The sequence below is a fragment of the Mycobacterium sp. NGS62 genome, assembly GCF_059812285.1.
The window spans coordinates 623,505-738,847 of sequence record NZ_JCALCK010000001.1 but is presented as its reverse complement, the minus strand read 5'-3'; the positions used below and the strand labels follow the sequence as shown (position 1 = coordinate 738,847).

The 115,343-nt window shown below is 66.2% G+C and carries 97 protein-coding genes, 1 tRNA gene and 1 pseudogene (2 of these 99 cut by a window edge); 54 read left to right on the top strand and 45 right to left on the bottom strand.

What is annotated here, in order from left to right; translation table 11 throughout:
- From AC5Y49_RS03450 to AC5Y49_RS03410, 9 genes are all read left to right on the top strand, one after another.
- On the top strand, positions 1-1,375 hold the 3' portion of the coding sequence (locus AC5Y49_RS03450; RefSeq protein ID WP_499884363.1) for a mechanosensitive ion channel domain-containing protein. It extends 14 nt beyond the left edge of the window; only the last 1,375 of its 1,389 coding nucleotides appear in the window; the start codon falls outside the window, past its left edge; its stop codon occupies positions 1,373-1,375.
- A gap of 40 nt (positions 1,376-1,415) precedes the next feature.
- Complete coding sequence (locus AC5Y49_RS03445; protein WP_499884362.1) at positions 1,416-2,663, top strand: glutamate-5-semialdehyde dehydrogenase; 1,248 nt, start codon at positions 1,416-1,418, stop codon at positions 2,661-2,663.
- Between the two features lie 11 nt (positions 2,664-2,674).
- The gene (locus AC5Y49_RS03440) at positions 2,675-3,559 is read left to right on the top strand and encodes an AAA family ATPase (RefSeq protein WP_499884361.1); all 885 of its coding nucleotides are present in this window, start codon (positions 2,675-2,677) and stop codon (positions 3,557-3,559) included.
- On the top strand, positions 3,556-5,004 hold the full coding sequence (locus tag AC5Y49_RS03435; protein ID WP_499884646.1) for a vWA domain-containing protein: 1,449 nt from the start codon (positions 3,556-3,558) through the stop codon (positions 5,002-5,004). Before AC5Y49_RS03440 ends, AC5Y49_RS03435 begins: the two co-directional genes overlap by 4 nt.
- A gap of 277 nt (positions 5,005-5,281) precedes the next feature.
- Positions 5,282-5,908: a nicotinate-nucleotide adenylyltransferase gene (nadD, locus tag AC5Y49_RS03430; RefSeq protein WP_499884360.1), complete on the top strand. Its 627-nt coding sequence runs from the start codon at positions 5,282-5,284 to the stop codon at positions 5,906-5,908.
- On the top strand, positions 5,905-6,273 hold the full coding sequence (rsfS, locus tag AC5Y49_RS03425) for a ribosome silencing factor (RefSeq protein WP_499884359.1): 369 nt from the start codon (positions 5,905-5,907) through the stop codon (positions 6,271-6,273). The genes nadD and rsfS overlap by 4 nt, the downstream gene beginning before the upstream one ends.
- The gene (gene gpgP / locus AC5Y49_RS03420; protein ID WP_499884358.1) at positions 6,270-6,920 is read left to right on the top strand and encodes a glucosyl-3-phosphoglycerate phosphatase; all 651 of its coding nucleotides are present in this window, start codon (positions 6,270-6,272) and stop codon (positions 6,918-6,920) included. The genes rsfS and gpgP overlap by 4 nt, the downstream gene beginning before the upstream one ends.
- Entirely contained in the window at positions 6,910-7,665 is a 756-nt protein-coding gene (gene octT, locus AC5Y49_RS03415) for a diglucosylglycerate octanoyltransferase (RefSeq protein WP_499884356.1), read from the top strand. Before gpgP ends, octT begins: the two co-directional genes overlap by 11 nt.
- A gap of 4 nt (positions 7,666-7,669) precedes the next feature.
- Entirely contained in the window at positions 7,670-8,503 is an 834-nt protein-coding gene (locus AC5Y49_RS03410; RefSeq protein ID WP_499884355.1) for a DegV family protein, read from the top strand.
- Positions 8,504-8,508: 5 nt separating this feature from the next.
- Here the strand turns inward: AC5Y49_RS03410 and AC5Y49_RS03405 are convergent, their stop codons facing one another.
- The 3 genes from AC5Y49_RS03405 to AC5Y49_RS03395 form a co-directional block, all read right to left on the bottom strand.
- Positions 8,509-11,394, bottom strand: a complete 2,886-nt coding sequence (locus AC5Y49_RS03405) for an MMPL/RND family transporter (protein WP_499884354.1) — start codon at positions 11,392-11,394, stop codon at positions 8,509-8,511.
- Positions 11,391-11,810 carry an MmpS family transport accessory protein gene (locus AC5Y49_RS03400; protein WP_499884645.1) on the bottom strand — a complete coding sequence of 140 codons (420 nt, stop codon included), beginning with the start codon at positions 11,808-11,810 and terminating at the stop codon, positions 11,391-11,393. Before AC5Y49_RS03400 ends, AC5Y49_RS03405 begins: the two co-directional genes overlap by 4 nt.
- 143 nt (positions 11,811-11,953) lie before the next feature.
- Positions 11,954-12,997: an NAD(P)H-dependent amine dehydrogenase family protein gene (locus tag AC5Y49_RS03395; RefSeq protein ID WP_499884353.1), complete on the bottom strand. Its 1,044-nt coding sequence runs from the start codon at positions 12,995-12,997 to the stop codon at positions 11,954-11,956.
- A 102-nt stretch (positions 12,998-13,099) separates the two neighbouring features.
- Here AC5Y49_RS03395 and AC5Y49_RS03390 point away from each other — a divergent pair, with 102 nt between their 5' ends.
- Entirely contained in the window at positions 13,100-14,293 is a 1,194-nt protein-coding gene (locus AC5Y49_RS03390; RefSeq protein ID WP_499884644.1) for an enhanced intracellular survival protein Eis, read from the top strand.
- Between the two features lie 14 nt (positions 14,294-14,307).
- Here AC5Y49_RS03390 and AC5Y49_RS03385 read toward each other — a convergent pair whose 3' ends face one another.
- The 4 genes from AC5Y49_RS03385 to AC5Y49_RS03370 all read right to left on the bottom strand — a co-directional run bounded on the left by AC5Y49_RS03385 (position 14,308) and on the right by AC5Y49_RS03370 (position 18,092).
- Positions 14,308-14,730 (bottom strand): PPOX class F420-dependent oxidoreductase, encoded by a 423-nt coding sequence (locus AC5Y49_RS03385; protein ID WP_499884352.1) that lies wholly within the window; start codon positions 14,728-14,730, stop codon positions 14,308-14,310.
- Between the two features lie 2 nt (positions 14,731-14,732).
- A complete protein-coding gene (locus AC5Y49_RS03380; protein ID WP_499884351.1) occupies positions 14,733-15,836 on the bottom strand; it encodes an acyl-CoA dehydrogenase family protein in 1,104 nt (367 codons plus the stop codon).
- Between the two features lie 7 nt (positions 15,837-15,843).
- On the bottom strand, positions 15,844-17,004 hold the full coding sequence (locus AC5Y49_RS03375; RefSeq protein WP_499884643.1) for an acyl-CoA dehydrogenase family protein: 1,161 nt from the start codon (positions 17,002-17,004) through the stop codon (positions 15,844-15,846).
- 101 nt (positions 17,005-17,105) lie between these two features.
- Positions 17,106-18,092 (bottom strand): NAD-dependent epimerase/dehydratase family protein, encoded by a 987-nt coding sequence (locus AC5Y49_RS03370; protein ID WP_499884350.1) that lies wholly within the window; start codon positions 18,090-18,092, stop codon positions 17,106-17,108.
- Positions 18,093-18,311: 219 nt separating this feature from the next.
- On the opposite strand from AC5Y49_RS03370, the gene AC5Y49_RS03365 reads away from it, so the two are divergent.
- From AC5Y49_RS03365 to holA, 3 genes are read left to right on the top strand one after another with little or no spacing between them, the layout of a single operon-like run.
- Entirely contained in the window at positions 18,312-19,139 is an 828-nt protein-coding gene (locus tag AC5Y49_RS03365) for a ComEA family DNA-binding protein (RefSeq protein ID WP_499884349.1), read from the top strand.
- Between the two features lie 50 nt (positions 19,140-19,189).
- Positions 19,190-20,704, top strand: a complete 1,515-nt coding sequence (locus tag AC5Y49_RS03360; protein ID WP_499884642.1) for a ComEC/Rec2 family competence protein — start codon at positions 19,190-19,192, stop codon at positions 20,702-20,704.
- A gap of 8 nt (positions 20,705-20,712) precedes the next feature.
- Positions 20,713-21,714 (top strand): DNA polymerase III subunit delta, encoded by a 1,002-nt coding sequence (gene holA / locus AC5Y49_RS03355; protein ID WP_499884641.1) that lies wholly within the window; start codon positions 20,713-20,715, stop codon positions 21,712-21,714.
- 30 nt (positions 21,715-21,744) lie between these two features.
- Here the strand turns inward: holA and rpsT are convergent, their stop codons facing one another.
- Complete coding sequence (gene rpsT / locus AC5Y49_RS03350; protein ID WP_499884348.1) at positions 21,745-22,005, bottom strand: 30S ribosomal protein S20; 261 nt, start codon at positions 22,003-22,005, stop codon at positions 21,745-21,747.
- Between the two features lie 269 nt (positions 22,006-22,274).
- Complete coding sequence (locus AC5Y49_RS03345) at positions 22,275-23,117, bottom strand: ribonuclease Z (RefSeq protein WP_499884347.1); 843 nt, start codon at positions 23,115-23,117, stop codon at positions 22,275-22,277.
- Between the two features lie 279 nt (positions 23,118-23,396).
- Here AC5Y49_RS03345 and AC5Y49_RS03340 point away from each other — a divergent pair, with 279 nt between their 5' ends.
- Entirely contained in the window at positions 23,397-23,825 is a 429-nt protein-coding gene (locus tag AC5Y49_RS03340) for a CBS domain-containing protein (protein ID WP_499884346.1), read from the top strand.
- A gap of 10 nt (positions 23,826-23,835) precedes the next feature.
- Here the strand turns inward: AC5Y49_RS03340 and AC5Y49_RS03335 are convergent, their stop codons facing one another.
- Entirely contained in the window at positions 23,836-24,438 is a 603-nt protein-coding gene (locus AC5Y49_RS03335; RefSeq protein WP_499884345.1) for a type II toxin-antitoxin system PemK/MazF family toxin, read from the bottom strand.
- A 542-nt stretch (positions 24,439-24,980) separates the two neighbouring features.
- Here AC5Y49_RS03335 and lepA point away from each other — a divergent pair.
- Positions 24,981-26,834 carry a translation elongation factor 4 gene (lepA, locus tag AC5Y49_RS03330; RefSeq protein ID WP_499884640.1) on the top strand — a complete coding sequence of 618 codons (1,854 nt, stop codon included), beginning with the start codon at positions 24,981-24,983 and terminating at the stop codon, positions 26,832-26,834.
- Between the two features lie 87 nt (positions 26,835-26,921).
- Here the strand turns inward: lepA and AC5Y49_RS03325 are convergent, their stop codons facing one another.
- The gene (locus AC5Y49_RS03325) at positions 26,922-28,919 is read right to left on the bottom strand and encodes a glycoside hydrolase family 15 protein (RefSeq protein WP_499884344.1); all 1,998 of its coding nucleotides are present in this window, start codon (positions 28,917-28,919) and stop codon (positions 26,922-26,924) included.
- A 141-nt stretch (positions 28,920-29,060) separates the two neighbouring features.
- On the opposite strand from AC5Y49_RS03325, the pseudogene AC5Y49_RS03320 reads away from it, so the two are divergent.
- From AC5Y49_RS03320 to AC5Y49_RS03295, 6 genes and pseudogenes are all read left to right on the top strand, one after another.
- Positions 29,061-29,243: pseudogene (locus AC5Y49_RS03320) on the top strand (hypothetical protein); the annotation flags it as partial.
- A gap of 203 nt (positions 29,244-29,446) precedes the next feature.
- The gene (locus tag AC5Y49_RS03315) at positions 29,447-29,539 is read left to right on the top strand and encodes an Ms4533A family Cys-rich leader peptide (RefSeq protein WP_419866436.1); all 93 of its coding nucleotides are present in this window, start codon (positions 29,447-29,449) and stop codon (positions 29,537-29,539) included.
- Positions 29,540-29,697: 158 nt separating this feature from the next.
- The gene (locus AC5Y49_RS03310; RefSeq protein ID WP_499884639.1) at positions 29,698-30,681 is read left to right on the top strand and encodes a sulfate ABC transporter substrate-binding protein; all 984 of its coding nucleotides are present in this window, start codon (positions 29,698-29,700) and stop codon (positions 30,679-30,681) included.
- Positions 30,678-31,505 (top strand): sulfate ABC transporter permease subunit CysT, encoded by an 828-nt coding sequence (gene cysT, locus AC5Y49_RS03305; RefSeq protein WP_499884343.1) that lies wholly within the window; start codon positions 30,678-30,680, stop codon positions 31,503-31,505. Before AC5Y49_RS03310 ends, cysT begins: the two co-directional genes overlap by 4 nt.
- Positions 31,502-32,320: a sulfate ABC transporter permease subunit CysW gene (gene cysW / locus AC5Y49_RS03300; RefSeq protein WP_499884342.1), complete on the top strand. Its 819-nt coding sequence runs from the start codon at positions 31,502-31,504 to the stop codon at positions 32,318-32,320. The genes cysT and cysW overlap by 4 nt, the downstream gene beginning before the upstream one ends.
- Positions 32,317-33,369, top strand: a complete 1,053-nt coding sequence (locus tag AC5Y49_RS03295; RefSeq protein ID WP_499884341.1) for a sulfate/molybdate ABC transporter ATP-binding protein — start codon at positions 32,317-32,319, stop codon at positions 33,367-33,369. The genes cysW and AC5Y49_RS03295 overlap by 4 nt, the downstream gene beginning before the upstream one ends.
- Positions 33,370-33,403: 34 nt before the next feature.
- On the opposite strand, the gene AC5Y49_RS03290 is transcribed toward AC5Y49_RS03295, so the two are convergent.
- The 4 genes from AC5Y49_RS03290 to AC5Y49_RS03275 all read right to left on the bottom strand — a co-directional run bounded on the left by AC5Y49_RS03290 (position 33,404) and on the right by AC5Y49_RS03275 (position 36,712).
- Positions 33,404-34,150 carry a sirohydrochlorin chelatase gene (locus AC5Y49_RS03290; RefSeq protein WP_499884638.1) on the bottom strand — a complete coding sequence of 249 codons (747 nt, stop codon included), beginning with the start codon at positions 34,148-34,150 and terminating at the stop codon, positions 33,404-33,406.
- Complete coding sequence (locus AC5Y49_RS03285; protein WP_499884340.1) at positions 34,147-34,878, bottom strand: phosphoadenylyl-sulfate reductase; 732 nt, start codon at positions 34,876-34,878, stop codon at positions 34,147-34,149. The genes AC5Y49_RS03290 and AC5Y49_RS03285 overlap by 4 nt, the downstream gene beginning before the upstream one ends.
- On the bottom strand, positions 34,875-36,542 hold the full coding sequence (locus tag AC5Y49_RS03280) for a nitrite/sulfite reductase (RefSeq protein WP_499884339.1): 1,668 nt from the start codon (positions 36,540-36,542) through the stop codon (positions 34,875-34,877). Before AC5Y49_RS03280 ends, AC5Y49_RS03285 begins: the two co-directional genes overlap by 4 nt.
- 113 nt (positions 36,543-36,655) lie before the next feature.
- On the bottom strand, positions 36,656-36,712 hold the full coding sequence (locus tag AC5Y49_RS03275; protein WP_370485981.1) for a hypothetical protein: 57 nt from the start codon (positions 36,710-36,712) through the stop codon (positions 36,656-36,658).
- Between the two features lie 263 nt (positions 36,713-36,975).
- Between AC5Y49_RS03275 and AC5Y49_RS03270 the strand changes: the two genes are divergently transcribed.
- The 3 genes from AC5Y49_RS03270 to hemW are packed head-to-tail and all read left to right on the top strand — an operon-like array spanning position 36,976 to position 39,110.
- Positions 36,976-37,524: an Rv1363c family protein gene (locus tag AC5Y49_RS03270; RefSeq protein WP_499884338.1), complete on the top strand. Its 549-nt coding sequence runs from the start codon at positions 36,976-36,978 to the stop codon at positions 37,522-37,524.
- The gene (locus AC5Y49_RS03265; RefSeq protein ID WP_499884337.1) at positions 37,521-37,901 is read left to right on the top strand and encodes a transglycosylase family protein; all 381 of its coding nucleotides are present in this window, start codon (positions 37,521-37,523) and stop codon (positions 37,899-37,901) included. Before AC5Y49_RS03270 ends, AC5Y49_RS03265 begins: the two co-directional genes overlap by 4 nt.
- A gap of 48 nt (positions 37,902-37,949) precedes the next feature.
- Positions 37,950-39,110, top strand: coding sequence for a radical SAM family heme chaperone HemW (hemW, locus tag AC5Y49_RS03260; protein WP_499884336.1), 1,161 nt, complete (start codon positions 37,950-37,952; stop codon positions 39,108-39,110).
- Here the strand turns inward: hemW and AC5Y49_RS03255 are convergent.
- Positions 39,107-39,307 carry a hypothetical protein gene (locus AC5Y49_RS03255; protein WP_065015554.1) on the bottom strand — a complete coding sequence of 67 codons (201 nt, stop codon included), beginning with the start codon at positions 39,305-39,307 and terminating at the stop codon, positions 39,107-39,109. The two genes, hemW and AC5Y49_RS03255, sit on opposite strands and share 4 nt — an antisense overlap.
- A gap of 349 nt (positions 39,308-39,656) precedes the next feature.
- Here AC5Y49_RS03255 and AC5Y49_RS03250 point away from each other — a divergent pair, with 349 nt between their 5' ends.
- Positions 39,657-41,003: a salicylate synthase gene (locus AC5Y49_RS03250; RefSeq protein ID WP_499884335.1), complete on the top strand. Its 1,347-nt coding sequence runs from the start codon at positions 39,657-39,659 to the stop codon at positions 41,001-41,003.
- 93 nt (positions 41,004-41,096) lie between these two features.
- Here AC5Y49_RS03250 and AC5Y49_RS03245 read toward each other — a convergent pair whose 3' ends face one another.
- The 5 genes from AC5Y49_RS03245 to AC5Y49_RS03225 all read right to left on the bottom strand — a co-directional run bounded on the left by AC5Y49_RS03245 (position 41,097) and on the right by AC5Y49_RS03225 (position 47,030).
- The gene (locus AC5Y49_RS03245; protein ID WP_499884334.1) at positions 41,097-41,987 is read right to left on the bottom strand and encodes a MerR family transcriptional regulator; all 891 of its coding nucleotides are present in this window, start codon (positions 41,985-41,987) and stop codon (positions 41,097-41,099) included.
- 7 nt (positions 41,988-41,994) lie between these two features.
- Positions 41,995-43,455 carry a flavin-containing monooxygenase gene (locus AC5Y49_RS03240; protein ID WP_499884333.1) on the bottom strand — a complete coding sequence of 487 codons (1,461 nt, stop codon included), beginning with the start codon at positions 43,453-43,455 and terminating at the stop codon, positions 41,995-41,997.
- A 3-nt stretch (positions 43,456-43,458) separates the two neighbouring features.
- Positions 43,459-44,379 carry a ferritin-like domain-containing protein gene (locus tag AC5Y49_RS03235; protein WP_499884332.1) on the bottom strand — a complete coding sequence of 307 codons (921 nt, stop codon included), beginning with the start codon at positions 44,377-44,379 and terminating at the stop codon, positions 43,459-43,461.
- A gap of 22 nt (positions 44,380-44,401) precedes the next feature.
- Positions 44,402-45,256, bottom strand: a complete 855-nt coding sequence (locus tag AC5Y49_RS03230) for an SDR family NAD(P)-dependent oxidoreductase (RefSeq protein WP_499884637.1) — start codon at positions 45,254-45,256, stop codon at positions 44,402-44,404.
- Between the two features lie 115 nt (positions 45,257-45,371).
- Entirely contained in the window at positions 45,372-47,030 is a 1,659-nt protein-coding gene (locus AC5Y49_RS03225; protein WP_499884331.1) for a (2,3-dihydroxybenzoyl)adenylate synthase, read from the bottom strand.
- A gap of 149 nt (positions 47,031-47,179) precedes the next feature.
- Between AC5Y49_RS03225 and mbtG the strand changes: the two genes are divergently transcribed.
- A complete protein-coding gene (mbtG, locus tag AC5Y49_RS03220) occupies positions 47,180-48,469 on the top strand; it encodes an NADPH-dependent L-lysine N(6)-monooxygenase MbtG (protein ID WP_499884330.1) in 1,290 nt (429 codons plus the stop codon).
- Between the two features lie 100 nt (positions 48,470-48,569).
- Here mbtG and nbtC read toward each other — a convergent pair whose 3' ends face one another.
- The 4 genes from nbtC to AC5Y49_RS03200 all read right to left on the bottom strand — a co-directional run bounded on the left by nbtC (position 48,570) and on the right by AC5Y49_RS03200 (position 54,322).
- Positions 48,570-51,593, bottom strand: a complete 3,024-nt coding sequence (gene nbtC / locus AC5Y49_RS03215) for a nocobactin polyketide synthase NbtC (protein WP_499884329.1) — start codon at positions 51,591-51,593, stop codon at positions 48,570-48,572.
- The gene (locus AC5Y49_RS03210; RefSeq protein ID WP_499884328.1) at positions 51,580-52,887 is read right to left on the bottom strand and encodes a beta-ketoacyl [acyl carrier protein] synthase domain-containing protein; all 1,308 of its coding nucleotides are present in this window, start codon (positions 52,885-52,887) and stop codon (positions 51,580-51,582) included. Before AC5Y49_RS03210 ends, nbtC begins: the two co-directional genes overlap by 14 nt.
- Positions 52,884-53,642 (bottom strand): thioesterase II family protein, encoded by a 759-nt coding sequence (locus tag AC5Y49_RS03205; protein ID WP_499884327.1) that lies wholly within the window; start codon positions 53,640-53,642, stop codon positions 52,884-52,886. Before AC5Y49_RS03205 ends, AC5Y49_RS03210 begins: the two co-directional genes overlap by 4 nt.
- A gap of 113 nt (positions 53,643-53,755) precedes the next feature.
- Positions 53,756-54,322, bottom strand: coding sequence for a GNAT family N-acetyltransferase (locus AC5Y49_RS03200; protein ID WP_499884326.1), 567 nt, complete (start codon positions 54,320-54,322; stop codon positions 53,756-53,758).
- A 222-nt stretch (positions 54,323-54,544) separates the two neighbouring features.
- Here AC5Y49_RS03200 and AC5Y49_RS03195 point away from each other — a divergent pair, with 222 nt between their 5' ends.
- Genes AC5Y49_RS03195 through AC5Y49_RS03185 form a run of 3 tightly spaced genes read left to right on the top strand, consistent with a single transcriptional unit; the run spans position 54,545 to position 67,609 of the window.
- Positions 54,545-59,572: an amino acid adenylation domain-containing protein gene (locus AC5Y49_RS03195; RefSeq protein ID WP_499884325.1), complete on the top strand. Its 5,028-nt coding sequence runs from the start codon at positions 54,545-54,547 to the stop codon at positions 59,570-59,572.
- Complete coding sequence (locus AC5Y49_RS03190; protein WP_499884324.1) at positions 59,569-64,134, top strand: amino acid adenylation domain-containing protein; 4,566 nt, start codon at positions 59,569-59,571, stop codon at positions 64,132-64,134. The genes AC5Y49_RS03195 and AC5Y49_RS03190 overlap by 4 nt, the downstream gene beginning before the upstream one ends.
- Positions 64,103-67,609, top strand: coding sequence for a non-ribosomal peptide synthetase (locus AC5Y49_RS03185; protein WP_499884323.1), 3,507 nt, complete (start codon positions 64,103-64,105; stop codon positions 67,607-67,609). The genes AC5Y49_RS03190 and AC5Y49_RS03185 overlap by 32 nt, the downstream gene beginning before the upstream one ends.
- Before the next feature lie 10 nt (positions 67,610-67,619).
- On the opposite strand, the gene AC5Y49_RS03180 is transcribed toward AC5Y49_RS03185, so the two are convergent.
- Complete coding sequence (locus tag AC5Y49_RS03180) at positions 67,620-69,020, bottom strand: SagB family peptide dehydrogenase (protein WP_499884322.1); 1,401 nt, start codon at positions 69,018-69,020, stop codon at positions 67,620-67,622.
- Between the two features lie 127 nt (positions 69,021-69,147).
- Between AC5Y49_RS03180 and AC5Y49_RS03175 the strand changes: the two genes are divergently transcribed.
- On the top strand, positions 69,148-69,648 hold the full coding sequence (locus tag AC5Y49_RS03175; RefSeq protein ID WP_499884321.1) for an MTB12 family secreted protein: 501 nt from the start codon (positions 69,148-69,150) through the stop codon (positions 69,646-69,648).
- Positions 69,649-69,750: 102 nt separating this feature from the next.
- Complete coding sequence (locus AC5Y49_RS03170) at positions 69,751-70,266, top strand: MTB12 family secreted protein (RefSeq protein ID WP_499884320.1); 516 nt, start codon at positions 69,751-69,753, stop codon at positions 70,264-70,266.
- A 3-nt stretch (positions 70,267-70,269) separates the two neighbouring features.
- On the opposite strand, the gene AC5Y49_RS03165 is transcribed toward AC5Y49_RS03170, so the two are convergent.
- Both AC5Y49_RS03165 and AC5Y49_RS03160 read right to left on the bottom strand, forming a co-directional pair.
- The gene (locus tag AC5Y49_RS03165) at positions 70,270-70,863 is read right to left on the bottom strand and encodes a carboxymuconolactone decarboxylase family protein (RefSeq protein ID WP_065016196.1); all 594 of its coding nucleotides are present in this window, start codon (positions 70,861-70,863) and stop codon (positions 70,270-70,272) included.
- 67 nt (positions 70,864-70,930) lie between these two features.
- Positions 70,931-71,242, bottom strand: coding sequence for a type II toxin-antitoxin system VapB family antitoxin (locus AC5Y49_RS03160; RefSeq protein ID WP_499884319.1), 312 nt, complete (start codon positions 71,240-71,242; stop codon positions 70,931-70,933).
- Between the two features lie 101 nt (positions 71,243-71,343).
- Here AC5Y49_RS03160 and hrcA point away from each other — a divergent pair, with 101 nt between their 5' ends.
- The 3 genes from hrcA to AC5Y49_RS03145 are packed head-to-tail and all read left to right on the top strand — an operon-like array spanning position 71,344 to position 74,337.
- Positions 71,344-72,387, top strand: a complete 1,044-nt coding sequence (gene hrcA, locus AC5Y49_RS03155; protein ID WP_499884318.1) for a heat-inducible transcriptional repressor HrcA — start codon at positions 71,344-71,346, stop codon at positions 72,385-72,387.
- A gap of 56 nt (positions 72,388-72,443) precedes the next feature.
- Complete coding sequence (gene dnaJ, locus AC5Y49_RS03150; RefSeq protein WP_499884317.1) at positions 72,444-73,580, top strand: molecular chaperone DnaJ; 1,137 nt, start codon at positions 72,444-72,446, stop codon at positions 73,578-73,580.
- 7 nt (positions 73,581-73,587) lie between these two features.
- Positions 73,588-74,337, top strand: coding sequence for a 16S rRNA (uracil(1498)-N(3))-methyltransferase (locus tag AC5Y49_RS03145; protein WP_499884316.1), 750 nt, complete (start codon positions 73,588-73,590; stop codon positions 74,335-74,337).
- On the opposite strand, the gene AC5Y49_RS03140 is transcribed toward AC5Y49_RS03145, so the two are convergent.
- Positions 74,334-74,789, bottom strand: coding sequence for a hypothetical protein (locus AC5Y49_RS03140; protein WP_499884315.1), 456 nt, complete (start codon positions 74,787-74,789; stop codon positions 74,334-74,336). The genes AC5Y49_RS03145 and AC5Y49_RS03140 overlap by 4 nt on opposite strands.
- 73 nt (positions 74,790-74,862) lie before the next feature.
- Here AC5Y49_RS03140 and AC5Y49_RS03135 point away from each other — a divergent pair, with 73 nt between their 5' ends.
- The 6 genes from AC5Y49_RS03135 to era are packed head-to-tail and all read left to right on the top strand — an operon-like array spanning position 74,863 to position 79,582.
- Entirely contained in the window at positions 74,863-75,417 is a 555-nt protein-coding gene (locus AC5Y49_RS03135) for an ester cyclase (protein WP_499884314.1), read from the top strand.
- 53 nt (positions 75,418-75,470) lie between these two features.
- A complete protein-coding gene (locus tag AC5Y49_RS03130) occupies positions 75,471-76,514 on the top strand; it encodes a PhoH family protein (RefSeq protein ID WP_499884313.1) in 1,044 nt (347 codons plus the stop codon).
- Positions 76,515-76,518: 4 nt separating this feature from the next.
- The gene (gene ybeY / locus AC5Y49_RS03125) at positions 76,519-77,055 is read left to right on the top strand and encodes an rRNA maturation RNase YbeY (RefSeq protein WP_499884312.1); all 537 of its coding nucleotides are present in this window, start codon (positions 76,519-76,521) and stop codon (positions 77,053-77,055) included.
- On the top strand, positions 77,052-78,353 hold the full coding sequence (locus AC5Y49_RS03120; RefSeq protein WP_499884311.1) for a hemolysin family protein: 1,302 nt from the start codon (positions 77,052-77,054) through the stop codon (positions 78,351-78,353). The genes ybeY and AC5Y49_RS03120 overlap by 4 nt, the downstream gene beginning before the upstream one ends.
- Complete coding sequence (locus AC5Y49_RS03115) at positions 78,331-78,666, top strand: cytidine deaminase-like protein (RefSeq protein ID WP_499884636.1); 336 nt, start codon at positions 78,331-78,333, stop codon at positions 78,664-78,666. The genes AC5Y49_RS03120 and AC5Y49_RS03115 overlap by 23 nt, the downstream gene beginning before the upstream one ends.
- A gap of 19 nt (positions 78,667-78,685) precedes the next feature.
- The gene (era, locus tag AC5Y49_RS03110) at positions 78,686-79,582 is read left to right on the top strand and encodes a GTPase Era (RefSeq protein WP_499884310.1); all 897 of its coding nucleotides are present in this window, start codon (positions 78,686-78,688) and stop codon (positions 79,580-79,582) included.
- Between the two features lie 14 nt (positions 79,583-79,596).
- Here the strand turns inward: era and AC5Y49_RS03105 are convergent, their stop codons facing one another.
- Positions 79,597-79,923: an LGFP repeat-containing protein gene (locus AC5Y49_RS03105; protein WP_499884309.1), complete on the bottom strand. Its 327-nt coding sequence runs from the start codon at positions 79,921-79,923 to the stop codon at positions 79,597-79,599.
- Positions 79,924-80,075: 152 nt separating this feature from the next.
- Positions 80,076-81,131 carry an oxygenase MpaB family protein gene (locus AC5Y49_RS03100; protein ID WP_499884308.1) on the bottom strand — a complete coding sequence of 352 codons (1,056 nt, stop codon included), beginning with the start codon at positions 81,129-81,131 and terminating at the stop codon, positions 80,076-80,078.
- 61 nt (positions 81,132-81,192) lie between these two features.
- Between AC5Y49_RS03100 and AC5Y49_RS03095 the strand changes: the two genes are divergently transcribed.
- Entirely contained in the window at positions 81,193-81,837 is a 645-nt protein-coding gene (locus AC5Y49_RS03095; protein ID WP_499884307.1) for a TetR/AcrR family transcriptional regulator, read from the top strand.
- A gap of 14 nt (positions 81,838-81,851) precedes the next feature.
- Here the strand turns inward: AC5Y49_RS03095 and AC5Y49_RS03090 are convergent, their stop codons facing one another.
- Positions 81,852-82,436, bottom strand: coding sequence for a TetR/AcrR family transcriptional regulator (locus tag AC5Y49_RS03090; protein ID WP_499884306.1), 585 nt, complete (start codon positions 82,434-82,436; stop codon positions 81,852-81,854).
- Between the two features lie 81 nt (positions 82,437-82,517).
- Here AC5Y49_RS03090 and AC5Y49_RS03085 point away from each other — a divergent pair, with 81 nt between their 5' ends.
- Entirely contained in the window at positions 82,518-83,678 is a 1,161-nt protein-coding gene (locus tag AC5Y49_RS03085) for an acyl-CoA dehydrogenase family protein (RefSeq protein ID WP_499884305.1), read from the top strand.
- Position 83,679: 1 nt separating this feature from the next.
- Here the strand turns inward: AC5Y49_RS03085 and AC5Y49_RS03080 are convergent, their stop codons facing one another.
- Positions 83,680-85,125 (bottom strand): amidase, encoded by a 1,446-nt coding sequence (locus AC5Y49_RS03080; RefSeq protein ID WP_499884304.1) that lies wholly within the window; start codon positions 85,123-85,125, stop codon positions 83,680-83,682.
- A gap of 63 nt (positions 85,126-85,188) precedes the next feature.
- Here AC5Y49_RS03080 and recO point away from each other — a divergent pair, with 63 nt between their 5' ends.
- Genes recO through AC5Y49_RS03065 form a run of 3 tightly spaced genes read left to right on the top strand, consistent with a single transcriptional unit; the run spans position 85,189 to position 87,276 of the window.
- Positions 85,189-86,004, top strand: a complete 816-nt coding sequence (gene recO, locus AC5Y49_RS03075) for a DNA repair protein RecO (protein WP_499884303.1) — start codon at positions 85,189-85,191, stop codon at positions 86,002-86,004.
- Entirely contained in the window at positions 85,979-86,860 is an 882-nt protein-coding gene (locus AC5Y49_RS03070; RefSeq protein WP_499884302.1) for a decaprenyl diphosphate synthase, read from the top strand. The genes recO and AC5Y49_RS03070 overlap by 26 nt, the downstream gene beginning before the upstream one ends.
- Positions 86,860-87,276 carry a hypothetical protein gene (locus AC5Y49_RS03065; protein WP_499884301.1) on the top strand — a complete coding sequence of 139 codons (417 nt, stop codon included), beginning with the start codon at positions 86,860-86,862 and terminating at the stop codon, positions 87,274-87,276. The genes AC5Y49_RS03070 and AC5Y49_RS03065 overlap by 1 nt, the downstream gene beginning before the upstream one ends.
- Before the next feature lie 108 nt (positions 87,277-87,384).
- Here AC5Y49_RS03065 and AC5Y49_RS03060 read toward each other — a convergent pair whose 3' ends face one another.
- Together AC5Y49_RS03060 and AC5Y49_RS03055 are read right to left on the bottom strand one after the other, a co-directional pair.
- On the bottom strand, positions 87,385-87,777 hold the full coding sequence (locus AC5Y49_RS03060) for a Fur family transcriptional regulator (RefSeq protein WP_499884300.1): 393 nt from the start codon (positions 87,775-87,777) through the stop codon (positions 87,385-87,387).
- Complete coding sequence (locus AC5Y49_RS03055) at positions 87,774-88,154, bottom strand: ArsR/SmtB family transcription factor (RefSeq protein ID WP_499884299.1); 381 nt, start codon at positions 88,152-88,154, stop codon at positions 87,774-87,776. The genes AC5Y49_RS03060 and AC5Y49_RS03055 overlap by 4 nt, the downstream gene beginning before the upstream one ends.
- A 139-nt stretch (positions 88,155-88,293) precedes the next feature.
- On the opposite strand from AC5Y49_RS03055, the gene AC5Y49_RS03050 reads away from it, so the two are divergent.
- Together AC5Y49_RS03050 and AC5Y49_RS03045 are read left to right on the top strand one after the other, a co-directional pair.
- On the top strand, positions 88,294-89,685 hold the full coding sequence (locus AC5Y49_RS03050) for a glycine--tRNA ligase (RefSeq protein ID WP_499884298.1): 1,392 nt from the start codon (positions 88,294-88,296) through the stop codon (positions 89,683-89,685).
- A gap of 116 nt (positions 89,686-89,801) precedes the next feature.
- Entirely contained in the window at positions 89,802-90,689 is an 888-nt protein-coding gene (locus AC5Y49_RS03045; protein WP_499884297.1) for a type IV toxin-antitoxin system AbiEi family antitoxin, read from the top strand.
- 74 nt (positions 90,690-90,763) lie between these two features.
- On the opposite strand, the gene AC5Y49_RS03040 is transcribed toward AC5Y49_RS03045, so the two are convergent.
- Complete coding sequence (locus tag AC5Y49_RS03040; RefSeq protein WP_499884296.1) at positions 90,764-92,749, bottom strand: TPM domain-containing protein; 1,986 nt, start codon at positions 92,747-92,749, stop codon at positions 90,764-90,766.
- 49 nt (positions 92,750-92,798) lie between these two features.
- Between AC5Y49_RS03040 and AC5Y49_RS03035 the strand changes: the two genes are divergently transcribed.
- Positions 92,799-94,046 carry a deoxyguanosinetriphosphate triphosphohydrolase gene (locus AC5Y49_RS03035; RefSeq protein ID WP_499884295.1) on the top strand — a complete coding sequence of 416 codons (1,248 nt, stop codon included), beginning with the start codon at positions 92,799-92,801 and terminating at the stop codon, positions 94,044-94,046.
- Between the two features lie 26 nt (positions 94,047-94,072).
- Positions 94,073-95,965: a DNA primase gene (gene dnaG / locus AC5Y49_RS03030; RefSeq protein ID WP_499884294.1), complete on the top strand. Its 1,893-nt coding sequence runs from the start codon at positions 94,073-94,075 to the stop codon at positions 95,963-95,965.
- 4 nt (positions 95,966-95,969) lie between these two features.
- Here the strand turns inward: dnaG and AC5Y49_RS03025 are convergent, their stop codons facing one another.
- A complete protein-coding gene (locus AC5Y49_RS03025) occupies positions 95,970-96,233 on the bottom strand; it encodes a hypothetical protein (protein ID WP_499884293.1) in 264 nt (87 codons plus the stop codon).
- A gap of 132 nt (positions 96,234-96,365) precedes the next feature.
- Here AC5Y49_RS03025 and AC5Y49_RS03020 point away from each other — a divergent pair.
- A tRNA-Asn gene (locus AC5Y49_RS03020) sits at positions 96,366-96,441 on the top strand.
- Positions 96,442-96,463: 22 nt separating this feature from the next.
- On the opposite strand, the gene AC5Y49_RS03015 is transcribed toward AC5Y49_RS03020, so the two are convergent.
- The 4 genes from AC5Y49_RS03015 to AC5Y49_RS03000 form a co-directional block, all read right to left on the bottom strand.
- On the bottom strand, positions 96,464-100,579 hold the full coding sequence (locus tag AC5Y49_RS03015; protein ID WP_499884635.1) for a bifunctional nitrate reductase/sulfite reductase flavoprotein subunit alpha: 4,116 nt from the start codon (positions 100,577-100,579) through the stop codon (positions 96,464-96,466).
- Positions 100,580-100,994: 415 nt separating this feature from the next.
- The gene (locus AC5Y49_RS03010) at positions 100,995-102,923 is read right to left on the bottom strand and encodes an acyl-CoA dehydrogenase family protein (protein ID WP_499884292.1); all 1,929 of its coding nucleotides are present in this window, start codon (positions 102,921-102,923) and stop codon (positions 100,995-100,997) included.
- Positions 102,920-105,577 carry an ATP-binding cassette domain-containing protein gene (locus AC5Y49_RS03005; protein ID WP_499884291.1) on the bottom strand — a complete coding sequence of 886 codons (2,658 nt, stop codon included), beginning with the start codon at positions 105,575-105,577 and terminating at the stop codon, positions 102,920-102,922. The genes AC5Y49_RS03010 and AC5Y49_RS03005 overlap by 4 nt, the downstream gene beginning before the upstream one ends.
- Positions 105,578-105,684: 107 nt before the next feature.
- On the bottom strand, positions 105,685-106,182 hold the full coding sequence (locus AC5Y49_RS03000; protein WP_499884290.1) for a MarR family winged helix-turn-helix transcriptional regulator: 498 nt from the start codon (positions 106,180-106,182) through the stop codon (positions 105,685-105,687).
- A gap of 113 nt (positions 106,183-106,295) precedes the next feature.
- On the opposite strand from AC5Y49_RS03000, the gene AC5Y49_RS02995 reads away from it, so the two are divergent.
- Positions 106,296-108,332, top strand: coding sequence for an ABC transporter ATP-binding protein (locus tag AC5Y49_RS02995; RefSeq protein ID WP_499884289.1), 2,037 nt, complete (start codon positions 106,296-106,298; stop codon positions 108,330-108,332).
- A complete protein-coding gene (locus AC5Y49_RS02990; protein ID WP_499884288.1) occupies positions 108,329-109,171 on the top strand; it encodes a CbiQ family ECF transporter T component in 843 nt (280 codons plus the stop codon). Before AC5Y49_RS02995 ends, AC5Y49_RS02990 begins: the two co-directional genes overlap by 4 nt.
- A gap of 2 nt (positions 109,172-109,173) precedes the next feature.
- On the opposite strand, the gene AC5Y49_RS02985 is transcribed toward AC5Y49_RS02990, so the two are convergent.
- From AC5Y49_RS02985 to AC5Y49_RS02975, 3 genes are read right to left on the bottom strand one after another with little or no spacing between them, the layout of a single operon-like run.
- Positions 109,174-110,493, bottom strand: a complete 1,320-nt coding sequence (locus tag AC5Y49_RS02985; protein WP_499884287.1) for an ABC transporter substrate-binding protein — start codon at positions 110,491-110,493, stop codon at positions 109,174-109,176.
- Positions 110,490-111,305 carry a carbohydrate ABC transporter permease gene (locus AC5Y49_RS02980; protein ID WP_499884286.1) on the bottom strand — a complete coding sequence of 272 codons (816 nt, stop codon included), beginning with the start codon at positions 111,303-111,305 and terminating at the stop codon, positions 110,490-110,492. Before AC5Y49_RS02980 ends, AC5Y49_RS02985 begins: the two co-directional genes overlap by 4 nt.
- Entirely contained in the window at positions 111,292-112,176 is an 885-nt protein-coding gene (locus AC5Y49_RS02975; RefSeq protein WP_499884285.1) for a carbohydrate ABC transporter permease, read from the bottom strand. Before AC5Y49_RS02975 ends, AC5Y49_RS02980 begins: the two co-directional genes overlap by 14 nt.
- Before the next feature lie 33 nt (positions 112,177-112,209).
- Here AC5Y49_RS02975 and AC5Y49_RS02970 point away from each other — a divergent pair, with 33 nt between their 5' ends.
- Together AC5Y49_RS02970 and AC5Y49_RS02965 are read left to right on the top strand one after the other, a co-directional pair.
- Positions 112,210-113,727, top strand: a complete 1,518-nt coding sequence (locus tag AC5Y49_RS02970; protein ID WP_499884284.1) for a TldD/PmbA family protein — start codon at positions 112,210-112,212, stop codon at positions 113,725-113,727.
- Positions 113,724-115,085: a metallopeptidase TldD-related protein gene (locus tag AC5Y49_RS02965; protein ID WP_499884283.1), complete on the top strand. Its 1,362-nt coding sequence runs from the start codon at positions 113,724-113,726 to the stop codon at positions 115,083-115,085. The genes AC5Y49_RS02970 and AC5Y49_RS02965 overlap by 4 nt, the downstream gene beginning before the upstream one ends.
- 8 nt (positions 115,086-115,093) lie before the next feature.
- On the opposite strand, the gene AC5Y49_RS02960 is transcribed toward AC5Y49_RS02965, so the two are convergent.
- Positions 115,094-115,343 carry the 3' portion of a hypothetical protein gene (locus AC5Y49_RS02960; protein ID WP_499884282.1) on the bottom strand. The gene runs 77 nt beyond the window's last position, so only the last 250 of its 327 coding nucleotides appear in the window; its start codon lies off the right edge, out of view; its stop codon occupies positions 115,094-115,096.

Sequence of the window (115,343 nt, the reverse complement as noted above, 5' to 3'; positions counted from 1 at the left end):
GTTGCCGTGGTTCTACTGGGCGGTCGGCGTTGCGATCGGACTGCCGGTCGGGCTCATCGTGCTCACCGAATGGCATCACGTCCTCGTGCGCCGGCAAAGCTATCTCGCCAGGCCGGTCAACCTGCTGCGCAACTATCTGCTTCCGTTGGGCGCGCTGTTGGTGCTGCTGGTCGGGGCGGCGCAGGTGCCCGGGCAGTACACCTCGGTGCGCAGCCTCGCGACGGTATTCGGCTTCCTCGTGCTCGTGCTGCTGCTTTCTGGCCTGGACGCCACCGTGTTCCAGGCTGCGCCGCAGGGTTCGTGGCGAAAGCGGGTGCCGACCATCTTCCTCGACGTCGCCCGCCTGTTGCTGATCGGTGTGGGGCTGGCGCTGATCTCCTCCTATGTCTGGGGGGTGCGGATCGGCGGCCTGTTCACCGCGCTGGGGGTGACGTCGGTCGTCATCGGCCTGATGTTGCAGAACTCGGTGGGCCAGATCGTCTCCGGCTTGTTCATGTTGTTCGAGCAGCCGTTCCGGATCGGTGACTGGCTGGACACGCCGACCGCCCGGGGACGCATCGTCGAGGTGAACTGGCGAGCCGTCCACATCGAAACCGGCCGCGGCACGCAGATCATGCCCAACTCGGTGTTGGCCGGCACCTCGTTTACCAACCTGAGCCGGCCGCCCGGCGCACACACCCTGACCATCACGACCACGTTTTCGTCCACCGACCCGCCCGATCGGGTGTGCGCACTGTTATCCCGCACCGCAAGCGCGCTGCCGCAACTCAAGACCGACGCGGTGCCTGCCTCGGTGGCGCGCGGCGGCGGCGAATACGAAACGACGATCGGCCTCACCTCGCCCGCCGACGACGGCGCAGCGCAGGCCACCTTTCTCCGCTGGATCTGGTATGCCGCCCGTCGCGAGGGCTTACACCTCGACGATGCCGAGGACGACTTCTCCAGCACCGAACGCGTTGACAAGGCGCTGCGGTTGGTGGTGGCGCCGGCCCTGCGGTTGAGCGTTACCGACCAGCAGGCACTGGTGTCGCACGCCAAGATCGTCCGCTACGGCGCCGACGAGATCGTCGAGTATGCCGGCCAAGTCCCGGTCGGCATGACGTTCTTGGTCGCCGGCAGGCTCCGGATGACTGCGATGACCGATGACGGTTCAGTGCTTCCGGTCGGCACGCTGGACGAGGGATCTTTTCTGGGCTTGACCACGCTGACCCGTCAACCCAACCTTGCCGACGTGTACGCGCAGGGCGAGGTGACCGCGCTGGAGATCGGTCGAGAACACATCGAGGAGCTGGTCATGCGCAAACCGCTGCTGCTGCAGGACTTCGGCCGCATCATTGACGAGCGGCGCGGCAAGGTCCAGCAGCTGACTAGGTAGCCGTGTCGTCGCGCCGCCGAACGCCCGATACCCTGGGGGAATGAGTCTGCAAGCACCGTCGCGCGCTGACTTGCGTCAACAGGTGCACGACGCCGCGCGCCGCGCCCGGGTGGCGGCCCGCACCCTCGCCTCGTTGCCGACTGTCGTCAAAGACCACGCGCTGCTCGCCGCGGCCGATGCGATCGTGGCCCATGTCGACCAGGTGCTGGGGGCCAACGCCGATGACCTGAACGCCGCGCGTGCCGTCGGCACGCCGACGGCGATCCTCGATCGGCTGGCGCTGAACCCGCAGCGCATCGACGGAATCGCCGAGGGTTTGCGCCAGGTCGCCGGTCTGCCCGATCCGGTCGGCGAGGTGTTGCGCGGCTACACCCTGCCGAACGGGCTGATGCTGCGCCAGCAGCGGGTTCCGCTCGGCGTGGTCGGCATGGTCTATGAGGGTCGTCCTAACGTCACGGTCGACGCCTTCGGTTTGGCGCTCAAATCCGGCAACGCCGCACTGCTGCGCGGCAGCTCGTCGGCGGCGAACTCCAACCAGGCGCTGGTCTCGGTGTTACGGGCCGCCCTGGTTCACGAAGACCTGCCCGCCGATGCGGTCCAGCTGCTCGACAGTTCCGACCGCTCGACCGTCACCCACCTGATCCAGGCCCGCGGCCTGGTCGACGTGGTCATCCCGCGCGGCGGAGCGGGCTTGATCGACGCGGTGGTTCGTGACGCGCAAGTCCCCACCATCGAGACCGGCGTCGGCAACTGCCACGTCTATGTCGACGGCGGCGCTGACCTCGACGTCGCCGAGCAGGTGCTGCTGAACTCCAAGACGCGGCGGCCCAGCGTGTGCAACGCCGCCGAGACGCTGCTGGTCGACACCGCCATCGCCGGGCAGGCGCTGCCCCGGCTGGTCGGGGCGCTGCAAGACGCCGGGGTCACCGTGCACCTGGACGCCGACGAGGACGACTTGCGTCGCGAATACCTGGCCATGGACATCGCGGTGGCGGTGGTCGACGGGGTTGACGCCGCGATCGATCACATCAACGAATACGGCACCGGACATACCGAGGCGATCGTGACCACCAATATGGCTGCCGCCCAGCGCTTTACCGAAGGAATCGATGCGGCTGCGGTGATGGTGAACGCGTCGACGGCGTTCACCGACGGTGAGCAGTTCGGTTTCGGCGCCGAAATCGGTATCTCCACCCAGAAGCTGCACGCTCGTGGCCCGATGGGGCTGCCGGAGTTGACCTCGACCAAGTGGATCGTCTGGGGAGACGGCCACACCCGTGTTCCCTAGGAGAAACCCCAGTGACTGTTCCCGCGCGGCCCATCCCGCTGTTCGCCGATATCGATGATGTCGGCCGGCGGCTGGCCGAGACCGGCTATCTGCCCGACACTGCCACCGCGACGGCGGTCTTCCTGGCCGACCGACTCGGCAAACCGCTGCTGGTCGAAGGACCCGCCGGGGTGGGCAAAACCGAGCTGGCCCGCGCCGTCGCGCAGGCCACCGGGTCGGGGCTGGTGCGTTTGCAGTGCTACGAAGGGGTGGACGAGGCCCGCGCGCTCTACGAGTGGAACCACGCCAAGCAGATCCTGCGGATTCAGGCCGGCTCCGCTGATGGGGGGGCATGGGAGTCCACAAAATCCGACGTGTTCAGCGAGGAGTTTCTGCTGACCCGTCCGCTGCTGACCGCGATTCGGCGCACCGAGCCGACGGTGCTGCTGGTCGACGAAACCGACAAGGCCGACATCGAAATCGAGGGCCTGCTGCTGGAGGTGTTGAGCGACTTCGCGGTCACCGTCCCGGAGCTGGGGACAATCACCGCCGAGCGGGCGCCGTTCGTGGTGCTGACTTCCAACGCCACCAGGGAGCTGTCCGAGGCGCTCAAACGTCGGTGCCTGTTCCTGCACATCGATTTCCCGAGCCCGGAGTTGGAGCGGCGCATCCTGTTGTCCCGGGTTCCCGAATTGCCCGGGCACCTTGCCGACGAGTTGGTGCGGATCATCGGTGTGCTGCGCGGCATGCAGCTGAAAAAGCTGCCGTCGGTGGCCGAGACGATCGATTGGGGCCGCACGCTTTTGGCGTTGGGTCTGGACACCATCGACGACGCCACCATCGCAGCCACGCTGGGTGTCGTGCTCAAGCACCAGTCCGACCAGCACCGCGCGTCCGGCGAGTTGCGGCTCAACTGATGGCCCGCCGCGTTCGCCCCAGTCGGCCGCTGGCCCCGCACGGGCTGCCCGGCCATTTGGTGGAGTTCGTGGAAGCGCTTCGGGGGCAGGGTATTTCGGTCGGCCCGTCGGAGACGGTGGACGCCGGTCGGGTGATGACGGCGTTGGGTCTGGGCGACCGGGAGGTGTTACGCGAGGGAATCGCCTGTGCGGTGCTGCGCCGCCCCGACCATCGGGAAACGTACGACGCCATGTTCGATTTGTGGTGGCCGTCGGCGCTGGGCGCGCGGGCGGTGGTAGCCGAAGAGGCGTCTGACGACGAACATCCCGACATCCAACTGCTTGCCGAAGACGTCGAAGCGATGCGGCAGATGCTGCTGGATCTGCTGGCCGAGAACACCGATCTCGCCGACATGGACGAGCGACTGGTAGCGATGATCGCCCAAATCGTGGAAGCCTACGGCAAATACAGCTCCAGTCGCGGTCCGTCCTACTCGTCGTATCAGGCGCTCAAAGCGATGGCGCTGGATCAGTTGGAGGGCCGGCTGCTGGCCGGCCTGCTGGCGCCCTACGGCGACGAGCCCACCCCGTCCCAAGAGCAGATCGCCAAAGCGCTTGCCGCGCAGAAGATCACCCAATTGCGCAAGATGGTCGACGCGGAGACCAAGCGGCGGACCGCCGAGCAGCTGGGCCGCGATCATGTGCAGATGTACGGCATCCCGCAGCTGTCTGAGAACGTCGAGTTCCTACGCGCCTCGGGTGACCAGCTGCGTCAGATGCGCCGGGTGGTGGCACCGCTAGCCCGGACGCTGGCTACCCGGCTGGCGGCCCGTCGGCGTCGCGCCCGCGCCGGGTCGATCGACCTGCGCAAGACGCTGCGCAAGTCGATGTCGACCGGCGGCGTGCCGATCGACGTGGTGTTGCGTAAACCGCGGCCGGCCCGGCCCGAATTGGTGGTGCTCTGCGATGTCTCCGGCTCGGTCGCCGGGTTCAGCCACTTCACACTGTTGCTGGTAAATGCTCTGCGCCAACAGTTTTCCCGCGTCCGGGTTTTTGCTTTCATAGACACCACCGACGAGGTGACACACCTATTCGGTCCTGACGCCGATTTGGCGGTGGCCATTCAGCGGATCACCCGCGAGGCCGGTGTCTACACCCGCGACGGGCATTCGGATTACGGCAATGCGTTCGTGTCGTTCACCGAGCAGTTCCACAACGTGCTCTCGCCGCGCAGTTCGCTGCTGGTGCTCGGCGACGGCCGCACGAACTACCGCGACCCGGCCACCGACGTGCTGGCGCACATGGTGACCGCCAGCCGCCACGCGCACTGGCTCAACCCCGAGCCCAAGCATCTGTGGGGCAGCGGCGATTCGGCGGTGCCGCGTTACGAAGAGGTCATCACCATGCACGAATGCCGCTCGGCCAAACAGCTGGCCGCCGTGATCGACCAACTCCTGCCGGTGTAGCCAGTTCTGCCGCGAGCGTGCGTGTCCCCGGCCGACACACCGGGGTAAACGCCGTTTCTACGCACGCTCGCCCAATGGTCAGCTCCGCGCCTGCGAACGCGACGCTGTCCTATGGCAGATCCGCCACGGGGATGCCCGCACGACGGAGGGCGCCCTGCCGTGGCGATGGTTCTCGTCACCCGTTCGCGAGCGTGCGGAGAAACGGGTAGGCGAGCGGCGTGTCGGCCGGGAACACGCACGCTCGCGGGAGGGTGGGGCTCCAGTAAGCTGGCAAACCGTGCAAAAGCGCCGCCGCAGGCTGGGAGTCATGGGTGGGACATTCGATCCCATCCATAACGGCCACCTGGTCGCGGCCAGCGAAGTTGCCTACCTGTTCGATCTCGACGAAGTGGTGTTCGTGCCGACCGGCCAGCCCTGGCAGAAAAGTCGACAAGTGAGCGCCGGCGAAGACCGCTACCTGATGACAGTCATCGCCACCGCAGCCAATCCCCGCTTCTCGGTGAGCCGCGTCGACATCGACCGCGGCGGGCTGACCTATACCAAGGACACGTTGCGGGATCTGCGCACGCTCAATCCCGACTCCGACCTGTTTTTCATCACCGGGGCCGACGCGCTCGCGTCGATCCTGTCCTGGCAGGACTTGGAGGAACTGTTCGCGATAGCGCGGTTCGTCGGAGTCAGCCGGCCCGGTTACGAGCTGGCCCGCGAACATCTCACCGACGTCCTTGACGGGCTGCCGGACGACGCGCTGAGCCTGGTCGAAATCCCGGCACTGGCGATCTCGTCCACCGACTGCCGGCGGCGCGCGCAGGAGTCCCGGCCGCTGTGGTACCTGATGCCCGACGGCGTCGTGCAGTACATCTCCAAACGCGAGCTCTACCGCAAACCCCAGGACCAGTCATGACTGCCAGCCAAGAAGCCATCGACATGGCCACAGTGGCCGCCGGCGCGGCCGCCTCGAAGCTCGCCGACGACGTCGTCGTCATCGACGTGTCCGGCCAGCTGGTCATTACCGACTGCTTCGTGATCGCTTCGGCGTCCAACGAGCGACAGGTCAACGCCATCGTCGACGAGGTCGAGGAGAAGATGCGCCGCGCGGGCTACAAGCCGGCGCGCCGCGAAGGCACCCGCGAAGGCCGCTGGACGTTACTGGACTACATCGACATCGTCGTGCACATCCAGCACCAGGACGAGCGTGACTTCTACTCACTGGACCGCCTGTGGCGGGACTGCCCGGTGATCACCGTGGACCTGGAGAGCACGCCGTGAGCGTGCGCCGGCTGGTCATGCTGCGCCACGGGCAAACCGAGTTCAACGCCGACACCCGGATGCAGGGCCAGCTGGACACCGAACTGAGTGAACTCGGCCGTGCCCAGGCCCTCGCCGCGGCCGAGGCGTTGGGCAAACGCCAGCCGCTGCTGATCGTGTCGTCGGATCTGCGGCGCGCCTACGACACGGCGACGGCATTGGGGGAGCAGACTGGTCTGCCGCTGCGCGCCGACAATCGATTACGGGAAACCCATCTCGGCGACTGGCAGGGGATGACCCACGCCGAGATCGACGAGATCGCGCCAGGGGCCAGATTGGCGTGGCGCGAAGACGCCTCCTGGGCGCCGCACGGCGGGGAAAGCAGAGTCGACGTCGCCGCGCGCAGTATGCCGCTGGTGGCCGAATTGGTATCCGGTGAACCGGAATGGGGCGCCGACGAGCGTCCGGTGGTACTGGTCACCCACGGCGGTTTGATCGCCGCTCTGACGGCAGCATTGCTGGGGCTGCCGGTTGCCAACTGGCCGGCGTTGGGCGGAATGGGCAACGCCAGTTGGACGCAACTGTCCGGCCATTCGAGCGACGACGGCATCAGCTGGCGCCTTGATGTGTGGAACGCTTCGGCACAGGTCGCGGGCGATGTCCTCTGAGCCCGGTCCGGTATTGCTGATCTTCGCCGATTCGCTGGCCTATTACGGGCCGACCGGCGGTCTACCCGCCGACGACCCCCGCATTTGGCCCAATATCGTTGCGGCGCAACTTGGGTGGGACATCGAGCTGATCGGCCGCATCGGCTGGACCTGTCGAGACGTCTGGTGGGCGGCCACCCAGGACCCGCGGTCCTGGGCGGCGCTGCCCCGCGCAGGCGCAGTCGTCTTCGCCACCGGCGGGATGGATTCGTTGCCGTCGCCGCTGCCGACCGCGCTGCGCGAGCTTATCCGCTATGTACGCCCGCCGTGGCTGCGACGCTGGGTGCGCGACGGCTACGGCTGGCTGCAGCCGCGGCTATCCCCGATGTCACGGGCCGCGCTACCCCCGCGCCTCAGCGCCGAATACCTCGAACTGACCCGCAGCGCAATTGATTTCAATCGACCCGGTATTCCGATCGTAGCGTCGCTACCGTCGGTGCACATCGCCGAGACGTACGGCAAGGCACACCACGGCCGCACAGGTACCGCCACCGCAATCACCGAGTGGGCCCAGCAGCACCACATCCCGTTGGTCGACTTGAAAGCCGCCGTGGCCGAACACATCATGAGCGGCCGCGGCAACCCCGACGGCATCCACTGGAATTTCGAAGCTCACCAGGCGGTCGCCGAACTGATGCTCAAAGCGCTGGCCGAGGCCGGCATCTCAGGTGAGAAGCCGCGCAATCAGACCGAGAAACCGCGCTAAGTCCATGGCGGTCGTAGTGGTCACCGACTCGTCGGCGCGGCTTCCCGACGACGTCCGCCAAAAGTGGGCGATCCGCCAAGTGCCGCTGCACATTCTGGTCGACGATGCCGATTTGCGCGACGGCGTCGACGAGGTGCCCGACGACATTCACCGGCACGGCGGGGCAACCACTGCCGCAGCCACCCCCGCCGAATTGTCTGAGGCATACCAGCAGGCACTTGCCGACAGTGGTGGCGACGGCGTAGTGGCGGTACACCTTTCGGCGGCGCTGTCTGGAACCGTCGGGGCCGCCGAAGCCACCGCAGCCGGCCTCGGCGACGGTGTGCGGGTCGTCGATTCGAGGTCCACCGCGATGAACACCGGTTTCGTCGCATTGGCCGCGGCCCGAAGCGCCGCCGACGGCGCCGATTTGAACACCGTTGCGCGGGCCGCTGCTGCGGCGGTGCGCCGCAATCACGGATTCATCGTCGTGCACCGATTGGACAACCTGCGTCGCAGCGGACGTATCGGCGGCGCTGCCGCCTGGTTGGGCACCGCATTGTCCCTCAAGCCGCTGTTACGCATCGACGATGGCAAACTGGTTCTGGCGCAACGGGTTCGCACCGCCAGCAAGGCGGTGGCAACCATGATCGACCGCGTCTGCGCGGTAGTCGGGGAGCACTCCGCGGCCATCGCCGTGCACCATGTCGCCAATCCCGACGGTGCCGCCGAGGTGGCCGCGGCACTGGCCGAGCGGCTGCCGTCCTGTGAACCGGCGATGGTGACCGACCTGGGGCCGGTACTGGCGCTGCATGTCGGCGCCGGAGCACTTGCGGTGTGCGTGGAGGTAGCGGAGTAGCCCGCTTATCGCTGCGTGGGCACAGCCAACGGCGCGGTATCGTCGCTGAGCCGGTCCGGGGGAGGCCGCCGCCGCGCATTGTCGCCGCGGGGATGGACGATCTGCGGCCACCAGAACCAGCGTCCGAGCAGGACGGCGACCGACGGCATGAATAGCGCGCGCACCACCAGCGTGTCCATCAACAGGCCGAGGCAGACGGTGGAACCGAACTGGCCGAGCACCTGCAACTCGCTGCCGAGCATGGCCGCCATCGTGAATGCGAACACCAGGCCCGCGGCGGTCACCGTGCCGCCGCTGCCGCCCATCGCCCGGATATACCCGGTCTTGAGCCCGGCGTGGATCTCCTCTTTGAACCGGGAGACCAGCAGCAGGTTGTAGTCGGATCCGACGGCCAACAGGATGATGATGGACAGCACCATCACGATCCAGTGGATATGGATGCCGAAGAGGTCCTGCCAGATGAGCACGGACAGCCCAAAAGCCGCGGCGATCGAGCTTCCCGCGGTGCCTACGATCACCAGCGCCGCCACCAGGCTTCGAGTGATCAACAGCATGATCATGAAGATCAGCGTGAGCGCCGACACCACCGCGATCATCAGGTCGTATCTGGCGCCGTCGTGCATGTCCTTGAACGTCGCGGCGGTACCGCCGAGGTAGACCTTGGCATCCGACAGCGATGACTGCTTCAACGCTTCTTGCGCGGCAGTGCGTACCGGGGCAACCCGTTCGATTCCCTCCGGGCTCATCGGATCACCTTGGTGGGTGATGAAGAAGCGGGCGGATTTGCCGTCCGGCGACAGGAACTGCCTGAGCCCGACCTGGAAGTCCGGGTTGTCGAACGCTTCGGGAGGCAGGTAGAAGAGGTCGTCGTTGCGGGAGTCGTCGAAACTCTGTCCCATGACGATCCCGGTGTCGCTCAACGCCTCCAGCTGGTTGATCATCGCGGTGAAGGTGCTGTGCAGTGTCAGCGTCAGCGAGCGGGTGGTTTTCAGCGATTCGATCTGCGGCGGCAGCACCGTGAGCAACTCTTGCGTCACGGCATCGAGGTCGTCGAAGTCGTCGGCGAGCGTGTGGAACTTTTGATCGAGTTCGTCGATGCCGTCCAGCGAGTCCCATATTGACTTCAACGAGAAGCAGATGGGGATGTCGTAGCAGTGTTTCTCCCAGTAGAAGTAGCTGCGGATCGGCCGCCACATGTCCTCGAAATTCGCGAAGTTGTCCCGTAATTCATCGGTGATCTCGGTCAGTTCATGGGTGTCGATGTTCGTGCGGTGTGTCGCCGCGCTGAGCCGTGTCTGGATCTCCAATGTTTTCTGCAGATAGTCGATGGTGATTCCGAGTTGATCCGATATCTTCAGCACGTCGGCCAGGCGATCTTTGAGGTAGTCCATGTTCTGCATGAGGGTCTGGCCCTGCACGCTGTTCTGAAATGCGATGGAGCTGTGCTGAATCGGAATCCCCAACGGTCTGGTGATGTCTTGGATCATCGCGATGCCCACGGTGCGGATGACGTTTCGGGCTACCTTGTCCAACACCAGCATGTCGGCCGTATTGCGCATATCGTGGTCGGCCTCGACCATCAACATGTCGGGGTTCATCCGGGCCTGCGAGAAGTGCCGGTCCGCGGCCGCGTACCCGAGGTTGGCCGGGGCTGATGTCGGCAGATAGTGGCGGTCGTTGTAGCTCGTCGAGTATCCGGGCAAGGCGACCATGCCGATGAGCACGACCACGCCGCTTGCGGCCAAAACCGCGCCAGGCCAACGCACGACCGCGGTGCCGATCTTCCGCCACAGCTTGCTCTTGGCGGGCCGCTTGGATTCGAAAAGTCCGAACCGACTGCCGACGAAGACAACTGCCGGTCCCAGCGTCAGACCGGCCGCCACCACCACCAGCATTCCGATCGCCACTGGCGGCCCCATCGTCGAGAACCAGGGCAGCCGGGCCAGGCTGAGGCAGTACGTCGCTCCGGCGATGGTCAGACCCGACCCCAGCACAACCGGGGCCACCGAACGAAACGTCGTGTAGTAGGCGGTTTCTCGATCCTCGCCGGCCCGGTGCGCTTCTTGATAGCGGCCGATCAGGAATATTCCGTAGTCTGTTGCGGCCGCGATCGCCAGCATGGTGAGGATATTCGCGGCGAACGTGGTCAGCCCGAATGCGTTGGCGTTGCCCAGCACCGCGACTATTCCCCTGGCCGCGCTCAACGCGACAAAAGTCATGAACAGCTGGACCAGAGTGGTGACGAATGAGCGGTAGACCAGCAACAGCATGATCGCGATCGCGCCCAGGGTGAACAGCGTGATCTTTGCCAGGCTCTTGTTCCCGATGATGTGCATGTCGTCACTCAGCGCCGCCGGGCCGGTGACGTAGCCCTTCACTCCCGGCGGTGCGGGTGTTTTGTCCACCACCTCACGGACGGCGTTGACGGAGTCATTGGCCTCAGTGGTGCCCTGGTTGCCGGCGATGTTGATCATCACGTAGGCGCTCTTGGCGTCGGCGGACTGCACGCCCGCTGCCGTCAGGCGATCGCTCCAGAAGTCCTGGATGTGCTGGACATGCTCGGGGTCCTGCAACAGTTGGCGAATGATGTCTTCGTAGTAGCGGTGCGCGGCATCACCGAGCTTGTCCTGACCTTCCAGGACGACCATGATCGTGCTGTTGGAGTCGAATTCCTTGAAGTTGTGGCCCAGCCGCATCATCGAGACCATCGACGGCGCATCCATGGGCGCCATCGGCGCCGAGTGTTCCTCGCCCACCACTTCCAGTTGCGGGACCGCGACATTGACGATGACGGTCAGCGCCACCCAGCCCAGGATGATCGGCACCGCGAACAGGCGGATGAAGTGCGGGATGACCGGTCGACGGGGGCGCTTGTCAGTTGTCTGTGTCATGCGGACTTCACTAGGCAGAAGGTCTGGGCCTTGACACCGTGGACCGTTTTCTCCTCCCGGACCACACCGTCAACGGTGATCCGGCAGCCGATTCGATCGCCGTCGCCCTGCGCCACGATGTTGGCGCTGACCGAGGGCAATGTCGTGGTGACCGTGTACGACCACGGCACCGGCGCGCCGTTGATTTGGTGGGTGTTCGCCTCGGCGTCCCAGTAGTTGATGTTGGCGGTGGTCCCGGCGGGGCCGAAGACCTCGTACTTGACGTCCTTCGGATTGAACTGCACGATCTCGATCCCGGCGCCGGCGCCCGCGTTGAGGTCCTCGGAGCCGAAGATGCGGTGCAGTCGTAACACGATGAGTCCCGAGACGGTGAGTACGACCACGAGGACCAGGGGTATCCACGCGCGTTTGGCCATGTTGGCGATTGGAATCGCTCTCACCGAGTCTCCTCCCGCTCACCGATCAGCGACCGTCGGCTCTGACTTCCGATACCGCCGAACCTTCGCACGGCTAAGAATCGTAGAGGATACGGTACGGCAGCGTTCCGTCCCCCTCGCCGCTACACCGCGGCGCGGCCGGTGACCGGTGGCAGGTCGGCCAGCGTCACAATCCCCGGCTTGGCCGCCACTACAGCAGGGACGGCGTTGGTGACTGGCATCGCGGTGTAGATCATGCCCAGACCCATGAATCCCGGTTCTGTCCAATCCTTCGGCGGCAGACAGTGAATCACGGTGCGCATATTGGGCAGGCCGAAGACTTGAATGACATGCCCGTGCTCCAGTGGTTTCGGCGGCGTGACGTGGTTTCCCATGACCCAGTTGAATCCGACGCTGACGACGTTCTTGTTGCCGACCCAGCCGCGGTGATACCCATAGACGCTGCCGACCGTGCCGGCCGGAATCTTCATGAAGCCCAAATCGGTGTCTGCGGTGGCGGCGGTGAATTTGACGTCGAACGTCATCTTGTCCAGCGTCGCCCCGATCGCGTCGGCCATCATCGCGGCTGCTTCGGCGAACACTTCGCTTTCCCGGCGCACGCTTTCAGCCAGGCCCGGGGTCTCGGGATCTTGGGAGAAGCCCATGGCGGTCTGGGTGCCCGCCGATTCGTAGGTCGAGCAGTCGACCGATTCGGTGATGCGGATCTCGTCGACGCGCTCGCAGGACGCGCTGAGCACCATGCCGACCATGTTCGTCATCCCCGGGTGTGCGCCGCTGCCGAAGATCGTCGACCCACCCCGCTCACAGGCGTCGACGATGCGTTGCCGGTCCTGCGGGGTTTGCTTGCCGCCGGTGATCCAGGCTGCGCTGGAGCAGACGTTTACTCCAGCCTCGAGCAGGCGCACCAGGTCGTCGATGTTGGGCCACAACGGGTTATAGCAACAAGCATCGGGTTTCAGCGCGAGTAGCGCGTCGACGTCATCGGTGGCCGTGATCCCGGTCGGTTGCGGCCAGCCGGACAGTTCGGCGGCGTCGACACCGATTTTGTCCGGCCCGTGCGCATATACGCCGACCAACTCCATGTCGGGTCGGCCGATGATGGCGTGCAGCGATCGTTGTCCGATGTTGCCGGTGGTCCACTGGATCACGCGCAGCGGGGCTGTCATCTGACTCCTCGGTGTTGGCAGATGCCAACGACGATATCGGGGTGCGATGCGCCGGGGTTTGTGGCACCGTCGAACTTCGTGAACGACGCCGCACCTCCCGGTCTGACCTTGCGCAGCGCCACCGATGACGACTGGCCCGCGATGGGGTTGTTGGCGGCCACTGGTTTCGGTGAATTCGGCGAGCCCGGCTCGTTGACCCTCTGGCGGACCTTGCTGGCGCGCGACGGCATTGTGCTGATCTGTGACGACGTGCTGGAGCAGGCCGTCGTCGGCATGTCGCTCTATCTCGACCTGCAGTTGACGGTGCCGGGCGGAGCGGTGCTTCCCACTGCCGGGGTCAGCCTGGTCGTGGTTGCACCCACACACCGCCGACGGGGGTTGTTGCGCGCGATGTACACCGAATTGCATCAGCGCATCGCCGATGCGGCGTATCCGATCGCGGCGCTGACGGCCAGCGAGGGCGGCATCTACGGGCGGTTCGGCTACGGTCCGGCGACGATCAAACACCAGCTCTCGGTCGACCGCAGCCGCGTCGGCTTCCACGCTGACGCCCCGGACCCGAGCGGAGTTCGGCTGGTCAGGCCTTCCGAGCATCGCGACGAGTTCGCCGCAATCTACGAGCGCTGGCGGCTACAGACTCCTGGCGGGCTGGCGCGCCCGCAACCACTCTGGGATGAGCTGCTGGCCGACCGGGAGGCCGCCCGCCGCGGCGGAACCCCGTGGTTCGGGCTGCTGCACCCCGACGGATATGCCCTGTACCGCGTACACGACGACAATCAGCGAGTGGCTCGGGTAGCCGAGCTGAGGGCCGCGACCAACGACGCACACGCCGCCTTGTGGCGGGCACTGCTCGGTCTGGACCTGATGAAGTCCGTCGCCACCGCCACCCATCCCGCCGACCCGCTGCCCTACCTGCTGATCGACACCCGGCTGGCCCGCACCACCGGGGGTCAGGACGACTTGTGGCTGCGGCTGATGGACATTCCGACCGCGCTGGAAGCCCGTAGTTACCAGGCCGACCTTTCTGCGGTGGTTGAGGTCACCGATGGATTCCGCTGCGACGGCGGACGATTCGCGTTGGACATCCGCGACGGCCGGGCGCGCTGTACGGCCAGTGACGCCCCGGCAGACATCGAGATGGACCTCGACGTGCTGGGCAGCCTATATCTGGGTGGGCATCGCGCGCCGGTGTTGGCGGCGGCCAACCGGCTGCGCGCTAAGGATTCCGAGCTGATCGGTCGTCTCGACGCGGCCTTTGTCAGCGATGTCCCCGCCGAGTTGGGCTTCGGCTTCTGAGCGGGGCGCCGCTGTCAGTCGGCGATGTTGAACGCGGCGACGACCTTGGTGGGGCGCACGCGCACCAGCAGTTCGCCGGGAACGGCGTTACGGCGGCCGAACTCGATCGCGCGGTGCGTGCCCATGTAGCGTCCGCCGATCCGGGTGGCGATGTCGAGTAGCTCCGCCGCATCTTCGGTGACGCTGGCAACCCCTTGCACCTGCACGAACGAATAGGGCGGATGCGGGTCGTCCACGCAGATCACGACACGTGAATCACGCTGCAGAGCACGACCTTTGGCAGTGTTGCGGCCGGTGTTGAACACCAGCTCGCCGTTGTCGACGATGAACCACACCGGGGCCACCAACGGCCGACCATCGGATGCCGCGAATCCCAGCATCCCGGTGCGGGTGCCTGCTGACAGGAATTCGGTGACCTCCGAGGAGAATTCGGTCATACCTACAGGGTGACGATGTCGTAGTCGCCGACGTGGTCGATGAGGACGTGCAACTGGTCCTGTGACGAACCCAGCGTGCGCTCGATCGCGGTGAGCCGGGCTGCATAGTGGCCGAGCGGATACTCGGCGGTCATGCCGATGCCGCCGTGCAACTGGATCGCTTCTTGGGCGATATGCCGTCCTGACCGACCGATCTGCAGTTTCGCCCGTGCCGCGATCAACGGGTCGAGTGTGCCGCCAGCGATCGACATCGCGGCATAGAAGTTCATGCTGCGGGCCAGCTCCATCGAGACGTACATGTCGGCGGCGCGCTGGGTCAGCGTCTGGAAAGTATTCAGGGTGACGCCGAATTGCTTGCGCGTCTTGAGGTAGTCGGTTGTCAGCCGAAGCGCTTCCTCCATGGCGCCGACCGCCTCGGCGCACAACGCCGATTGGATGCGGACAATCGCATTCTGGATGGCCGCCGATGCGTCGACCGCATCGCCGAGCGGCTCGCCGGCAGCCTGGTCCAGGTCGATCTGGGCACCGCGCGCACCGTCGAAAGTCTGGTACGGCCGTCGGGTGACGGCCCCGTTGCCGTCCAAATCGGAGACCAGGAACAAGCCGGTTCCGCCGTCCGGCAAGGCGGCGCTGACAATCAGGGTGTCGGCGCAGTCGCCGGCGAGCACCGGGTTCTTCTGCCCGCTCAGTAGCCATGAATCACCTTGTTGCACAGCGGTTGTCGCAATCCCGGTCCTGGGCTCGAGGTGAGCGAACGCCAGCAGCCTTTCACCGGACGCCACGTCGTCCAGCACCTGCTTTTGGGTATCGGTGCCCAGCTCGGCGATGATCGCGCCGGGTCCCAGCGCGGCGTGCACGACCGGTTCGGGAGCCAGCCGGCGCCCGATCTCGGTGAGTACCACCATGATCTCGATCTGGCCCGCCTCGGCTGGATCGAATCCCAAGCCGAGGATCCCGGTGTCGGCCAACTGGCTCCACACTTCGCGGCTCCAGCCCAAATCGGTGCCGACAACCTTCAGGCGGCTCTCCGGGTCGTAGGCTCGCGACAGCAGGTCGCGGGTGGTGTCGCGGAGCAGCGTCTGCTCGTCGCTTAGTTGAAAGTCCATGACAACCTCACAATCCCAGGATGGTGGACGCGATGATGGTGCGCTGCACCTCGTTGCTTCCGCCGTAGATCGACGTCTTGCGGTAGTTCAGGTAACGCGGTGCACTCCCTTGCGCCCACCCGGGTGAGGCGATGCCGTCGCCGGCATTGAACGGCAACGCATCCGGCCCGGCCACCTCCATCAGAAGTTCGGTCGCGGTCTGCTGTAACTGGCTGCCACACAGTTTCAGCACCGACGATGCCGGGTTGGGCTTACCGCCCGACGAGCCCGACGCCACCCGCATCTGGGTGAGCTCCAGTGTCAGCACCTCGTTTTCGGCTTCGGCGAGACGGGCCGCGAATAGCGGATCGTCGAGCAGGCCGGCCTCGGTAGCACGCTGCTTGACCTCCGCGAGGCGAACTTTGGTCCGGCCCACCTGCGCGATCCCGGTCCGCTCGTTGCCTAACAGAAACTTCGCGTAGGTCCAGCCCTGGTTCTCTTCTCCCACCAGCTGATCGGCGGGGACCCGGACGTCCTCGAAGAACACCTCGTTGACTTCGTGGCCGCCGTCGATCAGCTTGATCGGCCGCATCGTGATGCCCGGGGTGTCCAGGTCGATCAGCAGAAACGAAATCCCGGCCTGCTTTTTCGGTGCCTGCGGGTCGGTGCGTACCAGGCAGAAGATCCAGTCCGCGTACTGGCCCAGGGTGGTCCAGGTCTTTTGCCCATTGACGACATAGCTGTCACCGTCGCGCACCGCAGTGGTACGCAGCGACGCCAAGTCGGAGCCGGCTTCGGGCTCGGAAAAGCCTTGACACCACCAAATGTCCAGGGCCGCCGTCGGCGGCAGGAAGCGCTGCTTGGTCTCCTGGGAACCGAACTCGGCGATCACCGGCCCGACCATTTTGGCGTTGAAGTTCAGCGGCTCGGGTACCGAGGCCAGCTGCATCTCGTCAAGCCAGATCTGGTGTTGAGTCGGCGTCCAGTCCTTGCCGCCCCATTCCACGGGCCAGCTGGGCACTGCCAGACCGTGATCGTTGAGGATCTTGTGGCTGGTGGCGAGGTCATCGCGGCTGGGCGGTAATCCCAGGCGGCTCCGCTCCCGAATGTCCGCGGGGATCTGCGTGGTGTAGAAGGTGCGAAGCTCGTCGCGGAATGCGGCTTCGTCCGCTGTGAGCGCCAATTGCACGGGTGTCTCCATCTGTTGGGAACTCTGTTCAGCACGTTAGCCGGTGGCCTCCTGGCGCTCCGCTGCCCCCGGCGCCCGCCTGCCTCCGCCCCGCCCGGCCCTCAGAGTGACTCCGCGAGTGCCTGCAATGTTTGGGCCGACGTGTACCGCGGCGTCCAGCCGAGCTGGGTTTTGGCCTTGTCGGTGGCCATCACCACCGATGTGCGGGCGATGTGCAGCCATTCCGCGGCCGAGGGAACGAACGGCAGTCGGGCGATCACCGTCGACGCGGCCGTCGCCGCAGCGGCGGGCACCCGCACTGGTCGGCCGCCGAGCGCCGCGGCCAGCTCGGAGACCGACAGCACCCCGTCGCCGGCGATGTTGTAGGCGCCGGGCGGAGCCGAACTGGTGGCGGCCAGCACAATGGCGGTGGCGACGTCATCGTGGTGGACCAGCTGTAACGGATTGCCCGGGTCGGGAACCGGGGGTTTGAGCAGGGGCATCCGCCGGATCGCAGCGCCGGCATACGGAATGCGGTTCCACGGCATGGCGTCGACCAACGCGTGCGCCTGCGGGCCCGCGACGATGCAGGGCCGCAGAACGTAGACCTCCAGCGGTGTCCCCGCGGTGATCTCGTCGAGCGCGGCTTCGCAAGCCGCCTTCTGCTGGGAGTAATAGTGCTCGGGTGAGCCCCGCGCTGGTACGTCTTCGGTCAACGGGACGGGGTTCTCGCCGTGATAGCCGTAGGCGGCTACCGACGAGCTGTACACCAGACGGCGCGGCTTCTCGGCGGCGGCCCCGGCCGCGCAGGCATCGAAGACATTCCGGGTGCCTTCGAGGTTGACCCGTTCACTTTCCTGACGGGATCCCATGATGATGAACGCCAAGTGCACCACCACGTCAGCCTCGGCGACCAAGGCGTCCACCGCGTTGCGGTCCAGGATGTCGCCTTGCAGATAGATCGTCTTGGACCAACCCCGCGACGACGGCTCGAAGGGCCGGCGCGCCATGCCGATGATGCGGTCGACGGCCGGGTCGCGCTCCAGCGCCGTCACCGCCGAGGTGCCGATTTCGCCGGTAGGCCCGGTAACTGCGACAGTGAGTCCCACGTCAGCCTCGGTGGCGCCCAGATCGCTTGACGATCTCGAGGCCGATTCCACTCGACGCGCCAGTGACCAGAGCCAAACCCATAGTCGCCCGGCTACCCGCATGCTCGATCGCCAAACCTGCCGGCGACGGTTGTACACAGTTTCGGCTTACTCCACAGTGGGTCCTCGGCACCGCTGCGACGGCGCTGTGCCGACGGTCGGCGCACCTACCGTCGGCGCATGCGAACAGAATTGCCTGCCGAGCGGCTGCACCGGCGACTCGGCGCCCGGCCCGACACAAAGCCTGATGCGACCGACGACGGCGACGACGACCCGAATTCCTTGCTGCCGCGCTGGCTTCCGGACAGCACGGCACACAACGCCGGTTTGTTGGCCCGGATCCGCGCCGATCCCGGTCGTGCCGGCGCTATTGCGCTGGCGGTGATTGCCGCGATCGCGGTTCTGGTCACCGTGTTCACCCTGGTACGCGACCAGCCGGCGCCCGTGGTGTCGGCCAAGCTGCCACCGGTGGAGATGGTGTCGAGCCGCAGCCCGACCGCCACCGCACCGGCCGGGCCGGCCCAACCGGTGATCGTCAGCGTGGTCGGTCTGGTGCACACGCCCGGACTGGTCACATTGGCGCCCGGCGCACGGATCGCTGACGCGCTGAAGGCGGCGGGCGGCGCGATGGACGGCGCGGACACCATCGGGTTGAACATGGCCCGACAGGTCGGCGACGGCGAGCAGATTGTGGTCGGTATCGCCCCGCCCCGCGGCCAGCCGACCGCGTTGGGCAGCTCGGTCAATCCGGGTTCGGCGCCGGCAACGCCCGTCGCACCCGGGAAACCATCCGGGGCGGCATCGGCCAAGCCTGGTGAGGTTATCGATCTGAACACCGCGACGGTCCAGCAACTGGACACCCTGCCCGGCATCGGACCGGTTACTGCCGCCGCGATCGTGGCGTGGCGAGAGGCCAACGGCAAGTTCAGCAGCGTCGACCAGCTCGCCGAAGTCGACGGTATCGGGCCGGCGCGGCTGGACAAGTTGCGCGCGCTGGTCCGTGTCTAGCGCCCGTGCAGCATCCGTTGCTGGCCGATGCGCCGGCCGCGCGGCTCGACGTGCGGTTGGTGCCCGCCGCACTGGCCGGGTGGGTAGTCACCGCCGCCGGGATCGTCTGGCCGATCGGCAATGTCGTTGCCGCACTGTGCGTAGTCAGCGCTGCCTCGGGAGCACTGCTGGCGCGCAAGCCACACCTGCGGACCCTCGGCATCAGCCTGGCCGCGATCGGGGTCGTGGGCGCGGGATTCGGTTTCGCAATCGCATTACGCGCGGCGGCAGCCGCGCACCACCCGATTACTGCGGCGTTCGGGACGGCCGCGAAAGTGACGGTCATACCGAGCGAAAGCGCGGTGCCGCTGGGCCGCGGCCGGCTGATGTTCCGCGCGAAGCTGCAGCGCCTCGCGGGCGACGAGATATCCGGCCGGGTAGTCGTTTTCGCGCCGGCGCAGGCGTTTGGGGAGGTGATGGTGGGCCAGCCGGCGCAATTCCGGGCACGGATCACCCGTCCCGCCCGCCATGACCTGACGGTTGCGGTGCTCAACGCGATCGGCGAGCCGACTATGGGACGTGCCGGGCCGGTGTACCGGGCTGCGCATGGCGTGCGCGCTCAGTTTGCCGGCACAGCACGTCGAGTGTTGCCGACCGACCAGGCGGCGATGTTGCCCGCCCTGGTCCTCGGCGACACCTCGCAGGTCACCCCTGCGACGAGCCGAGAGTTCCGGGTGGCGGGGCTGACGCATCTCATGGCGGTATCCGGGGCGAATGTGACGATCGTGTGCGGCGCGGTGCTGTTTTCGGCACGGCTGATCGGGCCGCGATCTGCGGTGGCCCTCGCCGCTTGTGCGCTGGTGGTGTTCGTCGTCGTGGTGCAACCCACTGCCAGCGTGTTGCGCGCCGCCGTGATGGGCGCCATCGCGCTGGTGGGGGTGCTGTCGAGCCGGCGGCGCCAGGCGATTCCCGCACTGTCGGCCACCGTGCTGGTGTTGATGGTCGCCGCTCCTCAGTTGGCGGTCGACGTTGGTTTCGCGCTGTCGGTGCTAGCCACGGCGGCGCTGGTGGTCATTGCGCCGGTCTGGTCGCGGCGGCTGGTGTCGGCCGGCTGGCCTAAACCGTTGACGGACGCGATCTGTGTGGCGTGTGCGGCGCAGCTGGTGACGGCGCCACTGGTCGCCGGGATCTCCGGCCAGGTCAGCCTGGTGTCCGCGGCCGCCAATCTGGCGGTGGCGGCGCTGATCGCGCCGATCACCGTGATGGGTAGCGCTGCAGCCGCGCTGTGCCTGCTCTGGCCGGCCGGCGCACAACTGCTGATCCGGTTCACCGGTCCGGAGCTGTGGTGGGTGTTGCACATCGCGCACTGGGCGGCCGCGGTACCGGCCGCCAGCGTGCCGGTCCCGGCCGGGTTCCAAGGCGTCGTGCTCGTCAGCGCCCTCGCGGTGCTGACCGTGGTGCTGTGGCGCTGGCGATGGTTTCGGGTGGCGGCTGCGGTCGGCGCTGTGGGCCTAGTGGCCTGGTCGCTGTCGGGCTTGGCGCCGACGGGGTCGCTGTCGGTCGGGCGTGACACGATCGAGTGGTGAGCCAGGCGTTGCACCTCGTACTGGGTGACGAGGAATTACTGGTCGAGCGCGCCGTCGGCGAAGTGCTGCGTGCCGCGCGGCAGCGGGCCGGCACCGACGACGTGCCAGTGAGCCGGCTGCGGGCCGGCGAAGTCGACACTTACGAACTCGCCGAGCTGCTGAGCCCGTCGCTGTTCGCCGACGAGCGGGTCGTGGTCCTCGAAGCCGCCGGTGAGGCCGGTAAAGATGCCGCTGAATTGATTGCCGCCGCTGCCGGCGACGTCCCGTCCGGCACGGTGCTCGTCGTCGTGCACTCGGGTGGCGGGCGGGCGAAAGCGTTGGCCACTCAGTTGCAGTCGTTGGGCGCGCAGGTGCATCCGTGTGCGCGAATCACCAAAGCCGGCGAGCGTGCCGATTTCGTCCGCAACGAATTTCGCTCGCTGCGGGCCAAAGTCGACCAGGATACGGTCGCCGCGCTGCTCGACGCCGTGGGCTCTGATGTGCGTGAACTCGCCTCGGCCTGTTCACAATTGGTGGCCGATACCGGAGGTCGCGTCGACGCCGCCGCGGTGCGCCGCTATCACAGCGGCAAAGCCGAGGTGAAAGGTTTCGACATCGCCGACAAGGCGGTGATCGGCGACGTCGAAGGAGCCGTGGAGGCCCTGCGGTGGGCGATGATGCGCGGGGAGCCGCATGTGGTGCTGGCCGATGCGCTGGCCGAGGCCGTGCACAGCATCGGGCGGGTGGGCTCCCAGTCCGGTGATCCTTACCGGCTGGCGGGCGAGCTCGGGATGCCGCCCTGGCGAGTGCAGAAGGCGCAGAAACAGGCCCGGGGTTGGTCACGTGACATGGTGGCGACGGCGATGAGGCTGGTTGCCTCGCTGAACGCCGATGTCAAGGGGGCGGCCGCCGACGCAGATTACGCGCTGGAAGCCGCGGTGCGGACGGTTGCCGAATTAGCCGCCGGTGACGATGCGGGCCGGTCGGTCCGGAGTGGAGGTTCCGGCCGGTTACGAGGACAAGCCGGATAGTCGTGCAGCGCTAGCGCCCGGTGCGGTAGTTCAGAGCTTGTTGAAGGCGCGGGCCAGCGCCGACTTCTTGTTGGCGGCCTGGTTCTGGTGGATGACGCCCTTGCTGGCCGCCTTGTCCAGCTTGCGGTTGGTCGACACCAGCAGTTCGGCAGCCTTGTCCTTCTCGCCGGCCTCGGTGGCCTCGCGAAACGCGCGGACAGCCGTGCGAAGCGACGACTTCACCGATTTGTTGCGCAGCCGGCGGCGCTCATTGGTGCGGTTGCGCTTCTGCTGCGACTTGATGTTGGCCACGCGTTAGTTCCTTCGTCGATCTCGATGGGGGTTCAGGCTCCAGGTGCCGGGCAGCTGGGCAGCGAATGACCAGGTTATCAGCCGATGGGCCGCTCTCCCAAAGCCGAGCCCGGCACTGTGCGACCAACGCTACCGCCGCCAAGCGCCGGTCGACAGCTCGCCCACGTCGATCGCACCACTACCGCGGGCCAGGTCACCGACGCTGACCTGCTCAAACGCTGCCGCGCTCGGGTGCCGCGCCGGGTGAACCGCGCCGGCGCAGTCGCCCTTCAGCCACCCGGCCCGACGTCGACGCGGTGTAGGTCGTCGCCGAGCTCGATCCGCCCGTCGAACTCCGCGGCGGCCAGTGCCCGCCACTGGTCTTCCTGCCCCGGCCCGATGGCCGGCACATAGTGCGTCAGCACCAGGGTGGAGACCCCGGCGCGCTTGGCGGTGGCGGCGGCCTGCTCGACCGACGAGTGGTAGTCGCAGATGTCCTTGATCCGCTGCTGCGGCAACTGCATGATGAGATCTTCGCGAATCACGGTGTGCACTAAAGCGTTAGCACCAGAGCTCAGCTGGTCGACGCTTTCACAGGGCACCGTGTCCCCGGCCAGCACGACCGACGCACCGTCGGATTCGATCCGAAACCCGATAGTGGGCGCCACCGGCCGATGATCGGTGGGAGCCGCCCGGATCGTGACACCGTCGTGGGCCCACACCGAGCCTTCGGTGTGCTCGTGTACCTCGACCGGCGGCGGCGCGGTCAGATCGGCGTGGTGGGCGATCCGGTACCCGATGTCGTGGCCGAACGCTTTCAGGGTGGCCTCGACGACCTCTGCGGTGCCCGGCGGCCCGATGATCGGCAGCGGCGCTGGTTCGGAGCCGAAGGTGCTGACCCAGCGGGTGATCAGGACGTCGCCCAGATCGGCGATGTGGTCGCTGTGCAGGTGGGTGAGCAGTAACGCCGATAGCGCGTTGGCGCCCACCCCGACTGCCGCTGCCCGCTGCAGCACTCCGCGCCCGCAGTCTGTCAAAAACAGCTGTCCGCCGGCTCGCACCAGGGTGGCGGGCCCGGCTCGGTTGGGGTCGGGGATAGGACTTCCGGTACCAAGCAGCGTGATTTCGATCATGACGTCAGGTATGTCACACATTCCAAGCGTTCGCCCTCGTAATCGAGGATTAGCCTGTGCCGCTTGCGATTTCAGTTGTCATCGTGCGCTAGGCACATCACCTTGGATACCGGCCAAATTCCACGTACGCGGCGACGGCCAGCTCGCAGCACGCGATCGGCGTCGCTTCGCGGAGCGTGTTCGTGTCCGGTCGGCGGCGGCGATTTTCGCCGGTCGCTTTCGCACCGACGGAGATGTCCGTAGCCTGGTGTGAACCGGATCACAACGCGGGAGGCCTCGATGCGGATTGCAGATGTGTTGCGGAACAAAGGTGCGGCGGTGGTCACCGTCAACCCCGACGCGCCGGTGACCGAACTGCTTGCCGGGCTGGCCGGGCACAACATCGGCGCAATGGTGGTGGTAGGGCCAGACGGCGTCGCCGGCATCGTTTCCGAGCGCGACGTCGTACGTCAGCTGCACACCCACGGCGCTTCGATACTTTCTCGGCCGGTCTCGAAGATCATGACGGCCGTCGTCGCCACCTGCGGCAAGGCAGACACTGTTGACAGCATCAGCATGCTGATGACCGAAAACCGGGTGCGGCACGTGCCGGTACTGGACAACGGAGAGCTGATCGGCATCGTCAGTATCGGTGACGTCGTGAAGACCCGGATGGAAGAACTCGAGGCCGAGCAGGCCCAGCTGCAGTCCTACATCACCCAGGGCTGACCGGCTCGCGTCAGCTCCACGAATAGTCGGCCCGCAACCGGGCGGCCACCACATCGAAAGTGTCGCGCGCCAAAATGGCGCCCTCGCGACGGATTCCCTCCTCGGGTACGTCGAGCACCCGATCCAACCGGACCCAGCTCTCCCGTCCCTCGTCGTCCCAGCTCCCGCTGCCGATGCCGACCCAATCGGGATCAGCGGCGTGCCGATGCTGGCTGGACATCATCAGTCCGAGCAAGGTGCGACGGTCGCGGCCCACCACCAGCACCGGGCGGTCCTTGCCCCGGCTGGGGTCGTCCTCGTAGACCACCCAGGTCCACACGATTTCGCCGGGATCGGCCCGCCCGTCCAAATCGGGGGCATAGACCAGCTTGCGGGCCCGGTGCGCGGTCGGGACGCTGTTATTGGTCACCGGGCGGCCGATGGCGATCTCAGCTGGTGGCGATGACGTGCCGCCGGCGAAGACCTCCATGCCGATCCTGAGGCCTTGCTGAATGCCGCGCTGCATCGTCGGCGAACTCTGCAGCTGGCGGATGAACTTCGGTGCTTCGTTGAACACCAGGTTCTCCGCGAAGCGCTGCAACGTCTTCCACTGTGGCTTGCGTGGGGACGCCATGTTCGCAGCATAGGCGAGAGCGGCCCGAACCGACCGGCTCGTCGGAACCGTGGGCCTCCTGAGCAGGCCCACGTGGGTCTCCGCCACGGCCGCAGCATTCAGCGGGTTTGCTCGACGAAATTGTACGCGCGTCCAACAAATGGCCGCATCCTGCCTCCCCAGCCGGGGATGAGATCCTGCACGAGTTTTCTCACGAATCTTCGATATTCCTCTCAGCTGACTATTAGGCTCATGCACGGTTGGTAACCAAACCTTTGTGCACTGAGGGTTGGCCTTATCTGTTGAGGTGAGGCAGTGAAGTGGGTTGCTCGACCCCCGCGCAGGGGGCGTGGGAGGGAGGGGGTCGGGCAACGCATGTCCGGCGGTTTGCATCGCCCGTAACCCGCCGGACGGGGGTCTCCGGCCCCGGCCGCGTGCGCGCGACCGGGGCCGGAGTTATTTTCGCCTCGTCACGTCGGTGCGAGCGGCGCTCGGCGCGATTGTGTCTCGACCTGGTTGCCTCGATACCCTGGATGGACGCCCACGTATGAGTCCACCAGGAGATTCCCATCAGCAGTTTCGCCGACCAAACGTTCACCGCGCCGGCGCAGATTCGGAACTTCTGCATCATCGCCCATATCGACCACGGCAAATCCACGCTGGCCGACCGGATGTTGCAGCTCACCGGCGTCGTCGATGAACGGTCGATGCGCGCGCAATACCTGGACCGGATGGACATCGAGCGCGAGCGCGGAATCACCATCAAGGCGCAGAACGTGCGGCTGCCCTGGCGGGTCGGGGACACCGACCACGTCTTGCATCTGATCGACACCCCGGGTCACGTCGACTTCACCTACGAGGTGTCCCGGGCGCTGGCCGCCTGCGAGGGAGCAGTGTTGCTGGTCGACGCCGCCCAGGGCATCGAGGCGCAGACGCTGGCCAACTTGTATCTGGCGCTGGACCGCGACCTGGTGATCATTCCGGTGCTCAACAAGATCGACCTGCCCGCCGCTGACCCCGACCGCTACGCCGCCGAGATCGCCCACATCATCGGCTGCGAACCCGACGACGTGCTCCGCGTTTCCGGCAAGACCGGTGAGGGGGTGGCGCAGCTGCTCGACGCCGTCGTCAAGCAGGTCCCCCCGCCCACCGGTGATGCCGAAGCACCTACTCGGGCAATGATTTTCGATTCCATCTACGACATCTATCGCGGGGTGGTGACCTATGTGCGGGTGGTCGACGGCAAGATCACCCCGCGCGAGAAGATCGCGATGATGTCCACCGGCGCCACCCACGAACTGCTGGAAGTCGGCATCGTCTCACCCGAGCCGAAAGCCACCGCCGGCCTCGGCGTCGGGGAGGTCGGCTATCTGATCACCGGTGTCAAAGACGTGCGCCAATCTAAGGTCGGCGACACCGTGACGACCGCGCGCCACGGCGCCGCCGAGGCGCTGACCGGCTACCGCGAACCCAAGCCGATGGTGTACTCCGGCCTGTATCCCGTCGACGGCTCCGACTATCCAGTTCTGCGTGATGCGCTGGATCGATTGCAGCTCAACGACGCCGCGTTGACCTATGAACCGGAAACGTCGGTGGCGCTGGGTTTCGGGTTCCGGTGCGGGTTTTTGGGCCTGCTGCACATGGAGATCACCCGCGAGCGGCTGGAGCGTGAGTTCGACCTCGATTTGATCTCGACCTCACCCAACGTGGTCTACCAGGTGGTCGTGGAAGGCGGGGCCGACGAACGCATGGTGGTGACCAACCCGTCGGATTGGCCGTCGGGCAAGATCCGCACCGTCTACGAGCCTGTCGTCAAAACCACGATCATCGCGCCGAGCGAGTTCATCGGCACGATCATGGAACTGTGCCAGTCTCGCCGCGGCGAGCTCGGCGGCATGGACTATCTGTCACCAGAACGGGTGGAGCTGCGCTACACGATGCCGCTGGGTGAGATCATCTTCGACTTCTTCGACTCGTTGAAGTCGCGCACCCGCGGCTACGCCAGCCTCGATTACGAGGAAGCCGGCGAGCAGGAGGCCGACCTGGTCAAAGTCGACATCCTGTTGCAGGGTGAGGCCGTCGACGCGTTCAGCGCGATCGTGCACAAGGACGCCGCGGCTGCCTACGGCAACAAGATGACCACCAAGCTCAAGGAACTCATCCCACGTCAGCAGTTCGAGGTGCCGGTGCAGGCCGCAATCGGATCGAAAATCATTGCGCGGGAGAATATTCGCGCGATCCGCAAGGACGTGCTGTCGAAGTGCTACGGCGGTGATATCACGCGTAAGCGCAAACTGCTGGAAAAGCAGAAGGAAGGCAAGAAGCGGATGAAGACCATCGGCCGGGTCGACGTGCCGCAGGAGGCTTTCGTCGCGGCGCTGTCGGCAGACGCGGCGGGGGACAAGGCGAAGAAATAGCGGTTAACTGCTGCGCGAGCGTGCGTGTTCCCGGGTTCCACCCCGGCGTGTCGATCGGGGACACGCACGCTCGCACAACAACGCGGCCTACATCGGGGCGTTGGCGGGCTGGAATCCGCCGGTGGAGTCGGCTTCTTCCTCGGCGCGAATCACGTGCACCACGGCGTTGATCAACGCCAGGTGGGTGAACGCCTGCGGGAAGTTGCCCAGATGCCGGCCGGTGCGCGGCTCGATCTCCTCGGCGTAGAGGTGCAGCGGGCTGGCGTAGGACAGCAGCCGCTCGCACAGGTGCTTAGCGCGGCTGACCTCGCCGATCTCGACCAGCGCCGACACCAGCCAGAACGAGCAGATGGTGAACGTGCCTTCCTCGCCGGTCAGGCCGTCGTCGGTCTCCTCCACGCGGTAGCGCAACACCAGGCCTTGCTCGGTGAGGTTATCGGCGATGGCCAGCACGGTCGCGCGCACCCGCGGGTCATCAGGCGGCAGGAACCGGGTGAGCACCACCTGCAGCAGTGACGCGTCCAGCGCGTCGGTGTTGTAGTGCTGGGTGAACACGCCGCTGGGGTTCACCCCGTGTTCGAGGATGTCGGCCTTGATCTCCTCGGCAACGGCCCGCCACTGCTGGGCGTAGCTCTTCTCGCCCTGCCGCTCGGCCAGCTTGGCGCCGCGGTCCAGCGCCACCCAGCACATGACCTTTGACGAGGTGAAGTGCTGCGGTTCGCCACGGACCTCCCAGATGCCGCGGTCGGGCTCACGCCAGTGTCTCGAAGCTTCTTCGACTTGCTTTTTCAGCACCGGCCAGAGCGTCTCGGGGACCTGCTCACGGGATCGGGCGTGCAGGTAGAACGAGTCCAGGATGGCACCCCAGATGTCGTGCTGCGCTTGGTTGTAGGCGCCGTTGCCGATTCGGACTGGGCGCGCATGGTCGTAGCCGGACAGATGGTGCAACTCTTCTTCGACCAGGCTGCGTTCGCCGCCGACGCCGTACATCACTTGCAGCGGATGGCGTTCACCGTTGTTGGCGCCGGACACGTCGGCGATGAACGAGAAGAAGTCGTCGGCTTCGCGATCCAGACCCAAGGTGTAGAGGCCCCACAACGCGAAGGTGGAGTCGCGGATCCAGGCGTAGCGGTAGTCCCAGTTACGTTCGCCCTGAGGTGTTTCCGGCAGTGAGGTGGTGCTGGCAGCCAGTAGCGCGCCGGTAGGCGAATACGTCAAACCTTTCAGAGTCAGCGCGCTGCGCTGTAGGTAGGCCCGCCATGGGTGGTCCGGGAAGTTGCCGATGTTGATCCACTGTCGCCATGACTCGGTGGTCTGCCACATCTTGTCGGCAGCCTCTTTATAGCTTTGCGGCGCAGGATGTTTGGACCAACTCAACGCGACGAACACGTCGTCGCCCTCTTTCAACCGGGTGCGTGCTCGTGCCTCGCGGCCCTCCAGTCCGATCCGCAGGTTGGTGGTCAGGCGCAGCGTCGGATAGGCGTCGGGGTTGTGTTTGGCCCGAGCGATGGCTTCGCCGTAGGCATTGGCCGAGTATTCCCAGGTCGCCCCCACGCGGTGGTAGTCGAACGCCGGCTCGCAGCTCATCATCAACTCGACGGTGCCCGACACGCAGCGCACCGTGCGCAGCAGAATGTGCTCCGCGTCCCAGTCCATCGGGGTACGACGATGCGTGCGCGACCGCCGTTCGATGTCATGCCAGGGACCCATCACCAGCGCGTCGCGCACGATCAGCCAGCCGGTATGGGTCTGCCAGGTGGTCTCCATGATCAGGCTGCCGGGCAAGTAGCGCCGAGCCGACGGCACCGAGACCCCGTAGGGCCCCAACCGGAAGTGGCCGGCGCTTCGATCCAGGATCGCGCCGAACACGCTGGGTGAGTCCGGCCGCGGCACGCACAACCACTCGACCGAACCGGCCGGCGAGATCAGGCACGTCGTCTCGCAGTCGGACAGAAACGCGTAATCGGCGATCGGCGGGAACGGGTTCCGCAACGACCCGGTCGGCGTGAAGGGCACCGGGGACGTGACGGTGAACGGGGGGACCTCCTCGGAAGCTTCTTCGGTCGAATCGGCGTGCAAAACCATGCCGCCATCATCATCTGTGGACCTGTCCGGCGTCTACTCGGGGCTGCCCAGTGAGCCAATCAGGCCCGATCGCCAGCTGCCGGCCGAGCCGCTGATCCTGACACGTTGGATTCGTGGGAAGCGCGGCATAGGGTAAGCCCGGTGAACGGGTTCCTCAGCTGGTGGGACGGCGTCGAGTTGTGGTTGTCGGGACTCGGGTTCGTCCTGCAGACCGTCGTGGTGATGCCGGTTGTGCTGGTCGTGGCCTACCTCGCCGCGCTGGCGCTGGACACCATGCTGGGCGGGGGGATCGGCCTGATGCGCCGCGTCCGGCAGCCGTCGGATGGCCCGGTTCCTCCTCACGCCGTTCCACGGCGCGCATCGTCGCCGGGCGGCGACGAGGGGCCACGATGACCGGTATGCCCCGATCGCAGGTGACGTTGGTGTTGGTCCTGCTAATGGTGCTGGTCATCGTCATGTGGTGGCTGACGCACTGAGAGTTGCCGGCTAACCATGCCGGTGCAGCGGATTCTGTTAGGCTTCGCGGCATGCGCGCAGCGTCCGGCAACCGAGAGTGCTATGTCTTGGCACTCATTGCCGTGGGTGATTCCGCTGTGGCCGATGTGCACTGTCGTCGCTGAACCACTACGCGCGCGGTCTGGCGTCGGTGTCGGTGCAACTGACGAGTGCTGGTCACTGAACGACCCGAGGCCTTTCCGTCGCGGTGATTCGATTCCCGCAGCCCGAAAGGTCACCGATGCTTAACCACATCAGGGGATGGCGTGTCGTCGCCCTCGCGATGGCCGCGGCCGTCGCGACCGCCTGCCACGGTGGTCCTAGCGACGTGGTCGGCGGCAGCGGCCCGCGCAATGCGCGGGTCAGCATCACACTGGTTGCCTACTCTGCTCCAGAACCTGGCTGGAGCAAGGTGATTCCCGCGTTCAACGCCTCCGAGGACGGCAAGGGCGTTCAGGTGGTCAGCTCATATGGCGCCTCCGCGGATCAGTCACGCGGCGTCGTCGACGGCAAACCGGCCGATGTCGTGAATTTCTCGGTCGAACCCGACATCACCCGCCTGGTCAAGGCCGGCAAGGTTTCCAAAGACTGGGACAAGGACGCCACCAAGGGCATCCCGTTCGGCTCGGTGGTGACGCTGGTGGTACGCCAGGGCAATCCGAAAAACATCAAAGACTGGGATGACTTGGTGAAGCCGGGTGTAGAGGTCATCACCCCCAGTCCGCTCAGTTCGGGCTCGGCGAAATGGAATCTGCTGGCGCCGTACGCCGTCAAGAGTGGCGGAGGACGAAATCCCCAAGCCGGAGTGGATTTCGTCAACAAGCTGGTGGGCCAGCACGTCAAACTGCGCCCGGGATCCGGGCGCGAAGCCACCGATGTCTTCGTCCAGGGCAGCGGCGATGTGCTGATCAGCTATGAGAATGAGGCCATCGCCACCGAGCGGCAAGGCAAGCCGATCACCCACGTGAACCCGCCGCAGACCTTCAAGATCGACAACCCGCTTGCGGTCGTGACCACCACCGCGCATCTGGACACCGCGACCGCGTTCAAGAACTTTCAGTACACCGCACAAGCCCAGAAGTTATGGGCAGACGCGGGTTTCCGGCCGGTGGACCCGGCCGTCGCCGCCGATTTCCGTGACCAGTTCCCGATACCGACGAAGCTGTGGACGATCACTGACCTGGGCGGCTGGGACACTGTGGACCCGCAGTTGTTCGACAAGAATTCCGGCAGCATCACCCGGATCTACATGCGGGCCACCGGATGACGGCCACTATCGCACCGCACCTGACTCAGGCGCGCCGCGGCAACACCCCGCTGCGGGTCGGTGTGGCGACGGTGTGGTTGTCGGTGATCGTGTTGCTGCCATTGGCCGCGATCGCCTGGCAGGCAGTCGACGGCGGCTGGCGCGCGTTTTGGCTGGCGGTCACCTCGAACGCCGCGCTGGAGTCGTTTCGGGTCACGCTGACGATTTCGGCCGGGGTCACGGTGCTCAATCTGGTGTTCGGCCTGATGATCGCCTGGGTGCTGGTGCGCGACGATTTCCCCGGTAAGCGGCTCGTCGACACGATCATCGACCTGCCGTTCGCGTTGCCCACCATCGTTGCCAGCCTGGTGATGCTGGCCCTCTATGGGCCCAACAGCCCCGTCGGACTGCATCTGCAGCACACCGGGTGGGGTGTGGGGGTGGCGCTGGCGTTCGTCACGTTGCCGTTCGTGGTGCGCGCCGTCCAACCGGTGTTGCTCGAAATCGACCGCGAGGCCGAGGAGGCGGCCGCGTCGCTGGGCGCCAACAGCGCGACAATCTTCACCTCCGTGGTGCTGCCGTCGCTGACGCCGTCGTTGCTAACCGGTGCGGGCCTGGCGTTTTCGCGCGCCATCGGTGAGTTCGGCTCGGTGGTTTTGATCGGCGGTGCGGTGCCCGGGAAAACCGAAGTCTCCTCGCAGTGGATCCGCACCTTGATCGAGAACGACGACCGCACCGGCGCGGCCGCGATATCCATCGTGCTGTTGAGCATCTCATTCGTCGTGCTGTTCCTCTTGCGCACTGTCGGTTCATACGCCGCCAAACGTGAGGAGTTGTCGGCATGACGACCTCGCCGCGCGTTCGCTACCTCATCCGTTGCATCGCGCTGGGCTACGTCGCCGTGTTGCTGGTGGTTCCGGTTGCGGTGATTTTGTGGCGAACCTTTTCGCCCGGCGTCGGCCAGTTCTACGCCTATATCAGCACGCCCGCGGCGATCTCGGCACTGCAATTGTCGTTGCTGGTCGTGGCAATCGTGGTGCCGCTGAATGTCGTCTTCGGTATTCCGACAGCATTGATGTTGGCGCGCAACCGGTTTCGCGGAAAGGGTCTGCTGCAGGCCGTCATCGATCTGCCGTTTGCCGTCTCGCCTGTCATCGTGGGTGTGGCGCTGATCGTGTTGTGGGGGTCGGCCGGCGCGCTGGGCTTCGTCGAGAGAGATTTAGGGCTCAAGATCATCTTCGGTCTGCCCGGGATCGTGCTGGCGAGTGTCTTCGTCACGCTGCCATTCGTGGTCCGCGAAGTCGAACCGGTGTTGCACGAGTTGGGGACCGACCAGGAGGAGGCCGCCGCGACGTTGGGTTCGACCTGGTGGCAGACCTTTTGGCGGATCACGCTGCCATCGATCCGGTGGGGTCTCACCTACGGCATCGTGTTGACCATCGCCCGTACTCTCGGCGAATACGGCGCGGTGCTCATGGTGTCGTCGAACCTGCCGGGGAAATCGCAGACGTTGACGCTGTTGGTTTCCGACCGCTACAACCGGGGCGCTGAGTACGGTGCGTATGCCTTGTCGACATTGCTGATGGGGGTGTCCGTGGTGGTGCTGATCGTTCAGGTCTTGCTCGACATCCGACGACGTTCCGGCAAGGAGGCTCCATGACTGCCAACTCAGGGACAGACGCGATCATCGTGCGGGGCGCCAACAAACGTCACGGCGACTTCGTCGCACTCGACGACGTGGACTTCACGGTGCCCGCCGGTTCGCTGACGGCGCTGTTGGGCCCCAGCGGGTCGGGCAAGTCGTCGTTGTTGCGCGCTATTGCCGGACTCGACCGGCCAGACACCGGAACCGTGACGATCAACGGCCACGACGTGACCCGGGTGCCACCGCAGCGGCGGGGCATCGGATTTGTGTTCCAGCATTACGCCGCTTTCAAGCATTTGACCGTCCGCGACAACGTTGCATTCGGGCTGCGGATTCGCCGGCGGCCGAAGTCGGAGATCAAGAAAAAAGTCGACAATCTGCTCGAGGTGGTGGGGCTCAGCGGCTTTCAGAACCGCTACCCCAACCAGCTCTCCGGCGGTCAACGGCAGCGTATGGCGCTGGCCCGCGCGTTGGCGGTCGACCCGCACGTGCTGCTGCTCGACGAGCCGTTCGGTGCGCTGGACGCCAAGGTCCGCGAAGATCTGCGGGCCTGGCTGCGGCGGTTGCACGACGAGGTGCACGTCACCACGGTGCTGGTGACGCACGACCAGGCCGAGGCGCTCGACGTGGCCGATCGCATCGCAGTGCTCAACAAAGGTCGTATCGAGCAGGTCGGATCCCCGGCTGACGTGTACGACAGTCCTGCGAACGCCTTCGTGATGTCGTTTTTGGGCGCGGTGTCCTCGTTGAACGGCACGTTGGTGCGCCCGCACGACATCCGGGTCGGGCGCAATCCCGACATGAAGATCGCCGCCAGCGATGACGCCGCCAGATCCGCCGGCGTCATCCGCGCCACCATCGACCGCGTGGTGATGCTGGGCTTCGAGGTCCGGGTGGAGTTGACCAACGCCGCCACCGGCGGTCCGTTCACCGCGCAGATCACCCGCGGCGACGCCGAGGCGCTCGGCCTGAAAGAAGGCGACACCGTCTACGCGGCCGCCACCCGGGTGCCCGAACTCCCCTTGCCGCGAACGTGCGTGTCCCCGGTCGACACGCCGACCTAACTCCCGGGTCTGCGCACGCTCGCGCCAGAGATGGTCAGGCCGCCGCCTGCTCGGTCAGCGCCGCATCGAAGCGGTCCAGCACCGTCTGAGCCACCAGCGGATGCGCGCCCAGCGGGGCCGCCATGGCAATACCGCGATCGTGCGCAAAGTCAGCCACTCGATCGGTCAGCCGTCCCGGCGCCAGGAACCAGGGCGCGATCACCAGCCGCCGGGCGCCGGCGCCCCGCAACCGGGCTGCGGCCTCGGCCAGCGAGCCGGCCGCGGTCGCAAACGCCGTCGTCGCACCGGCCCAGCGGGTGCCGGCCGCCAGCCTGACGGCCACCGTCGCGGTGCGCGCGTTCGCCGCGGCATCGCTCGAGCCGATCGCCACCACCAGCACACCGAGATCGCGGTCGAGCCCGGAAACAGCCAGTTCGCGCAGTCTTTTGCGCAGTACGGCAATCAGCCGCTCGTCCTCGCCGAGCACCTCCGCCTGTCGCACTCCGCGGTGCCCGACGATCTGTCGAGGAATGTCGATGCGAGCGTGGTAGGCGTCGGCCAGCAAAAACGGTGTCACCACCGAACCGGGCGTGACCACGTCGGCCAGCATCGGCGAGTTCTGCTCGCAGAAGCCAACCCGCACATCCAGACCCGGGCGCAGGCGTCGTAGCTGACCGGCGACGGCCTGCGCATTGGCCGCCGACCGTGGATCCGCGCTGCCGTGCGCGGTAAGCACCAGCGGCGAGCGCAAACTCGGCGGAGCCGAGTGCAGTGGGTCGGCACCAAATGAACCCAGCGTCATGAGGCGTGCAACCCGCATTCGACCTTGCTTATCCCTTGCCAGCGTCCGCTGCGCGGGTCGGCGCCCTCAGCCGGTTTGGCCGTGCAGGGGGCGCAGCCGATCGACGGATAGCCTTCGTAGACAAGCGGATTGACCAGCACATCGTTTTCGGCGATGTAGTCGTCCATGTCCTGATCCGACCACGCCGCCAGCGGGTTGATCTTCACCAGCTTGAACGCTTCGTCGAAACTGATCAGCGGGGCGTTGGCCCGGGTGGGCGCCTCGACCCGGCGCAGCCCGGTGACCCAGGCGGAGTAGCCGCGCAGCGCTTTGGACAGCGGCTCCACTTTGCGCAGCCGGCAGCATTCGTTGGGCTCGCGGGCGAACAGGTCCTTACCCAACAGCGCGTCCTGCTCGGCCACCGTGTGCTCAGGCGTGACGTTGAGCACCCGAATGTCGTAGACCGCCTCGACCGCGTCACGGGTGCCGATGGTTTCGACGAAGTGATAGCCGGTGTCGAGGAACAGCACCGGAACGCCGGGCCGCACCTTGGCCGCCAGGTCCACCAGCACCGCGTCCTGCATGTTGGACGCCACGACGTAGTTACAGGTCGCTGCACCCCGCGGGCCGTTGACGCCGCCGAAGTTCTCGTCGGTCCAGCGCAGCAGGTCGGAGGCGTTGGCGCCGGCCAGTTCCGTCGCGCCGCGGGCGGCAAGGTCCCGAAGCTCCGCCTCCGTCGCACCGCTCATCGCAGATCCGCCTCGTCGGCGCGCGCCGCCCAGGTGGCGAACCGCTCGCCGTCGTCGCGTTGTTTGACGAAGTTGCGTACCACCCGGTCGATGTAATCGCTCAGCTCGCTGCTGGTGACTTTGTGCTGACGCAGCTTGCGGCCGAAACCGCTGTCCAGCCCGAGGCTGCCGCCGAGGTGGACTTGGAAGCCTTCGACCGAGCCGCCGTGGCCGTCGTCGACCATTTGGCCCTTGAACCCGATGTCCGCGACCTGGATGCGCGCACACGAGTTCGGGCAGCCGTTGATGTTGATCGTGATCGGCACATCGAGCCGGGCGTTGATGTCCTCCAACTGGCGCTCCAGCTCGGGCACCAAAACCTGCGAGCGACCACGGGTCTCGGCGAACGAGAGCTTGCAGAATTCGATCCCGCTGCACGCCATCAGGTTTCGCCGCCAGTGCGACGGCTGCGATTGGAGGCCCAATGCGTCCAGCCCGGCGACCATCTCGTCGAGCCGCTCGTCGGGCACGTCGAGGATGATCAGCTTCTGATAGGGCGTGAAGCGCGCCCGATCAGATCCGACGCGCTCCATCAGGTCGGCCACCGCGGTCAAGATGGTCCCGGAGACCCGTCCGGCGATCGGGGCCACTCCGACGGCGTTGCGGCCGTTCTTCGTTCGCTGTATGCCGACGTGGTCGATCGGGTGCTTGACCGGTTCGGGGGCCGGGCCGTCGATCAGCTTGCGGCCCAGGTATTCCTGTTCGAGAACCTCACGAAACTTTTCAACGCCCCAATCTTTGATGAGGAACTTCAGCCGGGCCTTGGAGCGCAGCCGCCGGTAGCCGTAATCGCGGAACACGCACGTGACGGCCTCCCACACGTCGGCCACCTCGTGCAGTGGCACCCAGACACCGACCCGCTTGGCCAGCATCGGGTTGGTGGACAATCCGCCGCCGACCCACAGATCCAGACCCGGACCGTGCTCGGGATGGTTGACGCCGATGAAGGAGATGTCGTTGATCTCATGCGCGACGTCCTGCAGGCCCGAGACCGCGGTCTTGTACTTGCGCGGCAGATTCGCGTACTCCGGCTTGCCGATGTAGCGCCGCACTATCTCGTCCAGAGCAGGGGAGGCGTCGAGCACCTCGTCGAGCGATTCCCCGGCCAGCGGCGAACCGAGCATGCCGCGCGGACAGTCACCGCATGCTTCGGTGGTCTGCAGGCCGACGGCGTCGAGTCGTCGCCAGATCTCGGGAACGTTCTCGATCTCGATCCAGTGGCATTGCAGGTTCTGCCGGTCGGAGATATCGGCGGTATCCCTGGCGAATTCAGTCGAAATCTGGCCCAGCGTGCGCATCGCGGCGGCCGACAGCGGCTTGCCGTCGCAGCGCACCCGCATCATGAAGTAGCTGGCCTCGAGCAGGTCGGCGTTCTCGTCGCCGGTCCAGGTGCCGTCGTAGCCCTGTTCGCGTTGGGTGTAGAGGCCCAGCCAACGGAATCGGCCACGCAGATCGGTCTTGTCGATGCTGTCGAAACCACGCTTGGCGTAGATGTTTTCGATACGGTCCCGCACGTTGAGGGGGGCGTCGTCGAGCTTGAGCTGCTCGTTGGGGTTGAGCGGTTCACGCTCGCCGAGCGCCCACTGGCCTTCGGTGCGACCTTTGGCGGGGCGGGGGGTCGTCATTCGGCGATCTCCTTCGCGGAGGGGCCGGCTGGGAACGCGCACATCACCGGTTGGCTGTCCGGCGGCGCAGATCCGCGGCCAGCTGCAAGGACAGGGTGGGCGGGTCTACGACATCAAGGCAGACAGCGACAGCTGCAGACACGCTTGAGATCGATATGCCGGCGCGCCACCAGGGCAATACGGAGCTGGCTGCGGTGGGCGGCGGTCACCCGGCCATTGTGCCATAGACCGCACAGGCCGTTCGAGCAGGTCGAAGTTTTGATCACGGTGAGCAAAACTAGGCGGCCAACCTTGGAACTCGCAGCACGAATTCCCCAACATCTCCTGGAAAAAGCCGTGTCGCTCGCCTGAACGGAAGTTTTCGCAGGTGAAAATATCTCCGAAATGACCCGCCGACGAACCCGGCGGACAACCCGTCATGGTCAGGTGACAGATGGAATCTTCAGGAGATCCGGCTTCGCAAGCCGGCGTTCGTGACGAAGGCCACAAGGCCGCGCCGACGTCGCCGCGCGCGTATAGCCGCTGGCTTGCTGTCGCAGCGCTGGTGGCCGTCCTGGCCGGAGCGGGCGGTTATGTGGGTTGGCTCCAATACGAGCGACATCAGACGGAGGTAGCCAGCCAGCAGGCAGTTGCTGCGGCGGTGAAATACGCCGTCGCGCTGACCAATTTCGACAGTCAGGCGATGGATCGCAACATCGCGACGCTACGTGATGGCGCAACCGGCGAGTTCAAGCAACGCTACGACAAATCGAACGGAACACTGCGCACGGTGTTGCTCGACCACCAGGCCGCAACGCAAGGTCGCGTCGTCGAATCGGTGGTCAAGTCGGCCAGCACCGACCAGGTCGAGGTTCTGCTGTTCGTTGAGCAACTGGTGACCAACACCGATGATCCTGACGGGGGGACCGACTTCAGCCTCGTCAACATGACCATGGACAAAGTCGACGGCCAGTGGTTGGCCAGCAAGGTGCAGTTGCGATGAAGCGTGGGTGCGGGTTGGCAGTCGTCGCGATCGTGGCGGCGTCGATTAATCCGATCAGCAGCATCGCGTCCGCCGACGCCGTCAACTGGGACGCGCTTGCGCAGTGTGAATCCGGCGGTAACTGGGCGGCCGATACCGGTAACGGTTTTTACGGCGGCCTGCAGATCAGCAAGGCGACCTGGGAGGACAACGGCGGCGTTGGTTCACCGCAATACGCCTCACGTGCCCAGCAGATCCAGGTGGGGCAGCGGATCATGGCGACCCAGGGGCCTAAAGCGTGGCCGTCATGCGCGTCTCCTGGTGGTGCTAGTAAGCCAGCGCCGGTGGGTTCGCTGAATCACTTGTTGACCTACATGTTCGACAAACTCAACGGGTAACAGCTCGACATCGTTTGCGCTCGGCTCGCCATGGGATAATGGGGTGTCGTGACGACATCTCTGCCCGACGTGCAGCTGACTCCTGGCGCACCGTTCGGCGTGTACGTTCACGTGCCGTTCTGCCTGACCCGCTGCGGGTACTGCGACTTCAACACCTACACCCCGGCCGAGTTGGGCGGGGTCAACCCCGACGCCTGGCTGCAGGTGCTGGCTTCGGAGCTCGATTTGGCAGCCGCCAAACTCGGCGCGCCATCGGCCGACACCGTGTTCGTCGGGGGCGGGACGCCGTCGCTGCTGGGCAGTGCGCGGCTGTGCGCAGTCCTCGACATGGTCCGCGAGCATTTCCCGCTGGCGCCGGATGCCGAGGTCACCACCGAAGCCAACCCGGAGTCGACGTCGCCGGAGCTGTTCGCGGCGCTGCGCGCAACCGGCTACACCCGGGTGTCGCTGGGCATGCAATCGGTGGCGCCGCGGGTGCTGGCCACTCTCGACCGGGTGCACTCCCCGGGGCGGGCGGCGGCCGCGGCCGGCGAGGCGTTGACCGCCGGTTTCGAGCACGTCAGCCTCGACCTGATCTATGGCACGCCCGGGGAATCCGACGACGACCTGCAACGCTCAGTCGATGCGGTGCTGCAGACCGGCGCCGACCACGTGTCGGCGTACGCGCTGACGGTCGAGGAGGGCACCGCATTGGCCCGCCGGGTGCGGAGTGGCGAGCTGGCCGCTCCCGACGACGATGTGCTGGCGCATCGCTACGAACTGGTGGATGCGACGCTGCGCGCCGCCGGCTTAGGCTGGTACGAGGTGTCCAACTGGAGCCGGCCCGGCGGGCAGTGCCGTCATAACCTCGGCTACTGGAACGGCGGCCAGTGGTGGGGCGCCGGGCCCGGAGCGCACAGCTTCGTCGGCGCAACGCGATGGTGGAATGTCAAACACCCCAACACCTATGCGCAGCGGCTCGCTGACGCGTCGCTGCCGGTGGCCGATTTCGAGGTACTGCCAGCCGACGCATTGCACACCGAGGACGTGATGCTGCGCATCCGGCTGCGGGAGGGCCTGCCACTCGACCTACTCGATGCCGCCGAGCGCGAACGTGTCACGATCGCCGTCGCCGACGGTTTGCTGGCCCGTGAGGGCGCCGACCGGGTGGTGCTCACAGATCGCGGCCGGCTCCTGGCCGACGGCGTGGTGCGCAACCTGCTGGGTTAGGCCGACACCCTCTTCATCCCGGCGCCCTTGACGCGGTGAGTCACCGATCCCCATGCCGAGGGCGAGAAATGGGTCGTGACTTCCTCGAAACCGTCAACCCGAGAAACAGTGAGAACGCCCGTGTCATGGTTGATCGATAGCTTGTCGCCGTCGTTGGCGTGGACTTCCTCACCGTCGAGAAGCCGGATTGTGAACACGGTGCTTGCCCCTCTCGAATCTGTTCGGTTGTTGTCGGCTGCGGATCTGGTCACCGGTCGGGCCGAAGTGATGCTACGAATGGCCCGCAGCGAGCCGCGATCCATTGCGGGACTACGGATTGAACGTTCTGGAAACGTTCGATGACCAGCCAAGCACGGGAACTGTCCGACGGCCCGAAGCGCGCAGCGCCCAAGGGCGTCGTCGGCGATCGATTCGTTGGTTCAGGCCGTGATCACAGCCGGTGCGGGGTAGTCGACGGCAATTAAAGTCAGGCCTACTTAAATGGCCGACCCCGCACTTTGGCGCGGAGCCTCCCCACGCGTTCTGAGGTTAGGCTAGTCTTACTACGTGACCGATGTCCAGACCAGCTCCGTAGGCGCCGAGTCAGTGTCATTTCGGTTACCCGCTGACATCGCCCCCGCCGACCTGGCAGCCGAGCTGGCTGCCGCGCTGCCCGAGTGCGACGGCGAGGAATATCTGCTCTACGAGCACGACGGCCAATGGGTGCTGGCCGCCGGGGTGCTGGCGATGGTCGAGCTGGACTGCAATGAGTTGCGCGTCACCCGGGACGGCGTCACACGACGGGAATCCTGGTCGGGGCGCCCGGGACCTGTCCTCGGCGAGGCGATTGACCGATTGTTGCTGGAAACCGACGAGCTGTTCGGGTGGGTCGCCTTCGAATTCGGTGCCTACCGTTTTGGGCTGCAGGACCGGCTGGCCCCGAATACGCCGTTGGCGCGGGTGTTTTGGCCGCGCACCCGAATCGTGATCACTGACGAGACGGTTCGGCTGGTCGACGCCGGGGCACGCCACCGCGATGCGGTCGACGGGTTGTTGCGTGATGGTTTGGATGCCACGCCGTCCGCGTCCGCTCTCGACGTGGCGACTGATAACACCGGCTACCGCGGTCGAGTGAGAGCGGCGATCGATGAAATCAACAGCGGCGGCTATCACAAAGTGATCCTGTCCCGCTGTGTCGACGTGCCGTTCCGGCTCGACTTCCCAGCGACGTATCGATTGGGCCGTCGGCACAACACACCAGCGCGGTCGTTCCTGTTGCAACTGGGCGGTTTTCGCGCGGTGGGTTACAGCCCCGAACTGGTCGCGGCGGTCCGCTGCGACGGGGCCGTGATCACCGAGCCGCTGGCCGGCACTCGGGCGTTGGGGCGGGGGGAGGCGCGGGATCGCCAAGCCCGTGATGACCTCGAATCGAACTCCAAAGAGATCGTCGAGCACGCCATGTCGGTCCGGAGCTCGCTGCTGGAGATCACCGAGGTCGCCGAAGCAGGCAGCGCCGTAGTCACCGATTTCATGACGGTGCGCGAGCGCGGCAGCGTGCAGCACCTGGGCTCGACGGTCAGCGGACGGCTGTGCACGTCGAAAAACCGGATGGACGCGCTGGAGACGTTGTTCCCCGCCGTCACCGCGTCCGGCATTCCCAAAGCGGCCAGTGTCGATGCCATCCTGCGCCTCGACGAAAGCCCGCGCACTCTGTATTCCGGTGCGGTGGTGAAGTTTTCCAGTGACGGTGGGTTGGACGCTGCGCTGACGTTGCGGGCCGTCTATGAACACGACGGACGAACGTGGCTGCGTGCCGGAGCCGGCGTCATCGGCGCATCGAACCCCGAGCGCGAATTCGAGGAGACCTGCGAGAAGCTGACGACGCTGGCGCCATATCTGGTCGCGAGGCCCTAACCCTTTTGCGCGAACCCTTTTGCGCGAACGTGCGTGTCCCCGGCCGACACGCCGTAGCAGCGCCCGTTTTTGCGCACGCTCGCGGAGATGGGGTCAGGCGTTCTCCATGTAGTCGGCAAGGATCTTGCTGACCAGTGATTCGATCGTCGATTCGATCGATGACGCCAGGGTGGCGGTGACCGAGGCGACGGCCTGGGTGCGGAACCGCACCAACATCGTGATGAGCTCGGCGATTTCGGTGTCGGCTGGCAGCGCCTCGCCTGGTTTGAGCCGGTGGGCGACGTGCTCGGCGCCGGCGCGTACCAGCATCTCGCTGATCTGGTCGATCAGCGGCACGATCTGCTCGTGCAGGTCAATCATTTTGGCCAAACTGACGCCGTAGCTGCGAATCTCGTTGAACGCGTCGATCAGCTTGGGCCGGGTGATCGTGGCCCGTGGGCCGTCGACGCGGATCACACCCAGGCCTACCAGCCGCTCGAAGGCGAGCGGGTCGTCGATGCGTCGACGCGCGTCGGCGAGCGGCATTGTCTCGGACTTTTCGGTGGTCCAGGTGCCAACGATCGCGGTCTCTAAGCCCAGCACGTCGCCGAGGTTCTTGCCTTCCTCCCACGCGCTGAGCATTTCCCGCACGTGCGCAATGTTGTAGCCGCGGTCGAGCATCGACGTGATCAACCGCAGCCGGGTCAGGTGGGTGTCGTTGAACAGCGCGATGCGCCCGACGCGCAACGGCGGCGGCAGCAGGCCGCGATCGCGGTAGACCCGAATATTGCGGGTGGTGGTGCCGGCCAGCCGCGCTAGGTCGTCGATGCGGTATTCCCCGGACACACTGTGGGGCTGACGTGCAGCCGCGTCGAATAGCTGTGCCACCGCAGTGTCGATGACCTCACGTGACTGACGCCGAACGCGTTGCGGTGCGCGTCGCAGGTTGGCCAGCACTCCGGCGATGGTGCCGGTCTCTGGTCGTACCGCTCGGTCGGGAGCCATCGGCGGATCAGGCCGCCTGGTAGTCGGCGAACCGGAAGTCACGCATCTGTCGAAGATACTGGGTGGCGAATCCGGGATACATCGACGCGTTGAACCCGTCTTTGGTCAGATACCAGCTGTTGCAACCCGACATCCAGGTCGTCTTGGTCAGGCGCTGCTGGATGCGTTCGTTGTAGCGGCGCTGCACGTCTGCGCGTACGTCGAGGTAACGCAAGTCGTTGTCGAGGATGGTGGTGATGGCGCGCACCGCGTAGTCCAGCTGGCCTTCGATATACACCAACAGCGAGTTATGGCCGGGCCCGGAGTTGGGTCCGGTCATGAAGAACAAGTTCGGATACCCGTGTGCGCTGGCGCTTTTGTAGGCCTGCGCGCCGTTGGCCCACTCTTGGGTCAGCGACCGGCCGCCCAGCCCGGTGACCGGGAACGGCGGGCCGGTCAGGTGCACGTCGTAGCCGGTGGCGAACACGATGCAGTCCAGATGATGTTCGATGCCGTCACTGGTGCGGATCCCCACAGGGCTCAGCGTCGCGATCGGCCAGTCGATGAGCTTGCAGTTATCGCGCTGCAGGGCGGGATAGTAGTCGCTGGAGACCAGCATGCGTTTGCAGCCCGGCGCAAAACTCGGCGTCAGCTGCCGGCGTAGCCACGGGTCTTTGACGGCCATCCGAAGGTGTGCGCGCCCCAGTTGCGCCACCAGTGAGGTCAGCGGCGTGTTCCACACCAGCGCAGTCGCGCTGGCCTCATGACCCCAGAACAGTGCTTGTCGAGCAAGCTCTTGGGCGGCAGGCACTTTCGCAAACATGGCCTGCAGCGCCGGTGGGGTGGCCACGTCCAGGCGGGGGAGTACCCAGCCTGGTGTGCGCTGGAATACCTTGACGAACTCGGCGTGCTTGACTAGTTCGGGAATGATTTGGATGGCGCTGGCCCCGGTGCCGACGACGGCGACGCGCTTGCCCGCGAAGTCGTAGTCCTGATCCCACCGGGCGCTGTGGATCTTGTGACCCTGATAGGAGTCGATGCCGCGGATGTCGGGAAAGCTCGAGTCCGGCAGCGGTCCCGACGCCAACACCACCGTGCGAGCGCGAAATCGCTTACCAGTTGCGGTGGTTGCGGTCCAGACCCCTGCGTCGTCGTCGAACGACAATCCGTTGACTTCGCTGCCGAATTCGATGCGGCGACGGATGTCGAACCGGGTGGCCATGTCCTCGATGTGGCGGCGGATCTCGTCGGCAGGAGAGTATGTGCGCGACCAGCTCGGGTTTTTGACGAACGAGAACGAGTACAGCAGCGACGGGATGTCGCAGCTGGCGCCCGGGTAGGTCGTGTCGCGCCAGGTTCCGCCCACCCGGTCGCTACGTTCCAGGATGACGAAATCGTCGACGCCGGCTTCGGCAAGCTTGATCGCGGCGCCCAGTCCGGTGAAGCCGGCGCCCACAATCAGCGCGGCGTGGGTGTGGTTGCGCACCATCGGTTAAGCCGCCGGCTCGTGGGTGACTTCTCTCACCCAGCTCGGTACCGACGGCAGCAGGGGCCGGGGATACCGGTCGGAAAGCCACACCATCGAGTTGGCCAGCAGGTGGTAGGGGTGGCGCGGATTCGTGACCACGCCGGCGTAGCGCCGCAGGAATCGATACGTTGGTACTCGCCCAGTGTGTGGACAGCGGTCGCCGAGCTCTTTGAATCGTTTGACGGCTTTATAAAGCCGCTCGGGCTCCATACCCATCGCGGTGATCTCGTTGCGGATTCTGTTGATCAGCGGCGCGCCCATGAGTGCGCCGATGATGAGGCCCGGAGTGGCATTGCGACCGACGAAGTCGATCAGCAACCGTCGGACCTTTGCGTGCCCTATCATGTCGAGAACTTCGAAATCGACGACTAGATGGCGTGATTCGTCATTGTTGATCTTCTCGAACACCTGGTGACAAACCGGGTCGTGCACCTCGTCGAGGAGGAACTTCAACAGGGCGCCGTCGAGGGCGACTTCGAGCATCGGGATGACGGTGCCGAGCAGGGACAGCGGCATGTCGTCGGCCCAGCGGTCCAGCCAGTCGATGGCCAGCCTGATGTTCACGTTCGGTTCGGGAACCTCATTGTCCTCGAGCATGCCCCAGCGCTTCATCAGTGCCAGTTCGGCGTTGGCGTGGCGTTGCTCTTCGGCGTGGAAGTAGCGGTAGATCTCGGCGATGGTGGGGTTGGGCGCTTTCTTGGCCAACGCGGCAAAGCCGCGGGCACCGATGTTTTCGATCCAGCACAGGTCGGCCATGAAGGCTTTCAGCTTGGGCCGGAACTCGTCGCTGATGGTATCGGCGCCGGGCGCGTCCCAGTCGATGTCGGCCAGTGCCCATTGCCGGTCCTTGATCTTGGCCAACATCATTTCCATGTCGATAGTCATCTGCGCCGCTCCTTTGCGATCTTCAGTGCAGCCCGCCCCGCGACACCAGCCCGACCGTTCGGGTGTAGGTCGCCGGGGCGAGACGTTTGACGTTCCAGCCGATCTTGGCGTCCAGCTGCGGCATGCAGTAGAGCTCGCCGCGATCGTGGGCATCCAGACAACTGCGTGCGACTTTGGTGGCCGAAAATCCGGTCCAACGCATCAGCTTGGCCGCCAGTTCGGTCGACTGGGCGCTGATGCGGCCGGACTCGACGATGTTGGTTTTGACGAAGGTGGGGCACAGCACTGTGACTTTGACGCCGGCGCCGGACAATTCGGCGGCCAGGGTCTCTGACAGCGAGAGGACGCCGGCCTTGCTCACGTTGTAGGCGGCCATGCCGGGGGCGGCGCCGAACGCTGCGGCCGAGGCAACGTTGATGATGCCCCGCGGCGTTTTCGACGGTGCCGCCGCCCGCAGGATCGGCGCGAACACGTGACAACCGTGAATGGGGCCCCACAGGTTGATGCCCAGGGTCCACTGCCAATCATCTAGGGAGACTTCGCCGATGGGTGCCCCGCCGGCGCCGACGCCGGCATTGTTGATCACCAGCGTGGGCGCGGCACCGAACCAGGACTCCGACTGCGCCGCGAGGTCGGCGACCTCGTCGATCTGAGAGACATCGCAGCGGATCGCGGTGGCATGACCGCCCGCCGCGGTGATCGCGTCCACCGTTTGGGCGGCGGCGGCTTCGTCGATGTCGCTGCACACCACCGCGCCGCCCCGACTGGCGAGTTCGACGGCGAAGGCCGCACCGATTCCACTGCCGGCGCCGGTGACCACCGCCGACGCGTTGCGGCTGGTCTTGGCGGCGCTGGACAATCCGGGCAGATGGGGAATGCCGATCACACCATTGAGTCAACAGCCAATGGTGACATTAGTCAATGGCAACGTCGCCGTAAGTTTGCTGCGCGCGTGTCGCCCGTTCGCCGCGAGCGTGCGTAGAAACGGGTTTCTAGTCGGCGTGTCGGCCGGGGACGCGCACGCTCGCGCGGATGGCGTTCTTGTCGATTTTGCCGATGGGCGTCACCGGCAGCGACGTCATCGCCACCAATGTGTCGAGCCGGGTATGGGTGGCCACCCCGCGTCCGTCGAGGTAGCGATTCAGCTCGGCCAGCGTCACCGGCTGATCGTCGAAAATCACCGCCGCGCAGATCTTTTCGCCGAGAAATTCATCGGGTAGCGGCACCGCGGCCGCCTCCCGGATCGCCGGATGGGTCAGCAGGTGCTCCTCCAAATCTGAAGCGGCGACGGTTTCGCCGGCGCGATGGATGACATCTTTGACCCGACCGGTCACCTCGAGATAGCCGTCGGCCGAGCGGCAAACCCGGTCGCCGGTGCGGAAAAACCCGTCGAGCGTGAACGACCGCTGGTTGACGGCGTCGGCGCGAAAGTAGCCGTTGAGCGTGTAGGGCCCGCGCACCAGCAGCTCACCCTCGGCGCCATCGGCGACATCGACACCCGCCTCATCGACCACCCGCACCTCGTCGGCATCGCACAGCGGCCGGCCCTGGGTGTGGTCCACCACCTCCACCGGATCGTCGAGGCGGGTGTAGTTGACCAACCCTTCGGCCATCCCGAACACCTGCTGCAGGCCGGGCGTCAAGGTGGCGCGGATCCGGCGGGCATCCTCGGCGGCGAGCTTGGATCCGCCGACCTGCAGCAGCCGCAACGAGTCCGGCGTGACCGGCTCCCAGTCGCAGGCTTGGGCCCACAGCGTGGCCAGCGCCGGTACCAGCGCGGTGACCGTGACGCCGTGGCGCGCGATGGTGGCGAAAGCCGCTTCCGGGCTGGGGTCGGCGGTGAACACGGTGGTGGCGCCGACGCTCATCGCGCCCAGCAGGCCGGGGCAGGCCAGCGGGAAGTTGTGCGCCGCCGGCAACGCGACCAGGTACACATCGTCACCGGTCAGCCGGCACAGCTGTGCGCTCGCCGTCGCGTTGTAGCGGTAGTCGTCGTGGGTGCGCGGAATCAGTTTGGGCAGTCCGGTGGTGCCCCCCGACGCCAGCAACAACGCCGGAAGGGTGGTATCGACGACCGCCGTCGGCAGCCTGTCCGAGGGTGCGTCGGCAAGCAACTCGGCAAACGAGCTGAAGGGCCCGGGGTCCCCGTCGACGACGACGTGACGCAGCGCTGGATGTGCGGCGACCAGTTGCTCGGCCAGTGGGCGGTAGTCGAAGCCATTCGCCGTCTCGGCGATGACCAAACCGACTGCCCCACTCACCTCGGCAAAGTGACTGAGCTCGGCCAAACGATGCCCGGGCAGGCACATCACCGGGATCGCCCCGGCGCGCAGCAGACCGAACAGCGCGATGGCGAACTGACCCGAGTTGGGCAAATCGAGCAGCACTCGGTCAGCCGGCGCGATGCCGCGCCGGGCAAACGCGGCGGCGGCGCGGTCGACGAGTTCGTCCAACTCGGCATAGGTATGGCTGCTGACCGCGTCGATGACGCCAACGCGGTGTGGCCATGCCGTCGCGGCCTGCCGCAGAATCGCATCGAGGCTGTGCCCGCTCCACAAGCCGGCGGCGCGATAACGGGCCGCCCGATCCGGCGGGAACGGAATGAATCCGTCCAACGCGGATTCGGGCGGGCCGGCAGAGGCGACCGGCACTCGGCAACTCCTTCGGGCAGGTGTGTGCTGGGCATCGAACATCGTGTAGCGTACCGAAAGTTAGGACAGCCTGGGCTAATCAATCGGAGGGTAGTCGTGGGTGATGCTCTCGGTCTCGGCACCACCGACCTCCGTACGGCCGGCCGAACATGAGTCAGACTCTTGCGATCGTGGGGGCCGGCGCCAAGGCGGTGGCGCTGGCGGCCAAGGCGGCGGTGCTGCGCCAGATGGGCGTCGACACGGTCGACATCATCGCTATCGAACGCTCCGGGGTGGCAGCCAACTGGCGGGCCGGGGGCGGCTGGACCGACGGCCGGCAGCGGCTGGGCACCAGCCCGGAGAAGGACGTCGGTTTCCCGTACCGCTCGGAACTGCTGCCCGGCCGCAACGCCGAACTCGATGAACGGCTGATGCGGTGGAGTTGGCACGCCTATCTGGTTGCGACCGACCAATTCGTCGGCTGGGTCGATCGGGGTCGGCCGGCGCCAACTCATGACACCTGGGCCCACTATCTGCGCTGGGTCGCCGACGTGGCGGGGCTGAACGTCGTTCGCGGCGAATTGGTCAAGATCTCGATCGACGGCCTGCAGTGGGCGCTCCACACCCGCGATTCTCGGTTGTCCGCTGACGCGCTGATGATCACCGGACCGGGTCAATCGGAACGCTCCATGCTCTCCGGTGATCCGCGGGTGTTGTCGATCGCGCAGTTCTGGCAGCGCGCCGCATCCCAGGATCGGATCGTCGCCCAGAACGTCGCAGTCATCGGCGGGGGAGAAACCGCTGCATCGATGCTCAACGAGCTTTTCCACCACCGGATTTCAGCGGTCACCGCGATCTCGCCGCAAGCGACGCTGTTCACCCGGGGCGAAGGCTATTTCGAGAACTCGCTGTTTTCCGATCCCACCAAATGGCGCAGCCTCACCCACGCCGAACGGCGCGACTGCATCGCCCGCACCGACCGCGGTGTTTTCTCTGCGCGGGTTCAGGAGTCGCTGCTTGCCGACGAACGGATCAGACATCTGCGCGGCCGAGTCGCCGACGTCGCCGACCGCGACGGCCGTATCTGGGTCACCATGTATACCGACGGTGGTGGTAATGAGCGGGTCGAGTCATTTCATGGCTTCGATTTGGTCATCGACGGATCCGGGGCGGATCCGTTGTGGTTCCTGTCGCTGCTGAGCCAGACTGCCCGCGACAGCCTGGAGCTATGGCTGGGCGGTCCGCTGACTAGCGAGCGACTGGAAGAATCCATCGGTCATGACCTCGCGGTTCAGGGAACGGCCCCTAAGCTGTTCCTGCCCAACCTGTCCGGGCTGAACGAGGGCCCGGGCTTTCCGAACTTGAGCTGCCTGGGGCTGCTGTCCGACCGGGTCCTTGGCGCGGACTTCGCCGTCACCGACCCGTCGATCAAGACAAGCGCCGCCTACCAATCCGTGTGAAGATGGCCTTCGCAGCTAGCGCCTCACGCCATTGAGTGTGAATCCATGGTGGGATTTTTGCGTTCAGCCCGCCCTAAGTACACACTCGAATACCTGTGGATCACCCGCCCAGTCGTACCAGGATGTCGGCGATGGACGCCCCGCCGAGCAGGTCCGCCACCTCTAGCTCGTGATTGAACTCGGTTTTGACGCGACGGTGAAACTCCAGCGCCTGCAATGAATCCAGGCCGATCGCGACCATAGGGGCCGTGGTGTCGATCGCATCGACAGCGTCGACACCGATGGCGCCGGCCAGCAGACTCATCAGCCGTTGCTCGAGATCCGTCTCCTCGCCGCGGGCCGGAGCCGCGGCCGCAGCGGGCGGACAAGTCAACTGGGACAACAACGGACCGTATCCGTAGGCCGTCAGCACCGGCCGTGCGCGATCCAGATCGAATGCCGCGACGACGGCGTTTCCGCCACGCCACGGCATTCCCACCGCCAGCGCATCCGCGGGACGCATCGGCACGACACCGGTCGCGGCCACCTTCGCCCACCCCGAGGGGTCGAGATCGACAACCGTCCACTGACCCCACTGCACCGAAACGCAATCCAGGCCCTCGGCCCGTAGCCGGTGCGCCATCGCGTCGAGCATCCGGTTGGCCGCCGCGTAGACGATCTGACCGCGACCGCCGATGGTCGCCGCCACCGAGGAACACAAGACGACGCGGCACCCATCGGTGCGTGGGAATGCATCCAGTATCCGCCAGACGCCGACGACCTTGGCGCGCAACGCATTGTCGACCTTCTCGGGGGTGATGTCGGTCAACTCGACATCCGAATACGCCATTGCGGCGTGAATGATCAGATCGGCAGGAGCGTCGCCGTACTCGTCGGCCAGCCGTGTGACGGCACCTGGGTCGCCCACGTCGCAGCTGGCGGCATCGATCCGCGTTGAGGTGGCCGACCGGATCTTCCGCAGTCGATCCGCCACCGCGGTGGTCTCACCCGATCTGCTCACCAGGGTGATGCGCTGCGCACCGCGGCGCGCGAAGTGTTCGCAGAACTCCAACCCGAGATTTCCGGTCCCACCGACGATCAGCACGTGCTCATACGCATTGGTGTCGGAGTCGGCGACGGAAGCCTCGACGATCCGTTTGGCGTACAGACCACTGGTGCGCAGCGCGAGCTCCGACTCTTCCTTGGTGTGCAGCGCCGACAAGATTGCGGACGCCGATTCCGACGACGTCGGTCCGGCCGGCAGATCGAGGTGCCGGAATCTGACCTTGGGATATTCGGTGCCGATGCTGCGGAATCCGGCGCTGGCCGCCGCGTGCACCAGATCCGGTGGCGCGTCGTCGTCGACGACTGCCTCGCCGCCCGTCGTCACCAGCCAGCAATCGGAGAGTGTGTCAGTTAGCCCCGGCCACCAGGTGCGGTGACCCAAGAATTCCGAAACCTCGGTTGCCGCCGCACCGTCATCCAGCTTCGGCGACGGCGGAACGAGGATGACGTACGTATCGAGACCCGCTGCGGGCCCATCGCTTTGGGTCGAGGTGTCGAGCACGTGTGCGGTAGCGCCGATGTCTGCGGCCGCAGCGCACAACGCGGCGGCGAGCTCGGAGCACGCTCCGGTCCGATCGACGATGCCGATTGCTCGTGGCGGCACCAGTGCGCGCTGCGACAATCGAATCCACTTCTCGACCAGAAGGCGTGGGGTCGCTCCTGCAGCCGGCGTTCGGCTGTCGGGTTTGGACTCGGCGCCGTCGTAGGGCAACCACAGCAGCTTCTCGTCCATGCGAGTGTTGGGGAAATCGGCTAGCGGCAGCGGGGCCGGACCGGCGGCCTCGGTGCGCAGGCGCTCCCACGGGTAGTGCAGGTCATGGACCGCCAACCGCGCAAGGTTGCGGGTGAAATCGCTGAGGTCGGTGGCCGCCCGGTTGGACGTGCCCACCACCAGGGTCTGGTCGTTCGTCGAGGCAGCGAGATTTTCTTCGATCGCCAACTGCAGCGTCGGATGTGCGGCCAGCTCGACAAAGGTGTCGACGCCCAGCGGTAGCGCAGCCGCGATGGCCTTGTCGAATCGAACGGTGTTGCGAAGATTCCAGAACCAGTACTGGTCGACGGGCAGGTCCCGGGTGATCGGACCGCCGAGCGTGGCACCAAGGCAAGTGATGTCCGTGTCGAGGAACGTCGGGTTCTGCAGTTGACGGCCCGCGGCCGCACGTACCTTGTCACCGAGCGCATTGATCGCGCTGGTGTGCGCTGGGTAGCGGACGCGAATGACGCGCGCGAATACGCCACGCTCGGTCAGCGTGTCCACGATGCGCTGCACCGTCTCGCGTTCACCCGAGATTCCGGTCATGCCGGGCGAATTGATCACCGCCAGCTCGGCCCACCCCGAGCAACGCGCGAGTTCGTCCTCGCAGGTGTCGCGGTCAGCGGCGACAACCGCCATCGCATAGTCGTCGGACATGAACTCGTCGGCGGCACGTGCGCGGATCCCGACGACGTGGACGGCATCTGCCAGGCTTATCGCGCCGGATACGTAGGCGGCGGCGATCTCGCCTTGGCTGTGTCCGATCGTGACCGCCGCTCCGACACCGACTGAGCGCCACGCCGCGGCCAGCCCGGCCATCTGGGCGAACAACGCGGGCTGGACGGTGCTCGCGGTGTCGTTGACCGAAAGATGTTCGTCGAGAAGGTAACTCAGCGGCGACTCGTCCAGAAGGGTGCCGAAAGCGTCGGCGCAGCGATCTACCTCGGCCCGATAGGCCGGAATCGACTCGTAGAAGACACGGCCCATTCCAGCTTGTTGCCCACCCTGGCCGGGGAAAACATAGGCGAGCCGGCGAACCGCCGCGGCCGCGTCGGTGCGCACCACTGCGGCATGTTCGCGGTCGTCGATGATCGCCTGCAGGCCGCCGAGCAACTGGTCGCGGTCGGTGACCATCGCCAGCGCGCGATGCGGGCGGGCAGCCCTTGTCCGGAAAAGCATTTCGCTGATCGCTTCCGGTGCCACGCCGGGGTGATCAGTGGCATAGGTAAGCAACGCGCGGGCCTCGTCGTGCACCAGGCTGCGACTTCCCGCCGATAGCAGAACGGGGACGGTGCCATCGGGAAGCCGGTAGCTAGGAATGGTCACTGGTCTCACCTACGGGCATAGCGATGATTGCGTGCGCATTGGCACCCCCGGCGCCGAATGATGATGCGACACCGTAGCGGACGCCATCTTTGGGCTCCCACGGATGTAGTTTGGTGGCCAGCTGCAGACCCACCAGATCCCAGTCCAGCTTCTTGGTCGGGTTGTCCGAGAACAGCGTGGGCGGGATGTGGCCGTGCTGTCCGGCGAGCAAGAGTTTGATCAGCCCCAGTATTCCCGACGCGGCTTGGGCGTGACCGGAATTCGATTTGATCGAGCCGAGCAGCGCCGTGCTTCCCGCGGCACCGTAGGTTTTGAACAGGGCCAGCAATTCCACCGGATCGCCGGCGACGGTCGCAGTGCCGTGACCCTCGATCATGCCCACGTCGGCGGCATCGATTCCCGCCGCGCCGAGCGTCTTTCGAATGAGCTGTTCTTGGGCCCGCACCCGGGGAACGAGGATCGGCTTGCCTTTGCCGTTGTGGTTGGTGCGGATGGCCAGAATTCGCCCGTAGACCGCATGGCCCAGTTGGCGTGCCCGCGACTCACGTTCAACGAGCACCATGCCCGCGCCTTCACCCCAGACAGTGCCGCTGGCGTCGTCGGAGTACGCGCGGCAATGACCATCCTCGGAAAGCGCATTGAGCCTGGCGAACTCGAAAAACGCGCCGGGAGAACCCATGACGCAAACCCCGCCGGCAAGTGCCCATTCGCACTCGTCGGTCGCCACCGCGTTGGCGGCCAGCTGCAACGCGGTCAACGACGATGCGCACGCCGAATCGACGCACATCGACGGCCCGGTCAGCCCAAGGCTGTGCGAGATCCGGCCCGCTGCCCCCAACTGTCCCAAGCTGGCGATTCGATGACCGCTATGCGCGTCGGCGACTGCCGCCCGCGGCCCGTACTCCATGGGCGACATTCCGATGAAACAGCCGCCCTCGTCGCCGGCGAGCGTTGCCGGGTTGATGCCGGAGTTCTCCAGCGCCTTCCAGGCCAGCCGTATCGCAACCCGTTGTTGGGGATGCATCACCAGGGCCTCTCGGTGGGTGATGCCGAAGAAGGGCGCGTCGAACATCGCGGCATCCTCCAGGAAGCCGCCCGCATCGCACACGCTTCCCCAACCGTCCAGCCGGGACACCGAGAGCAGGTCATCAATTGGCCAGCCGCGGTCCCGTGGGAATGGAGTGATCAACTCCCTGGATTCGGCCACAGCCGACCAGAGCGCGGCGGGGGTGTCGATTCCGCCGGGCGCCTCGACGGCCAGTCCGGAGATGACGATCGGGTCGCTGGTGTTCACGCGGTCTGCTCGCGTTGCCCGGGCGGGGCCAACAACTCCGCGACTGCGCCGAGGTGATCACCGAGATAGAAATGCCCGCCGTCGAACATCGTGACGTTGAGGCGCTCGGTGTGCTTACCCCAGCCGTAGAGATCGCCCAGCGTGACGAACGGATCCTGCTCGCCGCCCATTGCCTGGATCGGGGCGGCTACTTTCACGTCGTCGGCGCAGTTGTAGGCATCAAAGGCCTGGTAGTCGGCCTTGATGACCGGCAGAGCCAATCTCATGACCTCCCGGTTGGCGAACACACTGGTGTCGGTGCCCTCCAGCGTGGCCAGGTGGTTGAGGATGTCCTCGTCTTCCTTGGGATGGGACGGCTTGGCCGCGGCGTGACAGGGCGCAACCGCCGCGGAAACGTTGAGTTGGCCCACAGTGATTCCGGCGGCCTCGGCTAGCCGCACGAATTCGAACGCGACCAACGCTCCCATGCTGTGACCGAACGTGATGATCGGGCCGCCGCGGTGGTGCTCCAACCCGGAGAATTCGTCGAACGCACCCGCGGCGATCGCAGGCAGGGAGAGCAATGACGCCTCGCCTGCCCGGTCCTGGCGCCCCGGGTATTGAAAGACGATGACGGTGAACCTCGTGCTGAGGGCTTTCGAGAAGTCGCGGTAGGCCGACGCACCGGATCCCGCATGCGGAAACACCAGCAGCGGCGGGTTCTCGGCCGGATCCGCACGATGGAACTGCCTGATCCAGCCCAGGGTGCGTGGCATGGGCACAACCTCTCGCTCGCCTAGTTCCGCCTGGCCTGGAGCCATGCAACTTAGCGAAGGCTAACATAAGCTCCCGGGCCGGAACGGGGTCGTTGGCGGGGGCGCAAACGCACTTATTGCTGCTCGCGGTCGCGGATCATCAGGGCAGCCCGCTTGTCTGGCAGGTCGATGTCCGCGGCGCGGCGGAACCCGGCATGTTCGCATATCCGGATCACCCGCGGGTTGTTGACGTCCGGCTCGCCGACGACTCGCTCCGTGCGGGGATCCGCATCCAACAACCAGGTGGACACGGCCCGCAGCAGATCCACCGCGAGCCCACGGCCGCGACATTGAGCGGGCCCCAACAGCAGATGAATGCCGGCATCGTGCTCGCGCGCGTCGTAATAGTCGGCCAGCGGATCAAGATCGGCGCGGTAGAGCTCCCAGTAGCTGATCGGGACACCGTCGAGTTCGCCCAGGTATGGCGTGGAGTGTGCGCTGTCGTCCTGCTGGCGCAGATATGAGCCGATCCGATCGCGGGGCCAAGGCTTCCGCCAAAACCTGGCCACCTCGGGATCGTTCATCCAGGCATGCATCACGTCGAGGTCGCGGGTCGGGTCAAGCCGCCGCAGCGAAAACTCCCCGGAGAACCCCGGATGGTCCAGGGCAATACGGCGATGCTGCAGATCCAGCCTGTCCACCCCCGTACCTTCTCACTGCCGGGACAGATGGTTGAACCACCCCGCGTTCCGGGCAGTTAGCATAGCCTATGCTAAGCCAGTGTTGCGGCGATGCCTGCTTTCCCGGGTCGGCCCGCCGGCCCTGGGCCTGGCTGGTCGGGCCGCCCGCCGCCGAGCGACGCTCGACCTAGCGTCACGACGGAAACTGCCCCAGCCGACTGAATGTCAGAAGTGAGACGAGGCGTGACAGACACTGCCAAAACCGTTCAGGACCGCCGCCGGGAACTGTTGCGGACCCGGATCGCCCAAAGCGGCGTTGCGGCGCGCGAAACGGGCGAGCTTCGAAGCCTGCGCGCCGGGGAACGTTACCGGCTGTCGACCGGCCAGCGCCGGATGTGGTTTCTGCAGACCATGGATGCGGGTGATTCCACGCTGAACATCTGTGTCGCCTACCAATTGACCGGCGCGCTCGACGAGCCGCGCTTACAAGCTGCGTTGCGCGAAGTCGTTGCGCGCCACGCTATTTTGCGAACCACCTATGGGGTTGACGGCGACGGTGAGCCGTATCAGGAGTTCCGTGATGATGTCGAGATCCCATGGGACATGCATGATTTTGCCGACGTTGCAGAAACGGATCGGCAGCAGCGCATCGAGGCGCTGACCCGAGCCGAGTTCGGCAGGCCGTTTGATCTCGCGAACGAACTCCCGCTGCGGGTCACTCTGCTACGCACCGGCCCGGACGAGGCGGTGCTGCTTCTCGTCGTGCACCACATTTGTTGGGACGACGACTGTTGGGATCTTTTCTTCAACGAATTGAGCGCTGCGTATCACGATCACCAACTCGGCAGCGCACCGCCACAATACGTCGCCGTCGAGGTGCTCGAGGACTCAGCCGAACCGGGCGAGGATGACATCGAGTATTGGCGAAACTCGCTGCAGCCGTTGCCGGAACCGGTCGAGCTTCCCGGGCCTGCTGCCGCCGACCCGTCGCGTCGCGCCGAACGTCGAACCCGGGCGGTGCCGGCCGAGCTGTTCGAGCGGGTCGAAACATTTGCTCGCCAACACTCGACATCGCCGTTCACGGTGTTGCTCGCGGCGTTCGGTGTGCTCACTCGGCGTTACAGCGGCGCCCCCGAGTTTCTGATCGCCGTCCCGGTCACCGACCGCCGCGCAGCCGCCCGGCGTGCCATCGGGTATTTTGGGAACACGCTGCTATTGCGGATCGCTCCAGGGCCGCACGGTGATTCGTTCGGCTCATTCGTCGACACGGTCCGCGAGACCTGTCTCGGCGGCTTCGCGCACCAGTCCGTCGGTATCGACCGCGTGGTCAGCGAGACAAATCCGGAACGGACGGCGGGACGCGACGGGATGGACCATCTGGTCCGACTCGGCTTCAGCATGCGCAAAAGTGCGGGCGGCTTCGCGCTGGACAACGTCGTTGTGCGACAACTCGAACTCGGTGCGGTGACCGCGCCGGTCCCGCTCGCCATGACAATCGTGGTCGAGCCCGAGGGCGTGTTGAGCGAGATCGAGTATCAGGCCGATGTGCTGTCCGACGCATTAGTCGATCAGATGCTGACCCATTACCTACAGCTGCTGGACACCGCGCTGAACGAGCCGGCGCATCGCGTCACCAGTCTGGACATGCTCGGCCCGGGCGAGCGGGCTGCCGTGCTGGCGCAATCGCACGGCGAGCTTGTCGCCACAACGGCCACCACGATCGTCGCCATGCTCGAATCGGCTGCCGCTGCGGCGCCCGACGCCGTCGCATTGGCTTCCGACGACGCCGAGCTGAGCTATGCCGCATTGCACCGGCGCGCGAATCGCTTGGCGCGCTGGCTAATTGATAAGGGAGTCGGCGAAGAAGACATCATCGGTTTGCGGATGGGCGCATCGATCGAGTTCATCGTCGCGGCGCTTGCCGTCCACAAAGCCGGTGCGGCGTATCTGCCTATTGATCCGGCCTACCCGGGTGACCGCATCGAGTACCTCACCACCGACAGCTGTCCCCGCATGGTTCTCGGGCAGCAACAGCTTCTCGCTGCCGAGGCGGCCGCTGCGCAACTGTCGGACGCCACGATTACTGACGCAGAGCGGGTTTGCCCGCTGCACCCCGACCAGTTGGCTTATGTCATCTACACTTCCGGCTCCACCGGGCAGCCCAAAGGCGTCGCTGTCTCACATCGCGCGATCGCCGACCACATCGCCGGCTTCATCGCCGAGTGGAGCATGACCGGCGACGACCGGCTGTTGCAGTCGTCGTCGGTGAGCTTCGACGCGTCACTGCCGGAGATTTTCATGACGTTGTCGGTTGGCGCCCGGCTGATCGTGCCCCGGCCCGACGCCTTCGGAGACATCGATTACATCGCCGATCTGATTGCCCGCCACCGCATTACGGTCGTGCACATGGTGCCCTCCCTGCTCAGCACGCTCCTGCTGCTGCCGCAGGCCACACAATGGCGCCAGTTGCGTCACGTCCCAGTCGGGGGTGAAGCACTGCCGGGGCAGGTGGCCGATAAGTTTGCCACCTACTTCGACGCCGAACTGCGTAACCACTACGGCCCGACTGAGGCGGTGGTCTGCTCTACGCACAAACTGGTAGACCGGTCGTACGGAACCGGCGTGGTACCGATCGGCGTGCCGAACCGCAATGTCTACACCTACGTACTCGACCACGAGTTGCAACCGGTGCCCGCCGAGGTGGTCGGCGAACTTTACCTCGGTGGCGCCCAACTCGCCCGCGGCTACCTTGGGCGAGCGGGCTTAACGGCCCAACGGTTCGTCGCCGACCCCTTCAACCCAGGGATGCGGCTGTATCGAACCGGCGACCTGGTCCGCCGCAACATCGCCGGAGAGCTGGAGTTCGTCAGCCGGGCCGACGAACAGGTCAAGGTGCGCGGCTTTCGTATCGAACCCGGCGAGGTCGAGTCCGCCATCGCGTCGCACCCGGCGGTGCAACAGTGCCTCGTCCTCGTCACCGACACCGAACAGGGGCCGGTGCTGGCCGCATACGTGGTGCCACGAGTCCAGCTCAACCTCGACGAGCTGCGTGCACACGCCGCAAAGCTGCTGCCGGACTACATGCTGCCCAACGCGTTTGCGCTAATCCCGGAAATCCCGGTAACCGTGAGCGGAAAGCTGGACAAGCGTGCGCTACCGCCCCCGACGCCGACTGCGGCGCGCGCCTACCGTGCGCCGGTCACGCCCACCGAGCGCCGCATCTGCGCGATCTTCGCGGGATTGTTCGGCTGCGAGCGAGTGAGCGCCGAAGACTCGTTCTTCGAATTGGGTGGCCACTCACTCCTGGCGGCCCGGCTGGTCGCCCAGATCCGCGCGGAATTCGGCGTGGAACTCGTCGTCCGCGCCGTCTTCGACACCCCGACGCCGGCCGGGCTGGCGGCTCGGCTGGTGGAGCAGTTTCGTGCGGAGTTCGACATCAACCTCGACGCGACGGATTTCGACGACACGCTCGACGATGCGGCGCCGGCATCGCGTTCGGGACGCCCGGAGCTTGTCGCATCGGCGCGCCCGCAGCGGATTCCGTTGTCCTATTCCCAGCTCGCCGCATGGTTCCAATATCGGATGGACGGCGCGCGTGACGCTTTCAACATGCCGTTCGCGCTGCGCTTCAGCGGTCCACTCGACACCGCCGCAATGGCGGCGGCGCTCAATGACGTGGTGGCCCGCCACGATGCGCTGCGCACGAATTTCGCCGAACACGACGGGATTCCCTTCCAGTTCGTGCATCCCACCGTGCAGCTGGAATTGCCGATCCGCAACGTCGGAGCGGAGCAGCTCGACGACGTGATCGCCGAGCTGCGCCGCGACGTTCTGTCACCGGAGACCGGGCCGCTGCTGCGGGCTACCTTGGTGCGGATCGACTCGGATACCCACGTGCTGTTCGTGATCATTCACCACATTGTCAGCGACCACACATCACTGGGCGTCATCTACGACGACCTCGTCACGGCTTATCGCGCTCGGCTGAGCGGCCAACCGCCGCAATGGACGCCGTTGCCCATCCAGTTCGTGGACTACGCCCTGTGGCAACGGCAGGCATTCGATGCACCGAGCGAGTGGGGACAGACCGAGGTCGACTATTGGCGTGACGCCCTGGCCGGCTTGCCCGACGAGATGGCGATAGCGCCCGACCGGGAACGTCAGCCGATCCTTGGAAAGCCGGGGGAGGTCGTGACTTTCACGCTGTCGGAGGCGCAGCGTTCGGCTCTTACCAGGCTTGCCGAGCAGAACGGAGCCACCGAGTTCATGGTATATCAGGCCGCGATTGCGGTGCTGGTGCACAAGCTCGGCGGCGGCACAGACATCGCGCTGGGCAGCCCGGTCGCGTCGCGAGTCGAAGCGGCCACCAGCAACCTGGTCGGTCTCTTCGCCAATATGGTGGTGCTACGCAACGACCTGTCCGACAATCCGAGTCTTCGCGCGATGGTCGCCCGCAGCCGCGACACGGTGCTCGATGCGTTCGCGCATCAGGAAGTCCCCATCGAACGCCTGGTTGAGGCGGTGAAGCCGGTGCGCACCCGGTTCCGGAACCCGCTGTACCAGAACGCGGTTCATTTCCGCGGCGAGGATTGGGCATTGACTCCACGCCACCTGACCGACACCGAGCACACCACCGTGGTAGCGCTTCCGATGGATTTCGACGTCTCGCTGCTGGATCTCGACATCGGCATGACCGTGACGACGTACGGGGAACTCGATGTGCGGGTGGTCGCCAACGCCGATCTTTACCAGCCGCAAACCGTTCGGCTCATCGCCGATGCGCTCAAAGCCGCGCTTGAAGCCTTCGCGACGACGCCGGATTGCCCGGTATCGACCGTGGAATTGCTTCCGGCGGCCGCTCTGGAGAAGGTCCTCGCGCCACCGATCGCCGCCGCCGGCGGTCCATCCCAACCGGCCATCGGCGGCTCGGAGGAAACCGAGCGGCTGTTGATCACGCTATTGGAGGAGTTGCTCGACATCACCGGCGTCGACCGCGACGACAACTTCTTTGCGCTCGGGGGTGACAGCATCATTTCCATCAAGTGGTCGGCCCAGGCGACGGCACAGGGACTGGCTCTGACACCGGCAATGGTGTTCGAGCACATGACCATCGGAGAGTTGGCCGCCGCGGTCGATGCCGCCACGCTCGCCGATCAGCCCGCGGCCCACGGCGAACCAGTGCAGGAGCGGGAGTACACGCCGATGAGCACGTCCGGGTTGAGTGCCGATGCGTTGGCCGAGTTGACGGCCGCGTGGCAAGAGCAATCGTGACGACCACGCCGCCGCAGATCGAGGACGTGCTGGCCCTCAGCCCGCTGCAAGAGGGCTTGTTCGCCTTGTACCGGCTGGCCGAGGACGGCGTCGACCTGTACAGCATGCAGTTCGTGGTGGACATCGACGGCCCGGTTGACGTCGTATTGCTGCGCCGCAGCGCCGCCGCCATGCTGGTTCGGCACCCGAACCTGCGGGCCGCATTCTGGGATCGGGGCGTGCCCAAGCCGGTGCAGATCGTGCCGGTCGAGGCGGAATTGCCGTGGTCGGAACGCGTTGCGCTGCCAACCGAATTCGAGTCGATTGCGCGATCCGAGCGGCGACGCCGGTTCGACCTGAGCCGCGGTCCGGCGCTGCGGGTCGTCTTGCTCACGGTGCCGGGGGAGTCACGACGGCGGATGATCTTCACCGCCCACCACATCCTGGTGGACGGCTGGGCGCTGGCGGTGTTCTTCACCGAGATGCTCGCCGTGTATCGGGCCGGCGGATTGCTGGAGGCGCTACCGGCGCCGCGCCCGTATCGCGACTACATCGTCTGGCTGGCCGAGCAGGACAAGGCGGCCGCGTTCAACACCTGGTGTGAGTATCTCGCGGGGGCCTCTGGGCCACTCATGGTGGCCGACGGCACCGTCGTCGCGGGTGATGCGGTGCCGGAGAAGGCAACCCTGCTACTGTCCGCAGCCGATACCGCACGCCTGCGCCACTGGAGCAGCAGTTCCGGCATCACGTTGGGTACCGCGGTCCTGTTCGCCTGGGCCGTCGTTCTCGGCAGAATCACCGACCGCCGCGACGTCGTGTTCGGCACCATCGTCTCCGGACGTCCCGAGAACTTGCCCGGGGTGGACACCATGGTCGGACTTTTCATCAACGCCGTACCGGTGGTACATCAGTTGCGCAACACGACATCCGTAGTCGAGCAATGCATCCGGTTGCAGCGCGAACTGTCGGCAATGCGTGACATCGGGTATTTCAGCCTCTCGGAACTGCAGCGCCAGTACGGCCAGGGCCCCCTGTTCGACAGCCTGTTTCTCTTCGAGAATGCGCCCATCGAGGACGCCATCACAACGGTCACCGAAGCCGACGGCACCCGCTTTACCCCGGTGGAGATGGAAAGCCTGACCCACTATCCGTTGACCGTGGTGTCGCATCTGCACGACGACGCCCTGGTGGTGGTTGTCGAGGCGATTCGCGCTGCGCTTCCGCATCTTCCGGCCGCCGAGATCGCCGAGCGAGTACTCGTCGTGTTGCGCCAACTTCCCGATGTCGGCGACGGTAACCCGGACGCACTGGACGTTCTCTCCCCGGCCGAGCGCATCGAATGCGCCGACCTCGCCGCATTGTCGATACCCACTCCGGTCGAAACGGTCTGGGAGGTTTTCCAACGGCAGGTGTCCGCGACTCCGGACGCGCCGGCCTTGACCGCCGGAAGCGGTGAGCGTTACAGCTATGCCGAACTTCATGCCGAAGCGAGCCGGTTGGCGGGGGAGTTGGTTGCCAACGGTGTTGGACCGGAAACAGTTGTCGCACTTGTGCTGCCGCGCTCACCCCGATCCATCATCGCGATTCTGGCGGTGCTGGCCGCCGGCGGCGCTTATCTGCCGGTAGACATCACGTTGCCTGCAGTGCGCATCGCGTCGATGCTGCGCCAAGCCGACCCGATATTGACGATCACCCAACTGGGCTACGCCGAGCTGCTGGAAGCCGGATTGCCCGCGTTGCTTCTCGACGAGACCGCAGCGGCCGAGCGCATTTCGCTGCTCCCGGCCGTCGCACCGTCGATACGTCGTCACCCCGGGCACGCCGCGTACGTCATCTTCACGTCCGGATCCACCGGGGAGCCCAAAGGAGTTGTCGGCACCAACGCCGCGCTCCTCAGCTACTTCACCGACCACCGCGACCGTGTCTACCGGCCGGCACAGGTCCGGCTGAACCGACCACTGCGGATCGCGCACGCCTGGTCGTTCAGCTTCGACGCATCGTGGCAGCCGATGGTCGGCCTGCTCGACGGTCACGCGCTGCACCTGTTCGACGCCGAGGAGATACGCGACGCCGACCTGCTGGTGCGCGGAATAGCCGCGCACCGAATCGACATGATCGATACGACGCCATCGATGCTTGTCCAACTTCGCGCCGCCGGGCTGTTGGACTGCAACCTTTCAGTCCTGGCATTGGGCGGCGAAGCGATCGATACCGCGTTATGGGACCAGCTGCGTGCGCTGTCGCCGGCCGCGGTCTACAACTGCTATGGCCCCACCGAAACCACGGTTGAAGCGGTGGTGGCAGCGGTAGGTGAACATAGAACACCGGCAATCGGCACCGCCAATGCCGGAACCTGCGGCTATGTCTTGGATTCGGGCTTGCGCATGGTCCCCAACGGCGTCGTCGGTGAGCTCTACCTGTCCGGCGCCCAATTAGCGCGCGGCTACGTCGGCAGGGCGGCGATGACGGCGGCTCGGTTCGTGGCGGACCCGTTTCGGCCCGGCCGGCGCATGTACCGCACCGGGGACGTGGTTCGCCGGCTCGCCGATGGCGCCTTCAGCTATCTGGGTCGCGGCGACACCCAAGTCAAGATCCGCGGCTACCGCGTCGAAATCAGCGAGATCGAGGCGGCGCTGCGCAGCCTGCCCGAGGTGCACGACGCGGCGGTGTCAGTACTTCGTCGTTCCGGCAGTACCCAGCTCGTGGGATTCGTTGTGTGGCAAGACGACGCCGAAGGCAACCCCGTTCGTGTGCGGGCCACGCTCACCCAGCGTTTGCCGCTGTACATGGTCCCGGCGCGGATCGTCGCAGTACCTCAGTTGCCGGTGAACGCCAACGGCAAGCTGGACGGCCATGCGTTGGATCGGCTGGCCGAAGATGCGCTTGCCTGTGTCGCCGAACACGGTGCAGCGTCGGCGTCCACCGACACCGAACGGCTGCTGTGCGAGGTATTCGAAGAGCAGTTCAACGGTGTGACGCCACACGTCGACGAGGACCTTTTCACCCTCGGGCTGGACAGCATTGTGGCGATCTCGCTGGTACACAAGGCTCAGCGGCGCGGCCTTATGGCAAGCCCACGGATGGTGTTTGCCTGCCCCACGATTCGCCAACTCGCCGCGGCCATCGACGAGGCGGTGAGCTCGGCAGCTCCCGTCGAGGGTGACGAATACGGTGAGGTGCTGCCGCTGCCGATGGTGTCCTGGCTGTACGAGTACGGTGCCTACCGCCGCTTCACCCACACAGTTTTGCTTCGGCTGCCCGACGATATCGACGAATCGTCCATCGAGTCGATGCTGCAATTGTTGCTCGACGGACACGACACACTGCGATCGCTTGTGACCGAGACCCCCGACGGGCCACGCCTGGCCACCCGTGCACCAGGCTCGGTCCATGCGGTCGACGTGCTGACCACCGCGGACTTGTCGGGCACGACCGGAGAGGAATTCGGTTCGGCCATCACGCATTACGCCCGCATGGCCAATGACGGAATCGACCCGCACGGGGGTGCGATGGTGCGGGCGGTATGGCTTTCCGGCGCCCGGGAGCAGGTACTGCTCATCAGCGCCCACCACTTGGCGGTAGACGTGGTCTCCTGGCACATCATGCTGGGAGATCTTGTTGAAGCATGGCGGATGACGCAGTCGGGGGTAACCCCGAAGACGCTGCCAGAGTTCACTTCCTATCGCCGTTGGTCGGAACTGATGTGGGAGCGGGCGGTGACGCCGGAGGTGTTGGCTCAGCGCGACTATTGGGCCGCGCAGGTCCACGATGCCGATCCCGCCTTGGGATCGCGGCATCCGGACCCCGTCCGGGACACCTGGTCCACCCTGCGCGTCACGCCGGTGATCACCCCGGTTGATGTCACCGCGCAGGTGTTGTCCAGACTGGTCAGGGCCGAAGGCATGCGCGAATTCCTGTTGGCCGTGGCCGCTATGACCGTGGCGAGTTGGCGGCGGGCACGGCAGCAAGATCCCGGTGCGGGGGCGCTGGTCGCCCTGGAGGGGCATGGTCGGGCGGATGCCGTGCTGGACACCGACACCACCAACACGGTCGGCTGGTTCACCACGGCGTTCCCGGTGCGCATCGGCGCGGGTGCGGCGCCGGTCGACGTCGAGCAGGCCGAGAACGATCCCGATGCGGCCGCAGCGTTATTCGAGTCGGTAGCGGCGCAGTTGCGGGCGATCCCGAACGAGGGCCTGGATTACGGTCTGCTCCGTTACATCGCGCGCATCCCCGAGGTGCAGGCCGAACCCCAGATCCAGTTCGGCTATCTGGGCCGGCTGGACCTCGGTGGTGTCAGCGACCAGCCATGGTCGCTACTCACCGAACCGCATATCACTGCGCTGCCGATCGACCCCGAACCCGATCTGCCGCTGCGTTTCGCGCTGAACATCAGCACCCTGGTCGGCACTACCGAAAACGGCTCACAACTGATCACCAACCTGCGCTGGAGCGATGCGCTGTTCGCCATGGCCGACATCGACCTGCTGGCAGAATTCTGGCAGCGCGGCGTGGCGGTCCTCGCGGCTGGCTTGGAAAGAAGGGACCGGCATGGCGCCGCGGCAGAGTTTGCCCGACGGTGAGCGGATCCACCGGGACGACATCAGGGCTACCGTTGCGGCCCAACTCGATTGCCCGGCCGCAGACATCGCCGACGACGACGACCTGATCCAGCTCGGCCTGAACTCGATCCGGATGATGGCCCTGGCAGGAGGGTGGCGCAAACGTGGCGCCGACATCACCTTCGCCCAACTTGCCGCCAGCCCGACAGTGGAATCCTGGCACGCTCTGCTCGGCGTGGACGAGGCGGAAAGCGCCGCAGAGCCGGTCGCGGTCGCCTCCGTTGAGGCGGTTGCCGCCGCAGATGACGAAAACGCCCCGTTCCCGCTGGCCGCCATGCAGCACGCGTACTGGATCGGCCGCTCCGATGACCAGCGGCTCGGCGGCGTGGCGGCCCACCTTTACGTCGAATTCGACGGGGGGCCAGTAGATCCGGTACGCCTGGAACAGGCGGTATCCGACCTCGTCGCGATCCACCCGATGCTTCGCACCCGGTTCCTGCCCGACGGGACCCAACAAACCATGCCGCTGCCCGGGCGGCCGGTGTTCGCCGTCGTGGACCTGCGCGGGCAGCCCCCCGAGGCCACCGCAGCCACGTTGGCGGAGTTGCGCGACGGTAAAACTCACCAGCGCCTGGCCATCGAAGACGGTCAAGTCTTCGACGTCGCATTGACGTTGTACGACGAGAACCGCAGCCGGCTGCATCTGGACGTCGACATGCTGGCCGGTGATGCAATGAGCTACCGCGTACTGGTTTCCGAGCTCGCCGAGCTGTACCGGAGCGCAACGCTGACGACGCCCGGCTACAGCTACCGCCGGTATCGCACCGAGCACACCACAGACAGCGCCGCACGCGACGGTGACCGGCAATGGTGGCAGCAGCGGCTACCCGCCATGCCCGGCGCACCGGAACTTCCGACGCTGGCAAGTGGCGACGACACAGCGTCACATCGCACTGTGCGCCACGAACACTGGCTGGAACCGGCCGCCAAGCAGCGCCTGATGGTCGGGGCCCACCGGCGCGGGGTCACACCGGCGATGGCAGTGGCAGCCATCTTTGCCGACGCCGTCGGCGGCTGGACCGCCCAGAGCAGATTCCTACTGAACGTTCCGCTGTTTCAGCGCCACTCCGTCCATCCCGACATCGACCGGGTGATCGGAGACTTCACCTCATCGGTCATGCTGGAAGTCGATGTCTCCGAAAACATGTCGGTAGCGAACCGGGCCCGGGACCTCCAGCGCCGAATGTACGAAAGTGCAAGTCACTCCACGTATTCGGGACTCGATGTGCTGCGAGATCTGGCCAGACATCGCGACGAGCCGGTGCTGGCGCCCGTCGTCTTCACCAGTGCCCTCGATCTCGGTGAACTGTTCGCCGACAACGTCATCGAGACCTTCGGCGAGCCGGTGTGGATCGTCTCGCAGGGTCCCCAAGTGTTACTCGATGCCCAGATCACCGAGCTGCGTGGTGGTTTGCTGGTCAACTGGGACGTCCGTGAGTCGGCTTTTCCGCCGGGCCTGATCGACACCATGTTCGCCAGATTCACCGACGCGATCGAACGGCTCACCGACAGTGATGCAGGCTGGGACGCGGAGGCCGTGCTGCGGTTGCCCACCGACCAGGCGCAAGTCCGGGCCGCGGCCAACGCGACTGCCGGCCCGGTCAGCGGTCGGTGCCTGCACCAGGGTTTCTTCGAAAGCGCTGCGGCTACACCCGATGCGACCGCCGTGGTATGGGGGGTCGGCGAAGATGCCGGCGCGTGGAGCTATGCCGAACTCGCGCAGCGCTCACTGGCGGTTGCCGGGGCGCTGCAAGCCTGCGGTGTGGGGCCGGGGGACACCGTCGCTGTTCAGCTTCCCAAAGGCCGTGACCAGGTATTGGCGGTACTCGGGATACTCGCGGCCGGGGCGGCCTATCTGCCGATCGGATTCGATCAGCCAGCGGCGCGGCGCGCCAAGATACTTCAGACCGCGGACGTCACCGCGGCCCTTACCTGCGCGGGCGCCGAGATGGGCGCGTCGATTCCGTGCCTGGCCATCGACGAGGCGCGCAACTATCCCGCGCCGTTGTCGGCACCGGTCTTCACCGACGTCGACGAAATCGCCTACGTGATTTTCACCTCCGGCTCGACGGGTTTACCCAAGGGAGTGGATGTCCGCCATCGCGGGGCGATGAACACGATCGACGCCGTCAACGAGTGGTTCGAGGTCGGCAGTGTCGATCGGGTACTGGCGCTGTCTGCGCTCGAATTCGACGCATCGGTCTACGACATCTTCGGCATGTTGTCGGCGGGTGGCTCGCTGGTTGCTGTCGATTCCGAGCAACGGGCCGCAGCCACCACCTGGGTGGAGTTGCTGCGCCACCACCGGGTCTCGATCCTCAACTGCGTGCCCAGCATGCTGGACATGATCTTGGAGCTCGGCGGTGACCGGCTGGGCGACTCGCTGCGGGCGGTCACCCTCGGCGGTGACTGGGTCGGCGCTGATCTGGCCCGCCGACTGGCCAAGCAGGTGCCGGGCTGCCGGTTCGCCGGTCTCGGTGGCGCAACCGAAACGTCGATCCATCACACGATCTGCGAAGTGACCGGCGAACCACCAGCGCACTGGGCCACGGTGCCGTTCGGCTTGCCACTACGCAATGTGCGGTGCCGGGTGGTTTCCCCCTCGGGCCGCGACTGCCCCGATTGGGTGCCCGGCGAACTGTGGGTGGGCGGCGCGAACGTCGCAGCGGGCTACCGTAACGACCCGCAGCGAACAGCGGAGCGTTTCGTCGAATACGACGGTATTCGGTGGTATCGAACCGGCGACATGGCCAGATACTGGCCGGACGGCACCATCGAGTTCCTCGGCCGGGCTGACGATCAGGTGCAGATTCGCGGCTACCGCGTCGAACTCGGCGAGGTGGAGAGCGCGCTGCGGGCGGTGCCCGGCGTGCGCCACGCCGTCGCCGCTGTGATCGAAGCCAACGCACCCACTTTGGTTGCCGCGGTTGCCGGAGACCCGCTCGACGTTGACGCTGTTGCCACGGCTGTCGCCGATGTGTTGCCGAGTTACATGGTTCCCAAGCGGATCGTGGTGTTGGAACAGATTCCGTTGACGCCGAACGGAAAACTGGACCGGCGCGCCGTGAACAAACTGCTCGAGCCGCAGGCCGCGGACACCCCAGACAGTGCCCCGAGCAACGACGTGGAGGCGGCGCTCGCCATGATCGTCGCTGAGGTACTGGGCGCGGATAGTGTTGGTGTGCAACAGAACTTCTTCGCGATGGGTGGTGATTCGGTGCTGGCCACCACCGTGATCGCGCGGGTCCGCGACTGGCTGGAAATCGATCACGCAGTGGTTGCCGACCTGTTTGCCGCGCGCACCGCCGCCGGCTTGGCGCAGCGGCTGAATCAGCGTGAAGCGCAACGCGGTACACCAGCCCGCCTCGCGGTGATCGCGCGGGCCTACCTCGAAGTCGCTGCGCTGACCGATGAGCAGGTTCTCGCCCAGGAATGACCCGGCATGATCAGGTCGGCCCGGGAGAGCCGATGACGATGCTGCCGACGCTGCATTCCTGTCGCTCGTCGACCCCGGTAGCCGCCACAAACGCCGCGGTGTCACCGAAGCCCTGGGCGCACGCACCAAGGCCCATCGCGGTTGCGACCAGATAGATCGTCTGCATCAGCACGCCGACATCCTTGAGAATGGCTGCGTAGCCGATCTGTTCGTAGGTCCACATGATGCGACCGCACCGCGCCGCCATGACGATGAGCACCTGGGGCTCGGCACCACCGGTCAGCGTCGCCGAAGCCGGTTTGACAAGCGCAGACACCGCTTTCGAAGCCAGGTCGGCCACTGGGCGCAGCGCATGGTCAAAGGAGTCATAGTGATACATGCCCGGCGGTAGTCCGGCGACGTTCCGCACCACTGGGTACAACTCGAGTTCGTAGATCCCGCCACCGGATGGGTATGGCCGGGACAGGAGTTCCTCACCCGGGCCGACCGGCTGAGTGCACCGCGTCCGCGCCGTGCGATACAGCAACTCGGCGACTTGGTCGGCGGTGATCGGGCGAGCGTCATCGAATGTCCGCGTCGAAACACGGTCCTCGAGAACGGCTGTCAGCGTCGGGTCGTGAGCTCGCCTGACCGTCAGGTCGGGAGCTAACAGGGCGATCGGTTCACCGGGATAATCCAGCCTACGCGCGGCAGGTTGCGGAAAGCGGTCTTTGGCCCACTTGGTCGGGCCGAAATGCTCCCAGGTAACGGTGCGTTCGCCGAGTGTGCTGCGGCGGTGGAACCACAGATCCGGCGTGCTCCAGCTGAGGGACTCGAAACGGCGGTCCTCCTCACCCGCCGGAAGCAGGAAGCCGCACCAGTGCAGGTCCTGGATGAATTGCGAGACGACGCCAGGCGGTAACCCCGGTTCGGCTGCGGCAGTTTCGTCGAGCAGGCCGAGCAGCCGTGTGTCGTGGATCCGCAGATCACACCATGCGAGCGGGTGCTCGAGGACGAAGCCGTCCGAATCGCGATGCAGTACCGCGAATTTCGAGAGCACGCTATTACCCGGCGACCGTGGTTCGGATCGCGGCGCGGGTCGCCCGAACGGCAGTATGGAGTACAACTGGCTCCCGGCGTCGCGTACCGCGATGGTCAGCCAGCCACCGGCGATGAGCTGATCGATCAGTGTGTCGGCGTCGCCGCCGTCGGCCGGCGTTGATATCTCCGAAACCGTTGCCGGACCCAGGTTCAGAGTCTTGAGTGCCCGCAGCTGACTCGGAGACAATCGGGGCAGCTTCTCGCTGCGGGGCGGGTTCAGCAGCACAGCTCCCGCGGGGGTGGTCACGCAGGTGACGCCGGGACGGAACGCATACGTTGTCTGCTCGGGGTAAGTGATGGCAGGCCCTTTCGCTTCTTTCCGGCGGCTCACCGTGCCAAGCCCCGAGTCTAAACCAGCGGGGATTGCAGGTCAGACCGTGTTTCGGCGGCGATGTAACGCAATCGGCCGGAAATGCGACACACCAGTATCAGTGCCTATGCCGACCGAAGGAACAGCTATGACCGTGAAAGCCCTCGCCGCTGGTGCGGCAGCCGTCGCCGCAATCGGAGCCGCCGCGGCCGGCGTGACGTCTGTTGCGTTCAGCACTCCCGCTGCAGCGCAGGTTCAGCCCGTCGTCTTCAGCGCGCCGCTGCCCCAGGACCAGACCGCAAGCCTGCCGACCGCCGGCCAGTTGACCAGCGTCTTGAACAGCCTTGCCGACCCCAGCATTCCGTTCGGGAACAAGTCGGGGCTGGTTGAAGGCGGGATCAGTCCGACAGAGGCTCACATGGCCGATCACGCACTGCAGAAGGCCGCCAAGAAGGGGCAATTGCCGTTGTCCTTCAAGATCTCCAACATCCAACCGGCGGCTGCCGATGCGGCTACCGCTGACGTCGCAGTTTCGGGTCCCAAGTTCACCGCGCCGGTGACCCAAAGCGTCACATTCGTCAATCAGGGCAGCTGGATGCTGTCGCGCGACTCGGCGATGTCGCTGCTGCAGGCCGCCTCGGGGCACTGATCTCGTCGCGACCCAGTTTCCGTGAGCGTGCGTGTTTGCACGGCAACACGGCTCGTGATGCCCGTATCATTTGTGCACCCTCGCGGCACGAAAGGACCAGCTATGACCGTGAAAGCCCTTGTCACCGGTGTGGCGGCGGTGGCCGCAATCGGCACCGCGGCCGGCGGCGTGGCCGCCTTGGCAAACACTCCCGCTTCCGTTCACGTACAACTCGCTGCCATCGGAGCTCCGCTTCCGCTGGACCCGCCGCCCGCTGCGCCGGAAGACGTGCCGACCGCTGACCAGATAACCGACTTGTGCAACCAGGTGACCGATGCCGGCGTCTCATACACGACCAAGCAGAACCTGGTGCAAGGTGGCATCAGTCCAAACGAGGGTCACGTGGCCGACCATGATCTGAGGAAGGCCTACCGCAACGGCAACTTTCCGGAGCAGTTCGCTGTGACGAATATCCAGCCGGCCGGTCCCAATGCGGCCACCGCCGACGTGGCCATCTCGGGTCCGAAGTTCGCCGGGCCGGTGACCAAGCAGCTCGCGTTCGTCAACGAGGGCGGCAATTGGATCTTGCAGCACGACGCGGCGATCGCACTGGTGCAGGCGGCCACGGCTACCAACTGACCATCACGTGCCGGTCTCGGGCAACGCGCACACCCTGCCGTCGGAAAACCCCGACGATCCGATGCCGAGCGCCAGATTGAACCTGGCCCGCAAGTTGCCCAGGTTGATGACATGGGTGAGCGCGACGAGTTGAGCGTTGTCGAAATGCGGTCGCAGCCTGTCGAATAGCTCGTCGCTCACCTCGACCGGTGTGCGGCTGATGGCGGTGGCGTACTCGAGGATCAGCTTGTCCAGATCCGAGAAGCAGGTGGCGTTGCGATAGTCGGCCATCGCCAGCAGTTCCTCGTCGCTGATCCCCCAGCCGCGGGCGATCTGGGAGCCGAGATCGATGCAGTATTCGCAGCGCACCGTCGTCGCCGACTTGAGCTCGGCCAGCGCACGATGGCGGGGACTGAGGATGTCCAGCTTCGACTCCGCCAGCTCCAATCGGCCAATCGCGTTGAGCAACTTGGGGATATACGCATACATCCGCAACGGTTCGAGCATGGTGGCGGTTTCCAGGCCGGTCATCTGCTTGAAACGCCTCTTGGTGAAGAAGAAGGCGATCTTCGCGCCCAGTCCGGCGTCGCGGTCCGAGACTCCGGCGATTCGTGGCATGGCGGTCCTCCTATCGAGCTGTCTCACCTACCTCGACACCGGCGGCCGGCAAAACGTGACCGGGTTGCTACGCGTGCTGGCCGACCACGTCCATGTCGAGCAGGCGCGCGTGCAACACGGTGCGATTACGCAGCGCTGCGCGTACCGCTCGGTGCAGCCCGTCCTCGAGGTAGAGGATCCCCCGCCACTTCACCGCGTGCGGGAACAGGTCGCCGTAGAACGTCGAGTCTTCCGACAGCAGCCGGTCCAACGCCAGCACCGTCGTCGTCGTGACGAGTTCATCGAGCCGGATCTGCCGAGGGGGTATCCGAGACCAATCCCGATAGGACAGGCCATGGTCGGGATACGGCTTGCCCTCCCGAACTCCCTTGAAGATCATTCCCCGACCGACCTGGGCGCCCCGACCGACGTGAGCATGGTTGACAAGGCTAGTCCCGCGACGATCACCGTAAAATAGGCCGGGTCAGAAAGGTGATGGGGATGGGGACTGCCGACGAGCGTCGCTTCGAGGTGCTGCGCGCGATCGTCGCCGACTTCGTCGCCACCCAGGAGCCGATCGGGTCGAAGTCGCTGGTGGAGCGTCATAACCTCGGTGTCTCGTCGGCCACCGTCCGTAACGACATGGCGGTGCTGGAGGCCGAGGGCTACATCACCCAGCCGCACACCAGCTCCGGGCGGGTGCCCACCGAAAAGGGCTACCGCGAGTTCGTCGACCGGCTGGACGACGTCAAGCCGCTCTCGGTCGCCGAGCGGCGCGCCATCCAGGGTTTTCTGGAGTCCGGTGTCGATCTCGACGACGTGCTGCGCCGTGCGGTGCGTCTGCTGGCGCAGCTGACCCGTCAGGTGGCCGTCGTGCAATACCCGACGCTGTCGACGTCGACCGTGCGGCATCTGGAAGTGATCGCGCTGACGCCGGCCCGGTTGCTGATGGTGGTCATCACCGACTCGGGCCGGGTGGACCAGCGCGTCGTCGAGCTCGGCGACACCATCGACGATCATCAGCTGTCACAGCTGCGAGAAATGCTCGGCCAGGCGCTGGAAGGCAAGAAGCTTGCGGCGGCATCGATTGCCGTCGCCGAACTCGTCGGCCACCTGGACGGGCGGGGTGGGCAGTCCAACAGCCTGTCGGATGCCGTGGGCCGGTCGGCCACCGTGCTGCTGGAGTCGCTGGTCGAGCACCGGGAGGAACGGCTGCTGCTGGGCGGGACCGCCAACCTGACCCGCAATACCGCTGACTTCGGCGGTTCGCTGCGGTCGGTTCTGGAAGCGCTGGAAGAGCAGGTCGTCGTGCTGCGGTTGCTGGCGGCTCAGCAGGAAGCCGGCAAGGTGACGGTGCGCATCGGCCACGAGACCGAGGCCGAGCAGATGGTGGGCACCTCGGTGGTGTCCACCGCCTACGGCTCGATGGACACCGTCTACGGCGGCATGGGTGTGCTGGGGCCCACCCGAATGGACTATCCGGGAACTATCGCTAGTGTCGCTGCGGTTGCTTTGTACATCGGCGAAGTGCTGGGTGCTCGATAATTGCTGTACCCGAATATGTGGATAGCCGCGTAAACGCGGCATAGGAGAGGTCAGGCGTGGCACGCGACTATTACGGTCTGCTCGGCGTGAGCACGAACGCGAGCGATGCGGAGATCAAACGCGCCTATCGCAAGTTGGCGCGCGAGCTGCATCCCGACATCAATCCGGACGAGGCCGCCCAGGCGAAATTCAAAGAGATCAGCGTCGCCTACGAGGTGCTGTCGGACCCGGAGAAACGGCGCGTCGTCGACATGGGCGGAGACCCGCTGGAAAATGCGGCGTCAGCCAACGGCTTCCCGGGTTTCGGCGGTCTTGGGGACGTCTTCGAGGCGTTCTTCGGTGGCGGTGCCGCATCCCGCGGACCGGTGGGACGGGTGCGGCCCGGATCGGATTCGCTGCTGCGGATGCGGCTGGACCTCGCCGAGTGCGCGACCGGAGTCACCAAGCAGGTGACCGTCGACACTGCGGTGCTGTGTGACCGCTGTCAGGGGCGCGGCACCAACGGGAATTCGGCGCCGGTGGCCTGCGACACCTGCGGTGGTCGTGGCGAAGTGCAAAGCGTGCAGCGCTCGCTGCTGGGCCAGGTGATGACATCGCGGCCCTGCCCGACCTGTCGCGGTGTTGGCGAGGTCATCCTCGACCCCTGCTACCAGTGCGGCGGCGACGGCCGGGTGCGGGCCCGGCGGGAGATCAACGTGAAGATCCCGGCCGGTGTCGGCGACGGCATGCGGGTTCGGCTGGCTGCTCAGGGCGAAGTGGGGCCCGGCGGGGGACCGGCCGGCGACCTGTACGTCGAGGTGCACGAGCACGCGCATGAGATTTTCGTCCGCGACGGCGACGACCTGCACTGCACGATCTCGGTGCCGATGGTCGATGCGGCGTTGGGCACCTCGGTGACCGTCGATGCGATTCTGGATGGGATCACCGAAATCACGATTCCGGCGGGCACCCAGCCCGGGTCGGTGACGACATTGCGCGGTCACGGAATGCCGCATTTGCGTTCCGGAGCGCGTGGCGATCTGCACGTCCATGTCGACGTGGTGGTGCCGGATCGACTCGACCACCGCGACGCCGAACTGCTGCGTGAGCTCAAGACCCGCCGCACCCGCGACGTGCCCGAAGTCCGGTCCACGCAGGGGACGGCCACCAGCGGACTGTTCAGCAGATTGCGCGAGACGTTCACCGGGCGCTGAGTGGCCCGTGGCCGGCCTGTTCTACGTCGAGTCGCTGCCGGAGATCGGCGCACTGACTGTCCTCGGCGGGAACGACGGGTTTCACGCCGCGACCGTTCGGCGCATCCGTGCCGGCGAGGAGTTGCTGCTGGGTGACGGCGACGGCGCGCTGGCCCGCTGTCAGGTGGAACAGGCCGACCGCGGCGGGCTTTCCGCGCGGGTATTGGACCGCTGGAGTGTGCCGCCGGGGCAGCCGCCGGTGACGGTGGTGCAGGCGCTGCCGAAGGCCGAGCGCTCGGAGTTGGCGATCGAGCTGGCCACCGAGGCCGGTGCCGATGCTTTCGTGGCCTGGCAGGCGGCCCGCTGCGTGGCGCGCTGGGATGGCGCCCGGATCGAGAAGGGTCTGCGGCGCTGGCGTGCGGTCGCCCGATCGGCGGCCGGGCAGTCCCGCCGCGCTCATATCCCCGCGGTCGACGGCGTGTTGTCCACCGCGGGCTTGGTTGAGCGGGTGCGTGACGCGATAACATGCGGTTCAGTGGCGCTGGCGTTGCACGAGTCAGCGACCGAGCGACTGACGGAACTGGCTTTGGCGCAAGCGGATTCGCTGATGCTGATCGTCGGCCCCGAGGGCGGGATTGCGCCCGACGAGATCACTGCGCTGACCGACGCCGGTGCAGTGGCGGTCCGGCTGGGCCCGACCGTCTTGCGTACGTCGACGGCGGCCGCGGTGGCGTTGGGTGCGCTGGGCGTGCTGACGCCGCGGTGGCAGCGTGGCTAGCCCGCCCGGGCCTTTCGCGCTTGGTCCATCACCAGGCGACCGCCCGGGAGGGCGCCGATGACCGTGCGCGCCAACCGGTTGCGGACGTGTGCGTGGTCGTCGGGCGGGACATTGCCGCGACGCAGGTCATAGGCGCCCAACGCCGCCCACAGCGCAGCGACGACCGCGTCGACTACACCGACGCGGACCCGACGGTGGTCGGCGACCGCCAGCGCGAGTGCGGTCAGCGAGTGCACGCCGTCCACCCAGACGCCGGCCGCCAGGATCTCCGGAGTCGGTTTGGTTCCCGACAACGCCGCCTGCACGACTTGGCGTGCGCCCAGGATGCGGGTGACGACAACGGCCCTGCGATCGATCCGCACAGCGCGGGCCCGGGCCAGCACCGCGCGCGGGGCGAGCAGCAACGTCAGACCCCATCCGGCGCGCAGAAGCTCGAGATACCGAAAGTTCACCAACGATAAGCCCTATCCGATGAATGCGCGATGGTCATAATCACACCTTAGGCACCTGAAGGGAGCGTCCCTCATGCGTCAGGCCCATGATCTCAGCGCGATCTTCGACGAGCACGTGGCCGACGAGTTCGTCGCCAAGGACGTGGCCGCCACGATGGCCACCATGGTCGCCGAGCCGAACGTCAACCACGTCCCCACGATGATGGGCGGCGTCGGCGGTGCGGCGCTCACCGAGTTCTACACGAACTACTTCATCGGGCACTGGCCCGAGGACACCACCATCAGCCCCGTATGCCGCACCGTCGGCACCGATCGCGTCGTCGACGAGATGATCATGGCGTTCACCCACGACATCGCGATGCCGGCCTTCCTGCCGAACGTGGCGCCCACCGGCCGCCCGGTGATGCTGCCGGTGGTGGTCGTGATGGGCATCGAGAACGGCAAGGTCGCCTACGAGCGCATCTACTGGGATCAGGCGTCGCTGCTGGCACAGATCGGCCTGCTCGACGACACCGAGCTGCCGATCACCGGGGCCGTGCAGGCACGTAAGGTGCTCGACCAGGACTTGCCGGCCAATACGCTGCTGTCGAAACCTCACACCGAAGACGAGGGACGGCCCCGGCGGTAGACTGGGACACCGACCGACTGTCAAAACCGCAGAAAGCAGGCATCAGAAGCCACGTGACGCCCCGCGAGACCAACGCTGCTGACTCCCCGTCTTCGCAGGTTCGCAGCAGCTTCGACGTTCCGCCCGACCTCGTCGTGGGCCTGCTGGGTTCGGCCGACGAAAACCTGCGCGCACTCGAACGAATCCTGGCTGCCGACCTGCATGTGCGCGGCAACGCCGTCACCTTTTCCGGTGAGCCTGCCGATGTCGCGCTTGCCGAACGGGTGATCTCGGAATTGGTCGCGATCGTGGGGAGCGGTCAAACGCTGACGCCGGAAGTGGTGCGCCACAGTGTCGCCATGCTGGTCGGCACCGGCAACGAGTCACCAGCCGAAGTCCTCACCCTGGACATCCTGTCGCGCCGGGGCAAAACGATCCGGCCCAAGACGCTCAACCAGAAACGTTACGTCGACGCGATCGACGCCAACACCATCGTCTTCGGCATCGGCCCGGCCGGCACCGGCAAGACGTACCTGGCGATGGCCAAGGCGGTCAGCGCACTGCAAACCAAACAGGTCACCCGCATCATATTGACCCGGCCGGCGGTGGAAGCCGGTGAGCGCCTGGGCTTTTTGCCGGGCACGCTGAGCGAGAAGATCGACCCGTATCTACGGCCGCTCTACGACGCGCTGCACGACATGATGGACCCGGAACTGATCCCCAAGTTGATGGCGTCCGGGGTCATTGAAGTCGCACCGCTCGCGTATATGCGCGGTCGCAGCCTCAATGACGCGTTCATCATCCTCGACGAGGCCCAGAACACCACCGGTGAACAGATGAAGATGTTCCTGACCCGATTGGGCTTCGGCTCCAAAGTCGTTGTCACCGGCGACGTCACGCAGATCGACCTGCCGGGCGGCGCGCGGTCCGGGCTGCGGGCAGCAGTCGACATCCTCGAGGGCATCGACGACATCCACATGGCCGAGCTCACCAGTGCCGACGTGGTGCGCCATCGGCTGGTTTCCGAAATCGTGGATGCCTACGCCAAGCACGAGGAGCCGGGCCTGACGCTGAACCGGGCCGCGCGGCGGGCGTCCGGCGGCCGCAGCCGTCGGTGATGTCGTGACTATCGAGGTAGCCAACGAATCCGGCATCGACGTGTCAGAGGCCGAATTGATCAGCGTGGCACGGTTTGTCATTGCGAAGATGGACGTCAACCCCGCAGCGGAGCTGTCGATGGTGCTGCTGGACACTGCGGCGATGGCCGACCTGCACATGCGGTGGATGGACCTGCCCGGCCCGACCGACGTGATGAGCTTCCCGATGGACGAGCTGGAGCCCGGCGGCCGCCCGGACGCCCCGGAGCCGGGGCCGGCCATGCTCGGTGACATTGTGCTGTGCCCGGAATTCGCCGCTGAACAGGCTGCTGCTGCGGGTCATTCGCTGGGTCACGAGCTGGCCTTGCTGACCATCCACGGGGTGTTGCATCTGCTGGGTTACGACCACGGCGAGCCGGACGAGGAAAAGGAGATGTTCGACCTGCAGCGCGGTCTGCTCGAGGAATGGGTTGCCGAACAGGTCGAGACCTATCATCTGGACCGCCAGTTCGAAAGAGACCGCCGGCTGCTGGACAAGTCAAGGTTTTTCGACGAGCCGTGAACGGATATGTTCCGCTGTTCGGCGCTATTGCGCTGATCTGCCTGGGCGGGTTGTTCGCCGCGATTGACGCCGCGATCAGCACGGTGTCACTTGCCCGCGTCGATGAACTGGTGCGTGATGGGCGACCTGGCGCCGTGCGGCTCTCCAAGGTGATGGGCAATCGGCCCAGCTACATCAACTTGGTGGTGCTGCTACGAATCGCGTGTGAGATCACCGCGACGGCGCTACTAGTGTTCTTCCTGCGCCATAACCTCAGCCGGGATTGGGGATTGATTGCCGCCGTGGCAATCATGGTGGTGATCAGTTTCATCGTCATCGGTGTGGGTCCGCGCACCCTCGGCCGCCAGAACGCCTACTCCATTTCGTTAGTGGCCGCCTTTCCGCTGCAGGTGATTTCGTGGCTGCTGATGCCCATCAGCCGGCTGCTGGTGCTGCTGGGTAATGCGCTCACCCCCGGACGCGGATTTCGCAACGGCCCGTTCGCCTCCGAGATCGAGCTGCGCGAGGTGGTCGACCTGGCCCAGCAGCGCGGTGTGGTCGCCGCCGACGAGCGCCGGATGATTCAGTCGGTCTTCGAACTCGGTGACACACCGGCCCGCGAAGTCATGGTGCCACGCACCGAGATGATCTGGATCGAGAGTGACAAATCGGCCGGGCAGGCGACGTCGCTGGCGGTGCGCAGCGGGCATTCCCGGATGCCGGTGATCGGTGAGAACGTCGACGATATCCTCGGCGTGGTATATCTCAAAGACCTTGTCCAGCAGACCTATTACTCGATCAACGGAGGCCGCGACACCACCGTGGCGCAGGTTATGCGGCCCGCGGTGTTCGTGCCGGACTCCAAGCCATTAGACGCGCTGCTGCGCGAAATGCAACGCGACCGCAACCACATGGCGCTGCTGGTCGACGAATACGGCGCGATCGCTGGCCTGGTGACGATCGAGGATGTGCTGGAAGAGATCGTCGGCGAAATCGCCGACGAATACGACGACGCCGAGACTGCCCCGGTAGAGCCATTGGGTGACAACCGGTTCCGGGTTTCGGCGCGATTGCCGATCGAAGACGTCGGCGAACTCTACGGTGTGGAATTCGACGACGACCTCGACGTCGACACAGTTGGTGGGCTGCTGGCCCTTGAACTGGGCCGGGTGCCGCTGCCCGGCGCCGAGGTGATATCCCATGGTCTGCGGCTCTACGCAGAGGGCGGCGCCGATCATCGCGGACGGCTGCGGATCGGCACCGTCTTGCTGAGCCGCATCGATTCTGACGGTCATGGTGTTGAGGAGACCAATGCCTGAATCACTCGACGACGAGGACGCCAAGCTGGTGGTGCTGGCCCGCTCGGCGATGGCGCGCGCGGAAGCCGACAGCGGCGCGGCGGTGCGTGATCTGGACGGGCGTACCTACGCCGGCGCACCGGTGAAACTCTCGGCTCTACGGCTGAGTGCGCTGCAGACGGCGATCGCCGCGGCGGTGTCCAGTGGTGTGGCCGGATTGGAGGCCGCGGTATTGGTAGCCGGATCGGCCGACGATGCCGGGATCGCCGCAGTCCGCGAGCTGTCGCCGACAGCGGCGATAATCCTGACCGACGGCGCCGGAAACCCGTCGTGACCGCGTCGGCCGAACAACTATGAGCGAATTCCGTTCCGGCTTCGTCTGTTTCGTCGGCCGCCCGAACACCGGGAAGTCGACGCTGACCAATGCGCTGGTCGGCTCCAAGGTCGCGATCACGTCAAACCGACCGCAGACCACCCGGCACACCATCCGCGGGATCGTGCACCGGGAGAACTTCCAGATCATCCTGGTCGACACGCCTGGACTGCACCGCCCGCGCACGCTGTTGGGCAAGCGGCTCAACGATTTGGTGCGCGACACCTACAGCCAGGTCGATGCCATCGGGCTTTGCATCCCCGCCGACGAGGCAATCGGCCCGGGGGACCGGTGGATCGTGCAACAGATTCGTTCCGTTGCACCCAACACCGCACTCGTCGTCGTCGTCACCAAAATCGACACAGTCCCCAAGGACAAGCTGGCTGCGCAGCTGGCCGCGGTCGGCGAGCTCGTCGACCGGGCTGAGATCGTGCCGGTCTCGGCCGTCACCGGTGAGCAGGTCGATGTGCTGATCGACGTGCTGGCCGCCGCACTGCCGACCGGTCCGGCGTTCTACCCCGACGGTGAGTTGACCGACGAGCCCGAGGAAGTGCTGATGGCCGAGTTCATCCGCGAGGCGGCGCTGGAAGGGGTGCGTGATGAACTGCCGCATTCGCTGGCGGTGGTGATCGACGAAGTCAACCCGCGCGAAGAGCGTGACGACCTGATCGACGTGCATGCGGTGCTGTACGTGGAGCGGGACAGCCAGAAGGGCATCGTGATCGGCAAGGGCGGTGCCCGGCTGCGGGAAGTGGGTACTGCCGCACGCGGCCAAATCGAGAAGCTGCTGGGCACCAAGGTCTACCTCGACCTGCGCGTCAAGGTTGCCAAAAATTGGCAGCGTGACCCCAAGCAGCTTGGGCGACTGGGGTTTTGACGTCGTTACCAGTACTACTGGTAAGTCTTGATGTGAGGCTGACCGTCGGTGTAGGCGATGGCGCCGTGTTCGAATTCCGCTTGCCAACCGCCGGGAACGGCGTGTTGGTCGCTGGTCGGGTAGCCGAGCGGACCCTCGGCGCCGCCGTGGTTGAGCCACGCCAATCGGATGTCGCCGGACAGGGCGTGGGCCCCGGTGCGCGGCGACCAATAGATCACCCCGGTTTGGAACTTGCTGTATTGACCGCCGTTGGGTCCCGACTGCTCATTGGAGATCGGGGCTCCAAGCGGTCCGGTCGGCCCGCCGGTTTCGTTGTATTTGTGCAGGATTACGCCTTGCACGACGAATTGTCCGCTGGGAGTGGCAATTCGGCTGGTCGACGCTGCAGTTGTAGACCCGAGGCTAGCGGGGTCGGTGTCCGAGCAGCTGACAGTCAGTGCTGCGGCAATGGCTGTAACGGCGGTGCGGGTCAGGGCTTTACGGCGAGGGGACATCAACCGATCGATCCGAGAATCGGCTGGGATTCGATCAGCCCTCGATCGCTGGGTGCCGCACCGTCGGTGAACACTCGGGTGTGCTGCTTGGCGCGCCACTCCAAGTGCGCTTCGGCCGGCCGATCGTAGCCGTAGCGTTCGCGGGCTTCGGCCGGCGTGAGGACGACTGAATTTTGCGGCGGCACCCCGAGCAGCACCGGCGCGACGACCGGCACCGTCGCTGGGGACAGCAGGCGTAGCACCTGGAGGCGAATCGCCGGCGGGCTGACATTCAGTGCCGCGAAGGCGATTCGCAGGATCGGGACGACGGCGACATCGCTGAGTCGCGACTGCCGCAACCCGCCCATGGCGCGCATCCACTGTGGCATGGTGGCCATCACGCCGGCTTGCAGGGCGCGGTTGATGAGCCAGGTCAGCGGGGCAAGGTAGCGCGGCAGCGGAGAAATCAGCGCCGCGCCGTTGATCAGGTGCTTCATCGCCTGACGGGCAATCGGCGAGCCGGACAGTTGCGGGCGCATCCGCTCGAAATAGGCCCGGATGCCCTCTCGGCTCCGCGGCACGTCGGCCGGATCGCAAGTCTGCAACTCGGCGGCGACCGCGCATTCCTCCCAGTAGCGGGCTTCGTCCTCGGCCGAGAGCTTGCCGGGGCCGTACTTCTCGTATGCGTACAGGATGGAGTGCCAGGCGGTCAGATGGATCCACAGTTGGGAGTGCGGATCGTTCGCGTCGTAGCGTTGCCCGCTGTACGGCTCGGTGCCGATCGCTTTGGAATGAACCTTCACCAGCACGTCGGCGGCCTGCGACGTGGAACGGGAATCGCTGAACGCCACCATTGCGAAGTAGCGCAGCGTGCGGTCGTAGCGGGTGCGCGGCCGGTTGTAGATGTCGTGAGTGTGGTCGACGGATGCCACCAGAGCCGGATCGAGTTCCTCGATTACCACCGAGCGGATGAAGCCGACTGTTAGTGAGGTCGGGTAGCTCCACACTTTCCACGTGACCGACTCGGGGCCGAAGAAACCGTAGTCCTCGGCGGGTTCGACAGTGCGCAGGGGCATGAGTGGTCCTTCCGCGTGGCATGTTGCCGACAATTCCTACAGCAGCGTAGCATTTTCCTTCATGGGTGAAGCAACCGTCTCGCGTGCTGCCGTTCATCGGCCGCGGGCGGCCCATCTTGGCCCGGAACGGCGGCGTCCGCAGGTGTTGGACGCCGCGAAGGCGATCGCACTGCACGGCGGCATTCCGGCGGTGACCATCGGCGCCGTCGCGGAGCGGCTCGGTGTAACCCGCCCCGTGGTGTATGCGTGTTTTACGGATCGCATCGAACTGATCAAGGCCCTGCTGGCCCGCGAGGAGCAAAAGCTGCTCACCGGCGTGTTGGCCGCCTATCCCACGCCCGGCCGCCGTCGCGACAGCGCGCAGCAGGCGTTCGTGGGTGGTATGCAGGCGCTGCTCCGCACAGTCGCCGACCAGCCCGACAGTTGGCCGACGCTGTTCTGGTGCAACCCGGGACCCGACGTCGCGGAGTTGTTCGCGCGGGGGCGCCGAAGAGTGGCCGAGCAGTTCGCCGAACTGATCCAGCCCGATTTGCAACGTTGGGATACCCGCGACGCCATGCGCAAGCTACCGGTCCTCGTCGAGTTGTTCGTCTCGATAGGCGAAGCCGGCGTGCGCAGCCTGCTCGCTCCCGACAACACTTACAGCCCAGACGAACTCGGGGAGTTGGTCGGCCGGGCGGCATACCGCGCGATCCGCCACGCCTGACAAGCCGTTCTGCGCTATCCCTCGACCTTGATCGACAGCCGCGGCTTGGGCCCGTCGCTTCGGCGGGCGACCCGGTCCCAGACCGCATCCACCAGCGGCTGCAACAGCAGCTCGCCCATCTGCCGCACCAGCACGCCGACGATTTGGATGGACTCGCGGCGCTTCGTGGACGCCAACCCCGCGGCGCGCAGCATGCCGACCTCGCTGCGGGTCAGGTCGACCAACACCTCGAGCAAGTGCAGCCGCTGCTCGGACGGTTCCAGCACCGCACGTCGCACGTAGTTCACGACGGCGGGGTTGTCCTCGAGCATCTGCCGTACCGCCTCGTCACGCGCGGCAGCGATGTCGGCCGGTGTCCCATCCGAGGGTGCCCCCGCGATGGCCCGAGCGAAGTAATCCGCGACGAACCCGTCGACCGCCTCGCGCAACCCGGACTTGGTCTTGAAGTGATGCTGGACCAGCCCGAGGGTTACCCCCGCTTCGGAGGCTATGGCGCGCAAGGAGACCCGCTCTTCGCCATGTTGGGCATACAGCTCGAGCGCCGCGTTGCGAATCCGCGCTTTCGCGGTCAGGTCGTCGGATGCGCGCGGGCTGACCATCCAACCGCCTCCTTCGGCCCTGTACGCCTGACTGGTATACGATACAAGTGTATCGTCTTTGTCAGGAGGTTATTGCCCGTCATGTCGCAGTTGTTTCCGGATTACCGCCCGTCCTGGGAGACCGATTCTCACCGCGAGTTGCGCAAGCATGCGGCGGAGTTTTTCCGCAAGGAGGCGTCACCCAACCAGGAGCGGTGGGCCAAGCAGCACGCGGTCGATCGGGAATTCTGGACGAAGGCCGGCCAAGCCGGGCTGCTCGGCTTCGAATTGCCCGAGGAATACGGCGGTCTGGGTGGCGACTTCGGCATGCATGCCGTTGTTCAGGAGGAACTGGTCTACGCCCACGACAACGGATTCGGATTCGCGGTGCACTCGCCGATTGTGGCGCACTACATCGACGTCTACGGCAACGACGACCAGCGTGAGCGCTGGCTTCCGGGCATCATCGGCGGCGAGTTGGTGCTGGCGATTGCGATGACTGAACCGGGGACCGGGTCGGATCTGCAGGCGGTACGCACGACCGCGATCCGCGACGGCGACGACTATGTCATCAACGGGTCGAAGACGTTCATTTCCAATGGAACTCACTGTGACCTTCTGGTCGTCGTCGCCAAGACCGACCCCGCGCAAGGCGCTGCGGGTGTGTCGTTGATCGTGGCCGAAACCAAGGACCTCGCCGGTTTTGAACGCGGCCGGGTGCTGGAGAAAATGGGTCAACACGGCCAGGACACCCGAGAGCTGTTCTTCTCCGAGATGCGGGTGCCGGTAAGCAACCGCCTCGGCGAGAAAGAGGGGCTGGGCTTCTACCAGCTGATGGAGCAACTCGCGCGGGAGCGGCTGATCATCGCAACCATGTGCTCAGCGTTAGCAGAGGCCGCGATCGTCGAGGCGGTGCGCTACTCGAAGGACCGCGAGGCCTTCGGACGCCGAATCGGCGACTTTCAACACACGGCGTTCACGCTGGCCGAGTGCAAGGCCGAGGCGTTCGCGATCAAGGCGACGGTCGACACCGCGATCCAGCAGTACATCGACGGCAAGAACGATGCCGGGACCGCGTCGATGGCCAAACTGTTCGCCGCCGAAGCCAGCGACAAGATCGTGGACCGTTGCCTACAGATCTTCGGCGGCTACGGCTACATGATGGAATACCCGATCGCGCAGATGTACACCGGTTCACGGGTCAACCGAATCTACGGCGGCACAAGCGAAATCATGAAAGAGATCATCAGCCGCGCAATGTGAACTACTGCGCCGGCCGCATCCCGGTGCCGGTGTTCCACCACACTTCGGGCTGCTTGGCGGCCCAGCCGCCGACACCCTCCAATTCCGCTGCCAGCGACACCAACAACGGCTCGCTGTTGGCCGGTCCCATCAGCTGAACGCCGATCGGCAGCCCCTCGGAGGTGAACCCGGCCGGGATGTTGATCGACGGCCAGCCCAGTACGTTCCACGGCCAGGTCACCGGGCACGCCGCGATCATCACCCGGTCCGTGCCGAGGCCACCCAGGCGGTCGAACGCGTGCACCGGAGGCGGCGGCTTGGCGGTCGTCGGTGCCACCACCACGTCCACGATGCGGAAGATCGAGCCCACCCGACGCTGGTCGGCGGCTTCGTGCGCCCGGGCCGCGCGCAGGATCGACTGCGACAGCAGCCGGCCCATGCGCATGTTGGACATGGTGCGCCGGTCCAGGTCGACGCCGTCGCCGAGCCGTTCGGCCCAGTCGAGCAGCCCCGAGGTGGAGCGGGCCAGGAAGTTCCACGACAACCGCAGGCCGTAGTCGGGGTTGCCGGCCACCACGCTGTGACCGAGCAGCCGCAGCTGATCGGCGACCGATTCGACCGCGGCCTTGATCTCCGGGTGCAGCCGGGCCGGAAAACCGGTGTAGGGGAACCGCGTTGACATCGCAATCCGCAGCGGGCCGGGCGCGGTGCCCACGTGGTCGGACACCGTCAGTGATGGCGGTTTGTGCAGATCACCGTCGGCACTGCCGGACACGGCGTCGAGCAGCAGCGCGGCATCCTCGACCGTGCGGGCCAGCACGCCGTTGACCGTGATGCCGTTGAACGCCTCCGGCAGCGGCCAGGTCGAGATGCGGCCGCGCTGCGGCTTGATGCCCACCAGATGGGTCCAGGCCGCGGGAATGCGCACGCTGCCGGCGCCGTCGGAGCCGATCGCCCCGGCGACCAGGCCCGCGGCGACCGCTGCGGCGCTGCCGCCCGATGACCCGCCTGGCGTGTGCTTGCGCGACCACGGGTTGCGGGTATGCCCGAAGCCGGGTCCGCTGGTGAACGGCCATTGGCCGAGTTCACAGGTGTTGGTCTTGCCGACGATCACCGCGCCGGCCGCCTTGAGCCGTCGTACCACTTCGGCGTCGACGGTGGCCGGCCGGACATCTCCCGACGTGCCGAACGCGGTGGGCACCCCGGCGATGTCGACATCGTCCTTGACCGCGATCGGGACACCCAGCAGCGGCGCCTGTTCGCCGGCGGCACGGCGCCGATCGGCCTCGGCGGCGTCGGCCAACGCGGACTCGGTGAGAACCACACGGAAAGCGTTCAGCGTCGATTGGCTGAGATCGATAGCGTGCAGCGCGCGGCGGACCAGCTCGTCGGAGCTCACCTCATTGTTGGCCAGCTGGTAGAGCTGCTCGGTCAGGGTCGGAAAGCGGGGTCCGGAAGTGCTACTCATCGGTATTAGACATTATCGGCGCGTGGGCAAGGTGATGTCGCGGCGCGATGACAGACTGGTGTGATGCGGCTGTACCGGGATCGGGCGGTGGTGCTGCGCCAGCACAAGCTCGGCGAAGCCGACCGGATCGTCACCCTGCTCACCCGCGACCACGGATTGGTCCGCGCGGTGGCCAAGGGTGTGCGGCGCACCCGCAGCAAGTTCGGCGCGCGACTGGAGCCGTTCGCCCACATCGATGTGCAACTGCACCCCGGCCGCAACCTGGACATCGTCACCCAGGTCGTGTCGCTGGACGCGTTCGCCACCGACATCGTCAGCGACTACGGCCGCTACACCTGTGCGTGCGCCATGCTGGAAACCGCCGAACGCCTCGCCGGTGAAGAACGGGCGCCGGCCCCGGCACTGCACCGGCTGACCGTCGGTGCGCTGCGGGCGGTGGCCGATGGGCGGCGACCCCGCGAGCTAGTGCTGGATGCCTACCTGCTGCGTGCGATGAGTATCGCCGGATGGGCGCCGGCGCTGACCGAATGCGCCCGCTGTGCCACACCTGGTCCGCATCGAGCGTTTCACATCGCTGCCGGCGGCAGCGTTTGCGGGTACTGCCGCCCAGCCGGTTCCACCACGCCGCCGCTGGGTGTGTTGGAGCTGATGTCCGCGTTGCACGACGGTGACTGGGAGGCCGCGCAGACGGCACCGCAATCCCACCGCAGCCATGTCAGCGGATTGGTGGCCGCGCACCTGCAATGGCATCTCGAGCGGCAACTGCGGACGTTGCCGCTGGTGGAGCGGATGCAGCGGGTGGACCGTACGGTTGCTGACCGCCGGATCTCAGTGGTCGGGCAGGATGTGGCCCATGGTGCGGAAACAGAAGCCGGCTGATTTTCCGCAGTTGCCCCCGGCGCCCGATGACTACCCGACGTTCCCGGACACCTCGACGTGGCCTGTCGTCTTCCCGGAACTGCCGCCGTCGCCCGACGGTGGGCCGCGCCGGCCGCCGCAGCACCCTTCGAAGGCGGCGCCGCCGCGGATTCCGGCCGGCCAATTGCCCGATCACGTGGCCATCGTGATGGACGGCAACGGCCGATGGGCCACCCAACGCGGGTTGCCCCGCACCGAAGGCCACAAGATGGGTGAGGCGGTGGTGATCGACATCGCTTGTGGGGCAATCGAGGTCGGTATCAAGTGGCTCAGCCTGTATGCCTTTTCCACTGAGAACTGGAAGCGCTCTGCTGAGGAGGTCCGCTTTCTGATGGGATTCAACCGCGAGGTGGTGCGACGCCGGCGAGAGAACCTCAAGGATATGGGTGTGCGGATACGGTGGGTGGGATCGCGGCCACGGCTGTGGCGCAGTGTCATCAAGGAATTGGCGATTGCCGAAGAGATGACGTGGGACAACGACGTCATCACCGTGAACTACTGCGTCAACTATGGTGGCAGGACCGAGATCGCCGAAGCCGCAAGGAATATCGCATGTGAGGTGGCCGCCGGCAAGCTCAACCCGGAGCGGGTCAGCGAGGCGACGATTGCCAGCCACCTGCAGCGGCCCGACATTCCCGACGTGGACCTGTTGCTGCGCACCTCCGGCGAAAAGCGGTCCAGCAACTTCATGTTGTGGCAGGCGGCCTACGCCGAGTACATCTTTCAGGACAAGCTGTGGCCCGACTACGACCGCCGCGACCTGTGGGCGGCCTGCGAAGAATATGCCTCCCGTCACCGACGTTTCGGGACCGCCTGATGTCGTCGTTGCAGGAGCGGTTGGCGTTGGTACTCGGCGCGGTGCTGCCCGTCGAAGAGGAAGCCGACGGCGCGCTGACAGTGCGTCACGGCGGGACGTTTGCGTCGCTGCGAGTAGTGACGATCGTCGAGGATCTCGACCTGGTGTCGCTGACCCAGGTGCTGGCGTGGGATCTGGTGCTCAACAAGCAGGTTCGCGATCGAGTAGCCGCGCAGGCGGACAGCACCCTGTTGGGCTCGGTGGCATTGGTGGAGAAAGTCAGGGAGGTTACCGCCAAGCGCAACTCCGGAAAGACCGCCGATGTGATGTTGCGTTACAACTTTCCGGGCGCCGGTCTGACCGATGACGCGCTCCGTACGTTGATTTTGATGGTGCTGGACAAAGGGGCCGAGATCCGCAGTGCGCTGACTGCTTAGCGTCTGGCCGCCCCTTCCAGGCGAGCTTTCCCGGCGAGCGTGCGTGTCCCCGGTCGACACGCCGTACGATTTTCCGGGTTTGCGCACGCTCGCCCTCGAGGTGCGCACTTATCTTCGACACTCCGAGCAGGTGCCGAAGATCTCGATGGTGTGGCTGACGTCGGAGAACCCGTGTTCGGCAGCAACTTGGGCGGCCCACTTTTCGACGTCGTGGCCCTCGACTTCGACGGTGGACCCGCAGCTGCGGCACACCAGGTGATGATGATGGTGCTCCGAGCAGCGCCGGTAGACGGATTCCCCGGTGTCGGTGCGCAGGGTGTCGAGCAACCCGGCAGCCGACATCGACTGCAGCGTCCGGTAGACGGTGGTCAGGCCGATGTTCTCACCACGCCGGCGCAGCTCGTCGTGCAGCTCTTGGGCCGATCGGAACTCGTCGAGGGTGTCCAACAGCGTCGAGATTGCCGCCCGCTGCCGGGTAGAGCGCACACTGGTGCGGGTCATGAGCGCCGGTCCTCACCGGCATGGGCGACGGCGTCGATGACGATGTGTGCCAAGTGGTGATCAGCTAACCGGTAGAGCACTTCGCGGCCCGAGCGTTCCCCGGTGACCACGCCGGCGGCCTTGAGGATCTTCAGATGCTGGCTCACCAGCGGCTGCGGCACGCCCAGCGCGTCGACCAGCTCATGCACGCAACGCTGGGATTCGCGCAACTGCAGGACGATGGCAATGCGTACCGGTGCGGCCAGCGCCCGTAGCAGCTCACCGGCGGCGTCGAGGATCTCCCGCGACGGTGGCGCGGGGAACGTCGCCGATCCGCCGTGCTCGTGGCTGCCGACCAGCTCGTCGCCGTCGGCGGCCATTGAGGTCGAGGGGGACATGCCATCACCTGCGCTGTTGGGAAGCTAGTGGGAACCGTTATCGGTTGCTTCCACTGTCACATGCGCACTGATGCATGTCAAAGGTGCCGGGCGTCGGTCGCTACGATGACGGTGCTCACCGCCCCCATCGACAACAGGAGTGCAGCAGCTCGTGGCGTCCGTCATCGACACTGTCGTGAACCTGGCCAAACGACGCGGCCTGGTCTACCCCTCCGGGGAGATCTACGGCGGCACCAAATCGGCCTGGGACTACGGACCGCTGGGGGTGGAACTCAAGGAGAACATCAAACGGCAGTGGTGGCGCTCGGTGGTCACCGGCCGCGACGACGTCGTCGGCCTGGACTCCTCGATCATCCTGCCGCGCGAGGTGTGGGTTGCTTCCGGACATGTCGAGGTGTTCCACGACCCGCTGGTCGAGTCGCTGATCACGCACAAGCGCTACCGCGCCGACCACCTCATCGAGGCCTACGAGGCTAAGCACGGTCATCCGCCGCCGAACGGTCTTGCTGATATCCGCGACCCGGAGACCGGTGAGCCCGGTCGGTGGACCGAGCCGCGCGAGTTCAACATGATGCTCAAGACCTACCTCGGGCCGATCGAAACCGAGGAGGGGTTGCACTACCTGCGGCCGGAGACCGCGCAGGGCATCTTCGTCAACTTCGCCAACGTGGTCACCACAGCGCGCCGCAAGCCGCCGTTCGGTATCGGGCAGATCGGCAAGAGCTTTCGCAACGAGATCACCCCCGGCAACTTCATTTTCCGGACCCGCGAGTTCGAGCAAATGGAGATGGAGTTCTTCGTGGAGCCGTCCACGGCGCGCGAGTGGCATCAGTACTGGATCGACGAACGGCTGTCCTGGTATGTCGATTTGGGTATCGACGGGGACAATCTGCGGCTGTTCGAACATCCCGCGGACAAGCTGTCGCACTACTCCGACCGCACCGTCGACATCGAGTACAAGTTCGGCTTCCAGGGCAACCCGTGGGGTGAACTGGAAGGCGTGGCCAACCGCACTGATTTCGACTTGTCCACGCACGCAAAGCATTCCGGTGTCGACCTGTCCTTCTACGACCAGGCCACCGACAGCCGGTATGTGCCCTATGTGATCGAGCCGGCGGCCGGCTTGACTCGGTCGTTCATGGCCTTTTTGATCGACGCCTACCACGAAGACGAGGCGCCGAATGCCAAGGGCGGCATGGACAAACGCACGGTGCTGCGGCTGGATCCGCGGCTGGCGCCGGTCAAAGCTGCCGTGTTGCCGCTGTCGCGGCATGCCGACCTCAGCCCCAAGGCGCGCGATTTGGCCGCCGAGTTGCGCAAGTGCTGGAACGTCGATTTCGACGACGCCAGCGCGATCGGGCGGCGCTATCGACGCCAAGACGAGATCGGCACGCCGTTCTGCGTGACAGTGGATTTCGATTCCCTCGAGGATCACGCCGTCACCATTCGGGAGCGCGACGCGATGACTCAGGACCGGGTGGCGCTCGACGGCGTGGCCGACTATCTCGGGGCCCGCCTGCGAGGCTGCTAACTCTGTCGCGAGCGTGCGTGTCGCAGGTTCAAATACGGAGCGTCGCCGGGTCCACGCACGCTCGCTATCCACAGGCGTGGCTACCGTCGCCGCCGCATGCGCTGCACAATCCGCCGATGGTCAACGATCTGGATACCCTCCTGGCCGAGCACGGCGGCGTCGCGACCACCGCTAAGCTGATCGAGGGGCTCGGCCGCGCCGGATTCGAAACCGGCGTCGCCCGTGGGGAACTCGTCTCGGTGTGGATGGGCGTCTACGCTCGGACAGAACCCGACATGCTGCTGCGACTGCGCGGGCTGGACTTGCGCGCCGGTGAGCCCGTTGCCATCTGTCTGGGAACCGCTGCCGCCGCTTATGGCTTCGACACAGAAAACGACGACGACCTGCACGTGCTGAACCCGGGCGGGCATCAACTGCGCAACTCCGACGGACTGGTCGTGCACCGTCGCGAGGGCGCGCCGCTGGGCATCGTCGATGGCAGACCGGCCACCGAACCGGCTTGGACGGCAGTCGAAGTCGCACGCAGCATGCGTCGGCCCCGGGCGTTGGCAACGCTGGACGCCGCGCTGCGCAGCGAGACATGTACTCGACGTCAGCTACGAGCCGCGGCCGCCCGTCAGGCCGGTCGGCGAGGAATCGTCCATGTGCGGGAGTTGATTCCACTGGCCGCTGCGGAAGCGGAATCGCCGATGGAGAGCGAGGCGCGGCTGGCGATGCTGGATGGTGGACTGCCGGCGCCCGCACTTCAGTACGAGATCGTCGACCGCAACTGGCAAACGTGGCGCGTCGACTTCGCCTGGCCCGACCGCCTGGTTGCCGTCGAGTACGACGGGTTCGACTGGCACAGCGGCCCCGACGACCTGCGCCGTGACCGGCAAAAACGTGCTGCACTGCGCGAGATTGGCTGGACGGTGCTCTCGATTGTGGCCGATGACGTGCGGCGGCGCTCCTGGGACATGGTGCGCCGCATCGACATCGAGCTGACCGCCTCACGTGCTGCGTGAGCGTGCGTAAACCCGGAAACAACCCCGGCGTGTCGGCCGGGGACACGCACGCTCGCGGCCAAAAAAGAGGGGACCTAAAATCTGCCGCCGCCGCCGAAGAAGCCGCCGTCGGAACCGCCGAACGACGTTGGACCCCAGCCTCCGCCGCCGCCGCCCCAGCCTCCGCCGAAGCCGCCACGCATTCCGCCGCCGAGCATGTCGCCGATGATGATCCCGCCGAGCATCGCGCCCATCTGATTGCCGCCGCCGTAACGCCCGGCGTAGGCGCGCTGCGCGGACTCGAGATCTGCGTTGGCCAGCGCCTGCGCCTGCGCGGCCAGCGTCGCCGCGCCGTTGGCGTACGAGATCGCCTCGCCGACGTTGGTCGAGCGCTGGTCGAGGGCGGCTTGCAGTTGCCGCCTCGCCTCGGCAAGCCGGGTCCGCGCCTCCGGGCCAATGCTGCCGCGACGGGTGTCGATGTAGTCGGACACCGCCCGCACCCGCGACTGCGCGGTGAACAATGCCTGTTCCAGCGTGCGGTTGAGGCGCTCGGCGGTGGCCTGCTCTTCGGCGAGAACAGCCAGCAGCCGGTCCAGATCCGCGTCGGCCTTGGTCAATCGGGTGAACGCCCCGAGCGGATCGGCGGAGCCGCCGGCCTGCGCGGCGTCGACCGCGTTGGCGGCCGCGTCACGCGCGGTGGCCAGTTCGCGGGTGTGCTGGCCCAGCCCCTTGCCCAACAAGACGTTGGCCTGCTCGATCCCCGAACGGATGTCAGCGATCAGCTCCGGCAGGGTGGCGGCGGCGTGGCGGATGTCGCTGGCCGCACTGTCCACGGCGTCGAGCAGCGCGCGGACCTGGCCCAGAGCCGACTCGGCGGCGCGCACGGCATCCACCAGGCCACTGAGCTGCCCGCTGACCGGCTGCGCCGCCAGTTCACGGGCATGGCCGATGTTCTGTTCTGCGAAAGCCAGCCGCTCCTTGGCCGTTTCACAGTTGCCGGACACTGAAGTCAGGGCCGCGGCGTCGAACTCGTCGCGCAGCGCTGCCAGCCGCTGCTCGCACGGCTCCACCCGCGCGGTGAACTCGACGAACTGCTGCGTCAGTCCGTCCACCCGAGACGGCGCATTGATCACCAAGTCCCGCAGCTGCTCGAAGGCCTCCCGCTGCGCTTCGAGCTCCCGGTCGGCCCGCGCTGCCGACACCACCACACTGGTGAGCAGCTCGCGCCGCTGCGCCGGCGTCTCGGGGATGGCGTCATCGAGCTGCTGACGTACGTTAAACGCTTGCGCCAGCGTAGCTTTGGCGTTTTCGACCGCACGACGGAACGGTTCGGTGCGCTGCTGGCCGAACTCGTCGATCGCCAGCGCCAGCTCATTGGTGCTGGTGCGCAGCGCGTTGTCGACGTCGACCACCTTCGATCGCGACAGGTCGTCGAGGGCGTGCAGCGGCACCGCGGCCAGCGCCTCCGAATCCGTTGGGTCGACGCGTCGCGCCGCGGCCACCTCGGCCGCCCGCCGGCGCCGGCGCCGGTAACGCATGATCAGCCACAAGGCCAGCACCGCCGCAGCGATCACACCCAGCGCGATCGCCAGCGGCGCCCAGTTTGTTGACCCGGGCGCTCGGTTGAGCCCGTTGGCGGCCGCGATGGCCGCACCGCTCCAGTCGCCGTGACGCAGCGCGGGTTCGATCTGGTTGTGCCGCAGGTCATCGACCTGCTTCGAATTGATGCTCTTCACCGTCGAGGGCACCAGAAACGCATAGGAACGGTCGACGGTGGCCACCGCGAGCAATGCGTCGCCGGAGCCCAAGTCGCTGGCCCGCCAGGTGCTCTGCGCCCAACCCATGGCGCCCTGGCCGGAGAAGCTGTCGACGTAGACCACCCACAGCCGGATCTTGCGGTCGGTGTAGAGGTTGTCGACCGCCGACTCGACCGCGCCGTGGCCCGACCCGTGCAATGCGCCGGCGTTGTCGACGACGTAGTTGGGCAGCCGGAAGGGTGGTTGCGCGCTCACGCTCGGCGCCAACAGCAGTGCGGCACCCAAGGCCGCCAAAACCAGGCCGAGCAGACGAACGGTGCGCATGGTCGCCAATGTAATCCGCCGACGGAACGTACTGGCAGACTGAGCGGCGATGACCCAGCAGGATCCTTACGACGAGCACGACCGTGAGCGGTTGGTGCCGGAAGCGGCCAAGACGGCGGGCCTGCCGGGCAGCGAGGGCCAGCACCGTACCGATTTCGCCCGCGACCGCGCCCGGGTGCTGCACAGCGCCGCGCTGCGCCGCCTGGCCGACAAGACCCAGGTCGTCGGGCCCCGGGAAAGCGACACTCCGCGCACCCGGTTGACGCACTCGTTGGAGGTCGCCCAGATCGGGCGGGGCATGGCGATCGGCTTGGGCTGCGATCCTGACCTGGTCGACATGGCCGGATTGGCCCACGACATCGGGCACCCGCCGTACGGCCATAACGGGGAGCAGGCGCTCGATGAGGTCGCCGCAGACTACGGCGGCTTCGAGGGCAACGCGCAGAATTTCCGCATTCTGACCAGTCTGGAGCCCAAAGCTCTTGACCCACAGGGACTTAGCGCTGGACTGAATCTGACCAGGGCGGCGCTGGACGCGGTCACCAAATATCCCTGGACGCGCACGGCGAACCGGCGCAAATTCGGCTTCTATCACGCCGACGCCGACGCTGCCGCCTGGGTGCGTCAGGGGGCGCCACCGGACCGGGCCTGTCTGGAAGCGCAGGTGATGGACTGGGCCGACGACGTCGCGTATTCGGTGCACGACGTCGAGGACGGTGTCATCTCCGGGCGCATCGACCTACGGGTGCTGGCCGACGAAGACGAGGCCGCCGCGCTGGCCGAACTGGGGGAGACGGAGTTCACGCATGTGCGCGCCGACGACCTGGTCGGCGCCGCCAAACGCCTCTCCGGGCTGCCGGTAGTCGCCGCGGTCGGCAAATACGACGCCACGCTGGCGGCGTCGGTGGCGCTCAAGCGCCTCACCAGCGAGCTGGTGGGCCGGTTCGCATCGGCGGCGATCGCGGCCACTCGCGCGGCCGCCGGGTCGGGGCCGCTGGTGCGATACGCCGTCAACCTGCAGGTGCCCGAGTTGGTCCGCGGTGAGGTTGCGGTGCTGAAGATCCTGGCGCTGCAGTTCATCATGTCCGACCCGCGGCACCGGGAAATCCAAGCCCGGCAGCGCGAACGCATTCACCGGGTCGCGCAGTGGCTGCTGGCCGGCGCCCCGCGGACCCTCGACCCGATCTTCGTCCCGGCCTTCAACACCGCCGCCGACGACGGCGCCCGGCTGCGCGTCATCGTCGACCAGATCGCGTCCTACACCGAGGGCCGATTGGAACGCATCGAGGCAAGTTAGTCGTCCGCTGGCTCTACACTGTGCCGATGGCCGGCCGTATCTCCGATCGCGATATCGCCGCCATCCGCGAACGAGTCCGAATCGACGAGGTCGTCGGCGACTACGTCCAACTGCGCCGCGCCGGCGCCGATTCGATGAAGGGCCTGTGCCCCTTCCACGACGAGAAGTCGCCGTCGTTCCACGTGCGGCCCAACCACGGCCATTTCCATTGCTTCGGCTGCGGCGAAGGCGGCGACGTGTATGCGTTCGTCCAGAAGATCGAGCACGTGAACTTCGTCGAGGCCGTCGAAGTGCTCGCCGACCGGATCGGCTACACGATCACTTACAGCGGCGCGGCCACCAGTGTGCAACGTGACCGCGGCAGCCGCAGCAGGCTGGTTGCCGCCACTGCCGCTGCCCAGCAGTTCTACGCAGAAGCACTGGAATCCGCCGAGGCCGCGCCGGCTCGCCAATATCTGACCGAGCGCAGTTTCGACGCCGACACGGCCCGTCATTTCGGCTGCGGGTTCGCCCCGTCGGGATGGGATTCGCTGACAAAACACTTGCTGCGCAAGGGCTTCGAATTCAAGGAGTTGGAGGCCGCGGGTCTGTCGCGGGAGGGTAGGCGCGGTCCGATCGACCGGTTCCACCGGCGCCTGCTGTGGCCGATCCGCTCGTCGGCCGGTGAGGTGATCGGATTCGGCGCTCGGCGGCTGTTCGACGACGACCCGATGGAAGCCAAGTACGTCAACACTCCCGAGACGCTGCTGTACAAGAAGTCGTCGGTGTTGTTCGGCATCGACCTGGCCAAGCGCGACATCGCCAAGGGCCATCAGGCCGTCGTGGTCGAGGGCTACACCGATGTGATGGCAATGCATCAGGCCGGAGTGACCACGGCAGTCGCCTCCTGCGGCACCGCCTTCGGCGACGAGCACCTGGCGATGCTGCGGCGATTGATGATGGACGACAACTTCTTTCGCGGTGAGCTGATCTACGTGTTCGACGGCGATGAAGCGGGCCGAAACGCTGCCCTCAAGGCGTTCGGCGGCGAACAGCATCTGGCCGGGCAGTCGTTCGTCGCGGTGGCCGCCGATGGCATGGATCCTTGCGATCTGCGGCTGGCGTCCGGTGACGGTGCGCTGCGTGACCTGGTGGCGCGGCGAACGCCGTTGTTCGAGTTCGCGATTCGCAGCGCGCTGGCCGAGACCGATTTGGACAGCGCCGAGGGCCGGGTGGCTGCGCTGCGCCGCTGCGTGCCGATGGTCGCCCAGATCAAGGACCCCACGCTGCGCGACGAGTACGCGCGCCAACTTGCCGGCTGGGTTGGTTGGTCGGACGTCGCCCAGGTCGTCGGCCGGGTGCGTGATCAAGCCAAAGGCCGGGGCCGGCCGCAGCGCAGCGCCGTGGCGCCCGCCGAGAAGACGCCCAGTCTCGCCGCGGTGCGTCCCGATCCGCGGGATCCGACGCTGTGGCCGCAACGCGAGGCGCTCAAGTCGGCGCTGCAATATCCGGCATTGTCGGGGCCGGTGTTCGACGCGCTGACGGTGGACAGCTTCACCCATCCCGGTTATGCCGCCGTACGCGCCGCGATCGCGGCGGCCGGCGGCACCAACGCCGGCATCAGCGGCGGCCAGTGGCTCGACGCGGTGCGCCAACAAGCCCCGTCGCCGGCAGCGGCCGGACTGATCAGCGAATTGAGCGTCGAGGGAATCCGGGTCGACGACGACGAGAAGTTGCCACGCTACATCGCCGGGGTGCTGGCCCGGCTGCAGGAAGTCTGGGTGGGCCGGCAGATCGCCGAGGTCAAGTCCAAGCTGCAGCGCATGTCACCGGTTGAGCAAGGCGACGAGTATCACGCGCTGTTCGGTGACCTGGTCGCGATGGAGGCGTATCGACGCAGCCTGCTCGAGCAGGCCAGCGGCGACGACCTGACGGCCTGAGCGGCTACCTCGCGACGTTCCGATTTTGCGGCTCGACGACGCTGGTCCCGTCCTCGATCTCGGTCAACGTCACCATCCGCGCGTCGGGCGAGACCCGATTGGCGACCTTGCGTCGCCCCGCTTCGATCAGCGATTTGGTGGCAGGACTGCTGGTCAGCGCGCGATAGGTGCCGACGATCTGTTCATAGCGGCGGCGGCCCGCCCTCGCGCCCAAGATGTAACCCAGTCCCAGCACGACGACATACCGGATCAATGCGGTCCCCTCCAAACAACGGTGCGTGGTTACATCCTGCCTCACATCGGCAAGCGGCGGCGGGTGGCAGCGGTGACTTGGCGCCGCCGCGGGCCCGTAAGCTAGAGTCATCCCTCGTTGCGTGGGTATCCCGCGTAGACCGGGCAGTCCCCTGTAGCTCAATTGGCAGAGCATTCGGCTGTTAACCGAAGGGTTCCTGGTTCGAGTCCAGGCGGGGGAGCCATTGTTGCTCGAGAGCCTGCCGATCAGTAGACGTCGCGTTGGTAGCGCTTCTCCGCGGACAATTGCCGCACGTAAGCATTCGCGGCCTCGGGGCCGCGGCCACCATGATGTTCCACGATGTCGTGGATGGCACGGTCGACTTCCTTGGCCATCGTGTGGGCGTCGCCGCAGATATACATGTGCGCGCCGTCACGCAGCCATCGCCATATTTCGGCACCGCGCCGACGCATCAGGTCCTGTACGTAGATCTTCTGAGGCTGATCCCGGGAAAATGCCAGGTCGAGTTCGGTGAGAAGCCCGTCGGCGTGCATCGCCTCGATCTCGTCGCGATAGTAGAAATCGGTCGCGGAGTTGCGTTCGCCGAAGAACAACCAGTTAGGGCCGCGGTGCCCGAGTGCACGGCGTCGATGCAGAAAGCTGCGGAACGGTGCGACCCCGGTGCCGGGGCCGATCATGATCATCGGGGTGTCCGGATCGGCCGGTGGCCGGAAGTGGTTGGCCTTCTGAACGAAAATGCCGATGTCGTCGCCGTCGCCATGGTCGGCCAGATACGTCGAACACACCCCGCCTCGCGGAACACCTTGGCAGTCGTAGCGCACCGTACCGACGGTCAGGTGCACCTCATGGGGATTGTCGATCGACGCCGACGAGATTGAATACAACCGTGGCGCAAGTGGTTTGAGTACCGGGAGCCATTCGTCAATCGAAGCGGTCACCGGTGATTGGGCCAGCACATCGACAGTCTGGCGGCCCCACATCCAGTCCGCCAGCGCCGCCTTGTCCTGCGCTCTCACCAGCTCGGACAACTCGTGGTCACCGCTGCGTTCGGCGACGAATCGCAGCAGGTCGCCCGTGATCCGAGCGATCTCAAAGCGCTCGGTCAGGGCGGTGCGCAACCGCATCGACCCGTGGTCGGGAATTTCCACGGCAATATTTCCGTCGAGTCCGGTGACTTCCAGCCACTCGTCGACCAGGTCGGGGCTGTTGCGTGGCCACACTCCCAGGGCATCACCCGAGTGGAAGCTCAGCGTGCCCTCCGGCAGGCCGAACGCGAGTTGACGCACCTCCTTGGTCGATCCCGGGCCGCTGAGCAGCGTGTTGCGTACCAGGCCGGTGATGAGCGGCCGCTTGCGGCTGTATGGCTGCGATTCCGGCATGGCCGGCGCAGCTTTGGGGCCGGCGGCGCGAGCGGCGGCACCACCACCGCCGACGAGCACCGGCACTTTGGTCAGCACGTCGCGCACCGCCTCCAACCATCCGGCGGCGGCGTCTTCGTAGTCGGGCTCGCAGTCGACGCGGTTCAGGATGCGGGTGGCGCCCAGATCCGATAGCCGGTCGTCGAGCTTGCGGCCGTAACCGCAGTAGTCGGCGTAGCTGGAATCGCCGAATGCCAGGACCGCGTAATGGGTGTCGAGGAGTCGGGGAGCGTCCTGGGCGGAGAGATCCGCCCAGAACGCGGCGCCGTTGTCCGGCGGTTCGCCGTCGCCCGTGGTGCTGGTAATGATCAACAGCTCCCGTGTGGCCGCGAGATCACTCACCCGGAACTCGTCCATGGCATGCACCGCGACCGGCAGTCCGGCCGCACCGAATTGCGCGGCGCACTCGGCGGCGAACTCCTCGGCATTGCCGGTCTGCGACGCCCACAACACCGTGATCGGGGTACCGGCGGCCCCGGCTTGCCCAACGCCGACGGCGGGGTCGTCCGGTACGGCCGCTAGCGGCGGGACAGTTACCGGGCTACGCGAAAACAAGCCGGCGAGCACACCGTCAACCCACATCCGGGTCTCCGGCTCGAACGGAGCGCTGACCGGTAGCGTCGGCACCCCTGCCGATCGGCCGCCGGCTTCCGAGCGCAGCGCGTTCACCAGCCCGGAAAGATAGCTGCGCCCGAGCGCATCGATGTCCGGCACGGGTTGGTCTGCCACGCCGAGCAATTCGGCCAGCGCATCGATTCGTACTGGGCTGATGACTGCAGCCTCGGCCGTCGGTGTCGCGGGTTGTCCGACAGCGCCTTCGTTGACGGCGACCTTCTGCAGGGTGACCGCGCAGGCCTTGTACTCCGGCTGCTGCGAGGTGGGGTCGACGGCGTCGTTGGTGACGGCATTGATCGACAGGTATTCGCCGAAAAGGTCGTTCCAGTGGAACGGGGCGAAGCAGTTGCCGGGCCGCACCCGGTCGGTGACCACGGCGGGCAGCACGGCACGGCCACGGCGGGAAGCGATCTCGACGGAATCGTCGTCAGCAATGTGCAGTCGTGCGGCATCGTCGGGGTGGATCTCCACGAACGGTCCCGGGTTGAGCTTGTTGAGCTTGGCCACCTTGCCCGTCTTGGTCATCGTGTGCCACTGGTGGGGCAGACGCCCGGTGTTGAGCAGGAACGGGTAATCGTCGTCGGGCATCTCGTCGGGCGCTAGATGTGGGCGGGCGAAGAACATTGCGCGACCACTGGCAGTCGCGAACGCCAGCCGCGGAACGCTGCCGTCCTCGCGGACCAGTTGGGTTTGGCTCACCCCATCGTTGAGGTAGCGGATCGGGTTGCGATCGGCGGTGCCGCCCGGGGGACACGGCCACTGCACCGGCGTCTGGCGCAGCCGTTCGTAGCTGATTCCGCGTAAGTCGTAGCCGGTCGTGGGATTGGCGAACTGCTTGGTCTCCTCGAACACCTCCCCAGCGCAGCTGTAGGTGAACGCGTCGGCGTAACCCATCGCCGATGCGACGCGGGCGATGATCTGCCAATCCGGCAGTGCCGCGCCGGGCGGATCGAGCGCTTGTTGGAACAGGGTGAGGTTGCGCTCGGAGTTGACCATCACGCCGTCGAACTCGGTCCATAGCGCTGCGGGCAGCAATACGTCGGCGTACTCGTTGGTCTCCGTTTCGAGAAAGGCATCCTGGGCGATCACCAGTTCGGCCCGTTCCAGGCCGGCCAGCACCGTTTTGCGATTGGCCACTGTGGCCACGGGGTTGGTGCAGATGATCCAGCACGCCTTGATCTGGCCATTGGCCATCCGGTCGAACATGTCGATGGTTCCACCGCCGACGTCGGTGCGCAGAGTACCGCGCGGGATGCCCCAGGCGTTCTCGACAAAGATGCGGTCGTCCTCAGAGGTCACCGATCGCTGGCCGGGCAAACCTGCTCCCATATAACCCATTTCGCGGCCGCCCATCGCATTGGGCTGTCCGGTCAGCGAGAAGGGGCCGCTGCCGGGTTTGCAGATCGCGCCGGTGGCCAGGTGCAGGTTGCACACCGCGTTGGTGTTCCAGGTGCCGTGGGTGCTCTGGTTGAGTCCCATTGTCCAGCAGCTCATCCAGTGAGCCGCCTCGCCGATCCACCGGGCGGCGGTGCGGATGTCTGCCTCGGCGATACCGGTGATCTCGCTTACGGTTTCGGGGGGAAACTGCTGCAAGAAGCTCGGCATCACCTCCCAGCCGTCGGTGAACTCGGCGATGAATTCGCGATCGGTATCACCATTTTCGACGATCAGGTGCAGCAGACCGTTCAGCAGCGCCAGATCGGTGCCCGGATTGATTTGCAGAAACAGATCGGCTTTCTCGGCGGTTGCGGTGCGACGGGGGTCGACGACGATCAATTTGGCGCCGGCGGCCTTGATCCGGTCCATCATCCGCAGGAACAGAATGGGGTGGCAGTCAGCCATATTGGCGCCGATGACAAAGAAGACATCGGCCGCATCGAAGTCCTGGTACGAGCCGGGCGGGCCATCGGCGCCCAGGGACTGTTTGTAACCGGAACCGGCGCTGGCCATACAGAGCCGAGAGTTCGATTCGATCTGGTTGCTGCCGATGAACCCCTTGGTTAGCTTGTTCGCCAGATACTGAGCTTCGGTGGACATCTGTCCCGAGACATAGAGTGCGACGGCGTCCGGGCCGTGCTTGTCGATGATTGCCCGCAACCGCTTGGCGCAGTGGGTGATCGCCGCATGCATATCGGCCGCCTCGATAGATTCACCGCGTTGCGGCCGCACGTACGCCGACTCCATCCGGCCAGGAGCCGCCAGCATCTCCGCGGTAGTCGCGCCCTTGGTGCATAACCGGCCGAAGTTGGTCGGATGCGTCTTGTGCCCGGTCGACTTCGCCACCCGACGCCGGCCGGTCTGCGGATCCGTGTCGACCTGCAGAACCATGCCGCAACCGACACCGCAGTACGCGCACAGCGTGTCGACGGCGTCTGACGTGTTCGGCTCGGCAGCCACCGGTGTTTCCTCCTCGACGTGCAGGCGACATTGAGCACAAGCATGCAATCGGGTTGTTTCAAGATCAGTAAGGCGAGGTTGCCGCGGCTTTACGGATTCATCGCCGCGGTCGTACCGCGGTGAGGTGCGCGAAACAGCGGGTTAACCCGGGCGGGAATGATCATCACCGATCACGAAATCCCAAGTCAGGCTAGCGTCGTCGCACCTTTACCGTCAGGGTCGCTGCAGCGATTTCACCAAACCCGACGCAGATTCCCAGATTTCGCCAAGGCTTCGTGTGAGCGGAAACACATGCCGTGGCCTTCGCGTGCTGCGAGGCCGTTACGTATCTGTCGCAGTTGTGCAGTCAGTCGGGCAGGTTCTCCGGGTGCAGCATCTCGGCGTAGCGCAATTCTTCGGGAATCCCGAACCCGCCGACCAATGTCTCGGCGTGCGGCCGCAACTGCCGGCATCGCTCATTGATCCCGCGGGTGACCGCCTTGGCCCGCTCCGTGGACAGATACCGGTGCTCGATGTACCAGGCTTTGTCATCCTCGATCACGGACAGCGCGTAGAGGTCGCACACCAACTCGAGGATCTCGCGAGCCTGCTCGTCCTCACACGAGTCGATGCCCGCGACGAACGCCTCCAGCACCACCCGGTCGATGTGCGCGGTCGCCGCGTGCAGCACGTGGTCCTGCACGGCGTTGAACGCGTCGAACTCCGACATTTCGTTGGACTTGGACTGCAGCCGGCGCGCCACCGAGGAAAGTAGGTACTCCTCGCGGTCTTCGAACATGGTGACCTGGGTGCCGCGGTTGAACAGGCTGCCCTCTTCCTCGCTGTCCTGGCGGGCATCGACGATTCTTTGCATAATCGTCTCCGCCGCAGTGCGTTTCATCACCCGCTCCCCGACGGCGTTAGCCGCAAAGCGAACCCATTCGACCGGGTTCATGCTGCGGATGTCGTCGGCGTAGGCGGTCAGCAACTCCTTGGCCACCAACTGGGTCAGCACATGGTTGTCACCCTCGAAGGTGGTGAAGACGTCGGTGTCGGCGCGCAGCGCGATCAGCCGGTTCTCGGCCATGTAACCCGCTCCGCCGCATGCCTCGCGGGCCTCCTGGATGGCCCGGCTGGCATGCCAGGTATTGGCTGCCTTGAGTCCGGCCGCCCGCGATTCCAGCTCACGCTGCTCCTCGGCGTCCGGCTCGTCCGCGGTCTGTAGATCGTGGCACTTGGACACCAGCTCGTTCTGCGCGAACTGCAACGCGTACGACTTGGCGATCAGCGGAAACAGCCGGCGCTGATGCACCAGGTAATCCATGATCACCACCTCGTCGTCTTCATCGGGCGCGCTGAACTGCCTGCGCTGCAACGCATACCGGGTGGCGATGTCCAACGCCAGCCGCGCCGCGTTGCCCGCGCTGCCGCCCACGCAAACGCGTCCGCGGATCAGCGTGCCGATCATCGTGAAGAATCGACGGCCCGGGTTCTCGATCGGCGAGGTGTAGGTGCCGTCCGCCGCGACGTCGCCGTACTTGTTCAGCAGGTTGTTCCGCGGAACGCGAACCTGTTCGAACACAATCCGCCCGTTGTCCACACCGGGCAGCCCGCCTTTGTAGTGGTTGTCCGACGTCGTCACACCAGGCAGGTCGTTGCCGTCGGCGTCGCGGATCGGCACCAGAAAACAGTGCACGCCGTGATTGACCGGCTTGCCGTCCTCAGTGGTGAACAACTGTGCGAATACTGCTGCGATAGTGGCGGTTTCAGCGGCGCCGCCGATGTAGTCCTTGCGGGCCGTCGGGGTGGCGGATTCGATGACGAACTCTTCGGTGTCCGCGTCGTAGGTCGCGGTCGTCTCCAGCGACTGCACATCGCTGCCATGTCCGGTCTCGGTCATCGCGAAGCAACCCCGCAGCTCGAGGTTGATGATCTTCTTGACGTAGGCCTCGTGGTGGCGTTCGGTGCCCAGATTTTCCACGGCACCACCGAACAGACCCCACTGCACGCCGGCCTTCACCATCAGCGACAGGTCCGACATCGCAAGCATCTCGATCATCGTGATCGCCGCCCCGACGTTGCCCGTCCCGCCGTGCTCCTTGCGGAATCCATCGTCTGCCGCACCCGCAGCGGCCATGATCGTCATCTGTTCGACCACCTTGGTGCGGGCGATCACGGTGTTGGGCGTGTGGTGTGGGCGGAAGACCTCGTCGGTCAGCCTGTCCCGCATCTGGTTCTTCACATCACGCCAGCGCCCGTCCAGGGTGTTGCGCAGGTGTTCGGCAGTCGTGGTCATACCTGACCGTAACGCGCCGTCCCCGCATCCGGCAGCCCGGTGGCGGCCGTTTCGCTCACCGCCGTGCCGGGTTCAGTACGGCGCCGCAACCGCCAATACAGGAATGCGGCACACACCGTGCCGAGGCCGATCAGCATCGCCATGTCGAACACCCACCAACCCACCGAGTGCGTCCACAACTCATCGCTGGCCGCCAGCACATTGACCGCAGGCAGGTCGACAGTGGACGCCGACGCTGCATAACCCCACCGGGACGGCAGCAGCCAGGAAATCTGTTCCAAACCGAATCGGCCCGCCAGCGGAAACGCTGCGCCGGAAAACAGAAACGACAGCAGGATCACCAAGACGGCGATCAGCAACAGTTGTTCTCGGTACTTCGCCAGCGACGACAGCGCCATTGCGACGATCGCCGAGACGACGGCGGTGACCGCCAGCGTGAGATAGAGCTCAAACACCGGGCTGCCCAGCAGCACCGCGCCCTGGGTCGGCGCGCCTTTACCGGCGACGGCGACGGTGGTGATGATGCCGGTCTGGACGAGGGCGGCCAGGCTGTAGACCACGAGTTTGGCCGCCAGATAGGCAGGCGTCGACAACCCGCCGGATTGCTCACGCCGGAAGATGCGGCGTTCACCCAACAAGTCGCGGATCGCCAACGCGGTACCCATGAAAACGGCGCCCAGATTCAGCACAACCAAAATTTCGAGAGCTTCGTCGGGACCGCTTCCGTAGGGGTCGGCCTGCCCCAGGCCGGCCTCGCCGGGCACCACCAACGTCAGCGCACCGAACAACACCGGCAGGATCGTCAAGAAGATGAAGTAGCGCTGATCGCCGACCAATAGCCAGGCCTGCCGGCGGACCGCGACCCCGATTTGGCGCCACAGCCCGAGGTGTTCGGGCGGGGTCAGTGATTCGGCACCGATCTGTGGAGCCTGGGGGCTGCGCGGTGAAAGCCGGTGCTGGACTGCACCAGCCCGCTCGAGAGTCTCGTCCCAGTTGGGGCTGCGCAACGCGTCGTCGATTTCGGCGGGCGGCCCCACGAACGCCGGAGTTCCTTGCGGAGCAAGTAGCAAAACCTGGTCGCATACGTCGACGTGGTCCGGCGAGGCTGTCGACACCACGACGACGCGTCCGGCGTCGGCGAGCCGGCGCAGCAGCGCCATCGTCTGCGGGTCGGATCCCGCCACAGGTTCATCGATGACCAGCAGCGACGGCGCGGTGATCAGTTCGGATGCCAACGAGGCGCGTTGACGTTGCTTGTCCGAAAGCTTGCCGACCTGGATGGTACGCAGCGAGTTCAACTGCAGCTCGGTGATGACCCGGTTGACTGCCTGGCGACGTTCGTCGGCGGAAGTGCTTGGCGGCAGCCGTAATTCAGCGATGTAACCCAACGCCTGTTCGATGGTGAGTTGCGGATGCACCACGTCGTATGGACCCACCACGCCGATGCTGGAACGCAGCGACGCGTATTCGTCGTGCACGTCGTGACCGCCGATGGTGACTTCACCCAGACTGGGCCGCATCTCGCCGGCGAGTAGGTGGACCAGAGCCGAGCGGCCCGCCTTCGACGGTCCGATGACCGCGGTCAGCGTGCCCGGCTGGGCGGTGAAGGAAACGTCGACAAGCACCGGTTGCCCGTCGACGTTGAGGCCCAACTGTTCGGTCGCCAATGTGCCCAGCGCCGCAGGCTTTTGCGGCGGAGCCTCACTGTGAGCGACGGCGGCGTGGGGCAATGGGCTAGTCGGCGCCATCTCGTGTGGCCGGGGTTCGGGCCGGTGTGGGATCAGCCGTTGCATCGCTCCGGTCATCCGTTCGACCAGATCGTTCGCCTTGCTCTGGGTAGTCGGTGGCGGTTCCGGGGGGGCTTCGAACGGTTGCGGTTCCGGATGAGCCGGTGGCGGCGGCGGTTGCGGTCGCTGGTCAGGTGGCATCGGAGGCGGTGGTGGCGGCGGTTCCGGCGTCGGCTGAGGCGAGCGAAATCGTCGGGTCGACGCTTCCGACGGCGGCGGTGGTCCGACCGGTCGCTGGTCAGCTGATGGCGCGGACTCAGCGGGCGGCGGCGCAGGTTCCGGCTCGGGTGCCGGCGGCCGGAATCGCTGAGTAGGCAATTGAGAAGGCGGCGCGGGCGGATTCGGTCGGCGCCCCGGCGGCCCCGGCGGCGCAAACGCCGGCGGTTCCGGCGGTCTCTGCGGCGGGGGCGGACGTTTGGGCGGGCCCGGCCGTGGTGGCGGTTGACTGGGCGGCGGCGCCGGGCGGCCGCGCCAGCCGGGTTCGCGACCCGCCGCCGCTGGTGGGGGCCGTGGCCCGCGGGGTGGCGGCGGCCCGGGCGGGCCCGGGGGCGCAGCGCTGAGCTGAAACACCAGCCGCGGTCCATGCCGCGGGTCTCCGATGGTGAGGGCCCGGCCGTCTCGGATGAACACAGTGGACATGCGCACGCCGTCGACATAGATGCCGTGTTGGCTGCGGTCGAGGGCTACCCACTGCTTACCGTCGTGGTGCAGTACCACGTGGGTGGGCGACGTCGATGTGTCGGCGCCGTCGAGGCGGATATCCGAGCGGGTGTCGCGGCCCACGGTGACGTCGCGGCCGGCGGGGAATGTGTACCTTCTCGATCCGACCCAGACGGTCAACGGGGCACCCAGCGCCTCCGTCCGCATGGTCACCACCTTCCGCGCGCATCAGCCGGGTTCGATCACCGCTTGTCTACCCGCCATGATGCGCCGACAACCTGACGGCCACCGCGTACGAGCCGTCACCTGGGCCGTTACCGCTGTGTGCCGGGTCGTGGAACGGGTGGGGAGTCCTCGAGCAGCCGGCGCAGAACCGTGACGGCCTCAGCCAGGGTTTGGCGATCGGCGAGCTCCAACCGGTCGAGTTGCGGCTCGATGGCAGCGGCCCGGTCGGCTCGGACGCGGTCGAGCGCGCGCACGCCGTCCGCTGTGATGCGGATGCGGACCGCGCGGGCATCGCCCGGATCGGCGGTCCGGGTCACCAGGCCCGCGTCTTCCAGCCGCCGCACCTGGGTGGTCATCGTCGGCTGCGAGCAGTGGTCTACCGCGGCCAGATCGCAGATCCGCGCTTCACCTTGCGCCTCGATGGTCGACAGCAGCCGAGCTTGCGCCGCCGGCAACGCCATCTGGATGCGCTGGGTGGCATACCGATTGAGCCGGGCGACCACCGCCAGTAGATCCGCCCCGAGGCCGGGTCGGGACCTGTCGCTGCCGCGGGCAGCAGCAGGCGGGGAAGTGGCCGACGTCGTCATCCCTTAATAATTCCATAGCTTGGCTATACACACCACTTGTTGGGCATCTTTGCGGTCTCACCGCACGGCGTGCGGAAGTGGGATACGCGTCAACGACTGGCAGAATCAATGAAATGACCGCGACCGGCTCAGCGACTCCGCCCGGGCGGGCGCATTCGCTGCGGCCCGGCGAACTTGCGCAGGCATCGGTTATGGCCGCGCTGTGCGCTGCGATCGCCATCATCTCGATCGTGGTTCCGTTCGCCGGCGCGTTGGCGCTGGTCGGGACCGTTCCGATGGGACTGCTGGCCTACCGCTACCGGTTGCGGGTGCTGATCGCCGCGACCGTCGCTGCGGGGATCATCGCCTTCCTGATCGCAGGGATGGGCGGCTTTATGACCGTCGTCAATAGTGCCTACATCGGCGGGCTGACCGGGATCGTCAAGCGCAGGCGCCGCGGAACGCCAACGGTGATCGCCGCATCCTTGGTGGCCGGCGCGGTCTTCGGTGCGGGGATGGCGGCCGCTCTGACCGTGCTCGCGCGGCTGCGGCATTTGATCTTCGACACACTCAAAGCCAACGTCGAGGGCATCGCGACGGTGTTGGCGCGGGGCGGGCTGCAGCAATCCGCCGACGACCTCAGGCGGTTCATCGCCGTGGCGCTGCAGTACTGGCCCTGGCTGATCCTCGGTACCAGCGTTATCTCCGTCACGATCGTGTCGTTGATCGGGTGGTGGGCGCTGGCGCGAGTATTGGAGCGGATGCGCGGTATCCCCGATGTCCACAAGCTCGACGCGCTGGCCGAAAGCGGGCCGATCGAACCGGTTCCGGTGCGGCTGGATCAGGTGCGCTACCGCTACCCGCGCACTAACCAGGACGCGTTGCGTCCGGTCAGCTTGGATGTCCACGTCGGCGAACACGTGGCGGTCACCGGTGCTAACGGCTCGGGGAAATCCACCTTGATGCTGATCCTGGCCGGCCGGGAACCGACCTCGGGCAGTGTCGTGCGGCCCGGCGCGGTTGGCCTGGGGCGGCCCGGCGGCACCGCGGTTATCCTGCAGCACCCGGAAAGCCAGGTGTTGGGCACGCGGGTCGGCGACGACGTGGTGTGGGGGCTGCCGCCCGGCACCAGCACCGACGTCGATCGATTACTCAGCGAAGTCGGGCTCGACGGGTTCGCCGAACGCGACACCGGAAACTTGTCCGGCGGTGAGCTGCAACGGTTGGCGATGGCGGCCGCGCTGGCGCGGAAGCCGGCGTTGCTGATCGCCGACGAGGTCACCAGCATGGTCGACCAGGAGGGCCGCGAGGCGCTGTTGCGCATCATGTCCGGTCTGTCGGAAAGGCATCGCACCGCGCTGGTTCACATCACGCACTACAACGATGAGGCCCAGTCCGCCGACCGCACAATCAATCTCAGCGATTCGCCGGACAACACCGCGATGGTCGAGACGACGGCGGCGCCGATGGCTACCGTCGCGGTCCACCAACACGAGGACACGCCGGTTCTCGAGCTGGTGGGTGTGGGTCACGAATACGGCAACGGCACGCCGTGGCAGAAGACCGCGCTGCGCGACGTCAGCTTCGCGGTTTATCAGGGCGACGGAGTGTTGATCCACGGCGGCAACGGCTCAGGCAAGTCCACCTTGGCCTGGATCATGGCCGGGCTGACAGTGCCGACTACTGGCAGCTGCCTGCTCGACGGCCGGCCGACCCACGAGCAGGTCGGTGCGGTGGCGTTGTCGTTTCAAGCCGCGCGATTGCAGTTGATGCGCAGCCGGGTGAACCTGGAAGTCGCGTCGGCGGCCGGGTTTTCGCCCCATGACAAGGACCGGGTGGCGACGGCGCTGGCTGTCGTGGGACTGGACAGCGCACTGGCTGAACGGCGAATCGACCAACTCAGCGGTGGACAGATGCGCCGCGTGGTCCTTGCCGGGTTGTTGGCCCGTGCGCCGCGGGCGTTGATCCTCGACGAGCCGCTGGCCGGCCTGGACGCCGTCAGTCAGCAGGGGTTGCTGCGGTTGCTGGAGGATCTGCGCCGTGAGCAAGGTCTGACCGTGGTGGTGATTTCGCACGACTTCACCGGCCTCGAGGAATTGTGCCCGCGCATACTGCATCTGCGCGGCGGCGTGCTCGAGCCGGCGTCGACAGCGGCGGGAGGCGTCGCGTGAGTACGCCTGCGCCGCCGCGCCGCTCGACCCGGCGACCGCCTCGGCCAGTCGTGCTGCTGCGTCCGATACCGCGAGGGTCAGTTGTCCACGACCTGTGGGCCGGCACCAAACTGGTGGTGGTTTTCGCTATTTCGGTGTTGCTGACCTTCTACCCGGGTTGGGTGGCGATCGGGCTGGTGGCCGCGCTGATATTGGTGGCGGCGCGGATAGCGCACATACCTCGTGGTGCGCTGCCTTCGGTGCCGCGCTGGCTATGGATCATGGTCGCAATCGGTGGTCTCACCGCGGCCTTGGCCGGCGGCCATCCGGTGGTTCAGGTGGGCACGACGTCCCTAGGGCTGGGTGGGTTGCTGAACTTTCTGCGCATCACCGCGTTGTCGATCGTTCTGCTGGGCCTGGGGGGCATGGTCTCGTGGACCACCAATGTCGCCGAGATCGCGCCCGCCGTAGCGACTTTGGGCCGACCGTTGCGCTGGCTGCGGATTCCGGTTGACGAATGGGCCGTGGCGTTGGCGCTTGCGTTGCGCGCCTTCCCGATGTTGATCGAGGAGTTCCGGGTGCTCTATGCCGCACGTCGGTTGCGGCCCAGACAGATACCGCACAGCCGCCGAGCCCGGCGCAGGCGCCGCGCATTGGAGTTGATCGATCTGCTCGCGACCGCGATCACGGTGACGTTGCGCCGGGCCGACGAAATGGGCGACGCGATCACCGCCCGCGGTGGAACCGGTCAGATCTCGGCCGCACCCACGCGACCCAAGCTTTCTGACTGGGTGGCGCTGTCGATCGCCCTGGTGGTATGCGGCGCTGCGCTGGCCGCGGAGTTGGTGCTGGGCGCCTAACCCTATCGACGGGCAGCCGTGTTGGCCGCGTCCTGCGCCCGGCGCAGAGTCGTCGCCACGTCGCTTCTGCCCAGGAACATTTCGTCGAAGTACGGTTTGAGTGCCTGGAATCCGGCGGCGAAGCCCGTCCCGCCGGGGGCAGGGATGCGCGGACCGCGCAGCACAGCGAAAAACGGTGTGACGTCCACGCCTTTGTCGGCCCAGTAATCGAAATACACCCGCTGCGACGGCAGCACCGCCGGAATGGCCGAGCCGCGGCGGCCCAGGTAGTCATTGCCTTGCTTGCTGCCCATCCAGCCCAGGACCTGTTGCACCGCAGCCGGGTGGGGCGTCGCTGAATTACCCGCGGCGGCAATGCCATTCGTGACGCTGACTCGCCCCTTCGGCCCAGACGGCAGCATCGCCACACCCCAGCGGAATCTGGCGTGCTCGGCCACGCCGGCCAGGTTGTAGGTGCCGGACTGGAACAGCGCCATCCTGCCGGCCAGGAACTGATTGCGGGAGAAGTCGGTGTTGTCGTTGGTGTCGGAGGCCGGGGGAGCGACGTGCTCGTCGTTGATCAACGTGACCAGATAGCTGAACGCGGTGACCGCCTCGGGGTTGTCGAACGCGAACCTATCGCCGGACTGGAACACTCCGCCCGCCGAGCCGATGTAGTTCAAGTAGATGCCCTGCGGGTCGTTGGCGGCGTTGTAGCCCCACTGCCTGACCCGCCGCGGATCGAAACCCGGTGTGGCGGCGGTATGCCCGTCGGCGTCGATGGTGAGCTGTGCCAGCAGCGCGCGCAGCGTGTCGTCGCGGACGGGGCTCCACCGCAGCGTCGCCAACCGGGCGGGATCAACTCCTCCCGCCGCCAGTAGATCCGCGTTGTAATACACCGCGGTACCGGCGTCGGTCAGCTGCGGCACGCCCCACAACACGCCGTCGCGGGTGAACTGCTCGACCACCGCAGGCTCCCAGTCCCCGGCGTTGTCGATATGCATCAGCCGTCCGCTGTCGGCATAGGCAGCGAGATAGGCGTTGGACAGCCAGAAGATGTCGTCGGCGCTGCCACCGGCCACGTCGGTGCGCAGCGTGTCGAAGTAGGTGGAATAGGCCACCACATTGGTGCGCACTTCGATATCCGGATGCGCGCGCATGAACGTCGCGAAGGACTCCCGGTAGGCCGTCGCGACCTGTTCATCCCACAACCGCACGGTCACCACGGTCTTGCCGCCGCGTGGTGTGGCCGAGAGGTCCAGCAGCACCGCCGTCGTTGCCAGGAGCGCGGCCACTGCCACCACTGCCGCAGCGGCCAGCGTGGAAATCCGCAGGCGAGTCATTTCAGCCCCGAGATCACGATCGAGCGCACAATGTGCCGCTGGAATACCACGAACAGCATGACCAGCGGAACGATTGCCACCGTGGTGGCCGCCATCACCAGCGTCCACTGGGCGTTGTAGCGGGACTGCAACGCGGCTGTCGCCACCGTCAGCACCCGCCATTTGGCGCCGCTGGTGATCACCAGTGGCCACATGAAGTTGTTCCATTGCGAGACAACGGTGATCAGCATCAAGGTGACCAGGACGGGCCGGCTCGACGGGACCACCACGTGCACGATCACATCCAGCGTGTTGGCGCCGTCGAGGCGGGCGGCGTTGACCAGGTCATCGGGGATGGCCCGGAAGTACTCACGCAGCAAGAAGATCGCATACGGCGAGCCGAACACGAACGGCAACACCAACGCCCAGAACGTGTTGCGCAGGCCGAGTTGCGCCATCATCAGATACAGCGGTACCACGGTCACCGTCGCCGGCACCATCAACGTCGCGATGTAGACCCAAAACAGCACGTCACGCCCGGGAAACTGCAACCGTGCGAAGGCATAAGCTGCGAGCACCGAAAAGCTCAGCTGCCCAAGCAGAATCACGGCAGTCATCAACGCGGTGACCACAAGCGCGCGGCCAAAACCCGCACCGCCCAGATCCGTGTAGTTGGCCAGCGTGAACGGCTGGGGCCAGGCCAGCGGCGTGCCGGTCGCGAACTGCCGAGCCGAGGTAAACGACGTCAACAAGCCAAGCGCAAACGGCGCCAGAATGACGACGGCACCGACCGCCAGGCCGGCGTAAACTGCGGACGCCCTAAGTGAGGTCATAGCTGATCCGCCGCCGAAAGTACAGGTGCTGAGCGATGGTGACGCCGACCAAGATGACGAATAGCACCAGGGCCATGACCGCGGCGCGCCCGATTGCCGCCGAGCCGAAGGCCTCGACGTAGATGCGGTGTGCCACCAGATCGGTGCGGCCGGCCGGCCCGCCGCCGGTCAGCGCATACACCGTGTCGAAAACCTGGGCGGCGCTGACAATTCCGGTGACCAGCACGAAGAACATGGTGGGCCGCAGCATCGGCAGAGTGATGCGCCAGAACCGCTGCCAGGCGCTCGCCCCGTCGGTCAGGGCCGCGGCGTGGATCTCGGCGGGAATCGCCAGAATGCCCGCCACGAAGAACAGCGCCACATAACCGACGTTCGTCCACACGATCACCGCTGAGACCACCGGCAACGCCAAGCCCGGATCGGTGAGCCATTCGATGCGGTGCCCCAGCACGGTGCTCACCGCACCATCGGTTGGGGCCAGGATCCAGCGCCACAACACCGCGATCGCCAACGGAGCGCAGATCCACGGCAGCACGTACACGGTGCGAAACACGCCACTACCGGGGAGCTCTCGCGCGAGCAACGAGGCCGCGGCCAGACCCAGCACCGTCTGCACCGGCACCACGATCGCGACGAACACCAGCGTCACCGCCAGGGAATTGCCAAACGTCGAATCGGTCAACACCGAGCGCCAATTGGCCAGTCCGACATACTCGATCGGGCCCAGCAGATCCCAGCGGTGCAGGCTCAGCCACACCACCACCAGCATCGGCAGCAGCAGGAAGGCGACCACCCCGAACAGGCTGGGCGCCAGCAACGCATAGCCCAGCGCTATGGAGCGGCGTCCCTTCGCCAGCCCAGGATCGGCCATGGCTGTATTAAAGCCGGTCGTTACGGTGTAGCGGTGACGCCGAACCGGGGGATCGATGCTGACTTTCTTCACCTGCCCCGCCACGAGTTGGCCGACGCCGCGCTGTCCGCGGCGACTGCCGCCGGCGCCAGCCACGCTGACCTGCGGATTCACCGCATCACCACCGAGGTCATTCGGCTGCGCGACGGCGAGTTGGAGACCACGGTCATCAGCCGCGAACTCGGATTAGCCGTCCGGGTGATCGTCGACGGCACCTGGGGGTTCGCATCGCACGCCGAGCTCTCCGTCCCGGTCGCCGTCGACACCGCGCAGCGGGCCGTGTCGGTGGCCACCGCCTTGGCTGCGCTGAACGACGAACGCATCGAACTGGCACCCGAGCCGGTCTACACCGACGCGAGTTGGGTTTCGAGCTATCGGGTCGACCCGTTCACCGTGCCGACCGCCGACAAAGTCGCCGTGCTGGCGGACTACTCCGGCAGGCTGCTGGCCGCCGACGGGGTGGACCACGTGTCGGCTGGGATGACCGCGGCTAAGGAGCAGACCTTTTACGCCGACACGTTCGGCTCGACGATCACCCAGCAGCGGGTCCGGCTGATGGCCGGCCTGGAGGCGGTCAACGTCGATGCCGCCGCGGGTGGTTTCGACACCATGCGCACGCTGGCGCCGCCGACCGGCCGCGGCTGGGAAGTGGTCGCCGGCGACGAGGTCTGGCATTGGAGCGACGAGCTGGCCGAACTGCCGTCACTGCTGGCCGAGAAGGTCACGGCGCCCAGCGTGGCGGCCGGGCCGACCGACCTGGTGATCGACCCGACCAACCTGTGGCTGACCATCCACGAATCCATCGGGCACGCCACCGAATACGACCGCGCGATCGGCTACGAAGCCGCCTACGCCGGGACGTCATTCGCCACACCCGACAAGCTGCACAGCTTGCGTTACGGCTCACCGGTGATGAACGTGACCGCCGATCGCACCGCCGAATTCGGTTTGGCCAGCATCGGTTACGACGACGAAGGAGTAGCCGCCCAAAGCTGGGATCTGGTGCGCGACGGGATCTTCGTCGGCTACCAACTCGACCGCGTGTTCGCGCCGCGGCTGGGCCAGCCCCGCTCCAACGGCTGCTCGTATGCCGATTCGCCGCATCACGTGCCGATTCAGCGAATGGCCAACGTGTCACTGCAACCGGGCCGCGACGAGTTGTCTACCGCCGACCTGATCGCACGGGTTGACGACGGCATCTACATCATCGGCGACAAATCCTGGTCGATCGACATGCAGCGCTACAACTTTCAGTTCACCGGGCAGCGGTTCTTCCGGATCCGCGACGGCCGGCTGGACGGCCAGCTGCGCGACGTCGCCTATCAGGCAACCACCACCGATTTCTGGAATGCGATGGAGGCCGTCGGCGGGCCGTCGACCTGGCGGCTGGGCGGGGCGTTCAACTGCGGCAAGGCCCAACCCGGGCAGGTGGCCGCCGTCAGCCACGGCTGCCCCTCGGCGTTATTCCGTGGCATCAATGTGCTCAACACCCGGGCGGAGGCCGGCCGATGATCAGCCCGCAGCAGGTCGTCGACATCGCGCTGGCGGCGGCGCGTGCCGACGAGACCATCGTGATCGTCACTGACCGCAGCGAGGCGTCGCTGCGCTGGGCCAACAACTCGATGACCACCAACGGCGTGTCAACAAGCCGCAGTACCACAGTGATTTCGATTGTGCGGCAAGGCGATAGCTCCCGCGTCGGTTCGCTGCGCTCCGCGGAGGTGGATCCGTCGCTGATCCCGGCTCTGGTCGAAGCGTCGGCGGAGGCGGCCCGGTCCGCGCCGAAGGCCCGCGACGTTGCGCCGTTGCTGCCCGGCACCGACGTGCCGGAGAACTGGGATGCGCCGGTACCGGGAACGGGCGCAGAGGTATTCGGCGATGTCGCAGGTTCGTTGACCCAGGGTTTTCGCGGCGTGGATCTGTTGTACGGCTTTGCCCGCCACGAGTTACAGACGACGCTGGTGGCGACGTCGACGGGGCTGCGGCGACGCTACACCCAGCCCACCGGTTCGGTAGAGATCAACGCCAAGCGGGGCGTCGCCAGCGCCTGGGCCGGCATCGGCACACCGGATTTCGCCGGTGTGCCAACGGATCTGCTGTTGGAACAATTGTCCACGCGATTGGATTGGGCCGGCCAGATCATCGAGTTACCCGCGGGGCGCTACGAGACGATCATGTCGCCGTCGACGGTGGCCGACATGATGATCTATCTGGGCTGGACGATGTCCGGCCGCGGCGCCCAGGAGGGCCGCACAGCGCTGTCGGTTCCCGGCGGGGGAACCCGGGTGGGGGAGCGGCTCACCGATTTGCCGCTGACGTTGTACTCCGATCCGGCTGCCGCGGACCTGGGCTGTTCGCCATTCGTCGCGGCCACCAGTTCATCGGAAACGGTGTCGGTCTTCGACAACGGGATGGACATCGAGCGGGTGGACTGGGTGCGCGACGGCGTGATCAACGCGCTCGCCTACCCGCGGGCGGCGGCCGCCGAATTCAACGCGCCGTACGCCGTGGCCGCGGACAACCTGCTGATGACGGGCGGACAGGCCCCCCTCGCTGACATGATTGCCGAGACCGAGAGCGGCCTGCTGCTGACCACCCTGTGGTACATCCGCGAGGTCGACCCGACCACACTGCTGCTGACCGGGCTCACCCGCGATGGGGTCTACCTCGTCGCCGACGGTGAAGTCACCGCGGCGGTCAACAACTTCCGGTTCAACGAGAGCCCGCTGGACCTGTTGCGTCGGGCCACCCAGGTCGGTGCCAGCGAGGTGACCTTGCCCCGGGAGTGGGGTGATTGGGCCACCCGGGCGGCGATGCCGTCGCTGCGGATACCCGACTTCCACATGTCCTCGGTGAGCCAGGCCCAATAATCGTCAGCTCAGGCGGCCAATCCGAACCCGCCATGGGGCATGGCCGACGGTTGTTCGCTGTTGCCGACAAACACGACGTGACAAATTCGGCGCGGTTGCCTCGGGGCTGCGCCGCGGCGGGCGCCACGCGTGCGCCCGATCATGCGTCCCAGGTAGTCGGCGGCGATCCACCACGCGCCGCACAGTGCCAACGCGACACCGAACTCGAACGGCGTGCCGACGGCCAGCTCTACCAGCGCATATGTACCAGACACGATG

Excerpts from the sequence above, each read along its gene's own strand:
- AC5Y49_RS03285 (WP_499884340.1), bottom strand. The coding sequence starts at position 34,878 with ATGAGCGGTGCGACGGAGGCGGAGCTTCGGGACCTTGCCGCCCGCGGC.
- AC5Y49_RS02985 (WP_499884287.1), bottom strand. The coding sequence starts at position 110,493 with ATGACTCGCCTGCGGATTTCCACGCTGGCCGCTGCGGCAGTGGTGGCA.
- AC5Y49_RS03095 (WP_499884307.1), top strand. The coding sequence starts at position 81,193 with ATGGGTGAAGCAACCGTCTCGCGTGCTGCCGTTCATCGGCCGCGGGCG.
- AC5Y49_RS02980 (WP_499884286.1), bottom strand. The coding sequence starts at position 111,305 with ATGACCTCACTTAGGGCGTCCGCAGTTTACGCCGGCCTGGCGGTCGGT.
- AC5Y49_RS03205 (WP_499884327.1), bottom strand. The coding sequence starts at position 53,642 with ATGCCACGCACCCTGGGCTGGATCAGGCAGTTCCATCGTGCGGATCCG.
- AC5Y49_RS03170 (WP_499884320.1), top strand. The coding sequence starts at position 69,751 with ATGACCGTGAAAGCCCTTGTCACCGGTGTGGCGGCGGTGGCCGCAATC.
- AC5Y49_RS03040 (WP_499884296.1), bottom strand. The coding sequence starts at position 92,749 with ATGCGCACCGTTCGTCTGCTCGGCCTGGTTTTGGCGGCCTTGGGTGCC.
- AC5Y49_RS03270 (WP_499884338.1), top strand. The coding sequence starts at position 36,976 with ATGGAATCTTCAGGAGATCCGGCTTCGCAAGCCGGCGTTCGTGACGAA.
- AC5Y49_RS03345 (WP_499884347.1), bottom strand. The coding sequence starts at position 23,117 with ATGATCGAAATCACGCTGCTTGGTACCGGAAGTCCTATCCCCGACCCC.
- AC5Y49_RS02995 (WP_499884289.1), top strand. The coding sequence starts at position 106,296 with ATGACCGCGACCGGCTCAGCGACTCCGCCCGGGCGGGCGCATTCGCTG.
- AC5Y49_RS03060 (WP_499884300.1), bottom strand. The coding sequence starts at position 87,777 with ATGACCCGCACCAGTGTGCGCTCTACCCGGCAGCGGGCGGCAATCTCG.
- mbtG (WP_499884330.1), top strand. The coding sequence starts at position 47,180 with ATGAGTCAGACTCTTGCGATCGTGGGGGCCGGCGCCAAGGCGGTGGCG.
- rsfS (WP_499884359.1), top strand. The coding sequence starts at position 5,905 with ATGACTGCCAGCCAAGAAGCCATCGACATGGCCACAGTGGCCGCCGGC.
- AC5Y49_RS03245 (WP_499884334.1), bottom strand. The coding sequence starts at position 41,987 with ATGGCTCCCGACCGAGCGGTACGACCAGAGACCGGCACCATCGCCGGA.
- AC5Y49_RS02975 (WP_499884285.1), bottom strand. The coding sequence starts at position 112,176 with ATGGCCGATCCTGGGCTGGCGAAGGGACGCCGCTCCATAGCGCTGGGC.
- AC5Y49_RS03405 (WP_499884354.1), bottom strand. The coding sequence starts at position 11,394 with ATGACACAGACAACTGACAAGCGCCCCCGTCGACCGGTCATCCCGCAC.
- AC5Y49_RS03240 (WP_499884333.1), bottom strand. The coding sequence starts at position 43,455 with ATGGTGCGCAACCACACCCACGCCGCGCTGATTGTGGGCGCCGGCTTC.
- AC5Y49_RS03385 (WP_499884352.1), bottom strand. The coding sequence starts at position 14,730 with ATGACCGAATTCTCCTCGGAGGTCACCGAATTCCTGTCAGCAGGCACC.
- AC5Y49_RS03445 (WP_499884362.1), top strand. The coding sequence starts at position 1,416 with ATGAGTCTGCAAGCACCGTCGCGCGCTGACTTGCGTCAACAGGTGCAC.
- AC5Y49_RS03085 (WP_499884305.1), top strand. The coding sequence starts at position 82,518 with ATGTCGCAGTTGTTTCCGGATTACCGCCCGTCCTGGGAGACCGATTCT.
- AC5Y49_RS03265 (WP_499884337.1), top strand. The coding sequence starts at position 37,521 with ATGAAGCGTGGGTGCGGGTTGGCAGTCGTCGCGATCGTGGCGGCGTCG.
- AC5Y49_RS03100 (WP_499884308.1), bottom strand. The coding sequence starts at position 81,131 with ATGCCCCTGCGCACTGTCGAACCCGCCGAGGACTACGGTTTCTTCGGC.
- AC5Y49_RS03135 (WP_499884314.1), top strand. The coding sequence starts at position 74,863 with ATGCGTCAGGCCCATGATCTCAGCGCGATCTTCGACGAGCACGTGGCC.
- AC5Y49_RS03380 (WP_499884351.1), bottom strand. The coding sequence starts at position 15,836 with ATGGACTTTCAACTAAGCGACGAGCAGACGCTGCTCCGCGACACCACC.
- AC5Y49_RS03280 (WP_499884339.1), bottom strand. The coding sequence starts at position 36,542 with ATGACGACCCCCCGCCCCGCCAAAGGTCGCACCGAAGGCCAGTGGGCG.
- AC5Y49_RS02965 (WP_499884283.1), top strand. The coding sequence starts at position 113,724 with ATGATCAGCCCGCAGCAGGTCGTCGACATCGCGCTGGCGGCGGCGCGT.
- hrcA (WP_499884318.1), top strand. The coding sequence starts at position 71,344 with ATGGGGACTGCCGACGAGCGTCGCTTCGAGGTGCTGCGCGCGATCGTC.
- AC5Y49_RS03160 (WP_499884319.1), bottom strand. The coding sequence starts at position 71,242 with ATGATCTTCAAGGGAGTTCGGGAGGGCAAGCCGTATCCCGACCATGGC.
- cysW (WP_499884342.1), top strand. The coding sequence starts at position 31,502 with ATGACGACCTCGCCGCGCGTTCGCTACCTCATCCGTTGCATCGCGCTG.
- AC5Y49_RS03335 (WP_499884345.1), bottom strand. The coding sequence starts at position 24,438 with ATGGCGTCCCCACGCAAGCCACAGTGGAAGACGTTGCAGCGCTTCGCG.
- AC5Y49_RS03235 (WP_499884332.1), bottom strand. The coding sequence starts at position 44,379 with ATGACTATCGACATGGAAATGATGTTGGCCAAGATCAAGGACCGGCAA.
- AC5Y49_RS03295 (WP_499884341.1), top strand. The coding sequence starts at position 32,317 with ATGACTGCCAACTCAGGGACAGACGCGATCATCGTGCGGGGCGCCAAC.
- recO (WP_499884303.1), top strand. The coding sequence starts at position 85,189 with ATGCGGCTGTACCGGGATCGGGCGGTGGTGCTGCGCCAGCACAAGCTC.
- AC5Y49_RS03000 (WP_499884290.1), bottom strand. The coding sequence starts at position 106,182 with ATGACGACGTCGGCCACTTCCCCGCCTGCTGCTGCCCGCGGCAGCGAC.
- AC5Y49_RS03080 (WP_499884304.1), bottom strand. The coding sequence starts at position 85,125 with ATGAGTAGCACTTCCGGACCCCGCTTTCCGACCCTGACCGAGCAGCTC.
- era (WP_499884310.1), top strand. The coding sequence starts at position 78,686 with ATGAGCGAATTCCGTTCCGGCTTCGTCTGTTTCGTCGGCCGCCCGAAC.
- AC5Y49_RS03310 (WP_499884639.1), top strand. The coding sequence starts at position 29,698 with ATGGCCGCGGCCGTCGCGACCGCCTGCCACGGTGGTCCTAGCGACGTG.
- octT (WP_499884356.1), top strand. The coding sequence starts at position 6,910 with ATGTCCTCTGAGCCCGGTCCGGTATTGCTGATCTTCGCCGATTCGCTG.
- AC5Y49_RS03005 (WP_499884291.1), bottom strand. The coding sequence starts at position 105,577 with ATGCGGACGGAGGCGCTGGGTGCCCCGTTGACCGTCTGGGTCGGATCG.
- AC5Y49_RS03045 (WP_499884297.1), top strand. The coding sequence starts at position 89,802 with ATGGTCAACGATCTGGATACCCTCCTGGCCGAGCACGGCGGCGTCGCG.
- AC5Y49_RS03175 (WP_499884321.1), top strand. The coding sequence starts at position 69,148 with ATGACCGTGAAAGCCCTCGCCGCTGGTGCGGCAGCCGTCGCCGCAATC.
- AC5Y49_RS03055 (WP_499884299.1), bottom strand. The coding sequence starts at position 88,154 with ATGTCCCCCTCGACCTCAATGGCCGCCGACGGCGACGAGCTGGTCGGC.
- AC5Y49_RS03065 (WP_499884301.1), top strand. The coding sequence starts at position 86,860 with ATGTCGTCGTTGCAGGAGCGGTTGGCGTTGGTACTCGGCGCGGTGCTG.
- AC5Y49_RS03090 (WP_499884306.1), bottom strand. The coding sequence starts at position 82,436 with ATGGTCAGCCCGCGCGCATCCGACGACCTGACCGCGAAAGCGCGGATT.
- AC5Y49_RS03400 (WP_499884645.1), bottom strand. The coding sequence starts at position 11,810 with ATGGCCAAACGCGCGTGGATACCCCTGGTCCTCGTGGTCGTACTCACC.
- AC5Y49_RS03185 (WP_499884323.1), top strand. The coding sequence starts at position 64,103 with ATGGCGCCGCGGCAGAGTTTGCCCGACGGTGAGCGGATCCACCGGGAC.
- AC5Y49_RS03010 (WP_499884292.1), bottom strand. The coding sequence starts at position 102,923 with ATGACCACGACTGCCGAACACCTGCGCAACACCCTGGACGGGCGCTGG.
- AC5Y49_RS03395 (WP_499884353.1), bottom strand. The coding sequence starts at position 12,997 with ATGACAGCCCCGCTGCGCGTGATCCAGTGGACCACCGGCAACATCGGA.
- AC5Y49_RS03340 (WP_499884346.1), top strand. The coding sequence starts at position 23,397 with ATGCGGATTGCAGATGTGTTGCGGAACAAAGGTGCGGCGGTGGTCACC.
- dnaG (WP_499884294.1), top strand. The coding sequence starts at position 94,073 with ATGGCCGGCCGTATCTCCGATCGCGATATCGCCGCCATCCGCGAACGA.
- AC5Y49_RS03070 (WP_499884302.1), top strand. The coding sequence starts at position 85,979 with ATGGTGCGGAAACAGAAGCCGGCTGATTTTCCGCAGTTGCCCCCGGCG.
- AC5Y49_RS03365 (WP_499884349.1), top strand. The coding sequence starts at position 18,312 with ATGCGAACAGAATTGCCTGCCGAGCGGCTGCACCGGCGACTCGGCGCC.
- AC5Y49_RS03410 (WP_499884355.1), top strand. The coding sequence starts at position 7,670 with ATGGCGGTCGTAGTGGTCACCGACTCGTCGGCGCGGCTTCCCGACGAC.
- AC5Y49_RS03315 (WP_419866436.1), top strand. The coding sequence starts at position 29,447 with ATGCGCGCAGCGTCCGGCAACCGAGAGTGCTATGTCTTGGCACTCATT.
- AC5Y49_RS03165 (WP_065016196.1), bottom strand. The coding sequence starts at position 70,863 with ATGCCACGAATCGCCGGAGTCTCGGACCGCGACGCCGGACTGGGCGCG.
- AC5Y49_RS03325 (WP_499884344.1), bottom strand. The coding sequence starts at position 28,919 with ATGGTTTTGCACGCCGATTCGACCGAAGAAGCTTCCGAGGAGGTCCCC.
- AC5Y49_RS03290 (WP_499884638.1), bottom strand. The coding sequence starts at position 34,150 with ATGACGCTGGGTTCATTTGGTGCCGACCCACTGCACTCGGCTCCGCCG.
- cysT (WP_499884343.1), top strand. The coding sequence starts at position 30,678 with ATGACGGCCACTATCGCACCGCACCTGACTCAGGCGCGCCGCGGCAAC.
- AC5Y49_RS03015 (WP_499884635.1), bottom strand. The coding sequence starts at position 100,579 with ATGGTTCTGCAGGTCGACACGGATCCGCAGACCGGCCGGCGTCGGGTG.
- AC5Y49_RS03035 (WP_499884295.1), top strand. The coding sequence starts at position 92,799 with ATGACCCAGCAGGATCCTTACGACGAGCACGACCGTGAGCGGTTGGTG.